The organism is Microcystis sp. M083S1 (assembly GCF_020246405.1).
In the GTDB taxonomy this organism is placed as follows: Bacteria; Cyanobacteriota; Cyanobacteriia; order Cyanobacteriales; family Microcystaceae; genus Microcystis; species Microcystis aeruginosa_C.
Window position 1 is genome coordinate 1 of the sequence record NZ_JADBTB010000032.1, and the last position, 81,317, is coordinate 81,317.

Consider the following 81,317-nt stretch of genomic DNA (forward strand, 5'->3'; position numbering starts at 1 on the left):
CATACTTCCTTTTCAGCGATTGCTATTACTTTTTTAGTCATGAATCTTTCTAACCTGTTGAGGCAGGTTTTTTGGGCTTTTTTATGTCTGAAATGGAAAAACAGCACTTTTTCTCGGTCAATGATTAGGATAAGTTATAAATTAAAAATTAATCAACAACTAAAGCTTATGCTTGTAGCTAAGTGAAATCATTGATTAAGAGACCTGTACTTTTCAATGACTTTTTCAGCAAACCCTAACTATATGATGGCTGTGCTGAAAGCCTTTTGTCAAGCCTAATTGAGATGCTCTTACCCTGTTCAGAAATCGGTTTCCACGTCTCAAATGTAAATGCTATATGAGAATAACGATCCCATATTTGACCAATTTTTTTCGTGTCAGTGATCGGATATAAATATCCTTCTTCTAATAATTGAATTCGGTTTGCAAAAAGGAATTTTTGCAAAGAAGTTGAGCCTGTCTTTGGCATCCCTATATGTAAGTAAACAGTAGTCATAAGAGGGGAGCATCTCATTTATGCAAGTGAGTAATTATACTTATCCATAAAACTGGTTTCTAGCAAGGCTTTCAAAATAGCTTGACATAAAAACCTGATTTAGGGGTTACAAAGGTGAGATGCTCCCTCATAAGAGATTCTCGAAAGTTATTTACAATTTGCAAGTAAGGTGAAGAGCTTTGAGTCCACGGTGCACGATACTCTTACGCCATTCGATTGGTTCGTTTTGTAGTTGGATATCGGGTATCTGTTGGACTAGGCTATTAATGGCGATCTGTCCTTGAGTGCGTCCTTGAGTGGCACCGACACAATAATGAATTCCCGCTCCGAAGGAAAGATGACGACTCTTTTCCCCTCGGGTGATATCGAGTCGATCCGGATCGGGAAATTGTTCTGGATCACGATTAGCGGAGGCTAGATAGAGATATACTAATTCCCCTGGCTCGATAACTTTACCATCGATCTCAACTCTTTCCGCCGCTTCTCTGGCGATCATTTGGGTCGGTCCTTCATAGCGCAATAACTCTTCGACGGCACTGTGAATCAGTTCAGGATGTTGTTGGAGTTTTTCTAGCTGTTCGGGATTACGGAGTAAAGAGAGTACTCCGTTGCCGATTAAATTAATCCCGGTAGTTTGTCCGCCACTTATTAAAAGAACGCAGATCGATAGTAAATCCTCTTCCTCTAACTTTTCCCCTCGCTCTCTCGCCGTAATAAGATCGCTGAGTAAATCATCCTGTAAGTTGTTTTTTCGATCATTAATGAGCACTTTGAAATATTCGATCAAGTCTAGAGAGACTTGATTAAGATTTTTGTACCCATCGAGAGAGAGCATCGGTTCAAAAATTTGATAGAATAGCTCGTCCGTCCAGTAGTGAAGGCGATCGTGATCGGGTTCAGGTAGTTGGAACATTCTCCCCATCAGGGCTTTTGAGAGGGGACGGGCGAAATCATTGATCACCTCCATCGTTCCTTGCTGGCGGAAGTTATCGAGTAACCGATCGACGGTCTCCTGTAAAAAAGGACGAAGGCGATCGGTCGTCCAATAGACGAGGGCTTTACTGGCGACCGATCGCAAGCGGGTGTGATCGGGAGGATTCAAAAATACAAACCATTTTTGTAGGTTTTCCGTCATCATTTGAAACTCGTGGGTATCGATGCGCTGACTCCCTTTGGCGATACGTTCTGGGACGCGATCGGCATGAAAACGAGGATCTTGAAGAACGAATTTTATATCCGCGTAGCGAGTCAGTACCCAAGCTCCTGTAAAGCTTTTATGGATGGGATCTTCGGTGCGTAGCTGGCGGTAGATCGGATAGGAATCGGCTTGGAATATAAAAGGATTAAATCGCATAATTCGAGGGGGAAAATAATTACAAAAATTAAGGAGAAATTGGGATAAAATTTAGAGATCTAGGGCAGGTTATCCAAACAGGATTTTAAGGTTTCACCCAACTTCTGGACGTGCGGTTCGTGGAACATAGTTTTGTGGTTACCAGAAATAAGGTGTGATTCCCATTCTCCCACCGCGAATTTCCCCCAGCCGAATTTTTCCTCGATATACCATCCCTGACCGAGCGGTTGTTCCAAAGCTTGAAAGAAAGTGACTTTCCCGGAATAGGTCGGCAGCTCTTGTAGGTACTTTTCGGCCATCTGGGTATGATCGGATAACATCTGCAAGCCCGGATCGTCTGCGTCAGCACGAACGACGATTGCGGGGGCTGGTTTCTCTAAAAGTAGCGTGTTACGGTGGCTAGAGGACTGCTTGCTTTTGCGGATCAACTGGTAAGCTTTGCCGCGGATTTTTTGCGTGATGTAATTCGTTCCGGAGTGTCGGACGCTCTGCCAATGCTGTAGGATTCGTTTGGCGAGGGAAAGACGCTTGAAAGAGTCGGGAACGATGGTATCGAAGAGAATCAGGAGGGCGACCGGCTCCCCGCGATCTTGCAATTGTCGAGCCATCTCGAAGGCGACAAAACCACCGAAAGAATGGCCGCATAAATGATAGGGCCCTTTCGGTTGTAAGAGTTGCATTTCTTGGATATAGTGAGCGGCCAGATCGGGGACGGTAGTGAGCGCTTCGGCGTATCGCTCGGTAGGGACAACTCCCAAGCGGTAGTGTAGTCCGTACACGGGCTGTTCCGCTCCGAGATAGGGTAGGAGGGAACGATAGGTTTTCAGACCTTTGCCGAGAACGTGGATACCGAATAGGGGAGGGCGGGAGCCATTCGGCTGGATCGGCACTAGGGACTTCCGGGGAACCGACCAATTTTCTTGGCGAAGAATCGCAGCTAGTTGTTCGATGGTCGGGGCCTCGTAGAGAAGGGCGAGGGGAAATTGTCTGCCGTAGGTTTTTTCGATCGCTACGAGAAGACTGGCGATCAGTTTAGAATCGCCTCCCAATTCAAAAAAGTTATTGTGAATGCCGATCGGTCGTAGGTGTAAGGTGTTTTCCCAAATCTCGATCAGTTCCGCTTCCCATCGATCTCTGGGAGCGACATACATTTCCTCTAGCTCTTGTCCGGGGGAGCTGGAGAGGGTTCGGCAAACCGAATCCTCTACTGGTCGTGCGAAATCCCCTTTTACTTCCTCCGTCTCGATCCAATAGCGCTGACGCTGGAAGGGATAGGTGGGTAGAGATAGACGCTGTCTCGGGCGATCTCCCTCAAAGGCCGACCAATCGATCCCGATCCCCCTGGTGTGTAGGTGGGCTAAACAGAGAAGCAGGGATTCCCATTCCGAGCAAGCGTCTTGCCAACTGGAAAGCCAAGTTCCGGGAAGTTTTGGGTCAGTTGCGGGAAATTCCCAGTGCCGACCGATTTCCAGATAGAGATCGCATTCTGTCCCGGCGAGTTCGGCCAGTTTTTCCGCCCGTCCCGTCCTGGGGGTTTCCTGGTACTCTCCCGTGGCGATGGCGGGAAGGATTGTCTCTAAACTTACGGTTCCTGTCAGGCAGGCGGCGATCGCCTCGCCGATGCCGTAACCGAGCGACGCCTCGGCAACGATCCCCCAGGATTTCCAGACTTCGGCGAGGGCGTATTCTAGGGCGAAACTGAGGACGGGGGTATAACGAGGGAAGGTATCGGGGGCTTCTCGATCATCTTCGGGGTAGAGGAGGGAAAGAAGCGGTTTTTCTAGATAGGGAAGTAAAATTCGCTCGCAGTGTGCTAGGGCCGAGCGGAAAGTGGACTGGGTGCGATAGAGATTATCGCCAGTGCCGACTCGGGGATTTTCCTGGCCGGGGAACCAGAAAGCGACTTTGGCCGGCCGACGGCGATTGATTTTGCCGTGAATGATGCCCTGACCAGGGTGGCCCGTTGCGAAAAGGTGCAGGCGATCGCCGAGTTGTTCGAGGGAGTCCGCCACGATCGCCAGACGGTGATCAAATGGCGATCGCCCAGTATTGGCGGAGAAACAAACATCGGCGAGGGAAAGTTCCGGGTGAGCCGACAAAAACTCGTGATAGCACAGGGCCAGTTCCCGCAGGGCTGCTTCCGTTTTTGCGCCAAGGGTCAGTATCTCGAGGGGGCGCTCTGACGGAGACGGAGCCGATAGTCGGGCTGGCCTCTCCTCGATCACCAGATGGGCGTTCGTACCGCCAAAACCGAAGGAGTTAATCCCAGCGATCGCTGGTTCTTCGCTCTCGGGCCACTCGGTGAGATGGGTGTGGATGGCGAGCGGCAGACGATCGAAACGGACGTGGGGATTCGGTTCTCGGAAATGTAAACTGGGCGGGATCTGTCGATGCCACAGGGAGAGAATCACTTTAATCAGCCCGGCCATCCCGGACGCACCCTCCGCGTGGCCGATATTAGTTTTGACCGTCCCGACGGCGCGGGGAGGCATCGAGGAATCCTCGCTAGAGAAAAATTCGCCTAGGGCTTTCAGTTCCATGTAGTCCCCCAGTACCGTGCCGGTTCCGTTGGCCTCGATGTACTGAACTCGGGAGGGGGAAATGCCCGCCCGATCGTACACTTGGCGGAGAAGGGTTTCCTGGGCCTTGGGGTTGGGAGCGGTTAAACGCTGGCCGCGGCCGTTCTGGTTGGTCGCGCTGGCCCGAATCGAGGCGTATACCCGATCACCCTCGGCGATCGCCCTAGATAGGGGCTTCAAGATCAACACCCCCGCACCCTCGCTCCGCGCGTAACCATTGGCGGACGCGTCAAAAGACCGACAGCGACCGTTTGGGGAGATCATGCCACCTCGGGATAAACCGAGCCACACGCCTGGCAGTAAATTCACGTTTACCCCACCGACAATCGCTAGGCAGCATTCTCCCATTCGTAAACTCTGACAGGCGAGATGGACGGCCACCAAGGAGGAGGAGCAGGCTGTATCGATCGCCAGGCTCGGTCCAGTTAGATCGAGCGTGTAGGAGAGACGGTTAGCGATGATACAGTTCGAGTTATTGGGAACCGTGTAGCCATCGACCTGTTCGGGCTGATTCATCAGAAGAGCGTAGTAATCGACACTGGAGACCCCGACGAATACCCCCACCGGGGAACCGGCGAGTCGTTCGGGAATCTGTCCCGCGTCCTCTAGGGCTTCCCACGCGACTTCCAGAAATAGGCGCTGTTTGGGATCGAGACTAGGGGCTTCTTGGGGATGGATACCGAAAAATTTCGGGTCGAACCGATCGATTCCCTCCAGAAACCCCCCCCATCGGTAGGAGCGATCATCGGGATCATCTAGGGGGACTGTACTCAAGGCGGCCAGTTCTGGGCGATCGCCTGGTACTGCGGACACCGTATCGATCCCGTTGCGGAGATTTTCCCAGAATGCTTCAGGAGTGGGGGAACTGGGGAAACGGCATCCGATCCCGATTACCGCAATTGGTTCTCTATCAGTTATCATCGCTTCATCTAACAGAAAAAATTAGTTTATCCGGTGGTAACAGGCAGGGATTTCAAACCCCTCAGAATAATGTTTTCCCGCCACTCTAACGGATCCGGGGAGAGTTTTAGGTCGGGAAAGGTTCGCACGATCGCCTCGATGGCGATCTGGCCTTCGAGACGTGCCAGGATACTCCCTAGACAGTAATGGATACCGTCAGCGAAAGCGAGATGGCGATTGTCCGAACGGGCTAGATCGAGGTGATCGGGGTCGGCAAACTGGGCGGGATCGCGGTTGGCAGCCCCGAGACAAAGATAGACGAGTTCGCCTGCACCGATCGTTTTTCCCCCCAACTCAATATCCTCGGCGGCGACCCGGCTGGTAAATTGTGCGGGACTGTCATAGCGCAGGAATTCTTCTACTGCGGTAGGGATTAGTTCTAGGTGTCGTTGCAGTTGGCCCATCTGTTCCGGGGAACGTAAGAGGGCTAACATCCCGTTACCGATCAGGTTAACCGTTGTTTCTTCCCCGGCTACAAAGAGAAAAATACAGATCGACAACAGTTCGTTCTCACTTAGTTTGTCCTCCTGTTCGCGGGCTGTGATCAGGGCGCTGAGACGATCCTCGCCGAGAGCGAGCCGTCGTTCTCCGATCAGTCGTCGGAAGTAATCGATCATTTCTCCAGCTACCTCGTTGAGGTACTCGTAATCGCCGAGCGAGCGCAGGGGATCGACTACCCTGGAGAGTTCATCCGCCCAATGACGGAGCTTGTCTAGATCGGCGGCGGGCAGGCCGAGCATCTTGGCGATGACCATCACCGGCAGGGGAGCGGCGAGATCGCCGATCAGATCCAGCCGCTCGCGGTCTTTGACCTGATCGAGTAGTTGGTTCACCATCTCCCGGATCTGGCCCCGCAAACGCTCCACCTCGGCCGACGAGAAGGCTTTGCCGACCAGACTCCGGAGTCGGGTATGGTCGGGGGGATCGAGGAACAATAACCAAGTTCCCGTAGCGATCGCCAAGGCGGCGAAATCCCCGGCGGCTCTGGGTACTACACTTTTGGCGGAGATCCTTCCGGACAACTGTTCCGCGCGAAACCTCGGATCGCGGAGAACTTTCTTGATATCGGCGTATCGGGTCAGTACCCAGGCTCCGTTGAGCGAGCTTTTATGTACGGGATCGCTCTCCTGGAGGCGATGGTAGGTCGGGTAGGGATCGCTCTTGAAACTAGCGAGAAAAGGATTAAAAATTATCTTTCTAGCGGGTTCGAGCGGCTCAGAAACTTTCATAGAAATCTTTGGTGGCGGGGATAAACTGGGGGGAAGGCTCGCGATGTCCGAGCGCCAGGGGAAAGTGGGGAACACTACACGCTCGCTAAATATCTAGCCATAGCGCGAACGCTCGGATACTCCCAGGAGAGACTCGGTTCTAGTTCGTAGCCCAACCAATCTGCCAGATCTGCGGTCATACTAACGGCGGCGGTAGAATCTAGCGCGTAACTATCGAAGGACGCTTCGAGATCAATATCGTCTTCTGCCACTTCCAGAAAATCGATTAGATAGGCGATGAGCCATTCTTGGATTTCCCGCTCGGTTTTTCCCGTTGCGGGGAGCGTAGATAGATTCGGTTGTTCAAGCATGGTTTTAAACCTCCTGTACCGTGGATTTTTTCGCCTCGATCGCCTCCGAGGACGGGGCTTTCACCCCCCAGATCACACCGCCGCTCTCTAGAGCCCGGATCACCCAATACCCGAAGTCCCATTGCCACCACTCCAGACCGAATTTAGCCGAGTTTGGGAAAGCGTGATGATTGTTATGCCATCCTTCTCCTAGGGTCAGAACTCCGACCAGCATCTGGTTAGTGCTTTTTTCCCTTGTCTGAAAGGGACGACTCCCGTAGACATGGGTGATGGAATTGATCGCGTAACCCCCGTTCATCGATAGGAAGAGTCGGGTGATCCCTCCCCACCAGAATCCTGACAGCAATCCCCACCAAGTACCGGTCACGATCCCGCCGATCAATGCGGGGATCACCCATCCCAAGATCAACCAAGTCATATAGCGGTGATTGAGTTTCACGATTGCGGGATCTTTCAATAGGTCTTTCGCAAATACGGAAGCGTTGGTGATCTCCTTGTCGAAGAGCCAGCCGAGATGGGCGTGCCAGAGACCAGGTAGGGTCTTCAAAGCCCGCTCTCCTTGAAAGTGCGGCGAATGGGGATCACCCGGTTGATCGCTGTACTGGTGATGTCGTCGGTGATTGGCGACCCAGTAGATTGGCGGCCCCTGACCAGCCATGGCGCCGAGAACGGTAAGGCTCGCCGCTACGGCGGGATGGGCTTCAAAAGCCTTGTGGGCTAGATAGCGGTGATAGCCGACGGTAATTCCAGTCATGGTCAGAATATACATTCCTACCAGCAGACCGATATCGAGAGCGCTCACCTCCCCGCGCCAGACTAGAAAGAGAGAGCCCAGACATCCCCCGACAGCGAGGAGATTGAATAGCAGTACTCTAGTGCGCTGAATTGAGACTAAACGGGGGTTATTCAGGGTGATTCTCGGCGATTTCCCCGAGAGCGGCGGGGGATTTTCTGGCAGTTTTTCGACGGCTTCTGTCATATTCCGCTCCTGTTTACATTCAAGTTTTCTAATAGCAAATCTGCTGTTTACACTGTTATTAGACCTCTAATCCCGCCAGGGATTCGGGAGAAGGGCTCGAAGTTTCTTTCTCCTGTCCGATCTCCTCTAGGGTTCCCGAGAGAAACTGTTTCCGGCAGGCGTGACGTTGGATTTTACCGCTCGAAGTTTTGGGAATACTTCCAGTTTTAATCAACACCACTTTATGTACCTGTAAATCATGATGCCTGGCGACCGCCTCCCGTATCTGCCGGATCACCGCTTGGCGATCAAGACCCCGGAGATAACTACGCTCCACTTCCTGAACCACCACTAGCCGTTCCCGATCGTCTTCCCCGGTCACGGCGAAGGCGGCCCCCAATCCTGGCCGCAGGGCGGGATGACTTTGTTCGACGGTGAGTTCGATATCTTGGGGATAGTAATTGCGACCCATGAGGATAATGACATCCTTGATCCGTCCCGTGACGAATAGTTCGTTATCCTCAAGAAAACCTAGGTCGCCGGTCCGGAGGAAAGGCCCCTCGCCAGTGTCCGCTAAGTAGGCTTGAAAGGTTTGTTCCGTTTGGGAAGGACGCTGCCAGTAGCCCTGAGCCACCGATCCCCCACCTACCCAGATCTCGCCCACCCGCCCCGATGGACAACGGGTTAGGGTGGTTGGATCGACGATGGCGATCTCTGTCTCTAGCCAGGCTTGTCCGCAACCCACCAAATCTAGCCCCTCGCTGGGGTTCGGAACGATCCGACCTTCCTGTAGGTCTTCTGGTCGCACCCGCACATAGACTGGAGGAGCGGGGAGCCGACCGCCGGATACCATGAGCGTGGACTCGGCGAGACCATAACAGGGATAGAAGAAATGCGGGCGGAATCCACTGACTGCAAATTTAGCGGTAAACCGTTCTAGGGTGGTGCGTCGTACTGGCTCGGAACCGTTATAAGCACTGAGCCAACTGCTCAGATCCAGTGATTCCGCCTCCGGTGTGGAGAGCTTGCGGGTACAGAGATCGTAGGCCGAGTTCGCGCCGCCGGAATGGGTGGCTCGATAGCGATCAATCGCCCGTAACCAGCGCATCGGTCGCATGAGAAAGTGCACCGGGGGAATAATCACCGCAGGAAATCCCGTGTAGACTGGTTGCAGGACTCCATCGATCAGGCCCATGTCGTGAAAACTGGGTAACCAAGTCACCGAGACACTTTCTGGGGTCAGTTCAAAGGATCGCCGGATCGACTCCGAGTTGTGTACGATGTTGCCGTGACTCACCATGACCCCCTTGGGCGTTCCCGTCGAACCAGAAGTATACTGGAGAAAGGCTAGATCCTGACTGGCGATGGCGACCTCTCCCCAGTCCTCGGCTCCCCGTTCGTCGAGGATCTCGGTGGCTAGACAACTCACTTCACTCAAGGCTGGAGTCTGCGCTAACCACTGTTTGATCGTCGGTTGTAGGGATGCCGTAGTCAGGATGACGGTAGCCTGCGCGTCGGAGGTAATCGAGAGGAGTCGGTTCATCGAGCGATTAGCCCGGGGAGGATAGGCGGGAACCGCAATCACTCCAGCGTACAGGCATCCGAAAAAGGCGGCGATAAATTCTAGTCCCGCAGGGTAAAGCAGCAGGGCCCGTTCGCCACGGACGGTTCTTTTCTGAAGTTCACCAGCGATCACCCGCGCCTGTCGATCTAAACTCTCATAGGTCAGATGGCTCGACTCGGTTTCTCCATCGGCCAGAAAAGTATACACTCGCTCTCGGGGTCGTTTTTCCGCTCGTTCGCGGAGAATATGTATGATAGTTAAAGAATCATGAATCATCATCGCTTCTTTTGTGGGATGTTTAAAACCTCGACCGAAACTAACTTTTGCATACGATGCACAGTTAGCATTCATACCTTGATTCGGCAACGCCTGATTATTTTGTCCGCGACTTTACAGGCATCATCTCATATTGTCAATAAGCATTTATGCTTAATAATAAACGAAATGTGCAACTCAGAACTACAGAATCAGAGTTCTAGACGTTAATCTGATTGTGCTGATTTCTGAAAGCCTTGTACTCTCGGTTCGGGAATCACTATAGGTAGTGTTTCAATGACTGATCAAACCTACCCGTAGTGGTATTAGTTCAACTTATGCCACTACAGGCAGTGGATAGCTTAATCCAAAAACACTATATGTGGAAAATGAGCGCACCGTCAGTTGTAAATCAAGATTAAAAAATTAGTTGCACATGGAGTTAATGAGGTAAATAAAGAAGTTAAAAAAGAGAACCATTCGGATAGGCACAGCGATGACGGAGGACTTGCGGTACATTGCCAGAATTCCAACTTGCACCAGTAATTTTAAGACAAAAACCAATTTGTTTCACTTGAGATTCAACAGAGCCAGAACCAGATGCTCCCATCCTACAGGAACTAATGAGAGGGATCATCTCACCCAAGAAATAAGTATTTATACTTATAATTTGCCGAATAAGTTCCCAGAGCGAATCCAGAAGCCACACAGTTGGTAAAATTGTAGTTTAGTCGCTTAGTTTCTGAATTTTATCTGGCGATCAAAGAGCGGAAGTGCAAGGGTTTTGAGTCCCTCGGCTCGATTTCTCAACCTTTGTTTCTGACACTTTTCTGGAAAAAAAGCCCAAAACCCTTTTCCAGCAGGGTTTCCACTGATATTCAGCCAGCCCTACCTACATCCAATTATCAGTTATGGGTAGTTGTGGTTTTCTCTCTACCATTCCCACCCTAGCTTTACGCCCTACCCTATCAGGGATTTAGGCTATTCTTGGACTAGAAACAAATCGCACCCGCAAACGCGAGATGCTTACACGCGGTTGTTCATACATTTGTATTAATTGAAAACCGATAATTTCTCGGCAGTGGATATTTCTGTAATATTGCTCAAGGGGTGACAGAACAGTTAAAAAGCTTGCTTTATAAGGCTCATAGCCGTTAACCCTTTGGAGAAATAAGGGTTTTTCTGGGGTTTGAGGCGGATCAAAGAAAAGGCAAGTTCCGAGAAAGTATCCATCGACTCAACCCAAAAAGTACCATAAGTACCTATCCAAAAATCACTATGTCTTTCAGCAGAACGACTAGATTCTTTGAGGCGACAAATATAAACACGGTGGGGTAAAATATTGAGTTCTTGACCCCGTATCGTATTTAAAGAATAGGCGATAGCAATCAATAAAACAAGAGCTAAAAAGCGAGGTTCACTAACTTTAGTCTTCTCGATATTATAACCTCCCGTTTTACAATCTTTGAACATAGCTTCAATGCCAAAACGAGATTCATATAACTTTAAAGTCTTCTCTAAAGAGTCAAGATTAGTAAGAAGATACCAGGGAGCTTCGGCTTGTTTACTACGATAGCGTCTCTGACCGCGAGTTGCCAAATTAAAAGGTCCAAGTTTATGAGAATATGTATAATAAATTCCTGAGAAAAACTGCTCAGTCCCTGGTGGAATATCCAGAGCTTTTAGAGGTTGATATTTGTCTTCACCTGATAACAGCAAAGATGTTCCCTTCTTTTGCCTCATAATAAAGGCTATACCCTTTTCGTCTAGCCACTTTCCTAGTTGAACACTCTGAAATTCTCGATCACCGATCACGACGACTGGATAACATTTTAAGATTTTTAACACAGGCTTCAGAAATTTTTTTTGTTCCCCCAGATTACTACTTCCTTTTTTATCTAGCAATATCCAGTACACAGGTAAGGCTCTTTTTCCACAAATAACACTGGCTACAAATAAATTTCTTCCTTTCCAATCCGTTCTGTCGATTACCAATAACAGATGTCCTAGATGCCTAAGTTTTTTCAGTTTTCTTCTTTGATGTCGATTTTTATTTTTTCGGCTAAACTCTTGCTTAATAATGTGTTTAATTAGCGGAAACCATAACAATTTCACCCTTAATTGCGGTAACTTAAGAAACCTCTGTAAATTTATTCTTCTGCTTTCAAAGGTAATTGGTTGAGGAAATAGGGCAGCTAATCTCTCTAATTGTACCGTTCTGTGACGAGAGTAAGAGCAGTATGAGGATTTGCAGGGTAAGATATTGTGCTTCGCTCAGATTAGCTTGTAAACAAGCCTGATAGAATGATGGTAACATTTTAAATTTTTGAGTGGTTGCCATAACCACTCTATTTCTTTGGGGGACATTTGGCTAGAGTCTTTATCCTGCCTACCTTTAAACCTCTTTGTCACCCCTTGAGGTAATATTGAGATGTACTCCTAAAAATTAGTTATTGACTCGAATTTTGCTGATTTTCTGTTTTTTTTCGGTCTGGTGTGAGAGAATCTAGAAAAACTTAACAATAATCAGCAATAAGCGAGAGATATACTACAAACAAACATTAGTAAGTTTTAATTAAGAGAACTATGAGCTTTCGATTTGGCAAAATCTTGATAGCAGGGGTATTAGCGGTACTTTTGCTAGTAACCTCCTGTGCTAAAGCTCCCTCACAATTTGACCAAGCGCAACAAGAAAGTACCGCTCGCGGGGCGGCGGCAGTGGTGAAAGAATCCACCTCTGGCGGCAGTTTTAATCGGTTTTTCCCGCCTTCTGGGGGAGGATACGAGCGCGTCTATACCCAGGAAAAAAAAGGCTTTGCCGAGGCAAAACTGAAGCAAAATGGCAAAGTTGTGGCTATGTTAGCCATATCTGACATTAGCAATAATCCCGCGGCGGCCAATAAATTCCAAGACAGTCAAACCACGATTAAAGGTTTTCCCTCTGTGAAACAGGGTGCAACCGCCACCGCCGTTTTAGTCAATAATCGCTATCAAGTCAAGGTTTTATCGCGGGATGCGGATTTTACCGCCAGCGATCGCCAAGCTTGGTTAGCTAAGTTCGATTTAGATGGTCTAGCAAAATTAAAGTAAGGAGACATCCGTGAGTAAGCCAATTTTTGAACTGGTGGACGAATTACCGACTAATAATCTCACCGTCAAAGTTCTCAAAACCCTTGATTATGTGGTGCCGGGAGAGTGGGATAACCTAGTCGGGTTTAAAAATACGATTATCAAAGTCACTGGTGAAACCGACGAAAGCATGATCCAACAGATTGGCGATCGAGCCGTTTGGTTGTTTAATGATAAATCCCAGGGCTATCAACGGGCGCTTTGGCTCTACCAAACCATCGACAGCGCCGATAATGCCCTAGCCGCCGCCTCTCTTGCTAATGCCGTCGGTGGTAAAATTCCCCTCATGGGCGGTTTAATCGAAAGATTAACCCCTGCTCCCGAAAAAGCGCAAACCATCGATCTAACCCTGAAATTAGTGACCGAATTAGTCGCTTTTTGTCAAATTAATGGCATTCCGGGGGATAGTATCGGGGATTTCGTCGCTTCCCTAGGAGATTATAGCGGCGAATCCTTGATGCGGATGGCGGCGTTAGTTTGTTTGGATGGTTTAATCCCTCTGGGGGGCAGTTTTATCCGCAAAGTGGAATCGAGCCTGAGCATTCTCAGGCCGGAAGAATTAGAATCTAACTCCACTTTCGGCAGTATTAAAGAATTGATTCCGGGGGGAAATACTGCCAGAAAATTAGACTTTATCGGTCAAAGTTTCGACTCCACTAAAGGTTGGATGAGTGGTTTTGTCAGCGATCGCAGTTTGAGCCAGCAGGGATTATTGAGCAAAATCCAGGGATTTATCGACTTTTCTGCCGATAAATTGGTATATGTCGGGGCATTCCTCGATATGACGACTAATTACTATGAACATACTGGCATTCAAACCCTGGCTCGTCGTTTAATCGAAAGAGCCGTGGCGGAAATTTAACTGGAAGACTCTGAAACAACCGAAGAAAAAGCCCTAGAGAAACGGGAGGAGTTAACTGAAGCTGCTGAGACTCTATCTCATCAGAGACACTCCTCTTTTCCCCTCAGTGTAATTTTGCCTTACCTAGGGATTGGTTTTGGTGCTGGAATTATTATAGGTTCTTACTTCGGCTATCAAAAAGCGGTGAGTGAAATGCCCGCACAACCCGGAGCGATCGAACAACCCCGATAAATTTTCCTGTCCCCAACCTGATATGATCGGGATTGCCAGGCTTACGATTAAGACCAATGCAAAATTTTCCTATCTCCAAATCTCCATGATTTAGGGCTTTTTTCCTTGGGAATTTGTCGTTAAGGACAGCAGCACCAGCTTATTTTTTATCTTTAGCCCCGCCTATATAACCGCTCATGTCTATTGAAGAAGCCTTGAAACTCCTAAAAGAATATGGATGTATTAAACTAAAAATTGCCCAATCTTCTGAAGAAGAAGAAGCTCTAAGACAGGCAATTTTATTAGTTAACCAAGGTTCGGAATCAATTAATTTAGGTATCTGTGCCGATAACAATGAAGAGGGATTTAAAGCCCTAAAAAGTTATCTACAAGCCCTAGGATACCCCCTACCTAATACTCTCCCAGAAGACCAGCCAGAACTGGGAGCGGTGTATATTAAATATAATACCCAAAGACAAGCTTCCTATCTCGATTCCTATACGGGAACCTATCGCGGTGTCCTGGTTTCTTGTCAATCAGAAAATGATCAATTAGTCGGTACTTATGGTCACTTTCCCCTCGATTTATTCTCTGAAGAGGCATAGTTTTGGGGTTATTGAAGCGATTAACAATCATCGGCACCCCCCTTATCAAGGGGGGATTAAGGGGGGATCGGCACCCCCTTATCAAGGGGGGATTAAGGGGGGATATATTGAAACCACTTACTTAACCAGCAAAAAGCTCCCCACTCCTGTCCACTGAATTCTCTTTCCTGACTCTTTTTAACTTTTTACCTGAAAAAAATATGTATTTGTTAATTCCAGCAGCGGGAATGGGTAAACGGATGGGCAGCGATCGCAATAAGTTACTGCTCACCCTGCACGGAAAACCTCTCCTGACTTGGACTTTGCTGGCTGCCATGCAATCCAGGGCAATTATCTGGATTGGGATTATGGCACAACCGGAAGACTTTGAGGATATCCGAGAAATTATCACCGCCATAAATGCCCTTAAACCCGTGCAAATCATCCAAGGAGGCGAAACCAGACAAAAATCGGTTTACAATGGCTTACAAGCCCTACCAGAGGGGGCTGAGACGGTTTTAATTCACGATGGGGCGCGATGTTTAGCCACTCCCGAATTATTCGATCGCTGTGCCGCCGCTTTAGCCACTTGTCAGGGTTTCATTGCGGCGATTCCGGTGAAAGATACGATTAAAATTGTCGATAGCAAGGGCTGGATTGAGGATACACCTGATCGCTCGCGGTTGTGGGCAGCCCAAACGCCCCAGGGTTTTCAGGTAAAATTATTAAAAGAATGTCATGAACAGGGCCGAAAATTAGCTTGGGAAGTCACCGACGATGCCGCCTTATTAGAAAAATGTGGTTTTCCTGTCAAAATTGTCGTCGGTGAAGAAACTAACTTAAAAATTACTACCCGCGGAGATCTGGCAATTGCCGAATATATTTTAAGTCAACGTTTATAATTTTTCATCTACTTTAACGCCGTCCCGTTTAATAATACGAGCGGGAATACCCACCACTACACAATTAGGGGGAACATCTTTGACTACCACTGAATTTGCGCCCACGGTGACATTATCACCGATGGTAATGTTTCCTAAGACTTTAGCGCCAGCGGTAATCCTGACATTATTGCCAATTTTGGGGCGACCGCTTTTATCTTTATAGCCAATTGTTACCTGTTGATTAATCCAACAGTTATCGCCCAAATCCGCCATAACAATCGTACTAAAACCGTGTTGAATAAATAATCCTTTGCCAATCGAACAGGAAGAATCTAGAAATAAGTAGGAACTTTCTCGATAGAAAAACCTAAGAATATACATTAAAAAACGGCTAAATGAACCACCTTGAAAAAGACGACAATAATATAAATTTCTAAATTCTTTTGCCTCCAGACACAGAGCTAAGAATTGTAACCAATCTGCTCTTTTTTCCCAGCCTAATAACTCTACCCAACGCCGCACATCACCTAAGATAAGTTCTCGATTATTAGCTACCTGAAAAGCAATGATTAAAGGTGAGAGCCAAAGAATACCCACATAGAAAAATAATTTTCGGAAGAAACTTTTCATCGTTGGTCTAAAATAAGTGACAATAGACTTGCTTTTTGTTGCTCTTGATTATAGTAGTATTGTAGCGAATAGTTCAACCGTCCCCCGTTTATTGGACTCCAACGATGTCAACTACCTTGCAGTTCTTGCCCGAAGTATCCGTGATCGTGCCAATTTATAACGGAGAGAAAGATCTACCCCCTCTCATTGATTGTTTAGCCAAACAGACCTATCCCCGTCAATTAGTTGAATATATTTTAGTTGATAATAATAGTGGCGATCGCACGGGAGAATTATTAGGAAAGGCAGCACAAGAACACAGGGGACTGAACCTGATCATTTTAAGCGAAAATCATATACAAAGCTCCTACGCTGCTCGTAACAAAGGGATCAAAAGCGCTCGTTATCCTTTTCTGGCCTTCACCGATGCCGATTGTCGTCCCGCAGCGCAATGGTTGACAGAACTGGTTCAACCCTTTAAAGATAGTAGTATCGGTCTGGTAGCGGGTGAAATTGCCGCCTTAACTGGTTCCACTTGGTTGGAAAAGTATGCGGAACGTCGTCACTTTATGTCACCAAAATTTCTTTTAGAACATTCTTTTTGTCCCTACGGTCAAACTGCTAACCTCGCTATTCGTCGAGAAGCTTTTCAAAAAGTTGGTTTATTTCGTCCTTATTTAACTACCGGTGGTGATGCCGATATCTGTTGGCGTATTCAACAACAAACCGACTGGCAATTAACCTACGCACCGGAGGCAATTATTTACCATCGTCATCGTTCCACCTTAGAAGACTTAAGAAGTCAATTAAAACGTTATGGGCGATCAAATCGCTATCTTCATGAATTGTATGGTGTGGAATTGATGCGACCTTTAACCAATCAAGAGTTATTTTTTACTCTCGGTCGTTGGTTATTAAAAGAGCTACCAAAAAATACTCTCAAGTTATTGTTTGGTAAAGCTGATATAGTAGATTTATTGGCTACTCCCCTCGATTTAATTGGGTTTCAGTCCCGCAGCCAAGGACAAACCACGGCTAAATTACCCGAAAAAGCTAAAGAAATCGAATGGCTTTAATTCAGTTATCAGTTATCAGTTATCAGTTATCAGTTATCAGATATGAGTTTTCAGTTTACTGATTAAGGTTTCCTCTATGGTTTCTCCCTGAGTGAAACATCCTGGAATATCCTTAATTTCTGATACATATCCCCCCTCATCATCAGGATAAATTGTTATTGGATATTTTAAGCACAAATAAAACTCTAATGATTCAAGCTTAGTTTTATTAATTATACTCATATTTTTAGCTCTTTAAAGTTAGCAAATAGTATCAATATATTTTCAATCAATACTCAGAAAATATCAATAAGAGAATCAGCTTTAAACCTTGTCGGTCAACTATCCATTCCCCTCTTCGAGCGCTCCAGGCTTCAAAGTGGGCGACAAAATGAGGTAAGGTAAAAAAGCTGTGCCTATAACCGAGACTATGAGCGTTGAATGGCAATCCGTCAAAACCTACGAGGATATTCTTTACCATAAATGGGGGGGAATCGCCAAAATTACCATCAATCGCCCCCATAAGCGTAATGCCTTCCGTCCGAAGACAGTTTTTGAGCTTTACGACGCTTTCTGTGATGCTCGCGAGGATGCCCGCATTGGGGTAGTATTGCTCACGGGTGCGGGTCCCCACAGCGACGGCAAATATGCTTTTTGTTCTGGCGGCGATCAGACGGTGCGCGGTCAGGCGGGTTATATTGGCGATGATGGCGTACCCCGGCTCAATGTGCTGGATTTACAGAAATTAATTCGCTCCATCCCCAAGGTAGTTATCGCGCTGGTGGCAGGTTATGCGGTCGGGGGCGGTCATGTTTTACACTTGGTTTGTGATTTAACCTTAGCGGCGGATAACGCCGTTTTTGGTCAGACCGGTCCGAAAGTGGGCAGTTTTGACGGCGGTTTTGGCTCTAGTTATCTGGCCCGGGTAGTCGGTCAGAAAAAAGCTCGCGAGATTTGGTTTCTCTGTCGGCAGTATAACGCCCAACAAGCGTTAGAAATGGGTTTGGTTAACCATGTCGTCCCGGTAGAGGAATTAGAGCAGGAAGGGGTTAAATGGTCCTTAGAAATTCTCGAAAAAAGTCCCTTGGCGATTCGCTGCCTAAAATCGGCTTTTAATGCTGATTGTGATGGTCAAGCGGGTTTACAGGAGTTAGCGGGCAATGCCACTTTACTCTACTATATGACCGCCGAAGGAGCCGAAGGTAAACAGGCTTTCCTCGAAAAACGTCCCCCCGATTTTAGTCAATATCCTTGGCTGCCCTAATCAGTGAGCAGTGAACAGTAAACAGTAATCAGTGAAAAGAAAGCAGAAAACCGCCGTGTAATACTGCTCACTTAATACTCCCTACTCCTACTGATCACTGATCACCGATCACTGATAAGCTATGCTAGTTTAGAGAGAGTAGTTAGGTTCGGTAGCAGCATTGGTTTCAAACAGAAGTGGTTTTTCCCTGATGGCCTTGACTGGGTTGTGTCCGATCTCCTTCTCGAAATGGCTGTGATATTGGGAGACAATCCATGACGATTTACGTTGGTAATCTGGTTTATGATGTCACGACAGATGACTTGAAAGAGGTATTCGCTGAATACGGCACAGTTAGTCGCGTTTACTTGCCCGTAGATCGGGAAACGGGTAAAATGCGCGGTTTTGGTTTTGTGGAAATGTCCTCCGATGAGGAAGAAGCAAAAGCGATCGAAACTCTTGACGGGGCCGAATGGATGGGACGACAGATGAAAGTCAACAAAGCTCGTCCCAAGGAAGACAATTTCGGTGGTGGTGGCGGCGGTGAGCGCAAAAACTTCGGGCGCCGCGAACGTTAAACAGATTCTTGGAAAATTCCAGAAGCGGTTATTTCTGATAACCGCTTTCTTATCGATAATTAATAAATCTGCGTCTCTTTTCTAACATCCTAATGCCCATTTTAAATGGGTAACAGCTATGAATGATCAATCCATTGCTCTGACCTCGTCCTCGCTCGAGGATGAACCACTCCACCGCACATCGGAGCTGCCGATCTGGTTCGATAATTTCGCCAATCTGGCACAGGCCTACGAGGGGAGGCTCAACGAATCCGACCCCGTAATAGAGCCTAACGATCTTCGTCTGCATCTATTAACCACATTGCTCGGCACACCTCCGTCAGAGGCCTATTATCTCGTGCAGGGTTTAGCCCGGTGTCGGGAGGTAGAGGGCGATGTGTGCGAGTTCGGTGTGGCGCAGGGAGAAACCTCCGCGCTGATCGCCAATGAAATCGCTGGAACGGACAAGACCTTACATCTATTCGATTCCTTTGAAGGGTTGCCCGCCCCCTCGGAAAAAGATCGCTTGCTCCACGATATTTTCGATTTGGGGAATATGGAAGCCTATAGGGGAAAAATGCGATGCCGTGAGGGAATGGTTCTAGAGCGATTACGGAAGATTTCTTTTCCCGAACATCGCTATGTAATTCACAAAGGATTTTTCGATCGAATCCTCGAGGGAGCGGAAAATTTACCCGCGAGGGTTTCTTTCGCCTATGTGGATTTCGATCTGTACGAACCGATCAAACAGGTATTAGAGTTCCTCCACCCGATCACCTCCCCTGGGGCGGTTATCATCGTCGATGATTACGGTTTCTTTTCTTCGGGCGTGAAGACGGCCGTAGATGAATTTATTCAAGATAAAAATGATCGGGAAAAGGTCTACGAGTACATGATCCCGGATACTCGATACGGACATTTCATCGTTTTGACGAAAAAAGGCTAACAGACGCAAAGATATCCGTTCGTCTGTACCCGTAAATTGCCTGTGAATATCCGATGTGTCGGGGGTAAATACAGAACCAAATCCTATTTAGGGTTGGCTGAATATCAGTTTAAGGCTTGCTATAAAATGGTTTTGGGACTTTTGCTGCTAAAAAAGTCCCAGAAACGAACGTTGAGAAATGGCAATGGGGACTCAAAACCCTTGCACTTTCGCTCTTCGATTGGGAAGGGTTCCACTTGCAGACGTGCGAGGTCATTCTGTTATTCTGACTTCCCCTCCCGACGACCGGCTACTGACGACCGACTCCTGACCCCAGCCTAGGACTTTTTCAGCATACCCTAGGTAGTTGGGGAATCTGTCACAACCAATCGATATTCCGACGCAACAAACGCACAAGCTCCCCGTCATCGCCTTAAACCGCCGTTTTCCGTGACTCAAGGATGGGGTGGAGAATTGTCCAGGCCAGGACGATAATTAAAGCCAAGATACCAAAACGAGCCATAGAACTAACTAACTGGTGCAAGGGGAACAAACGGCCTAAAAAGAAAGATAATGTCACCATAATCGTCGCCCACACCGTCGCTCCACCCAGATTACAGAGGAAAAAACGACCGTAGGGCATTCGGGCAATTCCCGCCATGGGACCTGCAAAGATTCTTAACAGGGCCACGAAGCGACCGAAAAAGACCGCCCGGGGTGCATTTTTACTAAATTGTTCCTTGGCTAATTCTAGTTTTTGGGGGGGAATCCGAAAGAATTTGCCAACTTTTAACAAAAACGGCCAACCCCCAGCGCGACCGAGCCAATAGCCAAAATTATCGCCTAAAACTGCTCCTGTAATTGCGCTGACTAAAACTAACCAATAGTTTAAATCACCGCTACCGGCAAGGAAGCCGCCGACAATGGTGATGGTTTCTCCCGGGATGGGAATCCCCATATTTTCGAGGGTGATGCCGATAAATACTGCCCAGTATCCGTATTGGTGGGCGATTTCTTCAATATTTTCTAGGGATAATAGCTCTAGGGACATGGAGCACTTTCTTAACAAAGGTTTACGAATATTCTAAGATATTTTTACAGGATTTAACCGTGGCTGAACATGACTTTTCCCAGTATTGATTTATTAGCAATTCGTCAGGGTGAGATAAAAGATTTAGCGGGCATGAATTTGGCAGGGGCTGATTTAGCGGGTGCAGACCTAGCAGGGGCGAATTTACGCGCAAATTTACGCGGTGCTGACCTGACTGGGGCAAATTTAAGGGGAGCAGATTTTCGTAATGCCGATTTACGCGGGGCAATTCTCCTCGATGCGATCGTGACCGGGGCAAGTTTGGCCGGGGCTTTTTTAGCCGGGGCGGTTTTTAATCATCTAGATTTGTCCGGGGCGGATTTTCGCGGTGTCGATGGCCGGGGAGTGAGTTTTGTCGGGGCGATTTTAACCCAAGCGGATTTTACTAGCGCTAATCTGTCCGGGGCAGATCTGTCGGCAACCGATTTAGAGGAAGCAATTTTTTTCGGGGCGATTTTACGCGGAACAAATTTTACTGATGCCAATCTTCTTTGTGCTAGTTTAGCCTCGGCAGTAACCACGGGGGCAATTTTCGATCGAGCTTGTTTAGAAGGGACAGGATTAACCTAAATGGCTGATGGATAAGACCTCTTGTAAAAATCAAAAATTGTTGTTAGGGTTGGGAGTCAGTAGCCAGCAGTCAGTAGTCAGGAGAATTAAGAATGAATAATAATCAGTTAAATGGTCTATTTATAGACTTTATGCCATTTAATCCTTATTTTTGCCGTTTTTGAACTCTGAAAAAATTAATTATGCAAGAGGTTTATAAAAGAAGAGGCTCTCCCAGGTTTGGTGGGTAAAATGTATTCTAAGATACAGTCTTGCGGGCGAGGGAGTGGGGCGAACCACTCCAGACACAAAGGACACAAAGATCGATCGATCATAGAGTAAGTTAAACTTATCACACAGAACCTAGAAGAGCCAAGAAGATGAGTTTCTAATTAGTTGCTGGAACCTGATCTAGGTTGAAAAATATTACCCATTTCCCTGTTTATCTGCCTCCATAGCTCCAGCTATTCTGAACCATTTAACCCCTTTTCTACCCTAAGTCTTCTTCTTGTGCAAATTGATCAAGTTTTTGCCATCCTCGACCGGAAAATTTAATTTAATTGTCCGGGTAATCAGTCCGGCTGTTGAAGAATTTTCCCCAACCAATTAAGTAATCAACCTACTTACTTAAGGGAACCTGGGGGAAAAGATTATGCTCAAAAATGATAGGATTGATTGATACCTAGCTGCCGTTAATCGCCATCGATGAGACCTTTACGCCGACTTTACCGCTATTTAAGTTTATTTTGCCTCTGTCTTCTTCTGATCGTGGGCTGTCAGTCCACTAATTCCAATTTACCACCAAGGGATAGCGATCGCCTGATGATCGGGACAACCCTAAAACCACGCTCGATCGATCCTGCCGATAGTTATGAGTTAGCAGGACTTTTTATTATTTATAATCTCGGTGAAACTCTCTACACCTACGCCGAAGGAACCACTAATTTAAAGCCTCTCCTCGCCACGGAATTGCCCCAAATTAGCCCCGATGGTTTGACTTATACTATCCCAGTCCGTCGAGGGGTTATTTTTCATGATGGCACGGTTTTTAACGCGGAGGCGATGAAGTTTTCCCTAGAAAGATTTATCAAAAATGGTGGTGAACCTTCTTTTCTTCTTCGGGATACAATTGATAAAATTACCGCTACAAAAGAAGACGAAATTACTATTAAACTAACCAGACCTTTTGCCGCTTTTCCTGCTCTTTTAGCTTATCCCGGAGCCTGTGCGGTTTCACCCAAATTTTATCAAATTGGCGAGGGTAAATTTAAACCCGAAGAATTTATCGGCACAGGACATTATCAATTAAAAGCGGTTACTAGCGATTCTTTTAGTTTAGAAGCATTTGATCGCTATTGGGGAGAACCAGCCAAAAATAAGGGAGTTAATGTGCAAATTTATCTCTCTAATCCTGCCAATTTATTTAACGGTTTTCAGACGGGTGCGGTGGATATTGCCTATCAATCTTTACTGCCTCCTCAAGTGAGAAAATTACGCACAGAAGCAGCCCAGGGAAAATGGCAAGCGATCGAATCTTCTGGGGCAGCAATTAACTTTATGAGCGTCAATCTCAAAAGTGAACCCACCGATAATATTTTAGTGCGACAAGCAATTGCTTCTCTAGTCGATCGAGATTTACTTAATGATCGCATTTTACAAGGTCAAGGCATCCCTCTTTTTAGTCTGATTCCTACTACTTTTTCCGAGTCACAACCGGTGTTTAAAGAGCGCTATGGCAACCATAATATAGAGCAAGCTAAACAATTACTAAAAACTGCTGGTTATAGTCCAGAAAACCCCGCAATTGTAGAAGTTTGGCACTCCTCGGGATCGATCACTTCCAGCAGCGTGGCGGCAGTGATGAAAGCCCTAGCAAAACGGGATTTAGATAATATGATTCAATTTGAACCCAATAGTATCCTAGGAGCGGCCTTTTTCCGTAATATTAGCCAGGGACTTTATACCACTGCTCTATCTAATTGGTATCCCGATTTTTTGGATGCAGATAACTATATTTATCCCTTTTTAGATTGTGCTAAAGGTTCTCCAGAAACTGGCTGCGAAGAAGGAGGATCGCAAAGTCAAGGCTCATTTTTTTATAGTCAAGAAATGAATCAATTAATCGCTCAATCCCGTCAGGAAAGTAACCCAGCCAAAAGAAAGCAAATCTTTGGCAAAATTCAGGAAATTCTCGCCGATGAAGTTCCCTATATTCCCCTTTGGCAAACCAAAGAATACGCTTTTGCTCGCCATGGCATCACGGGAGTTATCATCAATCCCAGTCAAACTTTTCCCTTCTGGACAATTGCCAAAAAATCCCGATAATGAATTATGAGTCAGCCGTCAGCTTTTGCTCCCCGGCTCGCCCTGCTGCTAGGGGGGTTTTATCTGTTAAAATTTCTTATCGTCGTGAGGTGAAGACAAACTGTTCTGGCCTTGCCTCCTGTCTTACAATAGTTAAATATAGGTTGTGTAGATAAGTAGCTGGTTATAATTAAATTAAAAATGGATTTTAGGTTCGATCCCCCCTGCCCCCCTTGATAAGGGGGGTGCCGATCCCCCCTTAGTCCCCCCTTTAATCCCCCCTTAATAAGGGGGGTGCCGATCCCCCCTTAGTCCCCCCTTTAATCCCCCCTTAATAAGGGGGGTGCCGATCCCCCCTTAGTCCCCCCTTTAATCCCCCCTTAATAAGGGGGGTGTCTGACAACTTTTAACGCCTACCTACTTAGATCGCCATGAAACACACATTATCCGTATTAGTTGAAGATGAAGCGGGAGTCTTAACCCGTATTGCTGGATTATTCGCCCGTCGGGGCTTTAATATTGAAAGTCTGGCCGTGGGTCCTGCCGAACAGATGGGAGTTTCTCGGATTACGATGGTAGTACCAGGAGACGAGGACAGCATCGAACAGTTAACCAAACAACTTTACAAATTAATTAACGTCCTCAAGGTGCAGGATATCACCCAAACCCCTTGCGTGGAAAGGGAATTAATGCTAATTAAAGTTAATGCTACCGCCGAGCGCCGAGCAGAAGTGATCGAATTAGCGCAGGTATTCCGGGCCCGGATTGTGGATATTTCTGAGGAAACCCTGACCATCGAAGTGGTGGGGGATCCGGGTAAAATGGTGGCGATTATGCAAATGCTGAATAAATTTGGCGTTCGCGAGGTGGCCCGTACCGGTAAAATTGCTCTGATTCGCGAGTCGGGAGTCAATACGGAATACCTGAAAGCTTTAGAGGCTAAAATGTCAATTTAGGGATGTTGGGTATGAACTCCCCTATACCTTCTAAACAGGATTTAGTATGACTCCTGACTCCTGATGGCTGATGGCTGATGGCTAAAAAGCTGATAACTGATAAAAACTATGTCTAACCAGTCGCCGAAAACCCAAATTAGTCAACTTGTCACCGTTGCCGTGCAGAAATTGCAAGGAAAGGTGAATTTTCAGGCGGTAAATCTCAAAAAAGGGGCGAGAGTTCCTGAATTACGCCTTAAAAACGAGAATGGCAGTGGGGAAAGCAAATATCCCCTTATCGGCGATCGCTATTTGTTAGGCCGCAGTTCCAGTTCCTGTGATATTACTATCCGTAATACCGTGGTCAGTCAGATTCATTGTTCCCTGCAGCGTGACCCGAAAAATCCCCATAATTTCCTGCTCACAGATGAAAACTCCACTAACGGGGTTTATATGGGTAAACGTCGTCTGAAAAGCGTTTCCCTGCGTCATGGTGATATCTTTACCCTGGCCCCTCCAGACTTAGCCAATTGTGTCACCATCTCCTATTACTGTCCCCCTCCTCTGTGGGTGCGACTTTTGCGCTATGGTTTCTATGGTGCGGGTGGTATTTTCGGTTTATTAGTTTTAGCGGTTATCTGGGAAAGTCGCAAAGTTAATGTTTATCCACTCCCTTCCGGGGTGAGAGGTCCGGTGGTCGTCTATGCTAGGGATGGTCAAACTCCCCTCAATCCCATTCGACAGGAAACTCACCAAGAATTAGATAATCTGGGGGATTTTTCACCCTATTTGCCCAAGGCGGTTGTCGCTTCCGAAGATAGTCGTTTTTACTGGCATTTTGGCGTTGATCCTTTGGGGATTGTCCGGGCTGTTATGATTAATTGGCAAGGTCGGGGCATTCGTCAAGGGGCCAGTACCCTGACTCAACAGTTGGCCCGTAGTTTATTCCCCGAAGTCGGTCGCCAAAATACTGCCGATCGCAAACTCCGGGAGGCTGTGGTCGCTTTACAATTAGAAGCGGTGTATAGTAAGGATACAATTCTCAAAACCTATCTCAATCGAGTTTATCTCGGTCTGGCCGGTTACGGTTTTGAAGACGCGGCCCGCTTTTATTTTGATAAATCCGCTAGAGATTTAGATATCTCCGAGGCTGCCACCCTTGTGGCTATGTTACCCGCCCCGAATTTATTTAATCCCATTCAAGATTATGACACTTCCGTACAATTACGCAATCGTGTCATCGATCGCATGGCCCAATTAGGCATGATTTCCCCAGAAGCGGCCGCCAGCGCTCGCAGATCCCGCATTGAAATCAGTCCCCAAGCCAAAAAATCCCTATCTAGTACGATTGCACCATATTTTTATAGTTACGTTTTCGAGGAATTACAGGACCTTTTAGGGGAAGAAGTGGCTAAAGAGGGCAATTTTATTGTTGAAACCAGTTTAGACCGCCGGCTGCAAGCGATCGCAGAAAAAAGCTTAAAAAATAATGTCTTAAACCAAGGACCCCGCTATCGTTACTCCCAAGGGGCTTTAGTTACTTTAAACAGTCAAACCGGGGAAATTCTCGCTTTAGTCGGGGGAGTTGATTATCAAAAAAGCCAATTTAACCGCGCTATCCAAGCTAAACGTCAACCCGGTTCCACTTTTAAGGTATTTGCTTATGCTGCCGCCCTGGAAAAGGGAATATCGCCCTATAAAATCTATACCTGCGCGGGACTCTCTTGGCAAGGACAGGCCTATTCTCCCTGTGAACGCAGTAGCGGGGGGGTCAATATGTTTCAAGGTTTAGCGCAATCGGAAAATAGCGTCGCCCTTCGCATTGCTCGCGAGGCAGGATTAAGTAATGTGGTCAATGTGGCGGAACGTTTGGGGGTGAAATCACCTTTAAATCCTGTACCGGGGCTAATTTTAGGGCAAAGCGAGGTAAATGTCTTAGAAATGACCGGCGCTTATGGGGTTTTTGACCACGGTGGGCGCTGGAATCGTCCCCACGCCATTAAACGCATTCTCGACGCTTCCGACTGTGAAAATGTGGAGGATTTGAGTACCTGTCGGGTTATTTATGACTATGGCGAGGATAGCGAGAGAAATCAGCAGGTAATCTCCCCTAAAACGGCCGAAACGATGAATAGCCTCTTGCGGGGGGTGATAACTAATGGTACGGGAGGTGCTGCTAGTGTTGGCATGGGAGAAGCGGGTAAAACGGGAACTACTAATAATTATGTGGACCTCTGGTTTATCGGTTATCTTCCCCGTCGCGACTGGGTGACAGGTATTTGGTTAGGGAATGATAACAATTCTCCCACTTCCGGCAGTAGTCAACAGGCAGCGAAGTTATGGGGCGATTATCACCGTCAGTTAATCACCACAGAAAACTAAGGGACTTGCGCTTTGATAATGTACCTTTTGGGCGAACGCAGTTCGCCCCTACATTGTGGACAAAATCCGTTACTGTAGGGGCGCAAAGCTTGCGCCCTCCGAGCGATTGAGATATTATTCCCACGCAAGTCCCTAATGCCAATGGCTCTGAAGCTCAGACCCATTTTAACCGTCTATCCTTAAGATTAGTGGAATCCCCCCAACCCCCCCGACATCGGGGGGTCTTGCCTCTTGCCTCATCTCAACTAACAATTTAAATGGTTCACAGTAATAAGGGTGTCTTAGCCCTAGCTAATACACCCAGTATCTGTGTATTCAAATAAGGAAATTAAATGAAGGCGAAGTTAGCAGCATTTAAACCACTAAGCACGTTACTAGTTGTTGCAATGAGGGTGTTGGACGTCGACCAGTTACTGTCAGTGTCATACAAGAACTGCCTTGTATCGGTGGCGTAGGCAAAACGAATGTTAGATTTAGTTGCCCCTAAGGCCGTGATATTAGCTAAAGTATCGACGACGATGCTGTTAGCAGCATTGGCAGCGACTGCCGCTGTATTAACAACTGCCGCACCTGGTGCTGGAGCGCCTGTGTAAGCACTAGAGGTAATTGCAAAGACATCGATCCCATTAATAGCGCTAGAGACAGAAAAGGATGTTATTGAGTCACTGTCTTGATTGGTAAATACAAAGGTATCGTTGCCACCTGCACCAATTAGGGTATCGGTCCCTGCGCCACCAATTAGGGTATCGTTGCCAGTTCCACCACTTAGGCTATCGTTTCCCCCGCCACCAACTAGGCTATCGTTTCCCCCGCCACCAACTAGGGTATCGGCACCAGTTCCACCGATTAGGGTATCGGCTTGGCCGCCGCCGGTCAGGGTGACAGCAGTGGCATTTCCGCTATTGGTGAGCGTCCATCCCGATGTAACAGTCGCTAAATTAACGTTGATGTTAAAGCCGCTCGCCGTGACCGATGCAGTGCCTGAGTTGCTGGTCGATGCAGTGGCGGTCCAGGCTGCTACCGCCGTGGCATTCGCCGTGGCGCCAGCGGCGACAAGCAGGATGTCGACACCGTTTCCAAGATCGGAAATGGTGTCGGTGCCGGCGGCGACGTTGAAGGTATCGACTCCCGCGCCACCAGTTAGGCTATCGTTGCCATTGCCACCAACTAGGGTATCGGCACCAGTTCCACCAATGAGAGTGTCTGCGTTAGCGGAGCCAGTCAGGGTGACAGCAGTGGCATTTCCGCTATTGGTGAGCGTCCATCCCGATGTACCAGTCGCTGAAGCAACGTTGATGTTAAAGCCGCTCGCCGTGACCGATGCAGTGCCTGAGTTGCTGGTCGATGCAGTGGCGGTCCAGGCTGCTACCGCCGTGGCATTCGCCGTGGCACCAGCGGCGACAAGCAGGATGTCGACACCGTTTCCAAGATCGGAAATGGTGTCGGTGCCGGCGGCGACGTTGAAGGTATCGACTCCCGCGCCACCAGTTAGGCTATCGTTGCCATTGCCGCCAACTAGGGTATCGGCTTGGTTGCTGCCGCTTAGGGTATCGGCAGACCCACTACCTGTAATAAAATAGGAATCGGTGTTTAGGAGTGGTGCGATCGTAGTTTGGCCAGAGGGTGATGGTGGTGCGCCCAAATTTATTTGTTGCGTACCTGCCGCTTTCGTGTAAGAATTAGTGCTGACGGTTAGTATATGAGTGCCGCCAACCGTAGATCTAAGAAAAGTATTGGTATCTGCTGGCAGGGTAAGGGTCGTAGTAAAGGGGAAATCGTACCCAGAAAGGGTTGCGCTAACAGCACTGGTCGTTCCGTTGAATAATCTCCAAACCGTATTGCCGCCGGGGAAAACGCCAATGGAAGTGAGACTATAGTCACCAGCGTCTGTTGTCGATATAGAAATAGGGGTAGCAGTAAAGGTGTTCAGGAACTGGGCAACTGTTGCTGATACACCAGTAACAGCAGGAGTGAAATTAACACCAGCTAGGGCAGAGAAGTCTATAGTAACAGTGGGCATAGTTTTTTCTTTGAATGATATGTTTGAACTTGAAGAGTTTGACAGTCCCCCCGACCATTATATACTAAGAAAAAAAATGCAACCCCATTCTCTCGATTTGTCTCCGCAAATTATTGCTAATGTTCGTTATTTTACATTTGGTCAAGTTTTTATCAATTTTGCGTGACATAAATCACACCAGAAATTAAAGTTAATGTCACCGATAGCCAAAAAGCGAACTGAGCAATTAAATTATATTCAGAAGGCAAGGGAGCAATTAAGAGAGCGATAGCGATAATTTGGCTGACTGTTTTGCTTTTTCCCCACCAATTAGCCCCTTTTATGTCGCTATTTCCCGTTAAATTGGGATTAATGCGCCAACCAGCGATCGCTAATTCGCGAGCGAGAATCAAAAATACTCCCCAAGCAGCAATTAAATCCATTTCAATCAGAGCTAAGAGGGGAGCGAGAACCAGCAATTTATCAACCAAAGGATCGAGAAATTTACCTAATTCGGTGATTTGATTGAATTTTCGCGCTAGATAACCATCGAGCCAATCGGTGCTGGCAGCAATCAGAAAGATAATTAAACTTAACCAGCGATCGATTTCTGTGCCTTGATGCAACCAGTATAAAATTAATGGTAGTCCCAAGAGTCGCGATAGGGTAATCGAGTTGGGTAGGTTCATTTTTCAGTGATCAGTAAACATTAAACAGTGATCAGTGACCAGTAAATAGTGATCAGTAAACAGTACACAGTAAACAGGTATAAAGATAAAGATAACTAACTAACTAATTAACTTAAAACTTACATCTGATAACTTACATCTGATAACTGATAACTGATAACTGATAACTGATATTTAGCTGGCTAATTTGAGATCGAAATTACTTTGTTTATTGCCTAATTGTCTGAGCCAACGATAATTATAAGTTAAAGCACCCCAGAAGGTGGGATAAACGGCATAATTAACGCCAAATTCTTGGCAAACTTCCGCTAAAATTGGGGCAATTTTGGGGTAGTGAATATGGCAAATTTGCGGGAACAGATGGTGGACTACTTGATAATTTAATCCCCCTAAATACCAATTTAAAAAAGCATTTTGGGGGGCAAAATCCACGGTAGTTCGCACTTGAAAAATTGCCCATTCGTCTTCGATTTGGTTGGTTTCCGAGGGTTGAATAAATTCGGCGGGTTCCAAAACGTGAGCTAACATAAATACATGACAGGCAAGCACCCCATAGGTCATAAAAGTAATGAGAAAACCGATCGCTATTTCTAGGGGACTATAACCAACTAAGAGAGGAATGCCAATAAACCAAAAGAGATAAACAACTTTTCCGCTCAATAAAACGAATAGATCGATCGGTTTAGGATTGGGAATTTTAATCTCGCCAAAACGATTATAAAAGAGGATAGAGCGCACATCGGAGAATGACCAATAGATAGGGATTATAGCGTAGATAATCGGGATAAATAAATGTTGATAACGATGGTACCATTTATGCTCGGCATGGGGAGTCATTCGCACCACACCATCGCCGTGAATTTCCACATCGTACCCTAAAACATTGGTGTAGGTATGATGGAGATAATTATGACGAAAACGCCAGAGATAACTGGAAGTACCGATGATATAATCGTAGGTCATGCCAAGGAGAGAATTAACCCATTTTTGACTAGAATAGCCGCCATGGTTAGCATCATGACCAATGCTAAAACCAATCCCTGCTAATCCTCCTCCTAAAACCATGCAACCGATAATTTTTAGCCACCAGATATCCGGACCAAAAAGCACAAATAGCCAAGCGGCAATTACCCAAGTTAAAATCGTGATCGTCTTCAGGTACATGGCAAAATTATCTCTGGTGGGGATGCCGTTTTCGGTAAAATAAGCATCAACCCGTTTATTCAATTCCTTTCTAAAACCCTGATTTTCGGTAAAAGTTACTCGCATTCCTAATTTTTGTCCTAGAAGTTGATATGACGGCTATTTGTGGCAGCTCAGAGTGAATTTATGAGTCTTGTACTGGTTTGCTAAGGCTGTCTCAGCATAACTGATAATTTCTCATCAGTCCCTCATCTATTGTCAGAGAAAGAGGTGCGCTTGGCAAGGGAATCGCTCAATTTATTTGCTACTCTTGCAGAAAATCCTCGGTTTTTACCTAATCAGATATCAGATACCTGTAGCCGGTGATAGAAATGAGCGTTAGGTACTTTTATACTACTATTAAAGCGATTGAAGGCGATCGAGTTTTCTGGTGCGAAGTGCCACAATTAAGAAAATCGATCAATGCGATCGCTCGAAGCGTGGCCGATGATGAAGCGGTATATCTTTATCTGTGGCAATGGTTACAGAATGAGCCTAATAACCAATTAGTCAAGTCTCATTGGATGGTTTTTTTACAATATCGCTCCTCTATGGTAACTCAAAGGGTCTATAAAAATGTTGGCCATCGGATCGATGCTGATTATGAAACCCTATTCTACTATTTGCTGAATTTGCTTTCTACGGCAATCATTAATAATCCTAGCAATTTTTACGGTAATTTTCAGGATCAAAAGACCAAACCAGGATTTTTTCGCTTAATCTTGGGAAAATGGACAGATAAAAAATTGAGAAATACTCTCTATAATTTCCTGCGAGGAGAGTATAAAACTATCGGCAGGACTAATCTCGGTATAGTCAGTCTTTTTAGTGCAAATAAAATTCAAAAAGTTTTACGAACATCGGGTATCTTTAACGAGAATCATCTGCTAATATTTAACTGTTTTCGAGAGGTAAAAAAAGCTTCTCTTAGATCATTGGATAAGTGGCAAGAGGAGGATTGGCAACAAGTAATCGATCGCTTGCAGCAGTTACAACCGCAAGTTATTCTCACCGTTGAGGAAGTGCAAGCAAAACTCAATCAAATAGGGGAGATAATGCGTAATCATATCGATCCTTCTTACTCTAGATTTGAGCTTAATAATTATGACGATAATAGCAATTACTTTTGGGAAAATCTCCCCGGTCAGAAGCCAAGTAAAGATTTACTCCAACAGCAAGAAATCCAGGAAGATATTAATAAGTTATTAATCACTCTTGAGGATGAAGTTAAACAGATTGCATATTGTTACTATCATCAAAAGATGACGCAAGCACAGATCGCTAATCGATTGGGAGTTCACTCATCTACCATTAGTCGAGAAATAACCCAATTATGTAAAAAAATTTATCAGCTACTCTGTGCAAGGGAAGGCAAAGATTGCCCTATTTTGTTAAATGAGATTCAATTAGAATCTCGGCAAAAACAAGAGATCGATGCTTATCTAAAATATTTTTGTCAGTCCTACTTAACTCAAATCTAATCTGTTAGGAGATACCATGAAAGTCAACCTCGATATTTTGCAACAAATTAACCCGAAATCCCTTTGGCTAACTTTTTCGGAAACAGAGATTAAACAAGCTCGATCGATTCTCAGTCAATACTCTAATCAAACCGCCAAAAATCAGGCTTTGATTAATTACTTGGTGCAAATATGCTTAAGCAATTGGCTGAAAGATAATCTTGATTGTTCCATTCAAATAATACCCGAAAACCATCAGTATCTTTGGGAGTTTATTAACGGGTTTACTTGGCAAATTCAAGATAAAAAAGTGACTACTATTCCCAGTCAAGCGATTGACATTGAGGGATTGACAATAGAGCAAGAATGGGTTGATATTCCCGATTTAGCGGCAGATTTTTATCTAGGGGTGCAGGTAGATTTAGCAGAAAAATTTCTCAATATCTGGGGTTTTATATCCAGAAAAGATGTTAAAAATCTCGCAGAATACGATTCAATTTACCATCAATATTATTTGGACAGTGAGCAAATTATTGATGATTTAGATATTCTTTGGCAGAGTTGTTTAGAGGGAGAGAGTGAACAAGGAAAACTCGAATCTTTAGCAAACTTATCGCCAGCAACAGCAGAAAATTTAATTAAAAAGTTAGGTCAAGTTTCACCCTATTCTCCGAGATTAGATGTTAGTTTTCAGCAATGGTTAGCTTTGTTGAATAATCAACAATGGCGAGAAAAACTTTATCAGCAGCGTTTAGAGGTAATCCCCACAAAACTGGGTCAATGGTTGCAGGGAATTATTACAGAGAAATGGCAGGAAATCCTCAGCACTATCGACAATTATCGTCCAATTAATCCGGGTTTTTTGTTGGCTGCTGAAAAAGTCAGCAGCCGAGAATCTCCAGCAGATATTCAGCGAGAAATTAGACAACTGTATGCTAGTCAAAAAGAGGTGGAATTTTCGGAACATTTAACCCCAGAGGAAGCTTTAGCAAAACTACAACATCAAACCCAAGATGACACTATTCGCTGGCAAGCGGCCGAATATCTCTGGAATATTGATCCTCATTATCCCAATGCTGCTATCCGCAAAATGCTCGATGTGGGTAGTCAATTAATGGGTTATAAAATCGCTTTAATGGTGGGAGTTTTATCGACCAGTCACCAGAGAATTGCTGTCTTAATTCGTGCCTATGCCATGGACAATTTTGCCAAGCTACCCCCCGGTTTATCTTTGCAAATTAGCGATGAAATAGGCCAATTAATCCCCAGTTTAGAAGCAATAGCAAGGGAGAAACCCTTAGATAGCTATCTACAACTTTATTTTCTAGCTGATGCCGACGATCGCTTTAATGTTAATCTAAGTTTAGGGGATAGTAGCATTACCGAGCAGTTTAGGATTTAATAGAGATAGCAGAAAATGTCAAGGATAAAGACATGAGCAGAGTTGTGATTCTGAAAATTGGGGAGGGAAATTTTGCAACGGGATTCTCCGTCACTCTAGAAATTCGTGACAATCATCGCTTGATAGCACCTTTTGCCGAGGGTAAATTAGTCCCTAACCTTGACATTGCTGACGCTTTGCAAAATTATCGTCGAGCTTATTATCATTGGGTAGAAAGTCAACCCAGTTTAGGAATTACCGTTCCTCGTAGTATGATCACCCATGCAGCGGTAGGTGATCCTAGAGACAACCTGAGACAAGCTACTCAAACTTTAAAAGATAGCCTAAATGAATGGCTAAACTCTAGTTATCTGAGTTCGATACAAAATCATATCTTGTTCCATATAGGTACTAAGTCAGAAGTAAGATTTTTTATCCAAACTACCCACTTTGATTTACAACAAATTCCCTGGGAGTGTTGGAATTTTTTACACGAATGGTGTCCCGATGTGGAAATTGCTCTTACTATCCAGAGAAATCCCCCGATAATTAACCTGACTTCTCCGATTAAGGTTTTAGTAATTTTGGGTAATATTGACATCGAAAGCAAGCATAGTTCCCTGTATTTATCCAGTTTGCAAACGGTACTAGGAAACCCAGATAAGGTTTCTATGCAAATATTGAGTACCAGTTCAGAAGTTCCTATTTCAACGAAAAATATTCACAATGAGTTGATCAAAAATCAATGGGATATTGTAGTTTATTTAGGTCATAGTCAAACCAGTAGCGACGGTCACGATGGAGTTTTTATCATTGATAATGATACGGCTTTATCTCCTGCACATAACTTAAGAAATTCCCTAGAAATAGCTGTTAAAAAAGGCTTAAAACTTGTTATATGTAACTCCTGCGATGGGTTGGGTATTGGTCGTCATTTGGCTAATATCGGAGTACCCCATATTATTGTTATGAAAGAACCCATCGCCGTGCGGGTTGCTTTGAGATTTCTAGAAGTTTTTCTTCCCAATTTTCTTGAACATAAATCCCTACAAGAATCCTTAACAATCGCTCGGCAAGAATTAAAATTACACGAATTTGAGGTGGATGCTGCTAGTTCTTCTTTGCTGCCTCGTTTGATAGAAAATCCTGAAGAACCACCGTTGATTTTACCTAAAAATAAAAGGTTATTACGTCTATCTAGTCGCTGGAAACAAGCTCTGTTATTTATTTTAAGTCTTCTGGTAACTTTATCAGTTTTATATTGGGGAGGAGTATTTTCCGATGATGCTAGTAAATACCCAGAAATTAGCTTAGGTGAAGAAATATTATTAAAGACAAACCGACAAGATAACATGATTGAACGGGGAAGACAAGCTTTTAAAAACAAAGAATATAAACAAGCAATTCAGCTTTTTAAACAATCCCTTGATCGCTTGCCCAATAATCCAGAGATTCGCATCTATTATAATAACGCTCGTGCGGCCTATCAAGACAGAAATCCCTTAAAAATTGCCACCAGTGTTCCTCTTGGTAATAATCCAGAAATTGCTCAGGAAATTTTACGAGGTATTGCTTTATTGCAACAGGAGTTAAACGATGAACAGGCCAACAACCCCGATTTTCACTTTCTACAGGTACTGGTCGCTAATGATAATAATAGCCCCGAAGATGCCAAAGATCGAGCCGAAAAATTTGTTAAAGATCCGTCAATCATAGCAGTGGTTGGTCATAATGCTTCTGCTGCTAGTGAAGCGGCCAAAGATATCTATGTACCAGGGAAAATTGTTGCCCTATCTCCCACCAGCTTTTCCCCGAAAATCTCTGGCAATGGCTATATATATAAAATGGTTCCCGATCTGGAAACTTTTGCCACAACCTTAAGTGAATATATCCGCGAACAAACTGACAAGCTAATTATCCAAAACCCGACTAATTTAATTTGTTATGATAATCGCTCTGGAGATAATTATAACTTCGCTCAAAAATATAAAAACATTCTCCTCGGTCAGCAGTTTCAAAAAGTCATTAAAGATGCAGATTTTGACTGCAATATCGAACCAGAAATTAATTTAGATGAACAGGAAATTTATCAAAAAATCGCTCAATATCAAGTAAATATTCTCATGGTTGCTCCCTATATTGACGATCTGAAAAGAGCCGTCAGTATCTTTAAGCAACGTCCCGCACAACAGTTAAACTTAGTGATTTTAGGTTCCCCCAGTTTTCAAAGTTATCTCACCCTTGCAGAAGGTGAACAGGGGGTAGAAAATTTAGTTATCACCGTGCCTTGGTATGATCTCAAACAAGATAATTATATCCACAGTTTTTGGCAAAATAAGATCAATGTTTGGCGCACTCCCATGGCCTACGATTCGACTAAAGTTATCCTCACCGCTTTGCGAAAGTTATACCAACAAGGACAAAAATTCGATCGAAAATTGTTAAATCAAGTTTTAAGAAACGATTTTTCTATTGAAGGAATGACTGGCACTGTTAGATTCGATGAGAATGGTGTCCGCAACATGAACAATAATCCTGATGATCGCCGCTACTTGATTCTACAGGTCAAAAATGGTCAATTTGTCCCCCTCGCTCCCATTAAATCTGCCGGTCCAGTCTAAACCTTCCTATCCTTGTCAAGACTTTTTACAAAACTTAACCTTATCCACTGCATCAAAGTTAGCCATCGCTCCTAATTAACAGGTAACACCTCTAGGAGACAAACGGCATGAAATTGTTAAAAAAATTAACCCCAAAAGCCTTGATTTTTTGGCTGATCGGTGATAAGGCAGGAAATTCTCTCGTTGCGATCTGGAATTGGTTGTGGGGTATTCCCATCGAATCCGGCGGCAAAATTGCCGTAGAATCGGCCAGAGAATCCCTAGAATCGATGCAAAAATCCCTAGCGGAATTAACAGAATCGGTGGCGCAAGTAGTAGCAGCCCAGCAATCGGCCCAAGCACAATACGAGGCAAAAAAACAGGAACACACAAACTACTTGCAACAGGCTGTCACCGCTCAAAAAAAAGGTCTTCAAGAAGCGGCAAGACTAGCTATGGTTAAGGTTCTCTCCCTAGAAAAAATTCTATCCGCCATGAAAGATCGGGTCGATAATGCCGAAAAAGTAGTCATTGCTGCTAAGGAAAAACTTCGCCAAGAGCAGGAAAAAATCGAACATTATAAATTAGAAATGAGCAACTTAAAAGCGATTAGTTCCATGAATGAGGCTTTAGGCAAAATAAACGAATTTGATAGTAGTCTCAACCTCAATAACTCCCGCGATCGCTTTGAGGATGCCAATGAAGCGATTAAAGACCGTTATCGAAAAGAAAACGCCTATAGTGAATTAAGCGAGAACTATAGCGAGAAATTAGCTCAAGAAATCGATTTCTTAAGCCTTGATGACGAAATTAACCGCCGTTTAGCCGAATTCAATCAGCAAAGTTAAGGAGTAAAGCAATGACAAAGACTGGCAAAAAAGCGAGCTTACCGCCAATTTTCTATATTTTACTGGGGTTGATCGGTTGGTTTCTTTTTCCCCAAATATTGGCAATATTTGCCCCAAAAGCCGATAATAATCCCCGCATGAGTTACGGCAATCATCTCCTGATCAAAACTAATTCTAACACCACCAAAGAATCAGCGATCGCTGCCATTGCTCAAGGTGATCACCAAGAAGCAGAGCAACTCCTGCAAAAATCCCTCGCTCAACATCCCAACGATCCCGAAAGCGTAATTTATCTAAGCAACCTGCAAACTGGCTCAAATCCCTTCAAAATCGCCGTTGTTGTGCCAGCAACAACTAATCCCAACGTCGCTCAGGAAATATTGCGAGGAGTCGCCAGCGCACAAACCCAGATCAATCAACAGGGAGGGATCAACGGCAGAAAACTGATGGTTATCGTGGTTAATGACGATAATCAGCCGCAGATATCGAAAGAGGTAGCCAGTGAATTAGTCAAAAATCCCGATATTATCGCTGTTATCGGTCATAATGCCTCCGATGCCAGTTTAGCCGCCGCTCCCATCTACGAAAAAGGCGGTTTGGTGATGATTTCTCCCACCTCCCTGGCTAATAATCTCTCCGGTGCGGGAAATTATATCTTTCGTCTGGTGGCTTCTAACGGCAAAATTACGGAAACCTTAGCAAATTACATAGTAAATACAGCTAAAGTCCGAAAAATTGCTTTTTGCTACGATTCTCAAGCTCCTGATAATATTTCCTTTAAAGATGAGTTGATGGCTAATGTGGCGAAAAAAGGCGGTCAAATTGTGCCGATTGTCTGCGATCTGAGTGTACCCAATTTTAAGGCCGATCAAGCCCTTAATCAGGCGATTTCTGGGGGTGCTAACGGCCTATTTGTCGTCGCTCATATTGATCGTCTCGATCCCGTTTTTGAGGTTATTCGCTCCAATCGTCAGCGTTTGCCTCTGTTTAGTAGTCCCACCCTCTACAATATTCGCACCCTCGAAGATGGCGGCAAAAACGCCCAAGGTTTAACCCTTGCCGCACCCTGGCACCCCTCGGTTAACCAGACTTTTGCCAATCTTATGCAGGAACAGTGGCGCGGTCCAGTTAGTTGGCGCACAGCCACCAGTTTTGACGCTACACGGGTGATTATTGCCGGTTTAAGGGAAAATACTCAACGTCAGGGCCTACAGTCCAGGCTGCGCTCCGGCAATTTTCATCAAACAGGGGCCACAGGAAAAATTAGCTTTGATCCCAATACTGGCGATCGCATTGGTCAACCGGTCTTAATTCAAGTGCAATCAACTCCCTCCGGTGAGCAGTTTGTCCCTTTACCTTGAAAAGTCCCCAGTCCACCAAAGTCGGGAGAGTTGCCAACTCTCCCCCCCAAAAAATGAGCAAAAATTACAATTATTTCAATGTTCAACCCTGAGAAAGAAATGAATGGCTAATATGTTAAAATATGCCTAAGTAGGTAGGTTTTAAAAATTGTCAGATTCCCCCTTATTAAGGGGAGCAGGGGGCATCCGCACCCCCCTTATTAAGGGGGGCAGGGGGGATCAAAGGCAAAATCTATCTTCAATTAAATTATAACTACTTACTTATGGATATCGTTATTATCGAAGATGAAATTGAAATCGCCCATTTGATTCAGCAAACTTTAGAGCGGGAGTCCTTTACTTGTCATCTGGCTTATAATGGTAGGGTAGGACTAGAACTTTTTTATCAAAAGCAACCAGAATTAGTTATTTTAGATTTAATGTTACCCGAATTAGACGGACTAGAATTGTGTGCTAGAATTCGCCAAAAACCCGGGACAAAAGACCCCTATATTTTAATGTTAACCGCTAGAGGAGAAGAAATTGATCGCATTATCGGCCTATCTACGGGAGCCGACGATTATATGGTAAAACCCTTTAGTCCCCGGGAATTAACCGCTCGCGTAAGAGCCTTATTAAGACGTAGTTTAAGACACGATAGTCAACCCCAACAACTCCATCGCAGCCGTCATTTTATTATCGACTTAGATCAACATTCTGCTCTTCGTAAATTGGAAGGAATGCCAGAGGAAACCCTCGATTTAACCACCTTAGAATTTAATTTATTAGCTACCTTTGTCAGTTATCCCAATCGCGTCTGGAGTCGCACCCAATTAATCGATAATCTCTGGGGAAATGATTTTTTTGGCGATGAAAGGGTAGTAGATACCCATATCCGACGCTTACGCAAAAAAGTAGAACCCGATCCTGCTAATCCTATCTTTATCAAAACTGTAGTCGGTGTCGGTTATAAATTTGAGGATGACATTATTTAGGGTCTGCTGAAAAAGTTTGTTGGTGGGGTTAGTAGTCAGGAGTCGGGAGTCAGTATTCAGGAGGCAGTATTCAGGAGATCAGTAGCTGGTTATAATTAAATTAAAAATAGATTTTAGGTTCGATCCCCCCTTAGTCCTAGGGTGAATTCATAGTAGGGTTGATTCATGAATCAACCCTACCCTTAGTCCTCCCTTGATAAGGGTGGTGTCTGATAATTTTTAACGCCTACCTACTTAGGAGATGGCTTTTATTTATTCTCCCCCCACACCCCACACCCCACACCCCAACCCTAATAAAAAATTCTCCCTAAAGGCATTTAAGCAGTCTTTAACCCTTATGTGCTACAATTTTTGAAGATTTTGCCATTCATTTAGGTTCAATCAGGGATCACAGCCTTTTCAGGGAAATTTTATGACAAGTAACTACGGCGCGGAACAGATACAAGTTCTCGAAGGGTTAGAACCAGTCAGGAAGCGGCCGGGGATGTATATCGGTACGACCGGGCCGCGGGGACTACATCATTTAGTCTATGAAGTGGTGGACAACTCGATCGATGAGGCCCTAGCGGGTTACTGTACTCATATCGAAGTGGATATCAAGGCCGATGGTTCCGTCAGCGTCACCGACGATGGCCGGGGTATTCCCACCGATGTTCACCCCACCACGGGTAAATCTGCCCTCGAAACCGTTCTCACTATACTTCATGCCGGCGGTAAATTTGGCAGTGGTGGTTATAAAGTGTCGGGAGGGTTACACGGAGTCGGGATTTCCGTCGTTAATGCCCTTTCTGCATGGGTCGATGTCACCGTCTGGCGCGATCATAAAGTACATACCCAACGCTACGAAAGAGGTATCCCCGTCACAGAATTGGTCAGCAGTCCCGGTCAAGAGGAAAAAACGGGAACTAGGGTTAATTTCCTGCCGGATACCGAAATTTTTAGCCAAGGCATCGAATTTGATTACAGTACCCTCTCCGGACGTTTACGAGAACTAGCCTACTTAAATGCCGGTGTTAAAATCACCTTTAGCGATTACCGTCCCGAAGAACCCCACATCGAAACCTATTGTTATGAGGGGGGTATTAAAGAATACGTCGCCTATATGTGTCGGGAAAAAGAAACCCTGCACAAAGATATTATCTATGTATCGGGGGAAAAGAACGGAATTAATATCGAAGTGGCGTTTCAGTGGTGTATAGATGCCTATAGCGACAATATTCTCGGTTTTGCTAATAATATCCGCACCATTGACGGGGGAACTCATCTAGAGGGATTAAAGGCAGTCCTGACCCGTACTTTAAATAATGTTGCTCGTAAACGCAATAAAATTAAAGAAAACGAGCCTAATCTAGCGGGGGAAAACGTCCGCGAGGGTTTAACCGCCGTTATTTCCGTAAAAGTCCCCGAACCGGAATTCGAGGGCCAAACCAAGACCAAATTGGGTAACACCGAAGTCCGGGGTATTGTTGATTCCCTGGTGGGGGAAACTCTCAACGAATACTTAGAACAAAATCCCCAAGTGGCCGACACGATTATCGAAAAAGCAGTACAAGCGTACAAGGCGGCGGAAGCGGCCCGTCGGGCCCGGGACTTAGTACGACGGAAATCGGTCTTGGAATCCTCACCTTTACCTGGTAAATTGGCTGATTGTAGCGAAAGAGACCCAGAAAAGTCAGAAATTTACATCGTCGAAGGGGACAGCGCCGGCGGTTGTTTTCATGGTGATACAGAAATCGCCCTTGTCGATGGACGCAACCTCAGTTTTAAACAGCTAGTGACCGAACAAGCCCAAGGAAAGGAACATTTTTGTTATACCATTCGTGACAATGGCACGATCGGGGTTGAACGAATTATTAATGCCCGCATCACCAAAAAAGACGCAGAAGTAATTAAAATTACTCTCGATCATGGTGAAGCGATTATTTGTACTCCTGACCATCTTTTCCTGTTAAGAGATGGTAGCTATAAACCTGCTGCGGCTTTAACTCCAGAAGATGCTTTAATGCCTTTGTATCGGAAATTGTCCGCTCTTCATGACCCCGGAATCACCATTAGCGGTTATGAAATGGTCTGGAATCCCGCTTCCGATTCTTGGTTGTTCACTCATGCGATCGCTGATTGGTATAATCGTTGGCAGGGAATTAACACAATCAAGAAAACTTACTATCAAAAAACCCTAGCGACCTTAAAGCAAATTGAGATCGATCGAGGTTATATTGATTTGGAAGCTTATCAAAAATATCGGCTTCAGACGCGGGATAAATCAATATTGCGATTTGATTCTTTTTGTGATCGCTACTTTGATGGTGATAAAAATAAAGCCTTAGAAGCGGTGGCTAATTACAATCATCGAGTTGTGGCGATCGAGCGATTAGAAACAAGATTCGATGTCTATGATATCGAGGTTCCTCATACCCATAACTTTGCCCTTGCTTCCGGCGTTTTCGTCCATAACAGTGCCAAACAGGGGCGTGATCGTCGTTTTCAAGCGATTCTACCTCTGCGGGGAAAAATCCTCAATATCGAAAAAACCGATGATGCCAAAATCTACAAAAATACGGAAATTCAATCCTTAATTACCGCCCTCGGTTTAGGGATTAAAGGAGAAGATTTCGATCCCTCACAATTGCGCTATCATCGCATTGTTTTAATGACTGATGCTGATGTGGATGGCGCCCACATCCGAACTTTGTTGTTAACTTTCTTCTATCGTTATCAGAAGAATTTAATTGACCAAGGTTATGTATATATCGCCTGTCCTCCTCTCTATAAATTGGAACGCGGTAAAAATCATTCCTACTGCTATAGCGATCGAGAATTACAGCAAAAGATAGCGGAATTTCCCTCCAATGCTAACTACACAATCCAACGTTTTAAAGGGTTAGGAGAAATGATGCCCCAACAACTTTGGGATACTACTATGAATCCCGAAACTCGCACTTTAAAACGGGTGGAAATCGAAGACGCAGCCAAAGCAGAGGAATTATTTACCATTCTTATGGGCGATCGAGTTGCCCCCCGGCGAGAATTTATCGAAACCCACGGACCGCGTTTAAATCTTACGGATTTGGACATTTAAACGGTAACTTGGGGCTGTGTTAGTCTAGGCTAATACAGCCCCCGATAAAATCCCTAAATCCAGTTACTAATCGGAGGGTTAGGGATTCAAGGAACCCGGGGCGCATTCCAGAACTTCATCGAAAAAATCAGCCGGCAGCGGTGGATTATCGGGGTCTTCTAGGGCGTTTTTGGCAATTTCCGCCTCACTCATCCCTTTAACTTTCTCCCAGTTCGTTTTGCCTTTCAAATTCGCCCACTGTTCGCGGGTGACTCTGGTAATATGTTCTTCGTTCACGGTTGTTGGCCCTCCTAGCACTAATTATTCGACGAACCGAGCCACGCCATGTATAAACCACCACCAAAACGATATTATCGATTGTACCCACTAGAATCACTCGAATTTCGCCGTAATTCTGACGGGTATCCACGCGCTCAATTATTGGACCCCTAAAAATCGCTTCCAGGTCGGCGAAATCTATGCCGTGTTTTTCTATATTAGCCTGACGCTTATTTTCATCCCACTCGAAAAGTTGCGGGGTCGTCATTGATGTCGCCGTTGAGGATAACTACCTGGGATCGATCGAAATGGGATTTAATAAAAATAAGGCCGCATGACTAGCCATTTCTTCTGATAAATAAATCTTTTTATACTTAATAATCCCCGTTTCTAGAAAAGAATCCCTTAAAATGGCTTTTGTCCCACTATTAAAGTCCGCTTCGTAGAAAACTTCCTTAATTCCCGAAGAAATAATTAGTTTTAAACAGGAAATACAGGGTTCTAAGGTAACATAGATACTAGCTCCTTGGGTAGAAATACCGTGTTTAGCCGCTTGAGCGATCGCATTAGCTTCAGCATGAATTGCCCGAGAGGGAATTTCTCCAGATTCTCGACAGGTTCCCAAACCGGGATAACAAAAACCCTGGGCAGTACAATGAACCGTTCCCGATGGGGAACCATTGTACCCCGTAGCTAAAACCTGCCGATCTTTGACAATTACCGCACCGACGGGAAAAGCTAAACAGGTGGATCTGGTGGCGGCTAATTTAGCGATCATTAAAAAATATTCGTCCCAAGTCGGTCTTTTTTCTTCAGAGTTGATCACGGTTTTATACCAAGCTAGAAAAAGCGAAAAAGAGGGAGTTATCTCTGATAGCTTATCATTAGATGACCTCTAAACCAATTACAATTAAAGCATCACCCCCACCAGCAATCCCATGGCCAATAGCGACAAGTAAACCAGCTAGTACACCGAATCAAGCAACAGTTTTAAGCTGATTCATCTTTATTTATCTTAGGAAGTGGCAGGTAGAGGAGATGTGGGGGGGACATTTCAGTTATCAGTGATCAGTTTAGCTTAATGTTACTTAAAACTCAGTGGTTAATAGTCACCAGCCTCTTCTAACTGCTCACTGCTCACTGATTAATGCCTAGCATAAAAACGACAAAAAACTCGAAAGTTAATAATAATTTAAATAATTTGACTGCTTGAGAATAATTGAGATTTTGGCCGATAGCTAAACCCTGACAACCAGAAAAATAACAGAAATTCTTAAGAAGCCAAAGGGGTTAAATCCCCAGAGAGAGCATTGTAGAATGAAGCGGTTAGTTATCTACTAGAAGAGAGGACTTTTCCGTCCCAGCCAAACAATTCTCTTGAAATCTTTAACCCAAATTGCCAAGGAGACTGAGTTTTAATGTCTGTTAATTTTCTAGGAGTTGGTTTGTTTCACCCTCTGCTGACCCCTTATCTCGCCCTCCATATTCCTGACGGCTTTTTGAGTCCATCGGTGAGTCTATTTACTTGGATAATTGCCGTCGTCCTGATTAGCTTTTCTCTCAAAAAAGTGCGCGGTCACTACGCTGAACGGGCTGTACCTTTGATGGGAGTTTGTGCCGCCTTCATTTTTGCCGCCCAGATGATTAATTTTCCCATTCCGGGGGGAACCTCCGGACATTTGTTAGGGGGGACTCTCGCGGGGGTTTTACTCGGTCCCTGGGCGGGTTCTCTGGTGATGGCGGTGGTTTTTATTGTTCAAGCTTTATTTTTTCAAGATGGCGGTTTAACGGTTTTAGGGGCAAATATCGTCAATATGGGTCTGATCGGGACTTTTGGCGGTTATTATCTCTATCTGGGGATTAGAAAAGCCCTCGGTTTTCATAGTTGGCGCAGTATGGCGATCGCAGTTGCCGTCGCTGCTTGGACAAGTGTGGTGGTAGCCGCGTTGTTTTGCGCCCTGCAATTGGCTTTATCGGGGACTGTACCGCCTTTAGTCGCCCTTTTTGCCATGTTATCTTGGCATATCCTCATCGGTATCGGGGAAGCGGTGATTACCGTTTTCGCTGTCGGTTATATCTGGCGAACTCGTCCCGATCTCCTCTACGATCCGCCCCATTCCGTTAATACTTCTGTTTCCCCTTCCTAAGCTTCTCGTCAATAAAGCAATTAATTCGATGAATATTCGCAGAAATAGCCAATTTTTTCTGATTGGTCTGGTATGCTCCCTAATTGTTGCCGTTTTTCTTTCTCCCTTTGCCAGTCCCGATCCCGACGGACTCGATCGAGTGGCGGAAGACTTGCAATTTAGCCAAAAAGAAGACCCCAACGCCCTCGGTAATCAATTACCCTTCGCCCGAATTTTTGATGGTTATGCCCTCAAAGGTGTTCCCGAAGGTGTCGCCACTCCCCTCGCAGGTTTTCTGGGAACTCTTGCCACTTTCGGCATCGCTTGGGGTATCGGTAAATTAGTGATTCCAAAATCCCAAAATCAGGAGTAAGGAATCAGGAGTCGGGAGTGGGGCATTTAGCTGAAATTTCCCCAAATCCCTAAACCCCTAAACCCCTAAATCCCCTTTCTAACTGATAACTGATCACTGATAATTGATCACTGAATAAATGCTACACATTGCCACTTTTTTTCGCGAAAATGAGTGCCAAAATTGCGGTTTTTGGCAGAAACTCGCGCCCCATACCCGGGTTTTAGTGACTCTTTTGTTAGTTTTTGCCACAGCCTTAACTCCTAATGGTAGCTGGGAAACTTGGGGGATTTACGGATTAGGATTAATTATTTTAATTCTGATCAGTCGGGTGACTATTCTTGTACTTTTACGAAGAGTAGCGATCGAATTTGTCTTTATCGGTGTGGTTTTATTGGGAACTCTTTTTCGCGATGGCGGGGAAATTCTTTGGTCTTGGGGATTTTTGCGGATAACTAGCGCGGGATTGCTGGTTTTAGGCAGTGTAGCCCTAAAAGCTTTTCTCTGTCTTTGTACGGTCAATATTCTGGTTTTAACCACAGCGATTCCCGACCTGTTGCAAGCCTTAGTTACCCTGAAAACTCCCCCTTTATTGGTGGCAATTTTGGCTTCTATGTACCGTTATCTAGCTGTTTTGATCGCTGAATTTAATTCCATGCGAAGGGCAGCAATTGCGCGTAATTTAATGAGTAGTCCCCGATGGCAACGGTTGCTAGTGGGACACATGATCGGCGCTTTATTTATCCGTACCTACGAACGTGGCGATCGCATTTATCAAGCCATGTTATCGAGGGGTTACACCGGTTCCTTGCCTTCTATACGGGTTCCCCAAAGCAAGCTGAACGATTATCTCGCTATAATTTGCACAGTAATTCTGATCCTCTGGGGTCAAATGGTACATCTACTCAGTTAACACTCCCGTTGCCTAAACTTGAAGCTAGATTGACAACCTGTTGCAAAAAAAGCCGTCCTCCGCTACGCTAAAGGACGGGGAACCTTAAACCCAATTTTTCGGTAAAAGTCTCGTTTTTCATGCACCACAACCCGATTTTTATTGAAAACCTAGTTTATACCTATCCTGACGGCACAGAAGCGTTAAAAGGTATTAATTTAGCCATTGAAGCTACGGAAAAGGTGGCTTTGGTAGGGGCCAATGGATCGGGAAAATCCACCTTATTACTGCATTTTAACGGTATTCTCCCGCCGCAAACCGGTAGAATCACCGTCGGTCCGTACCAAGTTAAACCGGAGAATTTAGAAAATATCCGCAATTTTGTCGGTTTAGTCTTCCAAAACCCCGACGATCAGCTATTTATGCCCACTGTCTGGGAAGATGTGACTTTTGGACCGATGAATCAGGGTATTCGGGGAGAGGATTTAAACCATCGCTGTCATCATGCTTTACACGCGGTGGGATTGGATTCCCAGCATTACGGTAAGAGAAACAGTCAGAATCTATCGGGGGGTGAAAAAAAACGCGTGGCTATTGCGGGGGTTTTAGCCATGTTGCCGCAGGTATTAGTTTTTGATGAACCTAGCGCCCAACTGGATCCCCGGTCTCGTCGGCAATTAATACAACTGTTGGCCACTTTACCCCAAACTCAAGTGATCGCCACCCATGATCTCGATCTGGCTTTAGAACTATGCGATCGCACGGTGGTTTTAAGTCGTGGTCAGGTGGTGGGAGAGGGAGAAACCGCTAAGATTTTAAGTAATCGGGAATTTTTGGAAGAACACGACCTGGAAACACCCCTTTGTTATAGTCGTCCCTACTGTGCGATCGCTGATGCCCCCTATACTGATGTCTGATGCACAATTTGGAGATTTATTATCGGTTTCTTGCATTATGAGAGAGGACAAAAGCGAGAAAGTCTGACATTCTTAGGATAGGTAGCACGAAAATCGAGGCCATTTCTCACGATGCAAGCTCTGCTAGAAAAAGCTCAGATAGCGTTGAATAAAAAGGACTGGGAGACAGTAAACGCCAGCATACAGCGACTTTTAAACCAAAAAGATGCGATTGAACCGATTATTAACGATGAAATCCTCGATTTAGCCCTAGAAGCCTTACAAAAATGCGATTTTCAACAGCGATGGGAGATAGCTAAACTATTTCCTCAAATCGGTCAACCGGCGATCGCTCCTTTAATTGCCCTGTTAGAATCCGAGGAACAAGATGGGGAAATGCGCTGGTTTCTGGCGAGAATTCTCAGTCAATTTGATGATCGAGCCTGTATTCTCGCTCTCAGTCAATTATTGCAAAGATCGGAGGAGGAGGAACTCAGCCAAATGGCTGCGGCTGCTTTAGCTAATATCGGCAGTTCTGCGATCTCTAGTTTAGGACAATTACTGTCCGACTCGAACAGGCGTTTTTTAGCCGTACAAGCTTTATCACAAATTCGCCGGCCAGAAATTATCGAACCGCTTTTAACCGTAGTTAAGGATGAATCTAGCGCCATTCGGTCCATGGCGATCGAAGCTTTAAGCAGTTTTCACCATCCCCAGATTACTGCGATTATCCTCGATGCTTTACAGGATCCAGCCATCGAGGTGCGACGGGAAGCAATTAAAGCTAGTAGTTACCTAGGGACGAATTATCCCCAAGCAGATTTAGTTAACCATCTGCAACCGCTGTTATTCGATATCCACCTTGAGATCTGTCAAGAAACTGCGATCGCTCTCGGTCGTATCGGCACAGCAACCTCAGCCAAAGCTTTAAATCCACTGCTGCAATCTTCCTTAACTCCCGATAGTTTAAAATTAACTGTAGTACGAGCCTTGGGCTGGATCGAGGACGGAGAAGCTTTAAATTACCTAGAAAAAGCTTTATATAGCGAAAATGTCTTGATTTGTCGGGAAATTATCGCTATTCTCGGCCGGCAAACCTGCCAGAAATTACGCCGACAAGCAGGGGAAATTCTCGGTAATTTTTATCACTCCCGTCCTGCGATCCTCGGTGATACAGGAGTTAAACAGTCTCTAGCGATCGCTTTAGGAGAATTAGATCGGGATAATAAAAGTATTTTGCTGACTTTAGCAGCCGATGGGGAGGCGATTGTCCGTCTCCATGCTCTCAGCGCCCTGAAAAAGCTAGATCATGGGACTATATAGCTAATTTACCGCTGCACAGATGTGGTGAATTTGTCAGTGATCCGCATCCATTTCCCCAAGGATAGCGTTTAATTTCTCCTGCGCTTCTTAAGCAAATTGGGCATTAATGGAAAAATTGAGGCTCTCTTATTCTTTGTGTGATAAGTTTAACTTATATATTAGTGATCGATCTTTGTGTCCTTTGTGTCTCTGTGGTTCGTTCCACTCACTGCCCCAAGACTGTATCTTAGAATACATTTTAGCCACCAAACCTAAGAGAGCCATCTATCTGATTAGTTAAAGCTAAAACATATCTTTCTACTATTACTGATCACTTACTAATAAATGATTCTAGCTGATAGCTGATAACTAAAAAACTGATTACTGATCACTGATCACTGATTTAAGGTCTTTGCAGGAAGATTAATTCTTCAACGGGGAGGAAATCATAGTATTGACCTTGATTGGCTAAAACTGCGATTAAATGGAGACGAGCATCGGGTTCAATGTGTAATCCTTCCCAGGGGACAGCAATTTCCAAACATTGATTAAAAGAAGCTTTGGCACTACTAGGAACTCGTTGCCAAGTAAAATATTCTTGAGCGAATTCTAACCAAGTAAATTCCGTGATTAAATTTATTCCTAGATGATGATGATAACCGTAATCGAGGGGCGATCGAGGGGGAATATCTGTTAGGGGAATTGGACTTTGCAGACGATGCACTTCATCATAATACCAATATAAATGCACTTCAGGCGGGATATCTTTGCCTAATTCTGCCCCCGGTTTCCAATCGAAACGCAGATAAAAATTGAGGTGATCCCAACCGAAAAAGAGTCTTTGCACTAAGGAAGTTCGGTGCATTGTACCACTGGAGCCGCCAATTTCGATCCGTCCAGCTTTATCCCAATCCTGTTCGTCCCCAAAACCGTCGATAATGGGGTGAATGAAAGCCATCGGACGATTACTTTGTTTATCCCCGTGTTCTTCCACCGGTTCGAGCAAATAGGAGGGAATTGGCTCATTTAAAGCTTGATAAAGAGTGATCAGGTGTTCGCGGAAAAGTTGATCAAAAATTGCGTCATGATTGGAAGAATGGCCATAACCAAACCACCAAAACCAATCGGAACCTTCCGCTGCATACAATGCTTCCCACGCGTCGGGGTTATTATCTTCCGTCGCTTCCGGGTGATTAGCGAGGGTTTGACGGGCTAAAATTAGATATTCCCAAGCTTTATTTTTAGCGGGATCGCCGATCCAAGTGGTAAAATTGGCATCGATCCAAGAGCCGCTATGAAGTTGATGGCTGGGGATTTTTGCATTAGCGGGAAAGCGATCGAGATATTCCGAGACGGTGACTAATTCGATCGCTTGGTGGTCGCTTAAAAGTTGATAAAGGTTCTCTAGGAAGGGTAAACCGTCTTGATGATAGTTTTCCCAACAGTTTTCGCCATCTAGCGCAATGGTAACTAACCAGGGTTTTTCTAGGGTCGTGGTTTCTGCGTTGGTTTTCAGTTGTTCGGCGATCGCTTCTAGGTGTTTAACTAAGTCTGTAGCGGCCTCTTGCGCTTTCATGCCACTATAGCTAAATCCGATCAGATCCGAGAGACGATGATCGCGGAAAACCATCGATAAATTGCCGTTGCTAGTTTCCAGACGGTAGGGACGATAAAGCAATTCCGGTTCGCTAATATTGCCTTTTTCGTCGCGATGAAAGTAATGTCCCAGGGACCAACCTAACACCCCCTCATCGGAACATAACCACTGAAAACCCTGTTTAGCGATTGCGGGGAGAATCGCGGGACTAACGGATTGTTCCGAGGGCCAAAGTCCTCGAGGATGTTTATCAAAGCGATCAATATAGATTTGCCAAGCTTTCTGGAGATGGCGCGAAATATCTTCAGGATAGCGGAAATATTGCCGAGGAAGGGTCATATTCGGCACTGCTACCCGGCCGGCTTCCGAGTTGGCCAGCAGGGGTAAAATTGGATGGGTGTAGGGACTGGTAATGATTTCCAGTTGTCCGGTTTCCTGCATTAACCGGTGTTGCGGCAAGATACGACGCAGAATTTGACGCTGTTTGGAGATAATTCGCTGGCGATCGCTTAAATTGAAATTTTTTCCCTGTTCTAACCAGGCAGCGATTTCCGGGTCACTGTGAAAGATAGGATCGATCCAAGCGAGGTTATGCCAAGCCAAGAGATCGCTATAATCTTGGAGATGCCAATGGCTAATACACCAACTATGACCGTTTTCTTGACGCTGTGCGTATAATTGGGCGTAACGGGGGTGCGGATCGATCAGGGTACGATGGTTAGCATCGAAAAAGTGTTCGAGGATAAAGTGTTTTTGTGCCAGGGTTAATTGCGCTTCCGGGGTGACGGTGAGAGCAAGATAGGGGTCTATAGCTAGTCCGTTGACGTAATCCTCTAATTGCAGGATTAAAGAGGGGACAAGGTTGACAGTTTGATGTAATTTGGGAAAACGTTCTAGAATCAGGATTAAATCGAGATAATCTTTCACCCCATGCAGTCGCACCCAGGGTAAGCGATATTGTCCCGAAGCATCGGTGCGAGTTTGAGATGATTTGTAGAGGGGTTGGTGTTGATGCCAAATAAAAGCGACGTAGAGAGGATAGGCCATGATAATACCGAGGAAAAGTGCATATAACAGGCTTTAAAGCCGTTATATTAGATAATAATGGACAATAAAGCCCATTATAGATTCTTAAAAGTTGATTTCGGTCACTACCATAATCCTATCAACTGGTTTTGAGGGGGTATCGTCTCTTTGTATTTGTTAAAGGATCGGCTCCTCTAGTGGTGATTATTTGCAGTTCAGCAGTAGAATCCCTAATACTTAACCCCACTACCCTAGGTCAAAAAGCAAAATTTCCGAGTCTTCTAGAGATTGAATAGCCAAAGAGGTTTCGTCTCTAATTGCCGCTCCATCCCCCACTTGTAAATACACGCCATTCAGGGTTATTTGCCCTCTAGCCACCTGTAACCAGCCATAACGACCGGTAGCCAAGGAGTGGGTGAGGGACTGGCCTAGGAGCAAAATTCCCGCGTAGAGATTAACGTCTTGATGGACTTTAACCGCGTTGCCAGCACCGGTGGGAGAGGCGATTAATTGTAGGGTATGGGGAGAAAATTCGATCGCTTTTTGTTCATAACTGGGTTCTAGGTTTTTTTGGTCGGGAATAATCCAAATTTGCAGAAGATGGAGGGGATTAGTGGCAGAATGATTAAATTCACTGTGTTTTATCCCTGTTCCCGCGCTCATACGTTGAATTTCACCCTGTCGAATCAGGGAACCTGTGCCGAGACTGTCTTGGTGTTCTAGTTCTCCCTCCAAAACATAGGTTAAAATCTCCATATCCTGGTGTCCGTGGGTGTGAAATCCTTTTCCCCCAATCACTTTATCTTCGTTAATAACTCTGAGACTCCTAAAATTAATCTGTTGGGGATCATAATATTGGGCAAAAGAAAAAGTATGATGGGTATCTAACCAACCATAGTTAGCGTGGCCTCTTTCCTCAGCTTTGCGTATAGTAATCATCAGTTTTCCTCTTTTTTATCTCTATATTCCCAGTCTATAAAATATTGCCAAAGTTGCATATTCTTTAACCGCTTTCGCAGAAACCCTGAAACCGATTATTCTGCAAATGCACCAATTAGGAATTGAGAAAAATACTGGACTTTAAGGTTTTAAATTTCCTCCTCGAATAAACCAAGTAATTGTGGCGCTGGTAAAAGCAGTGATAGCGACAATAGCTATTTGTTTCCAGTTTTTTAATTCCCCAACTTTCTCGATTAAATCGGGAATTTTTTGGGTTAATACTGCTTGGGATTGAATTGTTCCTTCAATTTTAGCCGTGATAATTTTGACTTCCGTGATTTCTTTGTGTAGGTTAATAAATTGCTTGTTATTTTCTTCTCTCAGGGTTTCTAGTTGTTGGCGATTATCTTCCTTTAGCGTATCCATTTGCTTGCGGGTTTCTTCTCGCAGGGAAGTCATTTGCTCGCGGGTTTCTTCTCGCAGGGAAGTCATTTGCTCGCGGGTTTCTTCTCGCAGGGAAGTCATTTGCTCGCGGGTTTCTTCTCGCAGAGAAATCATTTGCTCGCGGTTTTCCTGTCGCATTGCCGAGAGTAAGTCTTTCAATTCTTGAATATCATTGCTGGTAACAGTAGTCATAGAATTAACCCCAAGAGAATCTATTTAACCGGCACTCTTTGATTTTATTATATTTCACCTACGCTAAAAAGGTCAAATTCATCAAATTTAATTACTTCGGAGTCAGGATAACGAGTATCAAAACGATAACTGCTCACGGTTCCTTTTTCTGTATCTAAAATGCTAAAAACCGTCAGATCATTACTGGCAATATAGGGTAAAGGTTGATTAACCCAATCCACTAGAGGAGCAATGTTCGGGATAATTGCTGGTAATCCATTGGGATTACCGATGTCCGCATAATTTCTATCGAGAGGTACAGGACGTTTTTTATCCCCTAAATGAGCGCCATAACTATTACCAACGTTAGAAGATTCGAGAAAATTCATACCCTTAGAACTAAGAAAACGATTCCATAAATGAGAATGACCATAAAAAACCAAATTAACCTTGGCTGATTCTAATAAGGGAATTAGATCACGAATAATATAATCATTTTCTTGGGGATAATCATAACGTACTGATCTAACTTTTCCCGTGGCATCCCGTTCAATTGTCGGCACAGGATCGGTGTAGGGTGGCACGATATTTCCTCCTAGGGTATGGGGAGGATGATGAAACATGACTACTTTATATTTAGCCTCTTGAAATGCTGGACTATTTAACTCTTTTTCTAACCATTGATATTGAGGACTACCCTGAGCAATTGGCTCAAAAATATGCTGACCATAACCCCAGCGTTCGGGTCTATCTAAATCTCTTTGATTTTCGTAATATCTTCCCCTTGTACTGGGTTCTAAATTGGGATTTCTCCAGATATTAGTAACATATAAAACCACTAAACGAATATCGCCAAAGGTGAGAGAATAATATTTATTTTGAGGCAAAGAAAAAATTTCTTCGTAGGTTTCTGTGTTAAAAGCATTATTTTTCAACCATTTTTCATTAATTGCTGCTGTATCCTCTGCTAGTTGTTTAGCAATAAATTGAGGAATAGCATCTTCAAACTGTTCATTTAAACCTGTGGAATTAGAAAATCTGCCCATAACTTCATGATTACCAATAGCAGGAAATAAGGGGGCATTTTGAATAATTTTCCCCCCTTTATAAATAGTCTGAATACCATTCTTGGTAAGAGTATAATTAGCACGACCTTGTAAACAGGGAAAGAATGCCCCACCACGACTATCATCAAACCATTCGGAAGCTCGATCGGGTATATTAACTAAATCTCCTGCTAAAAAAACTGCATCCACCTGTCCAATAGTTTCAATAACTTTTTGTAAATTAGCGGCAGTCATAGGCATTAATTGATGATCGGAAGTGAGCAGAATTTTGAGATTAGTTCCTTTTTTGGGTCTTGGGGTAAGAGTATAAATATCACTTCTAATCGCCCTATTTTCCTGAAAACTGGTGACTTGATAGGGAATCCTTTCCCGCGGATTTAAATCAGTAATTTCGGCCTGATGTCGCCAGATTTCTCGCTCGCTTAAAGATTGATAAGCTTCAAGGGTTCTCGATTTGGCATCTTCTCTAACTCTAGTTAATTTGCTAGTACGAGCGAGGACCATTTTCTCTAGTTTTTCCCCGTAGCGCACCTGATGACCAGTGCCAAAAAATTCCGTAAACCAAATCACTTGTATTGATGTTTCGGTGGGTAATTGTAAAAAAGGTTCGGTTAAAAGTTGATCCTTGTTCATTGTCGCTAAAAGATAACTGCTGTACTGCATTTAAACAGTCTTAAGGAATAATTGAGATAGTCCACAGCTTAACCGGCAATAACTAGCAGATTCCCTATTTTATCGGCTAATCTAAAACCTTAGACTCTAACTGCTGCCGTTGCCAGAGATTTTGATAGACTCCGGGGATTGCGATTAACTCCTCGTGGGTTCCCATCTGGACAATTTCTCCGCGATCCATGACAAAAATGCGATCAGCAGTGGCAGCGGCCAATAATTGATGGGAGATAAAAATCACGGTTTTTTGGCTTTCTTGGGCGAGATTTTCCAAAATAGCCGTGGCCGTTTGATTATCGACGCTAGATAGGGCATCATCAAGGATTAAAATCGGTGCTTGGATGGCTAAAGCGCGCGCTAAAGAGACCCGTTGACGTTGACCCCCAGAAAGAGTAATCCCACGTTCTCCCACTAAAGTTCCGTATTTTTGCGGGAAATTCTCGATTTCCTCCTCAATTCTCGCTTGTTTGGCCGCCGATTTCACTGCTGGAAAATTCAGCAGCGGATCGCCGTAACGGATATTATCTTCGATGGTGGTACTAAATAAAAAACTTTCTTGGGGAACATAAGCGATCGCTTTTCGCAGATCTTCAAGAGCAATTTGAGTCACATCTTGATTATCAATAAATAACTGTCCCTCGGCAATATTCAATAGACGGGGAATAGCGTTAGCAAGGGTAGATTTTCCCGACCTGATCGCACCGACAACCGCTACTGTTTCCCCCGGATTAATGGTAAAAGAAAGAGATTTTAAGGCCGGTTCCCTAGCATCAGGATAGGAAAAAGTCAAGGCTTTGGCGGTAATTTTTCCTTGAATATTTTTTAAGTGAATACAATCGGCATTGTCTTTAATTTTAGCCTCGGCTAACAGGATAGTTTCTAGGCGATCAATACTCACTTCTCCCTGTTGGTAGGCAGTAATAGTAAAACCTAATAAAGCAGTAGGAAAAACTAATCTTTCCGCCAAAATTAACAGAGCAATAAAGTCCCCAATGGTGATATTACCCGCTATAATTTGTCTAGTACCCAGGGCAAGCAAGGCCAATAAACTTACATAGGCTAAAGCTTCAATCAGGGGAAAAAGAAAATTACGAGTCTGGACTAAATCTAAATTAGCCTGTAGTAATTCACGATTTCTTTGCTTAAATGCTAGGCGCTCGTTACCTTCTTGGGCATAGATTTTAATCAGAGTAATACCACTCATATCCTCTTGAATTAAATCGCTCAGATGTGAGAGTTTTTCTTGTACTTTTTTCTGTTGCCGCTGCAGACGACCACTAAATAACTGCACAGCAATTAACATCAAAGGATAGACAGAAATAGCGGCGATTGAAAGGGGAATATGAATCGCTAACATTACGGGCAAAGTTAAACCATAGGCAAAAAAAGTATTAGCCAAACTGAGCAAAGCAAAACCCACCAGACGACGGATATTATCCACATCGCTAGTGGCACGGTTGATTAAATCTCCTGAAGTTTGCCGCGAAAAATAGGCAGGTTCAAGGGTTAATAAATGCTGAAAGATTTTTTGTTTAAGATCGAACTCTACCTGACGACCGATCCCGAATAATAGCACTCTGGAAATCATGCGGATAAACCACATAATCGAGGCTAAAGCGATAATAAAAATCACATAGTAAATGATTTTTTGGAAGTCAAAGGATTTACTTAAATCATCGATGCTATCCCGGATTAAAAGCGGTATATAAACACCCAAAAGATTAACAACAAGCAAAGCAACTACCCCCCAAGTTACTATTTGCCAATGGGGACGTAGATAATTTGCTAGTTTTTTAATGCGAGAATAAGCCATATTCAGTTATCAGTTATCAGTTATCAGTTATCAGTTATCAGTTATCAGTTATCAGTTATCAGTTATCAGTTATCAGTTATCAGTTATCAGTTATCAGTTATCAGTTATCAGTTATCAGTTAGAACAGGGAACAGGTAAAAGGGGGCATAGATAATCAGTGGGTTATTTTTCTCCTTGTCCTGATTTAGTGGCGGTTTAACACTAGAACCACCCTGGGGCGGTTTACCGGGGGGTTTATCAATTTTAGCTTAATAGCCGTCGTTTTTCTGAACCTGTCGTTTTTGTTTGTCCGACATTTAAGTTACCTCTGTTTGATGCTGCCAAAATTCAATCAGCTAAGACGTATTTAAACCGCTTATTCTTAGATTAGCTGAATCTCCCTCAATCCCTTTACTGTTGCCAGAGTGCAAGAGTGCCTCATCTCAACAAGCAATTTAAGTAGGTAGGCGTTAAAAGTTGTCAGATGCCCCCCTTATTAAGGGGGGATTAAAGGGGGGACTAAGGGGGGGATCGGCACCCCCCTTATCAAGGGGGGCAGGGGGGATCGAACCTAAAATCCATTTTTAATTTAATTATAACCAGCTACTTAAATACCCGGGCAGCTTATTACATTTTGGGCGCACGCAGTTCGATAAACTCACTGACCACGATGCGCCCCTACCATTGGCGCAATAATATTATTGTAGGAGCGAATTGCCTTCGCCCTCTTTTAATAACTGCTGCTGGTCATCATAACTGGGAGAGATTCACAAATGTGAGCTGCACCCAACCGATAATCAGTGAACTGCAAACTCAAATCCGATAACTGAGTCAAGATAGCTAAAAATCCCCATCGCTCTGCCATGCGTTTCAGACAAATTTTTATGCTTTTATTACATGACTGGCAATATTTTGTAACAATCTATACGAATTTTCCTGTTGAAGACTGTAAATTTAAGTTAATTGCTTCGGTGATAACCCTGAAATAAACTGATCTTTCTAGCCCAGATGACCAAAAACCGCCCCTATCTATCTATCCACTCCTCAAAACTGTTATGCTTCTAGAAAAAATCTCTTAGACAAAAACTACTGCTAAATCTCCCCAGATGGAGAAGCAAAAGCGATCAAGAGATAAAAATAGTCAAAGCCTCCTTACTGAATCAACAGTTACTTTCAAGAAATTTTCTCGGTTATCACCGCAGTCAGTTAGGGGAAGTAATGAGAATTTTTCACCGTTTCATCACCTTTGTTTAGTTTCTAATCACGATTTTTTAGTCCATGAGTAAACTTTCTAGACGTAGATTTATCTTCACTGCCGGGGCAACTGCCGTAGGAACAGCAATTCTCCACGGTTGCGCCACTCCCAATAATACCGCAACCAGTCCCTCCCCGGCCGGCAGTCCTGCCGCTTCCCCCGCTGCCGGTGGAGAAACTCCCGAAGTCACCACCGCTAAATTAGGTTTTATTGCCCTCACCGACGCTGCCCCCTTAATTATCGCCAAGGAAAAAGGTTTATTCGCTAAACACGGGATGCCCGATGTGCAAGTGATGAAACAAGCCTCTTGGGCTGCAACCCGGGATAACCTCGAATTAGGTTCGGCGGGTAACGGTATCGACGGGTCCCACATCCTCAGCCCCATGCCCTACCTAATGACCTTGGGCAAAATCACCAAACAGCCCGTACCGATGTATATTCTGGCGCGTTTGAATACCAACGGTCAGGCGATATCGATCTCCAAATCCCACGCGGATTTAAAACTCGACCTCGACAGTTCTAAACTCAAAGAAACCCTCACCAAAGCGAAATCTGCCGGCAAAGAAATGAAAGCTGCCGTCACCTTTCCGGGGGGCAACCACGACCTGTTCATGCGTTACTGGCTATCTGCGGGCGGCATCGATCCCAATAATGACATCTCCCTCATCGTCGTTCCCCCGCCGCAGATGGTGGCCAATATGAAAGTCGGCACCATGGACGCGTTCTGTGTCGGCGAACCGTGGAACGCCCAAATCGTCTCCAAAGGCCTCGGGTACACTGCCCTGATCACCGGAGAATTCTGGAAGGATCACCCCGAAAAAGCCTTCGCTTTACGCGCCGATTGGGTGGATAAAAATCCCAAAGCGGCAAAAGCTTTAACTATGGCTGTTCTAGAAGCGCAGCAATGGTGCAACGATCCCGCTAATGTTAAGGAAATGTGCGAGATTATTTCAGGACGGGAATGGCTGAAAATTGACCCCGCCGATATCTTGGGAAGAATGCAAGGTAATATCGATTTCGGTGATGGTCGCAAAATCGAAAATAGCCCCGTAGCCATGAAATTCTGGGCTGATAACGCTTCCTACCCCTACAAGAGTCATGATACTTGGTTTGTGACTGAAGACATCCGTTGGGGCTATATTCCCGCCGATACGGACATCAAAGCTTTAGTTGATAAGGTTAACCGGGAAGATATCTGGAGAGAAGCCGCCACAGCCCTCAATGTTCCGGCTGATCAAATTCCCACCTCTACCTCTCGCGGTGTGGAAACTTTCTTTGATGGCGTGAAATTTGATCCCGAAAATCCCCAAGCTTACCTGAAATCTCTCAAGATTAAAAAGGTTTAAATCAGTGTTCAGTGATCAGTAACCAGTCAACAGTTAAAGATGATTTGCTCATAACTGGTAATTAATAACTGATAACTGATCACTGATGCTGATCACTGATAACTGAACCACTGATAACTGATAACTGATAACTGATAACTGATTATGGCTGTTTCTATTTCTCGTCGTTCTCAAGGTTCAAAATGGGTAAAAGACCTGAAAAAAAAATTACCCAAACTAGCAACTTCGGCTATTGCTTTATTAATTTTCCTTCTCATCTGGCAAATTCTCTGTTTTAGTCCTGATGCTCCCCTCCCTAGTCCCACTAAAGTGGTTAGCGATACCTGGGAATTAATTATTAATCCCTTTTTCAATAATGGTGGCACGGATGTGGGGTTATTCTGGCAAATTTTCGCTAGTTTACAACGGGTGGCCGTCGGTTTTACCCTTGCCGCTATTGTCGGCATTGCCGTAGGAATTTTAATCGGTAGTAGCGCCCTAGTTTATGATGCGATCGATCCGATTTTCCAAATCCTGCGTACCGTTCCCCCCCTAGCTTGGCTACCCATCTCCCTAGCGGCTTTTCGTAATAACGAACCTAGTGCCATATTTGTAATTTTTATTACAGCAATTTGGCCAATTATTATTAACACAGCCGTGGGAGTACAACAGGTTCCCCAAGACTATAAAAACGTCTCTAGAGTGCTAAAATTATCCAAAGTTGAATATTTTTTCAATATTCTTTTTCCCGCCACCGTTCCCTACGTTTTCACGGGATTAAGAATCGGTATCGGTTTATCTTGGTTGGCAATTGTAGCGGCGGAAATGCTGATCGGTGGCGTGGGAATTGGCTTCTTTATCTGGGATGCTTGGAATAGTTCCATGATCAGTGAAATTATCCTCGCCCTGATTTATGTGGGTATTGTTGGTTTCCTACTCGATCGCCTCATGGCCTACATCGCTAAATTAGTTGTACCCGAAGAAAATAAATAGGGTTTGCGGCAAAAAGTTTTTCGGTGGGGGCAGGGTGTGGGGAGCTTTTTAAGTAAACAGTAAACAGTAAACTAAAAACTCACATCTGATAACTGATAACTGATAACTGATAACTGATAACTGATAACTGAAAATGTCTGCATTTATTGAAGTCGATCACATTGATAAGGTTTTCCCTCTCCCCGATGGCCGTCAATATATCGCCCTAAAAAATATCGATCTCAGCGTTACTCAAGGGGAATTTATCTCTTTAATCGGTCACTCCGGTTGCGGGAAATCCACCCTCTTAAATATGGTCGCTGGACTCGATCGCCCGACGGTGGGAGGGGTGATTTTAGAGGGAAAAGAAATTAAAGGTCCCGGTCCCGATCGCATGGTGGTGTTCCAGAATTATTCGCTGCTGCCCTGGTTAACCGTCCGGGAAAATATCGCCCTAGGAGTTAACCGCGTGCTGCGTCATCTACCGGCTGCTGAACGCAAAAGTGTCATCGAACATAGTATCGATATGGTACACCTGCGCCATGCCGCCAACAAACGACCGGGAGAATTATCGGGAGGCATGAAACAACGGGTAGCGATCGCCCGCGCCCTAGCCCTACGGCCAAAAGTTCTGCTACTCGATGAACCCTTTGGGGCGCTGGATGCGTTAACCAGAGGCAATTTACAGGAACGTTTGATGGAAATCGTCGAAGAAAGCCACGTTACCTGTATCATGGTCACGCACGATGTGGATGAAGCCCTATTACTATCCGATCGAGTGGTGATGTTAACCACCGGTCCAGAGGCCCATATCGGTCAGATTCTCGATGTTCCCATTCCCCGGCCCCGGCATCGTTTAGAAGTAGTTAACCACCCCAGTTACTACTCCCTCCGTAACGAGATCGTTTATTTCCTCAACCAACAGAAGCGATCGAAGAAAGTCGGTCAACCCACCGCTCCGGTGACGGTGATCGGCCAAGCTACCCGACTGAAAACCAATCCTATCATCGGTTTTATCCCCCTCACCGATTGCGCCCCGATTATTATCGCCAAAGAGAAAGGTTTCTTCGCCGAGGAAGGATTAGAGGATGTTATCCTGCAACGGGAACCCAACTGGAAAGCGCTCGCCCAAGGAGTGGCTACCGGTCGTCTCGATGCAGCCCAGATGGTGGCGGGAATGCCCCTCAGCATGACCATTGGAGCCGGCAATAAGCCCTCTGTCCCCGTGATTAGTGCTTTGGTACTCAGTCGCAACGGTAACGCCATCACCCTCAGCAATAAATACAGGGAATTGGGGGTAGAAAAACTGGAGGACTTAAAGGGGGCCCTCCTGCAAAGTCCCGACCAAATCGCCACTTTCGGCATGGTTCACCCCGCCTCCATGCACAATCTACTGTTACGCTACTGGTTAGCTAGTGGCGGCATCGATCCCGATAGTGATGTCAATTTAGCCGTAATTCCGCCGCCTCAAATGGTTTCCTTACTAAAAGCGGGTAAGATCGACGGTTATTGTGTGGGGGAACCCTGGAACTCCTACGCCGTTCACGAAAAATTAGGCTACGTTATCGCCACCGATCTTGATATTTGGCCCGGACACCAAGAAAAAGTTCTCGGAGTCAAGGAAACTTGGGCAGCGAAACATCCCGAAACCCATATCGCCATGGTGAAAGCTTTAATTAAAGCCTGCGAATACTGCGATGATCAGCGTAATCGAGAAGATATCGTTAATATTCTCAGTCAGCCCCAGTATGTGGGCGTGGATAGCGCAATTATCCGCCCCGGTTTTCTCGATGGTTACGATCGCGGTTTAGGAACTGCCCCTGAACCCCTATTCCGATTTAATCAGTTTTACGTCGATCAAGCTAACTGTCCGGGCCGGAGTGAGGCCCTATGGACCCTAACTCAGCTTGCTCGTTGGGGTTACGCACCGTTCCCCCGCAACTGGGTGGAAGTGATTGAACGCGTCCGTCGTCCCGATCTGTTTGGCGAAGCTTGCCGGTCCCTGGGTCTTCCCGATTTGGAACCCGATCGCCACAGTTTCGCCCTCTTTGATCATCTTATTTTCAATCCCGACGATCCGATCGGCTATCTGGAACGTTTCTCGATCCGTCGCGATTATCGCGTCTCAGAAGTTCTCCTCGATGATCCCGTCGCTAATTAAGGTTGGCTGAATAAATCTAAAAACCTTGTTGGGTAAAACTTTTAGACTTTTTGGCAATCAAAAAGTACGAGATATGGGAGTGATCGGGGGGAAAATCCCTGGACTTTTTCCCTGAAAATTAGGTAATTGACCAGATGAAAATCTCTAAAACCCCACACCCCACACCCCACACCCCACACCCCACACCCCACACCCCACGAAAAACTTTTTCAGCAGACCCGAATTAATGGTTGTGGTGGGCTTTGCTCACCTTAAAATAAATCTAGGACGAATATGCAAACTTTTACCGATAAGACCGTGAATTCCAGCACCACCACCCAGCCTTTTTTATTAGTTAGTAATGTTGCCAAAGAATACCCCTCCCCCGAAGGGGTTTACACCGTTTTAGACGGTGTGGAGCTGCAAGTCAATGAGGGGGAATTTGTCTGCATTATCGGTCACTCCGGCTGCGGTAAATCGACCCTTTTAAATATGGTGGCGGGGTTTTCTTCTCCTAGTCGTGGGCAAGTGCTGCTACAGGATAAAGAGGTTAAGGAACCAGGACCAGACCGGATGATGGTATTCCAAAATTATTCGCTTTTGCCCTGGAAAACTGCCTTTGAGAACGTTTATATCGGGGTTAATTCCGTTTATCCCGAAAAATCTCAGGCTGAGAAGGTGAAGATCGTGGAAGAAAATCTATCCTTAGTGGGATTGACAGAAGCAGCCCAGAAAAAACCCCCCCAATTATCGGGAGGTATGAAACAACGGGTTGCGATCGCCCGCGCCCTGGCCATTCGTCCCCAAGTCCTCATCCTCGATGAACCCTTTGGGGCCTTAGATGCGATCACTAAAGAGGAATTACAGGAAGAATTGCTGAAAATCTGGCAAGAAAACCAGTTAACCGTGTTGATGATTACCCACGATATCGATGAGGCTTTGTTCTTGTGCGATCGCTTGGTGATGATGACCAACGGCCCAAGCGCTAAAATCGGTGAGGTGTTAAAGATGCCTTTTGCTCGTCCCCGGGTTCGTTCCCAAATTACCGAGGATCCCCGTTACTACGAACTCCGCAATGAAGCTCTCGATTTCCTCTACAATCGTTTTGCCCATTCGGAAGATCCTAACGAGGATGCCCCCGAACAACCCCGCACAGAAAATCTCGTGGGTAAAATTGTTACTGCTATTGGTGGCATAGCTTTACTCGCTTTTGTCGGTTTTAGTCTGATACAAATGTTCACCAGCAAGACTGCCAATACTGCTAATCCGGCTACCATCGAGGACTCCAGATAAGTAACAGTTATCAGTTATCAGATTTGAGTTTTAAGTGACAGTATTAAATATAAGTTTCTTACTATCTTTTCACTGATTACTGCTTACTGTTTACTGATTACTGACCAAGAATAAACCAGAAAGAGACAAAGAACAAAAAGCTGAAACCCGATCAGTTTAACTTATATAGTAGTGATCGATCTTTGTGTCCTTTGTGTCTGGAGTGGTTCGTTCCACTCACTCGCCCGCAAGACTGTATCTTAGAATGGATTTTAATCTCTGGAGAGTGAGTCAATGATTAAGATGTTCAAAGACTGATTTATCACCGATATCGTTGGGGAGAGGTTGGCTTAACTTTCCCAGAGCAAAGATAACAAATAAAGTCGCCCAGAGAATTAATAGCCCCTTTTCCCAATTTAAGGGCAATATCCCCAAAAGATGACCGAGTAAAAGGCTGGGAACTAGAGGGGTTAAAAACTTGGTTTCTAGACGATTAAAACAAAAAGCTTCTTTGAAATAAATCCCCGTGAGACTAGCAAAAATAAAGCCCACACCGAATAAACTCACCGGATGGTTATAGACAAATTCTAGGGGAGAAAGTTGATAATAAAGGCTGAAAATTAGGGAAGTAATCGCCCCAATTAGCCAAAAAACTTGCAGGAGACGATGGAGGGGAATTAAATAAATATGGATAGTCAATAAACTGATGCCTAACCCCAGACAAAAACCCATGTATAAAAGGTTGGTCAGGGGCAGTAATTGCGGTCGGCTGAGAACTATAATTGTAGCGACAGCGAAACTAAAAGCCGCTAAATTTAACCCCAGACGGTAGAGACGCACGCCTAGGCGATCGCTATCCGTAATCGTAAACTCTCCGAATTGACCTTGATAAACTCGATCGACAGCAGGGGAAGTCATTATGCTCTAAAGAAAAAGGGAAGCTTAGAAAAGATTGACTACAAATCATCTTAAGCTTAAATTATGCCAGTAGCCTCACTTCTCCCCCCTCTCGGCCAACCATTTGGGAGTTTAGTAGTCAATCAAGCTAAAAATTATGATTAATTGGTATAAAAAAACTATATATGTTATTTTAATACGTTTTTCTTTTTCTAACTTCTGATTCCTTGTCATTTCAGTAATTATTGTTGGTGCCAGAGACTTTATGAACTCAACTAGCGAAATTTTGATCCTAGGCGGTGGTATCATCGGATTAGCGATCGCCGTCGATCTGCAATTGCGCGGGGCAAAAGTTACCCTCCTAGTTCGAGATATAGCTCAGGCCGCTAGTCGTGCGGCTGCGGGAATGTTGGCCCCCCACGCGGAGGGGATTCCCCCGGGTCCGTTTCTCGATCTTTGTCGGCAATCGCGCTGGCTATATCCGGAGTGGAGCCGCAAAATCGAGGATTTAACGGGGATAAACAGCGGTTACTATCCCTGTGGTATTCTTGCTCCCGTTTACGAGCTAGATCAGCCCGTTACTACCGAGGAAGTTAATAAAATTTGGTTAGACAGCAATGCAGTTCATCTCTACCAACCCGGACTAGGTAAAGATGTGGTCGGTGGTTGGTGGTATCCCGACGATGGACAAGTGGACAACCGGCAGCTAGTGACTGCGCTGCAACAAGCGGCCGAAAATTTAGGGGTAGAAATTCGCCAAGGCATAGAAGTCCACGCCATACAGCAAAAGCAGGGAAAAGTCAAGAGTATTTATACTTCAATTGGGGAATTAGAAGCAAAAATTTACATTTTAGCGGCGGGATCCTGGACGAGTCAACTTTTACCCCTCCCTATCCATCCCGTCAAAGGTCAAATGGCCGCAGTAAAAATGCCCCCTAACCAGACCTTAGCTAGGGTTTTATTCGGTCCGCAAACCTATCTAGTTCCCCGTCGCAATGGTCGTTTAATTATCGGGGCCACTTCCGAAACAGTGGCCTGGCAAACGGGTAATACACCCCAAGGACTACAAACCCTTTTTGAGCGGGCCACCCGTCTCTATCCCCCTTTAGCTGACTGGGAAATCGAGGAAATGTGGTGGGGATTCCGTCCGGGTACAGCGGATGAATTACCCATTTTAGGCCGCAGTAGCTGTGATAACCTGATTTTAGCCACCGGTCACTATCGCAATGGCATTTTACTCGCTCCTGTCACTGCTTCCTTAATTGCTGACCTGGTGATTAATGACAAAGTTAATCCCATTTTGACCCATTTTAGCTGCGATCGCTTTAAGCGACCATCACCCCTTACTATTCCACCTATGTCCTTAACTATTATTGAGAATAAACCCCAAGCACTTTTATCGCCCCAGAATGATAGTCTCACCATTGCCGGGAAAACCTTTCACTCCCGCTTGATGACTGGGACTGGCAAATATGCCAATCTGACGACTATGCAGGAAAGTATTACTGCCAGTGAATGTCAGATCGTCACCGTCGCCGTTAGACGAGTACAAACGAACGCACCCGGTCATGAGGGATTAGCAGCGGCGATCGATTGGTCGAAAATCTGGATGTTACCCAACACTGCCGGTTGTCAAACGGCCGAAGAAGCGATTCGGGTGGCCCGTTTAGGGCGAGAAATGGCCAAATTATTGGGACAGGAAGACAATAACTTTATTAAACTCGAAGTTATTCCCGATCCTAAATATTTATTACCCGATCCGATCGGAACTTTGCAAGCGGCGGAACAATTAGTTAAAGAAGGTTTTGCCGTACTGCCCTATATTAACGCCGATCCTCTCTTGGCCAAACGTTTAGAGGAAGCTGGCTGCGCCACGGTTATGCCCCTAGGATCGCCGATTGGGTCGGGACAGGGCCTGAAAAATGAGGCAAATATCGCGATTATCATCGAATCGGCCAAAATTCCCGTGGTGGTAGATGCCGGGATCGGTACACCCTCAGAAGCGGCCCGGGCCATGGAAATGGGTGCGGATGCTTTATTAATTAACAGTGCGATCGCTATGGCGGCCAATCCAGCTATGATGGCCCAAGCCATGGCAATGGCGGCAAAAGCGGGACGTTTAGCCTATTTAGCGGGAAGAATGCCGATTAAGTCCTATGCTAGTCCTAGTTCCCCCTTGACGGGAACGATCGCCTAACCAGGTGATCTATCGAAACTCATTAAAATAGGGGAGATTTGCCTATCTCCCCCCACACCACACATCAATAAATCGCACAATTAACGCACTTCAAACAAACGATTATCCGGTAAATTACTAATCGCTCGCTGGAGACTATTCAAGGATTTATTGTAATCAACGATCGCCTGTAGATAACTACTTCTGGCATCGGTTAAATCCCGCTGGGAGTTGATCACGTCCGTTTGGGTTCCCACACCGGCCTGGAAGCGTAAACGGGCTAATCGCAGACTTTCCGTGGCTGATTCAATGCTTTTTTGCGAAGTTTTGATGTTTTCTTGGTTAGAAATCAAATTATAGTAGTATTCCTCCACCTGAAGGCGAATTTCATTGCGACGGAGGGAGAATTCCGTATCGGCGCGATCAATATTTCTTTCCGCTTGACGGGCCTGAGCAAAAGCACGACCACCATCAAAGAAAGTCCAGCGAATCCGGCCGCCAACGCTAAAACCATCGCCAAAACCAGCATCATCACTGAGATCGTTGAGGACATTATACTCGCCCAGAAGGTCCACTTGGGGAATCACCGCCGAAATAGCGATCGAGCGATCCTGTTCGCTAATTTCCCGTTGTAAGAGTTGTTGTTCTAATTCCGCGCGATTTTTGTAGGCCAAAACGATACTATCATTAAGACTTAAGCCCCAAGTTCCCGCCTCGCGAATCTCATCGGCAGCGGTTAACTCGATGTGCTGACCGACACTCAATATCTGTGCCAGTCGCCGTCGGGAAATACGCTGGGTAGAAATCGCCCGGGTTAAGTCTTGGTTAGCGTTAGCGAGGTCAACTTCCGCCTGTAGGACAGCAAATCGGGTTCCTAGTCCCGCTTGCTCCAATAATAGAGCATCGCGTAAACTTTGACTAGCATCCTCGATCGAGGCTTGGGAGATCGCTACCTGAGCATCACCCCTCTGCAATTCATAATAGGCATCGGTGGCATCAAAACGAGTTTGTTCCGAGACTCGTTCCACCTCTAATTCCCGTTGCCGGATCACTTTTTCGGCCCTTTTGATCTGGGCTGTCCGTTCACCCCCTGTATAAACCCCATAGACAATCTGAACACTACCCTGAAGGTTGGTACTATCTTCGGATGTAGTGGCTGGGATTCCCTGTTGACGAGCCAACTCATTCCGTCTTTGGGCAACTGCCGATTGAGCTTGAGTGATACTGGTTTCCGCTTGGGCCGTGGGTAATAAAGCCGCCTGTTGTTCCTTTAATTGGGCGCGAGCGATTTCTAAATCGACCCGGGCTGTCTGTAAGGTCTGATTATTTTTTAAAGCTAATTCGATCGCTTGATTTAAGCTGATCGGTTGTACTACCCTAATATTCACCTCATCTGGTTTGGTGGGAAAAATTAGGGGATTGCCACTAGGATTAAGATAATTGGGGGCTTTGGGATCCGCTTCCGTGGTTGCCGGTGCCGCCGATGGACCGGGTAATTGAGAAACGGGATTGGCAGTAGGTCGGGGTTTCTTCAATAAATCGGCAGCGGACTGAGTTTGTGCCTTAACCGAGGATTCAGCCAAGAAAATCAACCCAAGCACCGCACTCACGGTAATACCATAACGCAAGAGCAACATGAGTATCTCAAAAGTAAACAGTAAACGATAAGAAGTAAACAAGCTCACACCACTATGTTGGCCGATTACTAATTACTAATCAATAATCCTACTCCATCCCGACGCGGATCGCCCGTAGCGGTTAATTCCCCCCGCTCATTCACTGCCACCCCATGCACACCCCCAAAAAACATATTTTGTTCTTGCCAACGGGTTACTTGAGTATTTGCGGGTAAAACCAGATTTTCGAGCAGATTTTCCCGATCTTCTAAAGGTTCAATTCCTAATTGTTGATTTTCCCAATGTATGCGCGAGGCCCCGATCGCATCGGCTAAAGATTGCCGAAAATCGATTAAATTGCTAATAACCTGCAAAATAGCGGTGCGAATGCGATTGGAACCCCCAGAACCGAGAACAAATCGCGGCTTTCCTTCTTCTAAAATCATCGTCGGCGACATCATTGAGGATAAACGACGATCAACGGGCCAATTGTGAAAACCAAAGGGATTTAAGTCCGCTTCCCCGATCATATTATTGAGCATAATTCCCGTCCCCGGCACGGTATAAGCTGATCCTTCGCCGTTGGAAAAGGTGGCACTGGCGGCATTACCTTCCCCATCGATAATGCTAATATGGGTGGTACTGCCCCATTTATTGGCATATTTGCCTAAAAATTCTGATGAGAGGAATTCCTCTTCGATTCCCTCCTGATGGATAAAATTATCGTAGCCTTGAGCGCGAGCTTGATTGGTTAAGGCCATCACTTCTGTTAAAATTTGCAGATGTTTGTTCCCTAGATGCTCTAAAGCCGATAAATTGACTGTTTCCAGTAATTTTAGGGCAAAAGCCAGGAGAATTCCCCCAGAACTAGGCGGCGGATTAGTCAGTATTTCGTACCCCCGATATTCGGTTTTTAGGGGTTTTCTCTCAAGGACTTGGTAATGACTTAAATCCTCTAGGGTAAGATAACCACCCTCCTGCATATCCTTGGCGATTTGGTGGGCGATTTCTCCCTCATAAAAGTCTTTTACGCCTTTTTTGCTTAATTCCTCTAAGCTGTTGGCAAAATCCCTCATCACACAGCGATCACCAGCTTGCAGGAGTTTTCCTTGCGGGGCATAGACTTTTAAACCCTCTCTATCTTTGAGCAGGATCGAAGCGAGTAAACCCAGGCAAAAGCCGTTATATTGGCTCAAAATGTAGCCTTGACGAGCATATTCGATCGCTGGTTCTGCTACCACGGCAAAGGGTAATTTTCCCAGTTTTTTCTGCACTGTTTCCAATCCCCGTAACACCCCGGTCGTAGCGATCGCACCTCGACCAATGTGAAAATCTTGACTAGCACCACCAAAATTGATCGCCACTGGGTAAAAGTCGATCTTTGTCAAGGGTTTTTTATATTTTGGAGTTTGACAAAAAAAATCAAAAAGGGTATTGACTTTTTCTTTGGTATGTGCTAGTAAAAAACCGCCGCCCCCCGCCGAAGCGAGGGTGAATTCGACCACGAAAGCCGCTAAAATCGAGCCAACAATCCCATCGAAGGCATTGCCGCCCATTTCTAAGATTAATTGTCCAGCTTCGGCAGTTTTTGGATGTCCTGCGGCGATAGCGCCCTTGCTTTTGCCAGTCACGATGATTCAGTTATCAGTTATCAGTTATCAGTTATCAGTTATCAGTTATCAGTGGGGAGATGGGGGTGTGGGGTGTGGGGTGTGGGGTGTGGGGAGAAGGGAGAATAAATAAAAATAATCTCCTGTCTCCTGTCTCGGAGTCTCCTGTCTCCTGTCCCCTGAATAGGGCTATTTTTGCAACTGCTTAACCGCTTGATAGATTTCGGGTAAACGCTTGTAAGCGGCTGCTACCTTGAGGAATAGCTTATGGGGGATAGCGGGAGAGCCAGAAACCACTTCTCCTGCCCCGATATCGTTGTGAATGCCAGCTTGGGCTGTTGCGATCGCACCATCCCCGATCACCGCTTGATTGGCAATGCCCACCTGTCCCGCTAAAATAACGCGATTGCCCAATTTTACGCCTCCTGCCATGCCTACCTGTCCTGCTAGGGCGCAGGCTTGGCCAATTTGGCAATTATGGGCAATATGGACGAGATTATCGATCTTAGTCTGGCTACCGATGCGGGTTTCTCCCACTGCCGGGCGATCCACGGCGCTATTACAGCCAATTTCCACCCCATCTTCTAAGACCACGATACCCGATTGTTCCATCTTAAACCAGCCTTCGGGAACCGGCACAAAACCGAAGCCCTCAGCACCGATAACAGCGCCACTGTGGATAACGCAATCATTGCCTATTTGTACCCGTTCATGGATAGTGCAGTTAGCGTGGAGAATTGTGCGATCACCAATATGCACCCCGGGGTAAACAACGGCGTTAGGATGAATGCACACCCCATCACCGAGGGTGACATTGGCTTCCACCACGGCATGGGCCCCGATGGCGACTTTATGGCCGATTTTAGCCGATGGATGCACCACGGCGGTGGCGTGAATGTAGGGTTGGGGCTGAAAGGGTTGATAGAATAATTTGATGGCGTGGGCGAATAAAAGTCGGGGATTGGCACTAGCTAACCAAGGGATGCCGCGTTCGTCGGCCTGTTGTTGTAAATTGGCATCCAGGGGCAGAATTAGGGCAGTAGCCTCAGTTTTGGCGACAAAGGCAGCAAATTTTCCCCCTTCGATATAGCTAATCGTATCGACTAGGGCGGTTTCGATGGGAGTTATGGCTTTAATTTGGGGATTTCTGTCGGGATAGGCAGTTAAACTGTGAGCAGAGACTAAAGGGCTTAATTTTTGGGCAATTTCACTAAATTTCATAAATATATACTGCGATCGAGATAGGGCTTATCCTAGGATAGTTTAAAACTATACCGATAATCTTGTCGTTATTATAGTCAAAAAAGTTGCTAGTTTTTTAGGGAATAATCCCTGTTTTCCATTTCAATAAAGCCGATCTCGATCTAGAGCGGTTTTGGAGATAAGTTGGCTCTCTCCAAAACCGATTGGTTTTAGTTTTTACTGCTCGATCGAGTTAATAAAATTGATCCGAACAGTATTAAGGCGATCAGAGTTGATGGTTCGGGAACTGTTTGAAAATCTAGGTTAAAAATTCCTGACTCTCCCCAAGAAAGGCTAAGATCTACCAGCTTAAAACTGGCTGAATATTTTCCCGGTCGAGAGGCAAGAAACTTCGGTAAAAAGGAGAAGTTATCACCAGTACCGATCGCATAGATATCGCCGGCATTAGCTAAAATTGTCTGTCCTAAAGAGTTAGCTACTGTTAATCCATCACTAATCTCTAACAGTTGTAAGGATAGGTTGGCATTACCTAAAGACCGATTCCACCGTCCCCCAGAACTGTTAAAAAGAGCTTGTTCTCCCAAGTCAGAGGAATTATTAATAGTTGCCACTGATTGCATCAGTAGATTGCTATATTCCTCCCCAGTGGCAGCACTAACAAAACTATTCTGAAAAATTCCTTGTCCTGCAATTAAGGAGAGAGGAGGCAATCCTGTAGAAGTCTCAGGAATGCGATTATTGGTGTTAGTCGGATTAACTACTGGATTACCAGACGGGCCGGAATAACTGTAAGTGCCGATACCGTGAAAATGAGGGTTTCCCTCTCGGTGAGCAACCAGAAGAGTTAACCGGTTATAGTTAGGATTGGCTAATCCCTCATAGATGCCCCGAGTTAAGGTGATTTGATTATCCACCCCGATATAAAATTCGGGCAAACTCTGACCAATGGCAGGCTCTTCAGCCTTAGCCACCGTTACCAGGGCGAAAGAAAGCGATAAAATGAAGCTAACAGCGATAAATGGAGATTTATGGCTTTTTTCGCTTATTTTCTTCCCAGCACAAACTAATCCTACCCCAGAGACCTGTAGAACCATGATTTCTCTCGTTAATTAGAATGATAATCATTATCACACTAACGAAAAACCCTTGTTCTGATTCACTTTTGCCAACAAAGTTAATTTAAGTTAACGTGAACCATGCTGTCGGAATAAGTTGCCCGGGCCAACAGGCAACGCCGGAACAGCAGCAGGTTATCTGGGGATGAGGCCAAATCCCGTCAAAGTTTATCTTGATCAGAAAAGATAAACAAGGCTGTACTAGATTTTGCAGTGGGGAATCTGGGTTAAAATAGACCGAGAAAGTTAACAAAAAAATTGTCTCGCTCAAGTGGGCGAAAATCAGCTTATGACCCTTGCGGTGGCGATCGAAAAGTTAAAAAAATCCTACGGTCAGACAGCAGCGGTTAAAGATATCTCCTTTACCGTGAAAGCGGCAGAAATCTTCGGTTTACTCGGTCCCAATGGTGCGGGAAAAACCACCACGATTCGCTGTCTTTGTACCCTTGCTAAACCCGATGGCGGCAAAATCGAGGTGGGGGGTGTCGATGCCCTGAATAACCCCAAATCCGCCCGTAAACGCCTGGGTTACGTTGCCCAAGAAGTCGCCCTCGATAAAATGCTCACGGGCCGGGAACTGTTGCAACTACAAGCCGCTCTATATCACATTCCCGCTCAAAAGTCAAGAGAGCGCATCAAAGAATTAATAAATCTTTTAGGATTAGAGGAATACGCCGACAAAAAAACGGGGACCTATTCCGGTGGCATCAAAAAACGGCTGGATTTAGCGGCGGGATTATTGCATCAGCCGGAAGTTTTAGTGCTGGATGAACCGACTGTGGGCCTCGATATCGAAAGTCGTTTGATTGTCTGGGATTTTCTGCGACAATTGCGGGCGGCCGGAACCAGTGTATTAATTACCAGCCATTATCTCGAAGAAATCGACGCTTTGGCCGATAACTTGGCAATTATCGACAATGGTATCGTCATCGCTCGCGGTACCCCCTCACAACTAAAGGAACAACTGGGTGGCGATCGCATCACCTTAAAAGTGCGGGAATTTTCCCCAGAGGAAGAAGCTTTCCAAGCGAAAGAATTATTATCCCGTCTGCCTTTTGTCGAGGAAGTGATAGTTAATACCGCCCAGGGTAACTCCCTTAATCTTATCGTGACGGCCAATAGCAATCCTTTAAGCAAAATTGAACAAACCCTAGCCGAATCGGGATTACCCGTGTTCAGCATGGCCCAATCCCGTCCTAGTCTCGATGATGTCTATCTAGCGGCCACCGGACGCACCCTGATGGATGCGGAAATTGCCGCCGCCAGCAGTCGCGACCTGAAGGCGGAGAAAAAACAAGCGATGAAGGAATCCTAGTCCGGCGAGCAAGGCTGTAGTATTGCCCAATTGCCAGGTTAAATCGCCTATAATTGGAGCGATCGACTATCTATCAATCAATATGAAAGATAAACGGGTATTGCTGACCGGCGGTACGGGGGGACTGGGTTTAGGAGTCACTCCGGCGGTTTTACACCATGGCGGTCATCTGACCATGACCTATCGAGAGGAAAGGGAGGTAGGTCGCCTGAAATCTCGGCTGAGTGCGGCGGAATTTGAGCGTATTCGCTTTGTCAGGGTGGATTTAACCCAAGAAACTGCCGTGGCTAGATTAATTGATGATCTCGGTCGGGTCGATGTTTTAATTCATCTAGTCGGGGGTTTTACCATGGGGGCGACGGAGGAGTTTAGCTATGAAGATTGGCTAAAAATGTTTGATTTAAACCTCCATAGCACTTTTTTACTGTGTAAACACTGTTTACGCTCGATGAAACTTCATAATTATGGTCGTATCGTCACTATCGGTTCTCGTGGCGCCGTACAACCGGGGGCAAATTTGGCCGCCTATTGTGCCTCGAAAGCGGCGGTAGTGGCTCTAACCCAAGCGATCGCAGAAGAAACCAAACAGACTAATATTACTGCTAACGTGGTTTTGCCAAGTGTTATCGATACTCCGGGCAACCGGGAAGCGATGGGAGAGGCAAATGCCAAGGACTGGGTCAGTCCCCAATCTCTAGCCGAGGTGATCTGTTTTCTGGCGGGGGAAGGGGCGAAAGACTTGCGCGGGGCGGCAATTCCCGTCTATGGTTCCCTGTGAGTGTTTTTTTGTCTTCAGGCTGATACACTGATAACGGCGCTCGCTCTTGCTAAAAATTGGGCTTAATTTATGCTTATTCCGATTCTTATCAGTCTTACTATCTTACTTTTATCCTATCTGTTCGGTTCGATTCCCACGGGTTATTTAATCGGTAAATACAGCAAAGGTATCGATATTCGTGACTATGGTTCCGGTTCCACCGGGGCCACCAATGTGCTGAGAACTCTGGGAAAAACTGCCGGGGCGACGGTGTTATTAATTGATATGTTAAAGGGAATGGTGGCGGTGGCCCTGGTACGAGGACTATATTTTATGGATGTCAATCCTCTCCCAGAAAGTTGGTATTACTGGTTAATTATCGGGGCAGGATTGGGGGCAATCATTGGTCATAGTAAATCGATTTTCTTGAATTTTAGTGGTGGTAAATCCGTCGCCACCAGTTTAGGGGTTTTATTAGTGATGAATCCCCTAGTGGCTTGTGGAACTTTGGCAAGTTTTTTAGTTATTCTCGCACTTTTCCGGATTGTTTCTTTAGGTTCGATTATCGGGGCGCTGGTGGTGAATATTTTAATGGTTATTTTAGGTCAACCTCTCCCCTATATTTTATTTAGTTTGATGGGGGGAATCTATGTGATTGTTCGTCATCAGGGTAATATTAAAAGATTGTTGGCAGGGACGGAACCGAAAATAGGTCAGAAAGTATAGCCATCATCGGAATTAGGTTACAGCGTTTCTCCTACAGATGAAGTGTAACCTAATTTGCTATATTATTATTTTCCTAAGCCCAGTTTTCTGGTTACTTTTTGCCAAAAAGTTGGGGTCGGTGGTTGATAGGGTTTGGGACTACCGGTAAATATAGGACGTTGACTAGGTTGGTAGAGATAACGATAGTGTAAGAAAATATCTCGATAGGGAAAATCGAGGTTTTCACCGCTACAAAGTCGAGTGAACAGAGAGGAAGATAAACCAATGTAGTGAAGGTATGTCAAGCGGTTGCCCTTATCGTAAAGAATATTATCTAAAGCCTGAAAATGGGGAGAGGTGACACAGCAGCCGGTGCGTTCTTCTTTAGGCAATTGAAGAGCTAGATTATATATAGGAAAATTTGAGCGCATCATCATATAATTGACGATAGTTTGATCGGGAGCCATCGGATAGAGAATTTCCGCTTCTCCTGCTCGCAATTGTTCTACTAGCCAATCTCGCTGATTTTCATCGAATAAACCAATTTTAGAAGCATAGAAACCCGCACAAAAAATCTCCTTTTCGATACGATCACGGGAAAAAACCTCGAATAATTTTGGTCGAGAAACTTCGTAGACATGAGTGGGATCTTTGTGCTGAAAGTCATAAACAACACAATCGTGCCTATCTAGGATAGCGAAGATTTTATCAACGGCATCGAGTAGCAAGGTGTCCCCATCCATGTAGATAAAACGATCAAAGGGACTATCAAAAGCAATAAAACGGTGGTGCATTCCCATACGATAATATCGGTCAGTGCAACCCGATTTCAACCAACGTTCGCGGGCTTGCGGGTGGCTATCCCAAATCGACTTGGCGAAATTTTCCCAGCGTTCGATAATTTCCTGATTATCAAACAACTGTACGTTAGGACGTTGAGCAATTTCCGCTCTGATCCGTTCGGTGTTGTCATCGTAGGGATAGACACAAACAGGAATATCTTTTCCTCCATTGACCTCGATGCTGTTGAGTAGGGCGACTAATTGATCGTAAACCCGATCATTGGCTAGGGTACAGATACCGTCCATAAGTAATGCCAAGGAAAAAAATCAAAACTTATTATCTTTGCCGTTAGTTTAGCTTATTTTTGTCGATGAATTATAGTCTCAAGTTTCTCACAACAGAAAGACTAACCGATCGGCTATACCCAAAACCGATCGATTTAGCGTTTGCGTTTGAGTAATTTAGAAATGCGTCGATTGTACCGCAACCAACGCCAGATTTTAATAACTAATTCCTCCACCCATAAAATAATCGCATCTAATCCCTCTAAAATCCGTTCTAAGGGGTGTTTAACGTAGCCGACGGGGGTTGATTCGGTTTCTAACCATTCTTCGTTAATTGGTTGAATTATCTCCTTGGCATAGCGGGGATCTAATTGGGTTGTGGGGGGGGATTCTCTAGGGGTAATTTCAGCAGCGGCCGGGGGGATTTTTTGTAAAGATTTATTTTGTTTTTCTTGACTAAAAGCTTTTTTTGTGATAATAGGCTCGGCTGGTGTGCCTAGGGACTGGGGAAGGGGATGAGCGGGGTGAAGGCGCGGTTTTTCGGAGTCTTGGGGAGAAATAGCCAAGATATCGGCGGATTCTAGCCATGGCTGCTCACTGACGGCGGAAAATGTCAGGGATTGGCCAGAGGCAAAGAAGTGATCGATCGCCGCTTGGATGAGTTTGCCGATCGTGAAGGGATCCGCTTGGGTTTGTTTTTCTAGCCAATCCTGGAGACGTTGCTTGAAGGTGATCAGCAGAGAATTAGGAAGACTTAGGGGATATTTTGCCGATAAAGCGGGTGAATCAGCACTATATTCTAAATTATTCTTCTCTTTTGCCCAGAAATGCTCGATCGCCGCATAAATTAACCAATAAAGTCGCCAGAGATAGGAGGAATTTTTCTCGAGAGTCGGGGACTGGTTAACGAGATCGGAAGGTAGGTTAGAGGTGTGGCTAACACTGCTGGGGATTGCGGGGGAGATAGCGAGAAATTTAGCCTCGAAAATTGCTAATTTTTCGTCAATAACCTGTAAAATCGCTTGAGAATTTAAATTAGGCAGTGGTAAGGAGGGTGGTGTCGGGGTTTTGACGAGATGGGATTCTTGGAATAGATCTATGGCGATCGCTATTTGTCCCTGTTGTTCCCAGCGTAGTAGGTTCCAAAACCAACGGATCGGAGGCAAGACAGGATTTTTGTCGGTAAAATTCGGTAATAAAGGCGTATATTGACGATTTAATCGCTTAATTCTCCGTTTTTCGAGGGCGTAGTTAGCCAGTGCCGTCCTAATTTGTTTTTCTATTTGTCTTTGGGTTTGATTATCGGTGATTTTAACAGTCTGGTGATCGTTAGTGACGAAAACTAAAGCTTGATCCTCTAGATCGGCTGCTATGCCAATAAATGCCGTTTCTTGGTCGGATAAGCTCTGGAGAAATTCTTCGATCGCATCCGTCCCCTCTTTTCCGGGGGGTGATAATTGTTTCTGGAGACTGTTCCCTAATTGATTAGCCGTCATCCGCAGGGATTGTACCAGCAAATAGACGGGATAGAGGGCTATTTGCAAGGCAATAGCGATCGCATTTTGACCGCGACGGGAGACGCGGCCGAGGTTATCTTTCAGACGGATCAAACGACGGTTGATCAGGTTGAACAGTCGGCTTTTATAGGGATCGGCAGCCATGGATTTTGGGCGATAACATCTTCATTTAGACTATCCTATTGTGCAAGGACGGGATAAAAAAAATTTTGGCCAAAACCCTTGACTCCCAGAAAGATTATTGTTATATTTAAAAAGGTCTGAAATCCACGCCCCCATCGTCTAGTGGCCTAGGACACCTCCCTTTCACGGAGGCGACAGGGATTCGAATTCCCTTGGGGGTATGAAAAAAAGTCAGAAGTGTCAAGCTTCTGACTTTTCGGTTTTTTTCTCCCGTTGATGGCTTTTCGGTAAGGTGACGGTGAAGATTGTTCCTCGATCAATCTGACTTTCGACGCTAATTTGTCCATGATGACTGAGGGTAATCGCTAAAGCGATCGCTAATCCTAATCCTGTTCCCCCGGAAGTGGCAGAATTTTGTCGCGCGGGATCGAGACGATAAAAGCGATCGAAAATATGGGACAAAGCAGCCTCGGGAATCCCGATTCCGTTATCTTTGACGCGTACCAGTAACACCGATTGTCGATCGCGTTTACTTTTCTCCAATTCCACAGCCACATTTTTAGGCTCAGATTCGGTTAAAAAAGCGTGTTTTAGGGCATTAGAGATTAAATTTGTGAATAAACGTGCTAATTGATCCCAATCTCCCTGCATAGTAAACATTTCATCGCTGTAGGAAAAATCCTCTTGGTCCGGTTCCACAATCGACAAAGAGAGGGAAATTCCCTGCTTATCGGCGATTAAACGCTGTTCTTCCACCACTTCCATCAATAAAGCATCCAAAGGTACAGCTTGCTCGATCGGTTGGACGATGCCACTATCGGAACGGGCTAAAAAAAGCAGATCATTGACTAAATTGCCCAATCTTTCCGTTAAACGATCGATCACTTGCAAGCGTTGATGGCCAGTTTGGGGATAAGCGATCGCCATTTGCACGTTAGTTTGGATAGTGGCGATCGGATTGCGTAATTCATGGGAAGCATCGGCGGTAAATTGTTTTAAACTCTGATAGGACTCTTTTACCGGTTGAATGGCTAAACCGGACAAAAACCAACCAATCCAGGCGACACTGGCAATCATCAGGCAAATTCCGACGATTAAATCCCATAATAGCTGTCTAATCGGTTTTGTCACCTCAAACCAAGGATGACTTACCCGCAGATATCCCAAAACATAATGACCGATTTCCACCCTTTCGGTTACTTGTCGCAGCAGACGATTATCGGATAAGCGAATAGTTTCCCCTTGACGGTGGGGATGGAGGGGAATATCTAAGGATTCAGCCAAAGTTGACCAAACTAGATTACCTTGGGGATCGAACCATTCCAAATCTATATGATCGTCCTCCACGGATTTACCCTGACTGGGAAAACTTGCGAGGGGATCGACGCGATAACGTCCTTGATCCGGGGGAATCGATTCGATCACGAGGGAACGATTTACCACCTCAATGATGTGTTTGAGGGTATCATCAATGCGATCCACTAGGGTATGGCGCACATAAAAATACATTCCCGTAGCGAGAAAAAGCAGTAGTATGGCAGTGACAACAGTGTACCATAAGGCTAAACGGCGGCGAGTGGCTTGGAACACCGATAATCTATGGATTGGCTAGAGATTTTTAGAGCAATGTATCTTATTTTACAGCTTATTTGAGCGATTTAATGCTGGGAATAAATTATTTTTAGCTATAGGGAAAAACTGACGGTTGCCAAGAATAGCTAGACTTGAAGGATCATAGTTCTTAAAAATTGCCCCTAACAAAAGTATTTTTAGATACATTCTTCTCAATAATTGTTTGAGTAGCTCTGCAAAAGCAGTCAAAGTGAATTATATTTAACCCTATGGTGACAGGGCTGACAGGAACGGCTAAAAATTTTTTTGAGCTTATTTGAATTAATAACAAGTATAAATGATGAATTTAAATTATTGGTTAATGAAATCGGAACCCGATGTCTATAGTATCGAGGATTTAAAAAAAGATGGTCAAACTATTTGGGAAGGGGTGCGAAATTATCAGGCCCGCAATTTTCTCCGTCAGATGAAACGGGGAGATTTGGCCTTTTTTTATCATTCTAATACGACCCCGCCGGGGATTGTCGGCTTGATGCGAGTGGTGCAAACTGATATGATCGATCCCACACAATTCGATCGCGATAGTCCCTACTATGATTCTAAATCCTCCCCAGATTCCCCGCGCTGGTGGACGGTTAAAGTTGAGTTTGAGCGCCTTTTTCCCCAACTGCTGCCCCTAGGAATTTTAAAACAAAATTTTACCGCCGATGAATTATTATTAGTAAGGACAGGAAATCGTCTGTCAGTGATGCCCGTTAATCAAGCGATCGCAGTAAAAATTCTCGCTTTAGTCGCTCGTCAAGGAGTATAAACTATGAACCAAAAAGATGCTATTAATTTACTTTCCCTGATCGGGGGATTATTGGTCACTATTGTCATTTTAGCGGCCTTTAATGCCTATGTGATTATCACCCCCGGACAAGCGGGGGTTTTAAGTGTGTTAGGAAAGGCTAAGGACGGGGTTTTATTGGAGGGATTGCACTTTAAACCTCCCTTTGTTTCTAGTGTCGATATCTACGATGTTACGGTGCAAAAATTTGAAGTTCCCGCCCAAAGTTCCACTAAAGATTTACAGGATTTATCCGCTAGTTTTGCGATTAATTTTCGTCTCGATCCGACTCAAGTAGTGGTCATTAGAAGAACCCAAGGCACCCTGCAAAATATTGTCGCTAAAATTATCGCCCCTCAAACCCAAGAATCCTTTAAAATTGCCGCCGCTAAAAGAACCGTAGAGGAGGCAATTACTCGACGCAGTGAGTTAAAAGAAGACTTTGATAATGCCCTATCGACTCGGTTAGAAAAGTATGGTATTCTAGTTTTAGATACCAGTGTGGTAGATTTGAATTTTTCTCCAGAATTTGCTCGGGCTGTCGAAGATAAACAAATCGCAGAACAACGGGCCCAAAGAGCCGTTTATATCACCCAAGAAGCGGAACAACAGGCCCAAGCAGAAGTTAATCGCGCTAAAGGGAAAGCTGAGGCACAAAGACTATTAGCAGAAACTTTAAAAGAACAGGGGGGAGGATTAGTTTTACAGAAAGAAGCGATCGAAGCTTGGCGCGAAGGTGGGGCGCAAATGCCCCGGGTTTTAGTCATGGATGGATCGGGAAAAAATAGCGTACCATTTTTATTTAATTATAGTGATTCTTTTCCAGAAAATACCCCCTAAATTCCTGTCCAAGCTAAGAGGCATTTTCAAAGAAACCTTGCCAACTTCTCAAAATTACCCGGTGATATTATCGACAAATGGCATTTAAAACAATCTCTAGCTCCTTGACTCTTTGAGGATGAAGAAGTTGAACGGTGAATATTTTTGATCATCCGCTGGCGAGTCTATTTAGCGTTTTTGGACAAACCGGCGCGGTGATGAAAAACAGCCTAGAGCAGTTGCTCTTGTCGGGGGGTCAATGCTATGATTAGGGATGGTTTTGCGGGTATAGTTCAGTGGTAGAACGTCACCTTCCCAAGGTGAATGTCGCGCGTTCGAGTCGCGTTACCCGCTTCTAACGACAATGGGAATCTTCCCTAACATTCCCCAACTGGGCCTACCAGAGCGGCACCGCACTACAATTGATCCAGCAGCATATCGTACTCTGCATGGGAACCAACCCAGAACCAAATCACCGTATCATCCTCTAATTGACCGACAGCAGGATAATCCCTATTGATGCGTGCAGAATAGATGGGCAGCTGTGGATGGACTTTCTTGAATCGCAAGCTGGGATAGCTTGGGTCTTCTTTGAATTGCCGATACGCTTTACGGGTCTGCTCTTGAATCGATTTTGGAAGATCTGCAAACATCTCCCGAAAACGAGCAGTGGTACAAGACTTCACAACGTTTCTGGGTCTAATTCTTGAGTCTTGCCCAATCGATGCAGCAATTCTCATTTTGAAAACAAAAGAAGATAAAGTTCTCTTGTTCACATAGAGAACTTCTGTCTAATTATCATTTTTTTTCAAGATAATCATCATAATTAGCTTCAAGAGACAGTTTTAAAATATCTGCCCATAAA

At 45.1% G+C, this 81,317-nt stretch carries 63 protein-coding genes, 2 tRNA genes and 3 pseudogenes; 37 read left to right on the forward strand and 31 right to left on the reverse strand.

From position 1 onward, the window contains the following. Positions 1 to 186 (forward strand): annotated as a pseudogene (locus tag IM450_RS02965) (IS5/IS1182 family transposase); the annotation flags it as partial. A gap of 461 nt (positions 187 to 647) precedes the next feature. Here the strand turns inward: IM450_RS02965 and IM450_RS02970 are convergent. The 8 genes and pseudogenes from IM450_RS02970 to IM450_RS03005 form a co-directional block, all read right to left on the reverse strand. Further along, on the reverse strand, positions 648 to 1,850 hold the full coding sequence (locus IM450_RS02970; protein ID WP_287670897.1) for a cytochrome P450: 1,203 nt from the start codon (positions 1,848 to 1,850) through the stop codon (positions 648 to 650). A gap of 59 nt (positions 1,851 to 1,909) precedes the next feature. Continuing rightward, the gene (locus IM450_RS02975) at positions 1,910 to 5,350 is read right to left on the reverse strand and encodes a type I polyketide synthase (protein ID WP_287670895.1); all 3,441 of its coding nucleotides are present in this window, start codon (positions 5,348 to 5,350) and stop codon (positions 1,910 to 1,912) included. 26 nt (positions 5,351 to 5,376) lie between these two features. Then, positions 5,377 to 6,618 carry a cytochrome P450 gene (locus tag IM450_RS02980; protein ID WP_002799841.1) on the reverse strand — a complete coding sequence of 414 codons (1,242 nt, stop codon included), beginning with the start codon at positions 6,616 to 6,618 and terminating at the stop codon, positions 5,377 to 5,379. Between the two features lie 74 nt (positions 6,619 to 6,692). Further along, complete coding sequence (locus IM450_RS02985) at positions 6,693 to 6,968, reverse strand: acyl carrier protein (RefSeq protein ID WP_002799842.1); 276 nt, start codon at positions 6,966 to 6,968, stop codon at positions 6,693 to 6,695. 4 nt (positions 6,969 to 6,972) lie between these two features. Continuing rightward, complete coding sequence (locus IM450_RS02990) at positions 6,973 to 7,947, reverse strand: acyl-CoA desaturase (RefSeq protein WP_287670892.1); 975 nt, start codon at positions 7,945 to 7,947, stop codon at positions 6,973 to 6,975. Positions 7,948 to 8,005: 58 nt separating this feature from the next. Then, positions 8,006 to 9,841 (reverse strand): fatty acyl-AMP ligase, encoded by a 1,836-nt coding sequence (locus IM450_RS02995; RefSeq protein WP_287670890.1) that lies wholly within the window; start codon positions 9,839 to 9,841, stop codon positions 8,006 to 8,008. A 367-nt stretch (positions 9,842 to 10,208) separates the two neighbouring features. After that, positions 10,209 to 10,343, reverse strand: a pseudogene (locus tag IM450_RS03000) (ISKra4 family transposase); the annotation flags it as partial. A 524-nt stretch (positions 10,344 to 10,867) separates the two neighbouring features. Further along, positions 10,868 to 12,062, reverse strand: a pseudogene (locus tag IM450_RS03005) (IS4 family transposase). A gap of 269 nt (positions 12,063 to 12,331) precedes the next feature. Between IM450_RS03005 and IM450_RS03010 the strand changes: the two are divergent. The 4 genes from IM450_RS03010 (at position 12,332) to ispD (ending at position 15,432) form a co-directional block, all read left to right on the forward strand. Beyond that, on the forward strand, positions 12,332 to 12,835 hold the full coding sequence (locus IM450_RS03010; protein ID WP_002799848.1) for a hypothetical protein: 504 nt from the start codon (positions 12,332 to 12,334) through the stop codon (positions 12,833 to 12,835). A gap of 10 nt (positions 12,836 to 12,845) precedes the next feature. Then, the gene (locus IM450_RS03015; protein ID WP_287670888.1) at positions 12,846 to 13,736 is read left to right on the forward strand and encodes a hypothetical protein; all 891 of its coding nucleotides are present in this window, start codon (positions 12,846 to 12,848) and stop codon (positions 13,734 to 13,736) included. A gap of 407 nt (positions 13,737 to 14,143) precedes the next feature. Then, positions 14,144 to 14,551, forward strand: coding sequence for a DUF1824 family protein (locus IM450_RS03020; RefSeq protein ID WP_287670887.1), 408 nt, complete (start codon positions 14,144 to 14,146; stop codon positions 14,549 to 14,551). A 200-nt stretch (positions 14,552 to 14,751) separates the two neighbouring features. Next, entirely contained in the window at positions 14,752 to 15,432 is a 681-nt protein-coding gene (ispD, locus tag IM450_RS03025) for a 2-C-methyl-D-erythritol 4-phosphate cytidylyltransferase (protein WP_002799855.1), read from the forward strand. Here ispD and IM450_RS03030 read toward each other — a convergent pair. Next, positions 15,427 to 16,044: a serine O-acetyltransferase gene (locus IM450_RS03030; RefSeq protein WP_287670885.1), complete on the reverse strand. Its 618-nt coding sequence runs from the start codon at positions 16,042 to 16,044 to the stop codon at positions 15,427 to 15,429. The genes ispD and IM450_RS03030 overlap by 6 nt on opposite strands. 104 nt (positions 16,045 to 16,148) lie before the next feature. Between IM450_RS03030 and IM450_RS03035 the strand changes: the two genes are divergently transcribed. Continuing rightward, the gene (locus IM450_RS03035) at positions 16,149 to 17,099 is read left to right on the forward strand and encodes a glycosyltransferase (RefSeq protein ID WP_287670883.1); all 951 of its coding nucleotides are present in this window, start codon (positions 16,149 to 16,151) and stop codon (positions 17,097 to 17,099) included. 36 nt (positions 17,100 to 17,135) lie between these two features. Here IM450_RS03035 and IM450_RS03040 read toward each other — a convergent pair whose 3' ends face one another. Continuing rightward, entirely contained in the window at positions 17,136 to 17,321 is a 186-nt protein-coding gene (locus IM450_RS03040; RefSeq protein WP_287670881.1) for a type II toxin-antitoxin system HicB family antitoxin, read from the reverse strand. Positions 17,322 to 17,508: 187 nt separating this feature from the next. Between IM450_RS03040 and menB the strand changes: the two genes are divergently transcribed. From menB to IM450_RS03055, 3 genes are all read left to right on the forward strand, one after another. Beyond that, a complete protein-coding gene (gene menB, locus IM450_RS03045; RefSeq protein ID WP_043997593.1) occupies positions 17,509 to 18,342 on the forward strand; it encodes a 1,4-dihydroxy-2-naphthoyl-CoA synthase in 834 nt (277 codons plus the stop codon). Between the two features lie 254 nt (positions 18,343 to 18,596). Then, the gene (locus IM450_RS03050) at positions 18,597 to 18,899 is read left to right on the forward strand and encodes an RNA recognition motif domain-containing protein (RefSeq protein WP_002799864.1); all 303 of its coding nucleotides are present in this window, start codon (positions 18,597 to 18,599) and stop codon (positions 18,897 to 18,899) included. Between the two features lie 118 nt (positions 18,900 to 19,017). Further along, positions 19,018 to 19,824 (forward strand): TylF/MycF/NovP-related O-methyltransferase, encoded by an 807-nt coding sequence (locus tag IM450_RS03055; protein ID WP_002799866.1) that lies wholly within the window; start codon positions 19,018 to 19,020, stop codon positions 19,822 to 19,824. A 412-nt stretch (positions 19,825 to 20,236) separates the two neighbouring features. Here IM450_RS03055 and IM450_RS03060 read toward each other — a convergent pair whose 3' ends face one another. Beyond that, positions 20,237 to 20,854 (reverse strand): DedA family protein, encoded by a 618-nt coding sequence (locus IM450_RS03060; protein ID WP_002799867.1) that lies wholly within the window; start codon positions 20,852 to 20,854, stop codon positions 20,237 to 20,239. Between the two features lie 69 nt (positions 20,855 to 20,923). Here IM450_RS03060 and IM450_RS03065 point away from each other — a divergent pair, with 69 nt between their 5' ends. From IM450_RS03065 to IM450_RS03080, 4 genes are all read left to right on the forward strand, one after another. Next, positions 20,924 to 21,463 carry a pentapeptide repeat-containing protein gene (locus IM450_RS03065; RefSeq protein WP_002775354.1) on the forward strand — a complete coding sequence of 180 codons (540 nt, stop codon included), beginning with the start codon at positions 20,924 to 20,926 and terminating at the stop codon, positions 21,461 to 21,463. A gap of 684 nt (positions 21,464 to 22,147) precedes the next feature. Then, the gene (locus IM450_RS03070; protein ID WP_002799869.1) at positions 22,148 to 23,767 is read left to right on the forward strand and encodes an ABC transporter substrate-binding protein; all 1,620 of its coding nucleotides are present in this window, start codon (positions 22,148 to 22,150) and stop codon (positions 23,765 to 23,767) included. Between the two features lie 410 nt (positions 23,768 to 24,177). After that, on the forward strand, positions 24,178 to 24,702 hold the full coding sequence (gene ilvN / locus IM450_RS03075) for an acetolactate synthase small subunit (RefSeq protein WP_002732118.1): 525 nt from the start codon (positions 24,178 to 24,180) through the stop codon (positions 24,700 to 24,702). A 108-nt stretch (positions 24,703 to 24,810) separates the two neighbouring features. Next, entirely contained in the window at positions 24,811 to 27,063 is a 2,253-nt protein-coding gene (locus tag IM450_RS03080) for a PBP1A family penicillin-binding protein (RefSeq protein WP_287666834.1), read from the forward strand. 328 nt (positions 27,064 to 27,391) lie between these two features. On the opposite strand, the gene IM450_RS03085 is transcribed toward IM450_RS03080, so the two are convergent. From IM450_RS03085 to IM450_RS03095, 3 genes are all read right to left on the reverse strand, one after another. Beyond that, positions 27,392 to 29,083 (reverse strand): calcium-binding protein, encoded by a 1,692-nt coding sequence (locus IM450_RS03085; protein WP_287666836.1) that lies wholly within the window; start codon positions 29,081 to 29,083, stop codon positions 27,392 to 27,394. 152 nt (positions 29,084 to 29,235) lie between these two features. Continuing rightward, a complete protein-coding gene (gene pgsA, locus IM450_RS03090) occupies positions 29,236 to 29,751 on the reverse strand; it encodes a CDP-diacylglycerol--glycerol-3-phosphate 3-phosphatidyltransferase (protein WP_287666839.1) in 516 nt (171 codons plus the stop codon). Positions 29,752 to 29,925: 174 nt separating this feature from the next. Beyond that, positions 29,926 to 31,020, reverse strand: a complete 1,095-nt coding sequence (locus IM450_RS03095) for a fatty acid desaturase family protein (protein WP_287666842.1) — start codon at positions 31,018 to 31,020, stop codon at positions 29,926 to 29,928. A 245-nt stretch (positions 31,021 to 31,265) separates the two neighbouring features. Between IM450_RS03095 and IM450_RS03100 the strand changes: the two genes are divergently transcribed. The 7 genes from IM450_RS03100 (at position 31,266) to gyrB (ending at position 42,636) form a co-directional block, all read left to right on the forward strand. Then, positions 31,266 to 32,414: a helix-turn-helix domain-containing protein gene (locus tag IM450_RS03100; protein ID WP_287666845.1), complete on the forward strand. Its 1,149-nt coding sequence runs from the start codon at positions 31,266 to 31,268 to the stop codon at positions 32,412 to 32,414. Positions 32,415 to 32,430: 16 nt separating this feature from the next. Next, on the forward strand, positions 32,431 to 33,795 hold the full coding sequence (locus IM450_RS03105; RefSeq protein ID WP_287666848.1) for a DUF1822 family protein: 1,365 nt from the start codon (positions 32,431 to 32,433) through the stop codon (positions 33,793 to 33,795). A 32-nt stretch (positions 33,796 to 33,827) separates the two neighbouring features. Then, positions 33,828 to 36,395 (forward strand): ABC transporter substrate-binding protein, encoded by a 2,568-nt coding sequence (locus IM450_RS03110; RefSeq protein ID WP_287666851.1) that lies wholly within the window; start codon positions 33,828 to 33,830, stop codon positions 36,393 to 36,395. Between the two features lie 107 nt (positions 36,396 to 36,502). Continuing rightward, positions 36,503 to 37,222, forward strand: a complete 720-nt coding sequence (locus IM450_RS03115; RefSeq protein ID WP_002799891.1) for a PspA/IM30 family protein — start codon at positions 36,503 to 36,505, stop codon at positions 37,220 to 37,222. A gap of 11 nt (positions 37,223 to 37,233) precedes the next feature. Continuing rightward, positions 37,234 to 38,583, forward strand: coding sequence for an ABC transporter substrate-binding protein (locus tag IM450_RS03120; protein ID WP_287666854.1), 1,350 nt, complete (start codon positions 37,234 to 37,236; stop codon positions 38,581 to 38,583). Between the two features lie 263 nt (positions 38,584 to 38,846). After that, positions 38,847 to 39,557, forward strand: coding sequence for a response regulator transcription factor (locus IM450_RS03125; RefSeq protein ID WP_287666856.1), 711 nt, complete (start codon positions 38,847 to 38,849; stop codon positions 39,555 to 39,557). Between the two features lie 412 nt (positions 39,558 to 39,969). Continuing rightward, positions 39,970 to 42,636 carry a DNA topoisomerase (ATP-hydrolyzing) subunit B gene (gene gyrB, locus IM450_RS03130; protein ID WP_287666858.1) on the forward strand — a complete coding sequence of 889 codons (2,667 nt, stop codon included), beginning with the start codon at positions 39,970 to 39,972 and terminating at the stop codon, positions 42,634 to 42,636. Between the two features lie 196 nt (positions 42,637 to 42,832). Here the strand turns inward: gyrB and IM450_RS03135 are convergent, their stop codons facing one another. Together IM450_RS03135 and IM450_RS03140 are read right to left on the reverse strand one after the other, a co-directional pair. Further along, complete coding sequence (locus IM450_RS03135) at positions 42,833 to 43,162, reverse strand: BrnT family toxin (RefSeq protein ID WP_287666861.1); 330 nt, start codon at positions 43,160 to 43,162, stop codon at positions 42,833 to 42,835. A gap of 21 nt (positions 43,163 to 43,183) precedes the next feature. Continuing rightward, the gene (locus IM450_RS03140) at positions 43,184 to 43,720 is read right to left on the reverse strand and encodes a deoxycytidylate deaminase (protein ID WP_002743086.1); all 537 of its coding nucleotides are present in this window, start codon (positions 43,718 to 43,720) and stop codon (positions 43,184 to 43,186) included. 592 nt (positions 43,721 to 44,312) lie between these two features. Between IM450_RS03140 and IM450_RS03145 the strand changes: the two genes are divergently transcribed. The 5 genes from IM450_RS03145 (at position 44,313) to IM450_RS03165 (ending at position 48,483) form a co-directional block, all read left to right on the forward strand. Beyond that, complete coding sequence (locus IM450_RS03145; protein WP_149973476.1) at positions 44,313 to 45,041, forward strand: energy-coupling factor ABC transporter permease; 729 nt, start codon at positions 44,313 to 44,315, stop codon at positions 45,039 to 45,041. A gap of 28 nt (positions 45,042 to 45,069) precedes the next feature. Continuing rightward, entirely contained in the window at positions 45,070 to 45,393 is a 324-nt protein-coding gene (locus IM450_RS03150) for a PDGLE domain-containing protein (RefSeq protein WP_002799903.1), read from the forward strand. 118 nt (positions 45,394 to 45,511) lie between these two features. After that, a complete protein-coding gene (gene cbiQ, locus IM450_RS03155) occupies positions 45,512 to 46,285 on the forward strand; it encodes a cobalt ECF transporter T component CbiQ (RefSeq protein ID WP_002799904.1) in 774 nt (257 codons plus the stop codon). A gap of 119 nt (positions 46,286 to 46,404) precedes the next feature. After that, positions 46,405 to 47,181: an energy-coupling factor ABC transporter ATP-binding protein gene (locus IM450_RS03160; RefSeq protein ID WP_287666867.1), complete on the forward strand. Its 777-nt coding sequence runs from the start codon at positions 46,405 to 46,407 to the stop codon at positions 47,179 to 47,181. A gap of 111 nt (positions 47,182 to 47,292) precedes the next feature. Beyond that, entirely contained in the window at positions 47,293 to 48,483 is a 1,191-nt protein-coding gene (locus tag IM450_RS03165) for a HEAT repeat domain-containing protein (protein ID WP_287666870.1), read from the forward strand. A 382-nt stretch (positions 48,484 to 48,865) separates the two neighbouring features. Here the strand turns inward: IM450_RS03165 and IM450_RS03170 are convergent, their stop codons facing one another. From IM450_RS03170 to IM450_RS03190, 5 genes are all read right to left on the reverse strand, one after another. Continuing rightward, complete coding sequence (locus IM450_RS03170; RefSeq protein WP_002799907.1) at positions 48,866 to 51,106, reverse strand: glycoside hydrolase; 2,241 nt, start codon at positions 51,104 to 51,106, stop codon at positions 48,866 to 48,868. Between the two features lie 225 nt (positions 51,107 to 51,331). Continuing rightward, positions 51,332 to 52,024 carry a pirin family protein gene (locus IM450_RS03175; protein WP_287666873.1) on the reverse strand — a complete coding sequence of 231 codons (693 nt, stop codon included), beginning with the start codon at positions 52,022 to 52,024 and terminating at the stop codon, positions 51,332 to 51,334. A gap of 141 nt (positions 52,025 to 52,165) precedes the next feature. Further along, positions 52,166 to 52,660: a hypothetical protein gene (locus tag IM450_RS03180; protein WP_287666875.1), complete on the reverse strand. Its 495-nt coding sequence runs from the start codon at positions 52,658 to 52,660 to the stop codon at positions 52,166 to 52,168. 47 nt (positions 52,661 to 52,707) lie between these two features. Continuing rightward, positions 52,708 to 54,369, reverse strand: a complete 1,662-nt coding sequence (locus IM450_RS03185) for a purple acid phosphatase family protein (RefSeq protein ID WP_287666878.1) — start codon at positions 54,367 to 54,369, stop codon at positions 52,708 to 52,710. A 76-nt stretch (positions 54,370 to 54,445) separates the two neighbouring features. Then, positions 54,446 to 56,188 carry an ABC transporter ATP-binding protein gene (locus IM450_RS03190; protein ID WP_002799912.1) on the reverse strand — a complete coding sequence of 581 codons (1,743 nt, stop codon included), beginning with the start codon at positions 56,186 to 56,188 and terminating at the stop codon, positions 54,446 to 54,448. A 1,257-nt stretch (positions 56,189 to 57,445) separates the two neighbouring features. Here IM450_RS03190 and IM450_RS03195 point away from each other — a divergent pair. The 4 genes from IM450_RS03195 (at position 57,446) to IM450_RS03210 (ending at position 63,152) form a co-directional block, all read left to right on the forward strand. Then, the gene (locus IM450_RS03195; RefSeq protein WP_159297524.1) at positions 57,446 to 58,768 is read left to right on the forward strand and encodes a CmpA/NrtA family ABC transporter substrate-binding protein; all 1,323 of its coding nucleotides are present in this window, start codon (positions 57,446 to 57,448) and stop codon (positions 58,766 to 58,768) included. A gap of 144 nt (positions 58,769 to 58,912) precedes the next feature. Then, entirely contained in the window at positions 58,913 to 59,740 is an 828-nt protein-coding gene (gene ntrB, locus IM450_RS03200) for a nitrate ABC transporter permease (RefSeq protein WP_002773094.1), read from the forward strand. A gap of 133 nt (positions 59,741 to 59,873) precedes the next feature. Further along, complete coding sequence (locus IM450_RS03205) at positions 59,874 to 61,880, forward strand: ABC transporter ATP-binding/substrate-binding protein (protein ID WP_287666882.1); 2,007 nt, start codon at positions 59,874 to 59,876, stop codon at positions 61,878 to 61,880. Positions 61,881 to 62,153: 273 nt separating this feature from the next. Further along, positions 62,154 to 63,152, forward strand: coding sequence for a nitrate ABC transporter ATP-binding protein (locus IM450_RS03210; RefSeq protein WP_287666884.1), 999 nt, complete (start codon positions 62,154 to 62,156; stop codon positions 63,150 to 63,152). A 270-nt stretch (positions 63,153 to 63,422) separates the two neighbouring features. On the opposite strand, the gene IM450_RS03215 is transcribed toward IM450_RS03210, so the two are convergent. Beyond that, on the reverse strand, positions 63,423 to 64,049 hold the full coding sequence (locus IM450_RS03215; RefSeq protein ID WP_002799919.1) for a DUF2301 domain-containing membrane protein: 627 nt from the start codon (positions 64,047 to 64,049) through the stop codon (positions 63,423 to 63,425). Positions 64,050 to 64,293: 244 nt separating this feature from the next. Between IM450_RS03215 and thiO the strand changes: the two genes are divergently transcribed. Next, complete coding sequence (gene thiO, locus IM450_RS03220; protein ID WP_287666887.1) at positions 64,294 to 66,225, forward strand: glycine oxidase ThiO; 1,932 nt, start codon at positions 64,294 to 64,296, stop codon at positions 66,223 to 66,225. Positions 66,226 to 66,305: 80 nt separating this feature from the next. Here thiO and IM450_RS03225 read toward each other — a convergent pair whose 3' ends face one another. The 4 genes from IM450_RS03225 to IM450_RS03240 all read right to left on the reverse strand — a co-directional run bounded on the left by IM450_RS03225 (position 66,306) and on the right by IM450_RS03240 (position 71,727). Continuing rightward, a complete protein-coding gene (locus tag IM450_RS03225) occupies positions 66,306 to 67,841 on the reverse strand; it encodes a TolC family protein (RefSeq protein WP_287666889.1) in 1,536 nt (511 codons plus the stop codon). 68 nt (positions 67,842 to 67,909) lie between these two features. Beyond that, positions 67,910 to 69,451: a gamma-glutamyltransferase gene (locus IM450_RS03230; RefSeq protein WP_287666892.1), complete on the reverse strand. Its 1,542-nt coding sequence runs from the start codon at positions 69,449 to 69,451 to the stop codon at positions 67,910 to 67,912. A 168-nt stretch (positions 69,452 to 69,619) separates the two neighbouring features. After that, positions 69,620 to 70,651, reverse strand: a complete 1,032-nt coding sequence (gene lpxD / locus IM450_RS03235; RefSeq protein WP_287666895.1) for a UDP-3-O-(3-hydroxymyristoyl)glucosamine N-acyltransferase — start codon at positions 70,649 to 70,651, stop codon at positions 69,620 to 69,622. Positions 70,652 to 70,842: 191 nt separating this feature from the next. Further along, positions 70,843 to 71,727 carry an all3515 family Zur-repressed PEP-CTERM protein gene (locus IM450_RS03240; protein ID WP_002799928.1) on the reverse strand — a complete coding sequence of 295 codons (885 nt, stop codon included), beginning with the start codon at positions 71,725 to 71,727 and terminating at the stop codon, positions 70,843 to 70,845. Between the two features lie 310 nt (positions 71,728 to 72,037). On the opposite strand from IM450_RS03240, the gene IM450_RS03245 reads away from it, so the two are divergent. The 3 genes from IM450_RS03245 (at position 72,038) to plsY (ending at position 74,546) form a co-directional block, all read left to right on the forward strand. After that, a complete protein-coding gene (locus IM450_RS03245; protein WP_002799929.1) occupies positions 72,038 to 73,063 on the forward strand; it encodes a daunorubicin resistance protein DrrA family ABC transporter ATP-binding protein in 1,026 nt (341 codons plus the stop codon). 82 nt (positions 73,064 to 73,145) lie between these two features. Further along, on the forward strand, positions 73,146 to 73,841 hold the full coding sequence (gene fabG, locus IM450_RS03250; protein ID WP_002799931.1) for a 3-oxoacyl-ACP reductase FabG: 696 nt from the start codon (positions 73,146 to 73,148) through the stop codon (positions 73,839 to 73,841). Between the two features lie 69 nt (positions 73,842 to 73,910). Beyond that, positions 73,911 to 74,546 (forward strand): glycerol-3-phosphate 1-O-acyltransferase PlsY, encoded by a 636-nt coding sequence (gene plsY / locus IM450_RS03255; protein ID WP_425590331.1) that lies wholly within the window; start codon positions 73,911 to 73,913, stop codon positions 74,544 to 74,546. A gap of 65 nt (positions 74,547 to 74,611) precedes the next feature. On the opposite strand, the gene IM450_RS03260 is transcribed toward plsY, so the two are convergent. Further along, on the reverse strand, positions 74,612 to 75,613 hold the full coding sequence (locus tag IM450_RS03260; RefSeq protein ID WP_287666913.1) for an Npun_R2821/Npun_R2822 family protein: 1,002 nt from the start codon (positions 75,611 to 75,613) through the stop codon (positions 74,612 to 74,614). 134 nt (positions 75,614 to 75,747) lie between these two features. Further along, on the reverse strand, positions 75,748 to 77,253 hold the full coding sequence (locus IM450_RS03265; protein WP_287666899.1) for a hypothetical protein: 1,506 nt from the start codon (positions 77,251 to 77,253) through the stop codon (positions 75,748 to 75,750). Positions 77,254 to 77,380: 127 nt separating this feature from the next. On the opposite strand from IM450_RS03265, the gene IM450_RS03270 reads away from it, so the two are divergent. Further along, a tRNA-Glu gene (locus IM450_RS03270) sits at positions 77,381 to 77,453 on the forward strand. 19 nt (positions 77,454 to 77,472) lie between these two features. On the opposite strand, the gene IM450_RS03275 is transcribed toward IM450_RS03270, so the two are convergent. Continuing rightward, positions 77,473 to 78,822: a sensor histidine kinase gene (locus tag IM450_RS03275; RefSeq protein WP_287666902.1), complete on the reverse strand. Its 1,350-nt coding sequence runs from the start codon at positions 78,820 to 78,822 to the stop codon at positions 77,473 to 77,475. A gap of 48 nt (positions 78,823 to 78,870) precedes the next feature. Next, positions 78,871 to 79,053 carry a hypothetical protein gene (locus IM450_RS03280; RefSeq protein ID WP_085983387.1) on the reverse strand — a complete coding sequence of 61 codons (183 nt, stop codon included), beginning with the start codon at positions 79,051 to 79,053 and terminating at the stop codon, positions 78,871 to 78,873. A gap of 88 nt (positions 79,054 to 79,141) precedes the next feature. Here IM450_RS03280 and IM450_RS03285 point away from each other — a divergent pair, with 88 nt between their 5' ends. From IM450_RS03285 to IM450_RS03295, 3 genes are all read left to right on the forward strand, one after another. Further along, the gene (locus IM450_RS03285; RefSeq protein WP_002799938.1) at positions 79,142 to 79,615 is read left to right on the forward strand and encodes an EVE domain-containing protein; all 474 of its coding nucleotides are present in this window, start codon (positions 79,142 to 79,144) and stop codon (positions 79,613 to 79,615) included. A 3-nt stretch (positions 79,616 to 79,618) separates the two neighbouring features. After that, positions 79,619 to 80,473 (forward strand): prohibitin family protein, encoded by an 855-nt coding sequence (locus IM450_RS03290; protein ID WP_002799939.1) that lies wholly within the window; start codon positions 79,619 to 79,621, stop codon positions 80,471 to 80,473. A gap of 261 nt (positions 80,474 to 80,734) precedes the next feature. Beyond that, positions 80,735 to 80,806: transfer RNA gene (locus IM450_RS03295), tRNA-Gly, on the forward strand. A 62-nt stretch (positions 80,807 to 80,868) separates the two neighbouring features. On the opposite strand, the gene IM450_RS03300 is transcribed toward IM450_RS03295, so the two are convergent. Next, entirely contained in the window at positions 80,869 to 81,138 is a 270-nt protein-coding gene (locus IM450_RS03300; protein ID WP_287666907.1) for a ParE family toxin-like protein, read from the reverse strand. Positions 81,139 to 81,317: the final 179 nt, after the last annotated feature.

Bases quoted from the DNA above. Each gene is read 5' to 3' on its own strand.
- IM450_RS03030 (WP_287670885.1), bottom strand. From the start codon at position 16,044: ATGAAAAGTTTCTTCCGAAAATTATTTTTCTATGTGGGTATTCTTTGG.
- IM450_RS03245 (WP_002799929.1), top strand. From the start codon at position 72,038: ATGACCCTTGCGGTGGCGATCGAAAAGTTAAAAAAATCCTACGGTCAG.
- ilvN (WP_002732118.1), top strand. From the start codon at position 24,178: ATGAAACACACATTATCCGTATTAGTTGAAGATGAAGCGGGAGTCTTA.
- IM450_RS03115 (WP_002799891.1), top strand. From the start codon at position 36,503: ATGAAATTGTTAAAAAAATTAACCCCAAAAGCCTTGATTTTTTGGCTG.
- IM450_RS03020 (WP_287670887.1), top strand. From the start codon at position 14,144: ATGTCTATTGAAGAAGCCTTGAAACTCCTAAAAGAATATGGATGTATT.
- IM450_RS03060 (WP_002799867.1), bottom strand. From the start codon at position 20,854: ATGTCCCTAGAGCTATTATCCCTAGAAAATATTGAAGAAATCGCCCAC.
- IM450_RS02970 (WP_287670897.1), bottom strand. From the start codon at position 1,850: ATGCGATTTAATCCTTTTATATTCCAAGCCGATTCCTATCCGATCTAC.
- IM450_RS03070 (WP_002799869.1), top strand. From the start codon at position 22,148: ATGAGACCTTTACGCCGACTTTACCGCTATTTAAGTTTATTTTGCCTC.
- IM450_RS03290 (WP_002799939.1), top strand. From the start codon at position 79,619: ATGAACCAAAAAGATGCTATTAATTTACTTTCCCTGATCGGGGGATTA.
- IM450_RS03260 (WP_287666913.1), bottom strand. From the start codon at position 75,613: ATGGACGGTATCTGTACCCTAGCCAATGATCGGGTTTACGATCAATTA.
- IM450_RS02985 (WP_002799842.1), bottom strand. From the start codon at position 6,968: ATGCTTGAACAACCGAATCTATCTACGCTCCCCGCAACGGGAAAAACC.
- IM450_RS03225 (WP_287666889.1), bottom strand. From the start codon at position 67,841: ATGTTGCTCTTGCGTTATGGTATTACCGTGAGTGCGGTGCTTGGGTTG.
- IM450_RS03180 (WP_287666875.1), bottom strand. From the start codon at position 52,660: ATGACTACTGTTACCAGCAATGATATTCAAGAATTGAAAGACTTACTC.
- IM450_RS03040 (WP_287670881.1), bottom strand. From the start codon at position 17,321: ATGAGTATAATTAATAAAACTAAGCTTGAATCATTAGAGTTTTATTTG.
- IM450_RS03035 (WP_287670883.1), top strand. From the start codon at position 16,149: ATGTCAACTACCTTGCAGTTCTTGCCCGAAGTATCCGTGATCGTGCCA.
- IM450_RS02995 (WP_287670890.1), bottom strand. From the start codon at position 9,841: ATGAATGCTAACTGTGCATCGTATGCAAAAGTTAGTTTCGGTCGAGGT.
- IM450_RS02980 (WP_002799841.1), bottom strand. From the start codon at position 6,618: ATGAAAGTTTCTGAGCCGCTCGAACCCGCTAGAAAGATAATTTTTAAT.
- IM450_RS03050 (WP_002799864.1), top strand. From the start codon at position 18,597: ATGACGATTTACGTTGGTAATCTGGTTTATGATGTCACGACAGATGAC.
- IM450_RS03190 (WP_002799912.1), bottom strand. From the start codon at position 56,188: ATGGCTTATTCTCGCATTAAAAAACTAGCAAATTATCTACGTCCCCAT.
- pgsA (WP_287666839.1), bottom strand. From the start codon at position 29,751: ATGAACCTACCCAACTCGATTACCCTATCGCGACTCTTGGGACTACCA.
- IM450_RS03150 (WP_002799903.1), top strand. From the start codon at position 45,070: ATGAATATTCGCAGAAATAGCCAATTTTTTCTGATTGGTCTGGTATGC.
- cbiQ (WP_002799904.1), top strand. From the start codon at position 45,512: ATGCTACACATTGCCACTTTTTTTCGCGAAAATGAGTGCCAAAATTGC.
- IM450_RS03085 (WP_287666836.1), bottom strand. From the start codon at position 29,083: ATGCCCACTGTTACTATAGACTTCTCTGCCCTAGCTGGTGTTAATTTC.
- IM450_RS03285 (WP_002799938.1), top strand. From the start codon at position 79,142: ATGATGAATTTAAATTATTGGTTAATGAAATCGGAACCCGATGTCTAT.
- IM450_RS03170 (WP_002799907.1), bottom strand. From the start codon at position 51,106: ATGGCCTATCCTCTCTACGTCGCTTTTATTTGGCATCAACACCAACCC.
- IM450_RS03125 (WP_287666856.1), top strand. From the start codon at position 38,847: ATGGATATCGTTATTATCGAAGATGAAATTGAAATCGCCCATTTGATT.
- IM450_RS03210 (WP_287666884.1), top strand. From the start codon at position 62,154: ATGCAAACTTTTACCGATAAGACCGTGAATTCCAGCACCACCACCCAG.
- IM450_RS03165 (WP_287666870.1), top strand. From the start codon at position 47,293: ATGCAAGCTCTGCTAGAAAAAGCTCAGATAGCGTTGAATAAAAAGGAC.
- ispD (WP_002799855.1), top strand. From the start codon at position 14,752: ATGTATTTGTTAATTCCAGCAGCGGGAATGGGTAAACGGATGGGCAGC.
- IM450_RS03135 (WP_287666861.1), bottom strand. From the start codon at position 43,162: ATGACGACCCCGCAACTTTTCGAGTGGGATGAAAATAAGCGTCAGGCT.
- plsY (WP_425590331.1), top strand. From the start codon at position 73,911: ATGCTTATTCCGATTCTTATCAGTCTTACTATCTTACTTTTATCCTAT.
- IM450_RS03010 (WP_002799848.1), top strand. From the start codon at position 12,332: ATGAGCTTTCGATTTGGCAAAATCTTGATAGCAGGGGTATTAGCGGTA.
- IM450_RS03065 (WP_002775354.1), top strand. From the start codon at position 20,924: ATGACTTTTCCCAGTATTGATTTATTAGCAATTCGTCAGGGTGAGATA.
- IM450_RS03215 (WP_002799919.1), bottom strand. From the start codon at position 64,049: ATGACTTCCCCTGCTGTCGATCGAGTTTATCAAGGTCAATTCGGAGAG.
- IM450_RS03195 (WP_159297524.1), top strand. From the start codon at position 57,446: ATGAGTAAACTTTCTAGACGTAGATTTATCTTCACTGCCGGGGCAACT.
- IM450_RS03110 (WP_287666851.1), top strand. From the start codon at position 33,828: ATGAGCAGAGTTGTGATTCTGAAAATTGGGGAGGGAAATTTTGCAACG.
- IM450_RS03080 (WP_287666834.1), top strand. From the start codon at position 24,811: ATGTCTAACCAGTCGCCGAAAACCCAAATTAGTCAACTTGTCACCGTT.
- IM450_RS03105 (WP_287666848.1), top strand. From the start codon at position 32,431: ATGAAAGTCAACCTCGATATTTTGCAACAAATTAACCCGAAATCCCTT.
- IM450_RS03095 (WP_287666842.1), bottom strand. From the start codon at position 31,020: ATGCGAGTAACTTTTACCGAAAATCAGGGTTTTAGAAAGGAATTGAAT.
- ntrB (WP_002773094.1), top strand. From the start codon at position 58,913: ATGGCTGTTTCTATTTCTCGTCGTTCTCAAGGTTCAAAATGGGTAAAA.
- IM450_RS03055 (WP_002799866.1), top strand. From the start codon at position 19,018: ATGAATGATCAATCCATTGCTCTGACCTCGTCCTCGCTCGAGGATGAA.
- IM450_RS02975 (WP_287670895.1), bottom strand. From the start codon at position 5,350: ATGATAACTGATAGAGAACCAATTGCGGTAATCGGGATCGGATGCCGT.
- IM450_RS03160 (WP_287666867.1), top strand. From the start codon at position 46,405: ATGCACCACAACCCGATTTTTATTGAAAACCTAGTTTATACCTATCCT.
- IM450_RS03240 (WP_002799928.1), bottom strand. From the start codon at position 71,727: ATGGTTCTACAGGTCTCTGGGGTAGGATTAGTTTGTGCTGGGAAGAAA.
- IM450_RS03265 (WP_287666899.1), bottom strand. From the start codon at position 77,253: ATGGCTGCCGATCCCTATAAAAGCCGACTGTTCAACCTGATCAACCGT.
- thiO (WP_287666887.1), top strand. From the start codon at position 64,294: ATGAACTCAACTAGCGAAATTTTGATCCTAGGCGGTGGTATCATCGGA.
- lpxD (WP_287666895.1), bottom strand. From the start codon at position 70,651: ATGAAATTTAGTGAAATTGCCCAAAAATTAAGCCCTTTAGTCTCTGCT.
- gyrB (WP_287666858.1), top strand. From the start codon at position 39,970: ATGACAAGTAACTACGGCGCGGAACAGATACAAGTTCTCGAAGGGTTA.
- IM450_RS03145 (WP_149973476.1), top strand. From the start codon at position 44,313: ATGTCTGTTAATTTTCTAGGAGTTGGTTTGTTTCACCCTCTGCTGACC.
- menB (WP_043997593.1), top strand. From the start codon at position 17,509: ATGAGCGTTGAATGGCAATCCGTCAAAACCTACGAGGATATTCTTTAC.
- fabG (WP_002799931.1), top strand. From the start codon at position 73,146: ATGAAAGATAAACGGGTATTGCTGACCGGCGGTACGGGGGGACTGGGT.
- IM450_RS02990 (WP_287670892.1), bottom strand. From the start codon at position 7,947: ATGACAGAAGCCGTCGAAAAACTGCCAGAAAATCCCCCGCCGCTCTCG.
- IM450_RS03120 (WP_287666854.1), top strand. From the start codon at position 37,234: ATGACAAAGACTGGCAAAAAAGCGAGCTTACCGCCAATTTTCTATATT.
- IM450_RS03205 (WP_287666882.1), top strand. From the start codon at position 59,874: ATGTCTGCATTTATTGAAGTCGATCACATTGATAAGGTTTTCCCTCTC.
- IM450_RS03175 (WP_287666873.1), bottom strand. From the start codon at position 52,024: ATGATTACTATACGCAAAGCTGAGGAAAGAGGCCACGCTAACTATGGT.
- IM450_RS03100 (WP_287666845.1), top strand. From the start codon at position 31,266: ATGAGCGTTAGGTACTTTTATACTACTATTAAAGCGATTGAAGGCGAT.
- IM450_RS03185 (WP_287666878.1), bottom strand. From the start codon at position 54,369: ATGCAGTACAGCAGTTATCTTTTAGCGACAATGAACAAGGATCAACTT.